General features: G+C 62.7%; 91 protein-coding genes (1 of these 91 running past the window's edge). 37 read left to right on the top strand and 54 right to left on the bottom strand.

Features of this window, described 5'->3' with window-relative positions:
- Positions 1-598, bottom strand: the 5' portion of a protein-coding gene (map, locus tag BM70_RS0106715; protein ID WP_025855287.1) for a type I methionyl aminopeptidase. Its footprint begins 158 nt before the window's first position; only the first 598 of its 756 coding nucleotides appear in the window; its start codon is at positions 596-598; the stop codon falls past the left edge of the window.
- Positions 598-798 carry a ParD-like family protein gene (locus BM70_RS0106710; RefSeq protein ID WP_025855286.1) on the bottom strand — a complete coding sequence of 67 codons (201 nt, stop codon included), beginning with the start codon at positions 796-798 and terminating at the stop codon, positions 598-600. Before BM70_RS0106710 ends, map begins: the two co-directional genes overlap by 1 nt.
- A 273-nt stretch (positions 799-1,071) precedes the next feature.
- Here BM70_RS0106710 and ilvA point away from each other — a divergent pair, with 273 nt between their 5' ends.
- Together ilvA and BM70_RS0106700 are read left to right on the top strand one after the other, a co-directional pair.
- Positions 1,072-2,094: a threonine ammonia-lyase, biosynthetic gene (ilvA, locus tag BM70_RS0106705; RefSeq protein ID WP_025855285.1), complete on the top strand. Its 1,023-nt coding sequence runs from the start codon at positions 1,072-1,074 to the stop codon at positions 2,092-2,094.
- A gap of 234 nt (positions 2,095-2,328) precedes the next feature.
- The gene (locus BM70_RS0106700) at positions 2,329-2,595 is read left to right on the top strand and encodes a DUF1652 domain-containing protein (protein WP_025855284.1); all 267 of its coding nucleotides are present in this window, start codon (positions 2,329-2,331) and stop codon (positions 2,593-2,595) included.
- A gap of 9 nt (positions 2,596-2,604) precedes the next feature.
- On the opposite strand, the gene BM70_RS0106695 is transcribed toward BM70_RS0106700, so the two are convergent.
- From BM70_RS0106695 to BM70_RS0106650, 10 genes are all read right to left on the bottom strand, one after another.
- Positions 2,605-2,874: a DUF2790 domain-containing protein gene (locus BM70_RS0106695; protein ID WP_025855283.1), complete on the bottom strand. Its 270-nt coding sequence runs from the start codon at positions 2,872-2,874 to the stop codon at positions 2,605-2,607.
- 87 nt (positions 2,875-2,961) lie between these two features.
- Complete coding sequence (locus BM70_RS0106690; protein ID WP_025855282.1) at positions 2,962-3,900, bottom strand: carbohydrate kinase; 939 nt, start codon at positions 3,898-3,900, stop codon at positions 2,962-2,964.
- 12 nt (positions 3,901-3,912) lie between these two features.
- On the bottom strand, positions 3,913-5,394 hold the full coding sequence (xylB, locus tag BM70_RS0106685; protein ID WP_025855281.1) for a xylulokinase: 1,482 nt from the start codon (positions 5,392-5,394) through the stop codon (positions 3,913-3,915).
- 134 nt (positions 5,395-5,528) lie between these two features.
- On the bottom strand, positions 5,529-7,010 hold the full coding sequence (locus BM70_RS0106680; RefSeq protein ID WP_025855280.1) for a mannitol dehydrogenase family protein: 1,482 nt from the start codon (positions 7,008-7,010) through the stop codon (positions 5,529-5,531).
- Between the two features lie 16 nt (positions 7,011-7,026).
- Entirely contained in the window at positions 7,027-8,130 is a 1,104-nt protein-coding gene (locus BM70_RS0106675; protein WP_025855279.1) for an ABC transporter ATP-binding protein, read from the bottom strand.
- A gap of 39 nt (positions 8,131-8,169) precedes the next feature.
- Positions 8,170-9,000 (bottom strand): carbohydrate ABC transporter permease, encoded by an 831-nt coding sequence (locus tag BM70_RS0106670; RefSeq protein WP_003173672.1) that lies wholly within the window; start codon positions 8,998-9,000, stop codon positions 8,170-8,172.
- 10 nt (positions 9,001-9,010) lie between these two features.
- Positions 9,011-9,901: a carbohydrate ABC transporter permease gene (locus BM70_RS0106665; protein ID WP_025855278.1), complete on the bottom strand. Its 891-nt coding sequence runs from the start codon at positions 9,899-9,901 to the stop codon at positions 9,011-9,013.
- 176 nt (positions 9,902-10,077) lie between these two features.
- A complete protein-coding gene (locus tag BM70_RS0106660) occupies positions 10,078-11,361 on the bottom strand; it encodes a sugar ABC transporter substrate-binding protein (protein WP_371262114.1) in 1,284 nt (427 codons plus the stop codon).
- Between the two features lie 266 nt (positions 11,362-11,627).
- On the bottom strand, positions 11,628-12,533 hold the full coding sequence (locus BM70_RS0106655) for an AraC family transcriptional regulator (RefSeq protein ID WP_025855276.1): 906 nt from the start codon (positions 12,531-12,533) through the stop codon (positions 11,628-11,630).
- A gap of 72 nt (positions 12,534-12,605) precedes the next feature.
- Positions 12,606-13,895, bottom strand: a complete 1,290-nt coding sequence (locus BM70_RS0106650) for a glycosyltransferase (RefSeq protein WP_025855275.1) — start codon at positions 13,893-13,895, stop codon at positions 12,606-12,608.
- A 158-nt stretch (positions 13,896-14,053) separates the two neighbouring features.
- Between BM70_RS0106650 and tpx the strand changes: the two genes are divergently transcribed.
- The 7 genes from tpx (at position 14,054) to BM70_RS0106615 (ending at position 27,043) form a co-directional block, all read left to right on the top strand.
- Positions 14,054-14,554 (top strand): thiol peroxidase, encoded by a 501-nt coding sequence (tpx, locus tag BM70_RS0106645; RefSeq protein ID WP_025855274.1) that lies wholly within the window; start codon positions 14,054-14,056, stop codon positions 14,552-14,554.
- Positions 14,555-14,785: 231 nt separating this feature from the next.
- Positions 14,786-16,090 carry an MdtA/MuxA family multidrug efflux RND transporter periplasmic adaptor subunit gene (locus BM70_RS0106640; RefSeq protein WP_025855273.1) on the top strand — a complete coding sequence of 435 codons (1,305 nt, stop codon included), beginning with the start codon at positions 14,786-14,788 and terminating at the stop codon, positions 16,088-16,090.
- Positions 16,087-19,188: an MdtB/MuxB family multidrug efflux RND transporter permease subunit gene (locus tag BM70_RS0106635; RefSeq protein WP_025855272.1), complete on the top strand. Its 3,102-nt coding sequence runs from the start codon at positions 16,087-16,089 to the stop codon at positions 19,186-19,188. The genes BM70_RS0106640 and BM70_RS0106635 overlap by 4 nt, the downstream gene beginning before the upstream one ends.
- Complete coding sequence (locus BM70_RS0106630; protein ID WP_025855271.1) at positions 19,185-22,292, top strand: efflux RND transporter permease subunit; 3,108 nt, start codon at positions 19,185-19,187, stop codon at positions 22,290-22,292. Before BM70_RS0106635 ends, BM70_RS0106630 begins: the two co-directional genes overlap by 4 nt.
- A 38-nt stretch (positions 22,293-22,330) precedes the next feature.
- On the top strand, positions 22,331-23,869 hold the full coding sequence (locus BM70_RS0106625) for an efflux transporter outer membrane subunit (RefSeq protein ID WP_025855270.1): 1,539 nt from the start codon (positions 22,331-22,333) through the stop codon (positions 23,867-23,869).
- A gap of 276 nt (positions 23,870-24,145) precedes the next feature.
- Positions 24,146-26,242: a bifunctional diguanylate cyclase/phosphodiesterase gene (locus BM70_RS0106620; protein WP_025855269.1), complete on the top strand. Its 2,097-nt coding sequence runs from the start codon at positions 24,146-24,148 to the stop codon at positions 26,240-26,242.
- A 54-nt stretch (positions 26,243-26,296) separates the two neighbouring features.
- Positions 26,297-27,043, top strand: coding sequence for an SDR family oxidoreductase (locus tag BM70_RS0106615; RefSeq protein ID WP_025855268.1), 747 nt, complete (start codon positions 26,297-26,299; stop codon positions 27,041-27,043).
- 12 nt (positions 27,044-27,055) lie between these two features.
- Here the strand turns inward: BM70_RS0106615 and BM70_RS0106610 are convergent, their stop codons facing one another.
- The 4 genes from BM70_RS0106610 to BM70_RS0106595 form a co-directional block, all read right to left on the bottom strand.
- Positions 27,056-27,376, bottom strand: coding sequence for a hypothetical protein (locus BM70_RS0106610; protein WP_025855267.1), 321 nt, complete (start codon positions 27,374-27,376; stop codon positions 27,056-27,058).
- A gap of 255 nt (positions 27,377-27,631) precedes the next feature.
- Complete coding sequence (mapR, locus tag BM70_RS0106605; RefSeq protein WP_025855266.1) at positions 27,632-29,041, bottom strand: GntR family transcriptional regulator MpaR; 1,410 nt, start codon at positions 29,039-29,041, stop codon at positions 27,632-27,634.
- Positions 29,042-29,116: 75 nt separating this feature from the next.
- Positions 29,117-30,526 (bottom strand): cytochrome c oxidase accessory protein CcoG, encoded by a 1,410-nt coding sequence (ccoG, locus tag BM70_RS0106600; RefSeq protein ID WP_025855265.1) that lies wholly within the window; start codon positions 30,524-30,526, stop codon positions 29,117-29,119.
- A gap of 184 nt (positions 30,527-30,710) precedes the next feature.
- Entirely contained in the window at positions 30,711-30,950 is a 240-nt protein-coding gene (locus tag BM70_RS0106595; protein WP_025855264.1) for a DUF3203 family protein, read from the bottom strand.
- A gap of 120 nt (positions 30,951-31,070) precedes the next feature.
- On the opposite strand from BM70_RS0106595, the gene BM70_RS0106590 reads away from it, so the two are divergent.
- Positions 31,071-31,559: an MgtC/SapB family protein gene (locus tag BM70_RS0106590; RefSeq protein WP_025855263.1), complete on the top strand. Its 489-nt coding sequence runs from the start codon at positions 31,071-31,073 to the stop codon at positions 31,557-31,559.
- Positions 31,560-31,618: 59 nt separating this feature from the next.
- On the opposite strand, the gene BM70_RS0106585 is transcribed toward BM70_RS0106590, so the two are convergent.
- Positions 31,619-33,070: a M10 family metallopeptidase C-terminal domain-containing protein gene (locus BM70_RS0106585; RefSeq protein ID WP_025855262.1), complete on the bottom strand. Its 1,452-nt coding sequence runs from the start codon at positions 33,068-33,070 to the stop codon at positions 31,619-31,621.
- 207 nt (positions 33,071-33,277) lie between these two features.
- On the bottom strand, positions 33,278-33,454 hold the full coding sequence (locus BM70_RS33295; RefSeq protein WP_167418318.1) for a hypothetical protein: 177 nt from the start codon (positions 33,452-33,454) through the stop codon (positions 33,278-33,280).
- A 204-nt stretch (positions 33,455-33,658) separates the two neighbouring features.
- Between BM70_RS33295 and BM70_RS0106575 the strand changes: the two genes are divergently transcribed.
- The 4 genes from BM70_RS0106575 (at position 33,659) to BM70_RS0106560 (ending at position 42,598) form a co-directional block, all read left to right on the top strand.
- Entirely contained in the window at positions 33,659-35,647 is a 1,989-nt protein-coding gene (locus tag BM70_RS0106575) for an alpha-1,4-glucan--maltose-1-phosphate maltosyltransferase (protein ID WP_025855261.1), read from the top strand.
- A gap of 151 nt (positions 35,648-35,798) precedes the next feature.
- On the top strand, positions 35,799-39,146 hold the full coding sequence (treS, locus tag BM70_RS0106570; RefSeq protein ID WP_025855260.1) for a maltose alpha-D-glucosyltransferase: 3,348 nt from the start codon (positions 35,799-35,801) through the stop codon (positions 39,144-39,146).
- Positions 39,143-41,380, top strand: coding sequence for a 1,4-alpha-glucan branching protein GlgB (glgB, locus tag BM70_RS0106565; RefSeq protein ID WP_025855259.1), 2,238 nt, complete (start codon positions 39,143-39,145; stop codon positions 41,378-41,380). The genes treS and glgB overlap by 4 nt, the downstream gene beginning before the upstream one ends.
- Positions 41,381-41,431: 51 nt before the next feature.
- Positions 41,432-42,598, top strand: coding sequence for a diguanylate cyclase (locus BM70_RS0106560; RefSeq protein ID WP_025855258.1), 1,167 nt, complete (start codon positions 41,432-41,434; stop codon positions 42,596-42,598).
- Positions 42,599-42,601: 3 nt separating this feature from the next.
- Here the strand turns inward: BM70_RS0106560 and BM70_RS31125 are convergent, their stop codons facing one another.
- The 3 genes from BM70_RS31125 to BM70_RS0106545 all read right to left on the bottom strand — a co-directional run bounded on the left by BM70_RS31125 (position 42,602) and on the right by BM70_RS0106545 (position 47,083).
- Positions 42,602-44,782: a GAF domain-containing protein gene (locus tag BM70_RS31125; protein WP_043274176.1), complete on the bottom strand. Its 2,181-nt coding sequence runs from the start codon at positions 44,780-44,782 to the stop codon at positions 42,602-42,604.
- A gap of 153 nt (positions 44,783-44,935) precedes the next feature.
- The gene (locus BM70_RS0106550; RefSeq protein ID WP_025855257.1) at positions 44,936-45,787 is read right to left on the bottom strand and encodes a CAP domain-containing protein; all 852 of its coding nucleotides are present in this window, start codon (positions 45,785-45,787) and stop codon (positions 44,936-44,938) included.
- 81 nt (positions 45,788-45,868) lie between these two features.
- Positions 45,869-47,083: an MFS transporter gene (locus tag BM70_RS0106545; RefSeq protein ID WP_025855256.1), complete on the bottom strand. Its 1,215-nt coding sequence runs from the start codon at positions 47,081-47,083 to the stop codon at positions 45,869-45,871.
- Between the two features lie 113 nt (positions 47,084-47,196).
- Between BM70_RS0106545 and BM70_RS0106540 the strand changes: the two genes are divergently transcribed.
- Complete coding sequence (locus BM70_RS0106540) at positions 47,197-48,102, top strand: LysR family transcriptional regulator (protein WP_025855255.1); 906 nt, start codon at positions 47,197-47,199, stop codon at positions 48,100-48,102.
- Positions 48,103-48,123: 21 nt separating this feature from the next.
- Complete coding sequence (locus BM70_RS0106535) at positions 48,124-48,789, top strand: GNAT family N-acetyltransferase (RefSeq protein ID WP_025855254.1); 666 nt, start codon at positions 48,124-48,126, stop codon at positions 48,787-48,789.
- Between the two features lie 80 nt (positions 48,790-48,869).
- On the opposite strand, the gene BM70_RS0106530 is transcribed toward BM70_RS0106535, so the two are convergent.
- The gene (locus tag BM70_RS0106530; protein ID WP_025855253.1) at positions 48,870-49,247 is read right to left on the bottom strand and encodes a hypothetical protein; all 378 of its coding nucleotides are present in this window, start codon (positions 49,245-49,247) and stop codon (positions 48,870-48,872) included.
- Between the two features lie 112 nt (positions 49,248-49,359).
- Positions 49,360-49,953, bottom strand: a complete 594-nt coding sequence (locus BM70_RS0106525) for a TetR/AcrR family transcriptional regulator (RefSeq protein ID WP_025855252.1) — start codon at positions 49,951-49,953, stop codon at positions 49,360-49,362.
- Positions 49,954-50,022: 69 nt separating this feature from the next.
- On the opposite strand from BM70_RS0106525, the gene BM70_RS0106520 reads away from it, so the two are divergent.
- Complete coding sequence (locus BM70_RS0106520; protein ID WP_025855251.1) at positions 50,023-50,622, top strand: NAD(P)H-dependent oxidoreductase; 600 nt, start codon at positions 50,023-50,025, stop codon at positions 50,620-50,622.
- 1 nt (position 50,623) lies between these two features.
- Here the strand turns inward: BM70_RS0106520 and BM70_RS0106515 are convergent, their stop codons facing one another.
- From BM70_RS0106515 to BM70_RS0106500, 4 genes are all read right to left on the bottom strand, one after another.
- Positions 50,624-51,013, bottom strand: a complete 390-nt coding sequence (locus tag BM70_RS0106515) for a hypothetical protein (RefSeq protein ID WP_025855250.1) — start codon at positions 51,011-51,013, stop codon at positions 50,624-50,626.
- Positions 51,014-51,045: 32 nt separating this feature from the next.
- Entirely contained in the window at positions 51,046-52,302 is a 1,257-nt protein-coding gene (gene aroA, locus BM70_RS0106510) for a 3-phosphoshikimate 1-carboxyvinyltransferase (RefSeq protein WP_025855249.1), read from the bottom strand.
- Positions 52,303-52,697: 395 nt separating this feature from the next.
- Positions 52,698-53,252, bottom strand: coding sequence for a UPF0149 family protein (locus BM70_RS0106505; protein ID WP_025855248.1), 555 nt, complete (start codon positions 53,250-53,252; stop codon positions 52,698-52,700).
- Between the two features lie 74 nt (positions 53,253-53,326).
- Complete coding sequence (locus BM70_RS0106500; protein WP_025855247.1) at positions 53,327-54,583, bottom strand: chloride channel protein; 1,257 nt, start codon at positions 54,581-54,583, stop codon at positions 53,327-53,329.
- A gap of 192 nt (positions 54,584-54,775) precedes the next feature.
- Here BM70_RS0106500 and BM70_RS0106495 point away from each other — a divergent pair, with 192 nt between their 5' ends.
- Positions 54,776-55,588 (top strand): crotonase/enoyl-CoA hydratase family protein, encoded by an 813-nt coding sequence (locus BM70_RS0106495; RefSeq protein WP_025855246.1) that lies wholly within the window; start codon positions 54,776-54,778, stop codon positions 55,586-55,588.
- Between the two features lie 5 nt (positions 55,589-55,593).
- Positions 55,594-56,427 (top strand): NAD(+) diphosphatase, encoded by an 834-nt coding sequence (gene nudC, locus BM70_RS0106490; RefSeq protein ID WP_025855245.1) that lies wholly within the window; start codon positions 55,594-55,596, stop codon positions 56,425-56,427.
- Here the strand turns inward: nudC and BM70_RS0106485 are convergent.
- The 3 genes from BM70_RS0106485 to BM70_RS0106475 form a co-directional block, all read right to left on the bottom strand.
- Positions 56,395-57,174: a TSUP family transporter gene (locus BM70_RS0106485; RefSeq protein WP_025855244.1), complete on the bottom strand. Its 780-nt coding sequence runs from the start codon at positions 57,172-57,174 to the stop codon at positions 56,395-56,397. The two genes, nudC and BM70_RS0106485, sit on opposite strands and share 33 nt — an antisense overlap.
- A 197-nt stretch (positions 57,175-57,371) precedes the next feature.
- The gene (pcsA, locus tag BM70_RS0106480; protein ID WP_025855243.1) at positions 57,372-58,091 is read right to left on the bottom strand and encodes a phosphatidylcholine synthase; all 720 of its coding nucleotides are present in this window, start codon (positions 58,089-58,091) and stop codon (positions 57,372-57,374) included.
- A gap of 149 nt (positions 58,092-58,240) precedes the next feature.
- Positions 58,241-59,155, bottom strand: a complete 915-nt coding sequence (locus BM70_RS0106475) for a class I SAM-dependent methyltransferase (protein ID WP_025855242.1) — start codon at positions 59,153-59,155, stop codon at positions 58,241-58,243.
- A gap of 191 nt (positions 59,156-59,346) precedes the next feature.
- On the opposite strand from BM70_RS0106475, the gene mdeB reads away from it, so the two are divergent.
- The gene (gene mdeB, locus BM70_RS0106470; RefSeq protein WP_025855241.1) at positions 59,347-62,016 is read left to right on the top strand and encodes an alpha-ketoglutarate dehydrogenase; all 2,670 of its coding nucleotides are present in this window, start codon (positions 59,347-59,349) and stop codon (positions 62,014-62,016) included.
- 36 nt (positions 62,017-62,052) lie between these two features.
- On the opposite strand, the gene BM70_RS0106465 is transcribed toward mdeB, so the two are convergent.
- Both BM70_RS0106465 and BM70_RS0106460 read right to left on the bottom strand, forming a co-directional pair.
- On the bottom strand, positions 62,053-62,541 hold the full coding sequence (locus tag BM70_RS0106465) for a DUF1289 domain-containing protein (RefSeq protein WP_025855240.1): 489 nt from the start codon (positions 62,539-62,541) through the stop codon (positions 62,053-62,055).
- A gap of 186 nt (positions 62,542-62,727) precedes the next feature.
- Complete coding sequence (locus tag BM70_RS0106460; protein WP_025855239.1) at positions 62,728-63,978, bottom strand: ribonucleotide-diphosphate reductase subunit beta; 1,251 nt, start codon at positions 63,976-63,978, stop codon at positions 62,728-62,730.
- A 299-nt stretch (positions 63,979-64,277) separates the two neighbouring features.
- On the opposite strand from BM70_RS0106460, the gene fae reads away from it, so the two are divergent.
- From fae to BM70_RS0106440, 4 genes are all read left to right on the top strand, one after another.
- Entirely contained in the window at positions 64,278-64,790 is a 513-nt protein-coding gene (fae, locus tag BM70_RS0106455) for a formaldehyde-activating enzyme (RefSeq protein WP_025855238.1), read from the top strand.
- A 10-nt stretch (positions 64,791-64,800) separates the two neighbouring features.
- On the top strand, positions 64,801-65,835 hold the full coding sequence (locus BM70_RS0106450) for an aldo/keto reductase (RefSeq protein WP_025855237.1): 1,035 nt from the start codon (positions 64,801-64,803) through the stop codon (positions 65,833-65,835).
- Positions 65,832-67,265, top strand: a complete 1,434-nt coding sequence (locus BM70_RS0106445; RefSeq protein ID WP_025855236.1) for an NAD-dependent succinate-semialdehyde dehydrogenase — start codon at positions 65,832-65,834, stop codon at positions 67,263-67,265. Before BM70_RS0106450 ends, BM70_RS0106445 begins: the two co-directional genes overlap by 4 nt.
- Positions 67,266-67,453: 188 nt before the next feature.
- Entirely contained in the window at positions 67,454-68,830 is a 1,377-nt protein-coding gene (locus BM70_RS0106440) for an MFS transporter (RefSeq protein ID WP_025855235.1), read from the top strand.
- On the opposite strand, the gene BM70_RS0106435 is transcribed toward BM70_RS0106440, so the two are convergent.
- From BM70_RS0106435 to BM70_RS0106410, 6 genes are all read right to left on the bottom strand, one after another.
- A complete protein-coding gene (locus BM70_RS0106435) occupies positions 68,777-69,652 on the bottom strand; it encodes a LysR substrate-binding domain-containing protein (RefSeq protein ID WP_025855234.1) in 876 nt (291 codons plus the stop codon). The two genes, BM70_RS0106440 and BM70_RS0106435, sit on opposite strands and share 54 nt — an antisense overlap.
- A 168-nt stretch (positions 69,653-69,820) precedes the next feature.
- Entirely contained in the window at positions 69,821-70,990 is a 1,170-nt protein-coding gene (locus BM70_RS0106430) for a hypothetical protein (protein WP_025855233.1), read from the bottom strand.
- Between the two features lie 84 nt (positions 70,991-71,074).
- Positions 71,075-72,715, bottom strand: coding sequence for an ABC transporter ATP-binding protein (locus BM70_RS0106425; protein WP_025855232.1), 1,641 nt, complete (start codon positions 72,713-72,715; stop codon positions 71,075-71,077).
- A gap of 2 nt (positions 72,716-72,717) precedes the next feature.
- Positions 72,718-73,554: an ABC transporter permease gene (locus BM70_RS0106420; protein ID WP_025855231.1), complete on the bottom strand. Its 837-nt coding sequence runs from the start codon at positions 73,552-73,554 to the stop codon at positions 72,718-72,720.
- Positions 73,551-74,504 carry an ABC transporter permease gene (locus tag BM70_RS0106415; RefSeq protein WP_025855230.1) on the bottom strand — a complete coding sequence of 318 codons (954 nt, stop codon included), beginning with the start codon at positions 74,502-74,504 and terminating at the stop codon, positions 73,551-73,553. Before BM70_RS0106415 ends, BM70_RS0106420 begins: the two co-directional genes overlap by 4 nt.
- A 62-nt stretch (positions 74,505-74,566) precedes the next feature.
- Positions 74,567-76,210, bottom strand: a complete 1,644-nt coding sequence (locus BM70_RS0106410) for an ABC transporter substrate-binding protein (RefSeq protein WP_025855229.1) — start codon at positions 76,208-76,210, stop codon at positions 74,567-74,569.
- 235 nt (positions 76,211-76,445) lie between these two features.
- Here BM70_RS0106410 and BM70_RS0106405 point away from each other — a divergent pair, with 235 nt between their 5' ends.
- The 5 genes from BM70_RS0106405 (at position 76,446) to BM70_RS0106385 (ending at position 83,558) form a co-directional block, all read left to right on the top strand.
- A complete protein-coding gene (locus BM70_RS0106405; protein ID WP_025855228.1) occupies positions 76,446-77,375 on the top strand; it encodes a LysR substrate-binding domain-containing protein in 930 nt (309 codons plus the stop codon).
- A 511-nt stretch (positions 77,376-77,886) separates the two neighbouring features.
- The gene (gene aldA / locus BM70_RS0106400) at positions 77,887-79,311 is read left to right on the top strand and encodes an aldehyde dehydrogenase (protein ID WP_025855227.1); all 1,425 of its coding nucleotides are present in this window, start codon (positions 77,887-77,889) and stop codon (positions 79,309-79,311) included.
- Positions 79,312-79,387: 76 nt separating this feature from the next.
- Positions 79,388-80,698, top strand: coding sequence for a nitrate/nitrite transporter (locus BM70_RS0106395; protein ID WP_025855226.1), 1,311 nt, complete (start codon positions 79,388-79,390; stop codon positions 80,696-80,698).
- Position 80,699: 1 nt separating this feature from the next.
- Complete coding sequence (locus BM70_RS0106390) at positions 80,700-81,917, top strand: mandelate racemase/muconate lactonizing enzyme family protein (RefSeq protein ID WP_025855225.1); 1,218 nt, start codon at positions 80,700-80,702, stop codon at positions 81,915-81,917.
- A 27-nt stretch (positions 81,918-81,944) separates the two neighbouring features.
- On the top strand, positions 81,945-83,558 hold the full coding sequence (locus BM70_RS0106385; protein ID WP_025855224.1) for a GMC family oxidoreductase: 1,614 nt from the start codon (positions 81,945-81,947) through the stop codon (positions 83,556-83,558).
- A gap of 115 nt (positions 83,559-83,673) precedes the next feature.
- Here BM70_RS0106385 and BM70_RS33025 read toward each other — a convergent pair whose 3' ends face one another.
- A complete protein-coding gene (locus tag BM70_RS33025) occupies positions 83,674-83,835 on the bottom strand; it encodes a hypothetical protein (RefSeq protein ID WP_155952132.1) in 162 nt (53 codons plus the stop codon).
- Here BM70_RS33025 and BM70_RS0106375 point away from each other — a divergent pair.
- Positions 83,834-84,460 carry a transcriptional regulator gene (locus BM70_RS0106375; protein WP_025855223.1) on the top strand — a complete coding sequence of 209 codons (627 nt, stop codon included), beginning with the start codon at positions 83,834-83,836 and terminating at the stop codon, positions 84,458-84,460. The two genes, BM70_RS33025 and BM70_RS0106375, sit on opposite strands and share 2 nt — an antisense overlap.
- Before the next feature lie 88 nt (positions 84,461-84,548).
- Here the strand turns inward: BM70_RS0106375 and BM70_RS0106365 are convergent, their stop codons facing one another.
- The 12 genes from BM70_RS0106365 to BM70_RS0106310 all read right to left on the bottom strand — a co-directional run bounded on the left by BM70_RS0106365 (position 84,549) and on the right by BM70_RS0106310 (position 102,218).
- Positions 84,549-85,514, bottom strand: a complete 966-nt coding sequence (locus tag BM70_RS0106365) for a threo-3-hydroxy-L-aspartate ammonia-lyase (protein WP_025855222.1) — start codon at positions 85,512-85,514, stop codon at positions 84,549-84,551.
- Positions 85,515-85,584: 70 nt separating this feature from the next.
- On the bottom strand, positions 85,585-86,373 hold the full coding sequence (locus tag BM70_RS0106360) for an ABC transporter ATP-binding protein (protein ID WP_025855221.1): 789 nt from the start codon (positions 86,371-86,373) through the stop codon (positions 85,585-85,587).
- Positions 86,374-86,384: 11 nt separating this feature from the next.
- The gene (locus BM70_RS0106355; protein WP_025855220.1) at positions 86,385-87,146 is read right to left on the bottom strand and encodes an ABC transporter permease; all 762 of its coding nucleotides are present in this window, start codon (positions 87,144-87,146) and stop codon (positions 86,385-86,387) included.
- 8 nt (positions 87,147-87,154) lie between these two features.
- The gene (locus BM70_RS0106350) at positions 87,155-87,907 is read right to left on the bottom strand and encodes an ABC transporter permease (protein ID WP_025855219.1); all 753 of its coding nucleotides are present in this window, start codon (positions 87,905-87,907) and stop codon (positions 87,155-87,157) included.
- A gap of 203 nt (positions 87,908-88,110) precedes the next feature.
- Entirely contained in the window at positions 88,111-90,576 is a 2,466-nt protein-coding gene (locus BM70_RS0106345; protein ID WP_025855218.1) for a TonB-dependent siderophore receptor, read from the bottom strand.
- 213 nt (positions 90,577-90,789) lie between these two features.
- The gene (locus BM70_RS0106340; protein WP_025855217.1) at positions 90,790-93,030 is read right to left on the bottom strand and encodes a TonB-dependent receptor; all 2,241 of its coding nucleotides are present in this window, start codon (positions 93,028-93,030) and stop codon (positions 90,790-90,792) included.
- A gap of 322 nt (positions 93,031-93,352) precedes the next feature.
- Entirely contained in the window at positions 93,353-94,411 is a 1,059-nt protein-coding gene (locus BM70_RS0106335; RefSeq protein ID WP_025855216.1) for an ABC transporter substrate-binding protein, read from the bottom strand.
- Positions 94,412-94,534: 123 nt separating this feature from the next.
- Positions 94,535-95,584, bottom strand: a complete 1,050-nt coding sequence (locus tag BM70_RS0106330) for an ABC transporter substrate-binding protein (protein WP_025855215.1) — start codon at positions 95,582-95,584, stop codon at positions 94,535-94,537.
- 19 nt (positions 95,585-95,603) lie between these two features.
- Positions 95,604-96,755, bottom strand: coding sequence for an LLM class flavin-dependent oxidoreductase (locus BM70_RS0106325; protein WP_025855214.1), 1,152 nt, complete (start codon positions 96,753-96,755; stop codon positions 95,604-95,606).
- A 550-nt stretch (positions 96,756-97,305) separates the two neighbouring features.
- Positions 97,306-99,150, bottom strand: a complete 1,845-nt coding sequence (locus BM70_RS0106320; RefSeq protein WP_025855213.1) for an ABC transporter ATP-binding protein — start codon at positions 99,148-99,150, stop codon at positions 97,306-97,308.
- Positions 99,143-100,909 (bottom strand): ABC transporter ATP-binding protein, encoded by a 1,767-nt coding sequence (locus BM70_RS0106315; protein WP_025855212.1) that lies wholly within the window; start codon positions 100,907-100,909, stop codon positions 99,143-99,145. Before BM70_RS0106315 ends, BM70_RS0106320 begins: the two co-directional genes overlap by 8 nt.
- A 76-nt stretch (positions 100,910-100,985) precedes the next feature.
- Positions 100,986-102,218, bottom strand: a complete 1,233-nt coding sequence (locus tag BM70_RS0106310) for an acyl-CoA dehydrogenase family protein (protein ID WP_025855211.1) — start codon at positions 102,216-102,218, stop codon at positions 100,986-100,988.
- A gap of 380 nt (positions 102,219-102,598) precedes the next feature.
- Between BM70_RS0106310 and BM70_RS0106305 the strand changes: the two genes are divergently transcribed.
- The 7 genes from BM70_RS0106305 to BM70_RS0106275 all read left to right on the top strand — a co-directional run bounded on the left by BM70_RS0106305 (position 102,599) and on the right by BM70_RS0106275 (position 110,881).
- Positions 102,599-103,642, top strand: coding sequence for an ABC transporter substrate-binding protein (locus BM70_RS0106305; RefSeq protein WP_025855210.1), 1,044 nt, complete (start codon positions 102,599-102,601; stop codon positions 103,640-103,642).
- A gap of 15 nt (positions 103,643-103,657) precedes the next feature.
- Positions 103,658-104,389, top strand: coding sequence for a class II aldolase/adducin family protein (locus BM70_RS0106300; protein ID WP_025855209.1), 732 nt, complete (start codon positions 103,658-103,660; stop codon positions 104,387-104,389).
- Between the two features lie 135 nt (positions 104,390-104,524).
- Positions 104,525-105,712, top strand: coding sequence for an LLM class flavin-dependent oxidoreductase (locus BM70_RS0106295; RefSeq protein WP_025855208.1), 1,188 nt, complete (start codon positions 104,525-104,527; stop codon positions 105,710-105,712).
- A gap of 4 nt (positions 105,713-105,716) precedes the next feature.
- Positions 105,717-107,270 (top strand): ABC transporter substrate-binding protein, encoded by a 1,554-nt coding sequence (locus BM70_RS0106290; protein ID WP_025855207.1) that lies wholly within the window; start codon positions 105,717-105,719, stop codon positions 107,268-107,270.
- The gene (locus BM70_RS0106285) at positions 107,263-108,321 is read left to right on the top strand and encodes an ABC transporter permease (RefSeq protein WP_025855206.1); all 1,059 of its coding nucleotides are present in this window, start codon (positions 107,263-107,265) and stop codon (positions 108,319-108,321) included. The genes BM70_RS0106290 and BM70_RS0106285 overlap by 8 nt, the downstream gene beginning before the upstream one ends.
- On the top strand, positions 108,318-109,127 hold the full coding sequence (locus tag BM70_RS0106280; RefSeq protein ID WP_025855205.1) for an ABC transporter permease: 810 nt from the start codon (positions 108,318-108,320) through the stop codon (positions 109,125-109,127). The genes BM70_RS0106285 and BM70_RS0106280 overlap by 4 nt, the downstream gene beginning before the upstream one ends.
- Positions 109,124-110,881, top strand: a complete 1,758-nt coding sequence (locus tag BM70_RS0106275; RefSeq protein WP_025855204.1) for an ABC transporter ATP-binding protein — start codon at positions 109,124-109,126, stop codon at positions 110,879-110,881. Before BM70_RS0106280 ends, BM70_RS0106275 begins: the two co-directional genes overlap by 4 nt.
- 35 nt (positions 110,882-110,916) lie before the next feature.
- Here BM70_RS0106275 and BM70_RS0106270 read toward each other — a convergent pair whose 3' ends face one another.
- The 3 genes from BM70_RS0106270 to BM70_RS0106260 all read right to left on the bottom strand — a co-directional run bounded on the left by BM70_RS0106270 (position 110,917) and on the right by BM70_RS0106260 (position 115,243).
- Positions 110,917-111,375, bottom strand: coding sequence for a transposase (locus BM70_RS0106270; RefSeq protein WP_025855203.1), 459 nt, complete (start codon positions 111,373-111,375; stop codon positions 110,917-110,919).
- A 201-nt stretch (positions 111,376-111,576) separates the two neighbouring features.
- The gene (locus BM70_RS0106265; RefSeq protein ID WP_025855202.1) at positions 111,577-112,662 is read right to left on the bottom strand and encodes an LLM class flavin-dependent oxidoreductase; all 1,086 of its coding nucleotides are present in this window, start codon (positions 112,660-112,662) and stop codon (positions 111,577-111,579) included.
- 19 nt (positions 112,663-112,681) lie between these two features.
- Positions 112,682-115,243, bottom strand: coding sequence for a TonB-dependent receptor plug domain-containing protein (locus BM70_RS0106260; protein ID WP_025855201.1), 2,562 nt, complete (start codon positions 115,241-115,243; stop codon positions 112,682-112,684).
- Positions 115,244-115,343: the final 100 nt, after the last annotated feature.

The raw sequence follows: 115,343 nt of genomic DNA, 5'->3' as shown, positions 1-115,343 counted from the left end.
CGGTAAACACCATGCCTTCACGCAGTTCCAGCCCGGTGCCGGGGCGTCCGAAGTGCAGGACCTGCGGTTCTTCATGCATCTGCCGGCCGATGCCGTGGCCGCAATACTCGCGCACCACGCTGTAGCCGTTGGCCTGTGCATGGCTCTGGATCGCATGGCCAATATCGCCCAGGCGCGCGCCGGGCTTGACCTGGCGGATGCCAGCCCACATCGCTTCGAAGGTCATCTGTACCAAACGCCGGGCCTTGGGCGCGACGGTACCGATCATGTACATCTTGCTGGAGTCGGCGATAAAGCCGCCTTTTTCCAGCGTAATGTCGATGTTGATGATGTCGCCGTCCTTGAGGATTTCCTTGGCGCTGGGCATGCCATGGCACACCACCTCGTTGATCGAGGTATTGATGGAGAAGGGGTAGTCGTACTGGCCCAGGCTGGCGGGGCGGGCCTTGAGGTCATTGCGGATGAAGGCTTCCACGGCAGCGTCCAGCTCCAGGGTGGAGCGGCCGGCGGCGACAAAACCGTCGAGCATGGTGAAGACCTGGGCGAGCAGGCGCCCGGATTCACGCATCACGGCCAGTTGAGCGGCAGTCTTGATCATCAACTGCGTCCCCGGATCAGGTCGGGCTTGTCCAGCAGCAGTTTGTTGATCAGCTCGTTGTAGGGCAGGTTGGGATTGAGTTCGGCGAGCAGGCCGATCTTGATCCAGAACTCGGCCTGGGCGTTGATGGAGCGGTCCATCGCGGCGCTGGCCAGGCGCAATTGTTCGTGCAGTTGGTCGGTGATCTTGACGATGCCCATGGTGTTCACTGTGCAGTAGGAATATACAAAGCGTATACGTTACGTATATCTCGCGTAAACCCCCAGCCGCCAAATGGCGCCTGGCCATTGACTTGCCCGCAGGCCGCCGGTTAGTTTCGTCACATGACATTTCAAGCCTTTCGCAGCCAGCCAAGCATTATTACCGCCATTCCTCATTTGGCGGGATAGCGCACGGCTGTACCCAAACCCGCCCTAGAGGCGGGTTTTGTCTTTCCGTCTCCAGGGTCTCTGACAAAAAGCCAGGAGACACCCATGAGTACCTGCACCGCGCCTCATACTGCCGACCCGGGACTGCTCGAACATTACGTGAAGAAGATTCTCGCCGCCCCGGTCTACGACCTGGCGGTGCGCACGCCCTTGCAGGCGGCCCCGGCCTTGTCGGCATTGCTGGGCAACCAGGTGTTGCTCAAGCGCGAAGACCTGCAGCCGACGTTCTCCTTCAAGATCCGCGGCGCCTACAACAAGCTGGTGCAGCTCACGCCTGAGCAGAAAGCCCGTGGCGTGGTCACCGCGTCGGCGGGTAACCATGCCCAGGGTGTGGCCCTGGCGGCGCGGGAGCTGGGGATCAAGGCGCGCATCGTGATGCCCGACAGCACGCCGGAACTCAAGGTGCTGGGCGTACGTTCACGCGGCGCAGAAGCCGTACTGCACGGCGCGAGCTTTCCCTTCGCCCTGGCCTACGCGCTGCAGTTGGCCGAGTCATCCGGGTGCACCTTCGTGTCGCCCTTCGACGACCCGGAGGTGATCGCCGGCCAAGGCACCGTGGCCATGGAGATCCTGCGTCAACAACAGGGTGCGTTGGACGCGATTTTCGTGCCCGTGGGCGGTGGTGGCCTGATCGCCGGCATCGCCGCCTACGTCAAATACCTGCGGCCCGAGGTGCGCATCATCGGCGTCGAACCCGAAGGCTCCAGTTGCCTGCTGGCGGCGCTGCGTGCCGGTGAACGCGTGGTGCTGCCCAGCGTTGACGGATTTGCCGATGGCACAGCGGTGGCGCAGGTGGGCGCCTACGGGTTCGAGATCTGCCGGGACTGGGTGGATGAAGTCATCACCGTCAGCAATGACGCGTTGTGCAGCGCGATCAAGCTGATCTACGACGACACACGCTCCATCACCGAGCCTTCCGGGGCGTTGGCGGTGGCGGGCATTCGGCAATACGTTGCCACTCGCAACCTGCGCGGGCAGACGCTGGTGGCGATCAATTCCGGGGCGAACATCAACTTCGATAGTTTGCGATATGTTGCCGAAAGGGTTGCTGCGCAAGGCGTCGTATGACCTGAAGTCCAGGGTTAAACGTTTAATCGCAGCGGTTCGACGACGATCCCATGGACGCTGTTTAACCTATATATCCAAGCGCAGTGCTTATGAGGAAAGGTTACAACGAGCACTGATTTTGCCGAGTAGGCTTGGGTGTTACAAACGTCTTCCAGGGTCGGCAAGACGTGGCGGGCAAGCGTCCGCCAGAGTCATCACAATCTGTTGGCAGTCTCAGAAAAGGAGAGGTTGACCATGCTTTCGGAATTAGAACTTCGCAGCATTATTGAAGGAAGTTTCCTGCCCAAACGGTGCGAATGCACCAAAGCCGAAGATGCTTCGCTGACGATCAAGGTCTACGACGACCGTGACCGCGACCGGGTGGATTTGGAAGTCAAAGGTATCAACGCGGACAAACTCGACAGCAGTCGAGCCATTTGCAACCTGATCACCGGGTTGCGCGAAGACCTCAAGCACACCCATGCACCCGCCCTGCAACGAGCGGGAGGGCGCGTATATTAGTGGGCGCGTTCAATTCTGGAAGTCGCAGGCTTCGGACATTTTCCGATAGCTCACGTCTTCCACTTTGCCCGCCTTGTCCAGAAACTTGATGTCCGCCTTGATGACTTTGCATTCGTCGGTCTGGGTTTCGTTCATGGCCAGGACCTTGTCGATGTTCATCGGCAGGCCATAGTGGTAAGGCACGGGTTTGACAGCGGCTGTTTGATCGTCGGCCTGTGCCAGGCCAGACGCAGCCGCCAGTGCAAGGGTGGCACCGAGCATCAATGTGCGCAGTTTCATGGTGGTTCTCCGCAAAAAGTGAGTACAACTTCACTCTCGGCTTGCGGGATTAACCATCGATTAATTTTTTCCTGGCTGACAAAACCTTCATCCAAGCTGCTGGCGATACGGCAAGTCCGGTCCGGTCTTGCCGCAGGTCAATGCGGCGGCGCGAATGGCGAAGCCCAGCATGGCGTCGATCTGCGCACGCGTGAGCTGTTGCAGGCCTTCGACTGAATCCAGTCGCTGCTCGGTCAGCCAGGCAATCAACGCGGCCTGGAAGGTATCGCCGGCCCCCACCGTATCGGCCATCACCACCTTGACCGCCGGCGCAGACCAGTGGCCATGCTGGCGGCTGAACACACTGGCACCGTCGCCGCCACGGGTCAGGAAGACCAGTTGGCAACGGTGTCGCAGCCAGCCCTGCAGTACGCTTTCCGGGGACTGATCGGGGTAGAGCAGGTGCAGGTCCTCGTCGCTGACCTTGATCAGGTCGGCATGCTTGACCAGCTCCGCCACGCGGTCGCGCCACAGCTGGATATCCGGCTGTGGGTTGAGGCGCACGTTGGGGTCGAGGCTGATCAGGCGTTTGCCGCTTTCGCGCTTGACCAGGCTCAGCAGGGTGTCGCCGATCGGCTGCACCACCAGGGAAAACGAGCCGATATGCAGGCCGCGAATGTCAGCCCCCAGCGCGGGCAGGTGGGCGACTTCCAGCAGGCGGTCGGCGCAGCCTTCGCCGCGAAAGTTGTACTGCGGTGAGCCATCGGCACCCACGGCGACCATCGCCAGGGTGGTCGGCGCAGCGAATTCCACCAGGAACTGCTCGCTCACCCCTTCATCCTTGAGCACCTGCAACAAGCGGCGACCGAGGAAGTCGGTGGACAGCCCACCGAACAACCCGGCCTCGATGCCCAGGCGACGCAACCCCACCGCGACGTTGAACGGCGAACCGCCGGCAATCGCCTTGTAGTTGACCTTGGAAGCCTGCCCGCTGGCATCTTCCTCGCTGAAAAAATCAAACAGCGCTTCACCACACACCAGATACATAGTCGTTCGCTCTTAAAGGGTTGCCACGTGCTGTTGATAGCGCTCGTAAGCCTGTTGATAGGCGCTGACGCTGGCCGCCACCGGCAGCGTACGGCTGGCCAGGTCGACGCTCACGCATTTGTCGCACAGGCTGGCCAGGGGTTCGCTGGACTGGCTCCAGGCCGCCTGGATCGCCGCGCCCAGGGCCGCGGCTTCGCTTTGTTCGGTGCAGATCACTTCGGTGTTCATGATATCGGCAACCATCTGCCGCCAGACCGGGCTTTTCGAACCGCCGCCGATCAGGCGGATGCTCTGGCTCTGCAGGCCGGTCTGGCGTAGCAGGTCGAGGCCGTAGCGCAGGCCGAAGGTGGTGCCCTCGACCACCGCGCGACACAGGTTGGCGCGGGTCAGGTTGGTCATGGTCAGGCCGTGCAGGCTGCCGGTGGCGTGGGGCAGGGCGGGCACGCGCTCGCCGTTGAGGAACGGCAGCATGCTCACGCCGTCGGCCCCGATAGAGGCCTGTTCGACCAGGGCGTTGAATGCGGCCAGGTCGAGGTCGAACAGCTCACGGATCACGCCGGTGGCGTTGGTCAGGTTCATGGTGCAGATCAATGGCAGCCAGCCGCCGCTGGACGAGCAGAAGGTTGCGACCGAGGCCTGCGGGCTGACGTTAGGCTGGTCGGCAAACGCATACACGGTGCCCGACGAGCCCAGGCTCATGGTGATCACGCCGGGTGCAATGTTGCCGGTGCCGATAGCGCCCATCATGTTGTCGCCGCCGCCGCTGGAGACGATGGCATTGGGGTTGATACCCAGGCGTTCGGCGATGGCGGGCAGGATCGTGCCGACTGCCTGATCGGCCTCGATCAATGGCGGCAAGGCCCGTTCCAGGCAACCGCTGGGGTCGATGTGCTCGAGCAGTGCCACATCCCACTCACGGCTGCGCACGTTGAAGTAGCCAGTGCCGGACGCATCGCCATACTCGGCGACGGCGCGACCGGTGAGCCAGTAGTTCAGGTAGTCGTGGGGCAGCAGGATATGCGCGATGCGCGCGAAGATGTCCGGGTGCTGCTCGCGGGTCCAGAGTAATTTGGACACGGTGTAGCCGGGCGCAATGGCGACGCCCAGGCGCTCCAGCGAGCCATTCTCGCCGCCCAGGTACGCCAGCAGGCGGTCGTTCTCCGGCGCGGTTTCGGTGTCGCACCACAGCTTGGCCGGGCGCAGCACCTGGCCCTGGTCATCGAGCAACACCAGGCCGTGCTGTTGGCCGGACACACCGATGCCAAGGATGTCCTGGCCATCCACGCCGGCTTGTTGCAGGGCGCGGTGGGTGGCTTCGGTAAAGGCATCCAGCCATTCCTGGGTATGCTGTTCGCGGCGGCCGTTGGCGCCGCTGATCAGGGTGTGCGCGGCAGAGCCAAGGCCGAGAACCTTGCCGCTGGACGCGTCAAGGACGATGGCCTTGGTGCCTTGGGTGCCGCAGTCGATGCCGAGAAACAGGTTTTGCTGGGTCATGAGGGTTTGCTCAGCATTATTGTTGGATTGAAATGCGGTCATTGTGGGAGCTGGCTTGCCTGCGATGGCAGTCTGTCAGTCACCTCATGGCTGCCTGATCGACCGCTATCGCAGGCAAGCCAGCTCCCACATGGTCAAGCTGGTTTCTTCAGGATATCTTGCAGGGTTTTTGTGACGCCCTTGTCGCGCAGACTCACATAGCACCGCTCGAACGCTGCCACAAACTCAGGCGAGTTGGGAATAGCCGTCCCAAAAATCTCTTCCACTCCCAGCAGGCGTTGGCTGATCAATGCCTCATCACTCACCAGCCCCTGGCAAAACTCCGCACGCGGGTCGGGGATCTTGTAGCTCACGCCATTTTCGTCCACACCCTTGAGGTACAGCGCCCAGGCCGCCACGACCAGCGCCGCGCGCTCAGTCTCGCGCCCATCGGCAGTCAGGCGATTGATGGTGGGCACGGTGAACTTGGGAAACTTCGACGAGCCATCCGAGCACACCCGCTCCAGCTGGTCGGCAATCGCCTGGTTGGAGAAGCGGTCCACCAGCGTCTGCTTGTACTCGGTCAGGTCGATGCCCGGCACGGGGGCCAGGTTCGGCGTGACGTCCAGGTCCATGTAGGCGCGCATGTAGGCCACGAACACCGGGTCATTCATGGTCTCGTGCACAAACCGATAACCCTTGAGAAACCCCAGGTAGGTCAGCGCCAGGTGGCTGCCATTGAGCAGGCCGATCTTCATTTCTTCATAAGGCGTGACGTCATCGGTGAACTGCACGCCGACCTTTTCCCAGGCCGGGCGACCGTTGACGAATTTGTCTTCCAGCACCCACTGCACAAACGGTTCGCAGACCACCGGCCAGGCGTCGTCGATGCCGTGATCGTCGTGCAGTTGCAGGCGGTGGGCGGTGCTGGTCATGGGTGTGATGCGGTCGACCATGGCATTCGGGAAGCTCACGCTGGCCTTGATCCAGTCATGCAGCTCGGCATTGTGCAGGGCGGCGAAGGCGAGCAGGGCCTTGCGCGTCACGGCGCCGTTGTGCGGCAGGTTATCGCAGGACATCACGGTAAATGCGGGCGTGCCAGCAGCGCGGCGCTTGGTCAGCGCGGCGCAGATAAAGCCGAACACGGTTTTCGGTGCGCTTGGGTGTGCCAGGTCGTGCTGGATCTGCGGCAGGTGGGCCATGAACTCGCCGTTGCTGTCGTCGATGCAGTAGCCGCCTTCGGTGATGGTCAGCGAGACGATACGAATCGCCGGGCTGGCCAATTTGTCGATCAGCGCCTGGGCGCCGTCTTCGGCCAGCAACATGTCACTGATCGAGCCGATCACGCGCACTTCGGTGTCGTCGGTGTCGCCCAGCTCATACAGGGTGAACAGGTAGTCTTGGCCGGCCAGGTCGTCGCGGGCCTTGCGGTCCTCCGCCCGCAGGCCGACGCCGCAGATGCTCCAGTCCAGGCCTTCGCCGGTATTCATCAAGGCATCGGTGTAATACGCCTGGTGCGCGCGATGGAAACCGCCGACGCCGATATGGGCGATGCCCTGCGTGGTGCTGGCAATGGCGTAGGCCGGCAGTTTCACTTCCGGTGCCAACTGGGTGAGGTTCTGTTTATTCAGTTTCATCACAACTCTCGCGAAATCAGGCGGCGGCGCGCAGTGGGCGGGCCACGGCTACACCGTCGGTGTCGAACAGATGGCAGTGCGCCGGGTCCAGGTGCAGGTGCAGCGTCTCGCCGTACTGGCTGGCCATGTCGCCGCGGATCCGCATGGTCAACGGCTCGCCGTTGGCGGTCACGACGTGGCAGAAGGTGTCGCTGCCCAAGCGCTCGCCGACGTCGGCGGTGACGGTCAGGGTGGTCTGGCCGGGGGCGGCGATTTCCAGGTGTTCCGGGCGAATGCCAAGCGTGACCGCGCTGCCGACGCTCAGGGTGGCGCCGCTCAAGGGCAGGCTGATGGTGGTGCCGGCGTCCAGTTGCACTTCGCAGCCCTGGCTCTCGACACGGGTGACCTTGCCCTTGAGGAAGCCCATCTTCGGCGTACCCAGGAAGCCCGCCACAAACAGGTTGGCCGGCTGGTGATACAGCTCCAGCGGCGAGCCGACCTGTTCGATACGGCCGCTGTTGAGCACCACGACTTTGTCGGCCAGGGTCATGGCTTCGACCTGGTCGTGGGTCACGTAGATCATGGTGGCTTGCAGCTCTTTATGCAGGCGCGCCAGTTCCAGGCGCATCTGCACGCGCAGGGCGGCGTCGAGGTTGGACAGCGGTTCGTCGAACAGGAAGATCTTCGGGTTGCGCACAATCGCACGGCCGATGGCCACACGCTGGCGCTGGCCACCGGACAGCTGCTTGGGCTTGCGCTCCAGCAACGGGCCCAGCTCGAGGATGCGCGCCGCTTCGCTGACCTTGCTTTCTACCAGCTTCTTGTCGACACCGGCGAGGTCCAGGGCAAACGACATGTTCTTGCGCACGCTCATGTGCGGGTACAGCGCGTAGGTCTGGAACACCATCGCCAGGTCACGCTTGGCCGGAGTCACTTCGGTGATGTCGCGGCCGTCGAGTTCGATGGTGCCCTCGGTGACCTCTTCCAGGCCGGCGATCAGGCGCAGCAGGGTGGATTTACCGCAGCCCGACGGGCCGACGAACACCACGAATTCCTTGTCATTCACTTCCAGGTCGATGCCTTTGATGATCGAGAAGCCTTCGAAGCCTTTTTGCAGATTCTTGATTTTCAGGTTGGCCATGGGATGGGCCTCCGCGTTGAATTTTTTATTAAAAGGCCGTTATTTCACGGCGCCGAAGGACAAACCGCGCACCAGCTGTTTCTGGCTGATCCAGCCAAAGATCAGGATCGGCGCGCAGGCCAGGGTCGACACGGCAGACAATTTGGCCCAGAACAACCCTTCGGGGCTGGAATAGGAGGCGATCAACGCGGTCAACGGCGCAGCGGCGGACGAGGTCAGGTTCAGCGACCAGAACGCCTCGTTCCAGCACAGGATCAGCGACAGCAACACCGTGGAGGCCAGGCCGCCCTTGGCAATCGGCAGCAGCACCCGGACCATCTCCTGCCACAGAGTGGCGCCATCCAGGCGGGCGGCTTCGAGGATGTCCTTGGGGATGTCCTTGAAGTAGGTGTAAACCATCCAGACCACAATCGGCAGGTTGATCAGGGTGTAGATGATGATCAGCGCGATGCGCGTATCCAGCAGGCCAAAGCTCTTGGCCAGCAGGTAGATCGGCATCAGCACGCCCACCGGTGGCAGCATCTTGGTGGACAGCATCCACAGCAGTGTGCCCTTGGTGCGCTGGGTTTCGTAGAACGCCATGGAGTAGGCGGCTGGCACCGAGATCAGCAGGCACAGGGCGGTGGCGCTGAACGAAATCAGCACCGAGTTCCACGCATAACTGAAGTAGTTGCTGCGTTCGTTGATGTGCAGGTAGTTCTCCAGCGTCGGCGTGAAGATGAACTGCGGCGGCGTGGCGAACGCGTCGATTTCGGTCTTGAAGCTGGTCAGCACCATCCAGAAGATCGGGAAGAAAATCAGGATCGCGATGGCCCAGGCCAATGTGCCGAGCAACAGGCTTTGCAGGCGGCGGGATTGTTGAAGCGTCATGGCGCGGCCCTCAAGGCTTGTCAGTCAGGTTTTTGCCGATCATCCGCACCAGGATGATCGCCGCGATATTGGCGATGACCACGGCAATCAAGCCGCCGGCCGAGGCCATCCCCACGTCGAACTGCACCAGCGCCTGGTTGTAGATCAGGTAGGCGAGGTTGGTCGAGGCGTAGCCCGGGCCACCGTTGGTGGTGGTGAAGATTTCGGCGAACACCGAGAGCAGGAAGATCGTCTCGATCATCACCACCACGGCAATCGGACGGGCCAGGTGGGGCAGGGTCAAGTGCCAGAAGATCGCGATGGCACCGGCACCGTCCAGGCGTGCGGCTTCCTTTTGTTCCTGGTCGAGGGACTGCATGGCGGTCATCAACAGCAGGATCGCAAACGGCAGCCATTGCCAGGACACAATGATGATGATCGACAGCAACGGGTAGTGCGCCAGCCAGTCCACCGGCTCGGCGCCGAACAGCTTCCACACGGCGGCGAGGATCCCCGAGACCGGATGGAAAATCAGGTTCTTCCAGATCAGTGCCCCGACGGTGGGCATGATGAAGAACGGCGAGATCAACAACACCCGCACCACGCCGCGACCGAAGAACTCACTGGCTTCGAGCAGGGCGCTGATCAACACACCGAAGACCACGCTGATCAGCAGCACGCTGCCCACCAGCAACAGAGTATTGGTGGCGCCGGGCAGGAAGCCCGAGTCGGTGACGAAATACGTGAAGTTCTCCAGCCCCACGAATTGGTTTTCACCCGGGTAGAGCAGGTTGTAGCGGATCAGCGAGAAGTACAGGGTCATGCCCAGCGGCACGATCATCCACAGCAGCAGCAAGGCCACCGAGGGGCTGACGAGGAACCAGCCGGGGTTGGCCAGGCGGTTTTTGGCGGGTGTATTCATGGTGATCAGAACCAGTCAGATGCATACAGAATCTGCGTCGGAGCGCGACCTCTGTAGGAGCCGGCTTGCCGGCGATGGCATCACTTCGGTGCAACTGCTGGACCGAGTTGTCTGCATCGCTGGCAAGCCAGCTCCTACAAAAGCCGGGTTCCCACATTTATCGCGGTAAGGCTGGGTTACTTGGGATAACCCGCCCGCTTCATTTCACGCTCGGTGGTGGTCTGTGCGGCGGTCAATGCAGCATCCACCGTCTGCTGGCCGGTCAGCGCGCCCGAGAAGAACTTGCCGACCTGGGTACCAATGGCCTGGAATTCAGGAATGGTCACCAACTGGATGCCGATATACGGCACCGGCTTGAGCGTCGGTTTGGTCGGGTCCGCGACTTTCAGCGATTCGAGGGTCACTTTGGCGAACGGTGCCGCCTTCATGTAGTCGTCGCTGTAAGTGGATTTGCGCGTGCCTGGCGGTACGTTGGCAATGCCGTCGGTCTTGGCCACCAGCTCGCCATATTCCTTGGAGGTTGCCCAACTGGTGAACACCTTGGCGGCATCCTTGGCCTTGGAGCTGGTTGGAATGGCCAGGCTCCAGGAGTACAGCCACGACGTCCCTTTGTCGGTCTTCTCGTGGGGGGCAAAGGTAAAGCCGACATGGTCAGCCACTTTGCTCTGGGTCTTGTCGGTGACGAACGAGCCGGCGACGCTGGCATCTACCCAGATAGCGCACTTGCCGCTGTTGAACAGCGCCAGGTTTTCGTTGAAACCGTTGCTGGAGGCGCCCGGTGGGCCGGACTTCTTCATGTTGTCGACGTAGAAGTTCAGCGCGTCCTTCCATTCGGGGCCGTTGAATTCAGGTTGCCACTTCTCGTCGAACCAACGCGCACCGTAGCCGTTGGCCAGGGTGGTGATCAGCGCCATGTTCTCGCCCCAACCGGCTTTGCCGCGCAGGCACAGGCCGTACTGCTCTTTGGTCTTGTCGGTGAGTTTGGCCGCGAATTCGCCGATCTGGCTCCAGGTCGGATGCTCGGGCATGGTCAGCCCGGCGTCCTTGAACAGGTCGGTGCGGTAATAGGTGATCGAGCTTTCGGCGTAGAACGGCAGGGCGTACAGCGAACCCTTGACGGACAAACCGTCACGCACGGAAGGGAATACATCGTCGAGGTCGTAGGACGCCGGCAGGTCCTTCATCGGCTCCAGCCAGCCCTTGGCACCCCACAGTGCAGCTTCGTACATGCCGATGGTCAACACATCGAACTGCCCGCCCTGGGTGGCGATGTCGGTGGTGAGGCGCTGGCGCAGCACGTTTTCTTCGAGTACCACCCAGTTCAGCTTGATTTCCGGATGCTCGGTCTCGAAGGTTTTCGAGAGCTTTTGCATGCGGATCATGTCGCTGTTGTTGACGGTGGCAATGGTCAGGGTCTGCGCGCCAAAGCTGACGGCGCTGAGGGTCATGCAGGTGGTCATGCAGGTAGAGACAAGCAGTGCTTTTGCTGTGAACTTCATCGCGCACTCCATTTCCGCGCCCGGGGGGCTACAGAAGGACAGTTATTGTTGTTGTGTCTTCCCACAGGTGGTCAGGAAGAGTGTGCGTTGATTACAGCCTTCAAATAGGGTTATGACAAATCCTTGGGCGCACTTGGACTGATACTTTTTTGCACTCGTGTTGCAGATGGCTGAAACGATTCGCCCGATGTGCCCCCTGTAGGCGCCGGCAAGCCGGCTCCTACCGTTCAAGCCAGGTTCTGCTCGGTAAGCCGCTGCACCGCCAGGCGCCGGTAGTGGGAAGGCGTCATGCCTTTAAGCTGCTGGAAGCGCCGATTGAAGTTGGAAATATTGTTGAACCCCGACTCAAAGCACACATCCGTCACGGCCTTGTCGCCATCGGCCAGCAGTTCGCAGGATTTGCTGATGCGCAGGCGATTGACGAATTCGATAAACGTCCGCCCGGTGGCCTGCTTGAACACGCGGGAGAAGTACGTCGGCTTCATGCCCAGGTACTCCGCCACTTCTTCCAGCGACAGCTCCCGCGCGTAATGCGCAAAAATGTAGTCCACCGCGCGGTTGGTGCGGTCGATGCTGTGTTCATCGGCAAGTTGCGGCGTCGTCACGCCGGACAGCAGTTGGTAATCCTCACACGCGCTCAACACTTCCAGCAGGATAAAAAAGTGCCCCAGCCGCGCCATGCCCTGGGCGTCCTCGATGCGCTGCATCAACGTCATGGCCTGCGCGATGGTCTTTTTGCAGCGGAACTCGATGCCGTATTGCGCACGCTCCAGCAACGGCGCCAGGGTCTTGAGTTCGGCAAAGATGTGGCTGCCTTGCTCGAACAACTCATCGGTGAAGTTCACCAGCATGTCGCGCTTGGGCACCACCTCGTCTTCCTCCACCTGGCTGATCCAGTTGTGAGGCAGGTTGGGGCCGGTGAGGAACAGGCTTTCCGGGTAGAAGTTGCCGATATAGTCGCCGATGAACACCTTGCCGGAGCTGGCGACGATCAGGTGCAGCTCGTATTCCTTGTGGAAGTGCCAGCGCACCAGCGGGCAGGGGAAGCCGTGTTGGCGATAGATGATGGACAGACCGTTGTGATCGTCCATCAGCTCGTAGGAAGGGTCTGTGATTCGCGTTGCTCGGGTCATGCTGCCGTCGCTTTATTGTGGTTGCTGCGTAGGATAATGCCCCCTCACGCGCAACCTCGCCAGCGCCGCTGTCTAGGCGGTGCGGTTTTTCGCCTCGATCCACTGGGACATGTACTGCGTACTTTTATGCGCGTGGTGGCGCAGCATGCTGCCGGTGAAGTTGTCCCGGCGATGGGCCGCGAGGTGGCTGCGGCACTGCTCCAGGCACGCCACCAGCGCCGGGCCATGAATGTGCTGGGCATAGCGGCGGGCAAGCAGTTGGCGCCCGTCTTCCTGGGCCTGGGTCCAGCGCTCGCAGTCCTGGTAGAGCGCCACGGCAGCCGATGCCAGGGCCGGCGCGCTGTGTTCGATCATGCCAGGCCACGGCTGTTCATCACCCATGGCCTCGGCGCCGATGGGCGTGGTGATGTTCGGTGTGCCGCAAAGCATCGCATCTGCCAGCTTGCCCTTGATGCCGGCGCCGAAACGCAGGGGCGCCAGGCAGATACGTGCGGCGGTCATCACCTGCAAGGCATCTTCGGCCCAGTTCATCACATGAAAACCCTGCGCCGGGTTATGCAAGGCGGTGGCTTTGGGCGGGGTGTAGGCGCCATAGATGTGCAACTGCGCCCCCGGCAACTGTTGGCGGATCAGCGGCCACAGGCTGTTCTTCATCCAGAGCACCGCGTCCCAGTTGGGTGCGTGGCGGAAGTTGCCGATGCTGAGAAAGTGCGCACGGTCTTCAAACGGCGCGAAGGGCTCGGTCGGTGGTTCCAGCATCAGCGGGCACCAGTGGAGCAGGGCGGGCGGCACCTTGAAGTGCTCGGTGAGCAGGCGAATTTCCACGTCGGAGATCATCAGGCTGATGTCGCAGCGGTAAATCGCCGCGATTTCGCGCTTGGCCAGGTCGGTCTCGGCCATCAGGCGGAATTCCTCCTGCAACGCAGGCGAAAACAGGGCGCTGAAGTCATCGCCGTCGGGGTGCGCCTTCAGGTGGTCCTTGAAGCGCTGGTGACGTGCGTCACGCAGGCTTTGCAGGTCGGAGGTCTCCAGTACGCGCAGGGCGCCGGGGCAGCATTTCTCTACGCGCCAGCCGAACTGTTCCTCCATCATGAATCGGTCGAACAGCACGATATCCGGGGCCAGCGCGCGGATAAAATCATCGAAACTGCTGTTATTGAGCTCGATGGCGCATTCGGCGATGCCCAGCGCAGGCAAATCGGCCTTGTGTTCGCCGATGGTCGCGGGGCTGCTGAAGGTAATGTCCCAACCTTGTGTAAGAAAACTCTCAAGGATTTGCATCATGTGCCCGCCTGCGGCCGAGGAGCGGGGCTCCGGCCAGACATAACCAATGACCAGGACTTTGGTGGCAGGCTGATTCATCAACAACAGGTTCCTTGAAGGGCAGGGCGAAAGGCGCGCAATTAAACCATAACCGGCGACATGACAATTTATGCCTGGCGGTAGGTAGCCATCGCACTTTGTGGTTAACTTCCGCCTCTCGAATTCGTTTTATCAAACCCAGCATAAGGATTCCGTTCATGGCTCAAGTCACCCACCGTGGCAACCCCATCCAGGTTGAAGGCGAGCTGCCGCAAGTCGGCACCCAAGCCCCTGAGTTCACCCTGACCGCCGGCGACCTGTCGGACGCAACCCTGGCGACCTTCGCCGGCAAGCGCAAAGTGCTGAATATCTTCCCAAGCGTCGACACCCCGACTTGCGCCACCTCGGTACGCAAGTTCAACGCCCAGGCCAACGACCTGAACAACGCCGTCGTACTGTGCATCTCCACCGACCTGCCGTTCGCCCAGGCCCGTTTCTGCGGCGCCGAAGGCCTGGAAAACGTGAAGAACCTGTCTGACTTCCGCAGCGCGGCCTTTGCCGTCGACTACGGTGTGGCAATCGCTGAAGGCCCGCTGAAAGGCCTGACCGCCCGCGCCGTTGTCGTCCTGGACGAGAACGACAACGTGCTGCACAGCGAACTGGTTCCGGAAATCGGCCAGGAACCGAACTACGAAGCAGCCCTGGCTGTTTTGAAGTAACTGTTTCGGCGCATTACTGTCGTTTGGCAGTAACACGCGTGATGCATGATTGCGGCCTGGCCTAGTCCAGGCCGTTTTTATTTGTGCCTCAACTGCTTAGCGAAATAGCGGGCAGACTAAGATCAGAAGTTAAAAGTTGTAAGCCCAAGGTAAATAGCCGGTAAAGGCGCTTTTCTTAATGCGCCCCAGTGCTTATCTTTCAGCCTCCCAAAGAAGAAGCTCTCGCGCCCAATGGTTGATCAATCCATGCAATCCTCTCCCCGTAAGTCCCGCCGCTGGCTGTTCGGCCTGCTTGTGCTGCTGGTTATCGCCGGCCTGTGCTGGAAATTCTGGCCCGGCAGCCACAAGGAAGGCACCGAGCAGAAGCCCGCCGGGCATGCCGGCAAGTCGGGGATGATGCGTCCAGGCTTCGGTGGTTCCACCGGCCCGGTACCGGTGCGCGTGGCCCCGGCGGTACTGGGGGAATTCCCGGTGTACTACAAGGCGCTGGGGACGGTCACCGCGCTCAACACCATCAATGTGCGCAGCCGGGTGGGCGGCGAGCTGGTGAAGATCGCCTTTGAAGAAGGCCAGATGGTCAAGGCCGGCGACCTGCTCGCCGAGATCGACCCGCGCAGCTACCAGAACGCCTTGCTCCAGGCCCAGGGCACGCTGATGCAGAACCAGGCCCAGCTGAAAAACGCCCAGGTCGACGTCCAGCGTTATCGCGACCTGTACGCCCAGGACAGTATCGCCAAGCAGACCCTGGACACCGCCGAAGCGCTGGTTTTGCAGTACCAGGGCACGGTCAAGACCAATCAGGGCGCGGTGGATGATGCCAAGCTCAACCTCGAATTCACCAAGATCCGTGCGCCGATCAGTGGTCGTGTCGGCCTGCGCCAGGTGGACGTGGGCAACCTGGTGGCAGCCAACGACACCACGTTCCTCGCCGTGATCACCCAGACCCAGCCGATCAGCGTGGCCTTCACGCTGCCGGAGAACACCCTGGAAACCGTGCTCGCCCGCTACCACGCCGGCAACAAGCTGCCTGTGGAAGCCTGGGACCGTGGCGACGTGAAGCAACAGGCCACTGGCGTATTGCAGAGCCTGGACAACCAGATCGACGTCACTACTGGCACCCTGAAATTCAAGGCGCGTTTCGATAACAAGGACCAGGCGCTGTTCCCCAACCAGTTCGTCAATGTGCACCTGCTGGCCGACACCCTGCACAACGTAGTGCTGGCGCCGTCGGCGGCGATCCAGTTCGGCAACGCCGGCACCTTCGTCTACGTGCTTGATGGCGACAAGAAGGTCAAGGTGCAGCATCTGGTGGTCGGTGATACCGATGGCGACAACACCGTGATCAAAGAGGGCCTGAAGGCCGGTGATCGCGTGGTGCTCGAAGGCACCGACCGCCTCAAGGACGGCAGCGAGATCGAAGTAGTCAACGACAGCAGCGAAGTGCCGACCACCCCGACCGAACACCTGCAAGGCAAGCCTGCGGCTAAAGGGGAGACCGGCACCACCGCCGGCAAGGCGCAAAAGGTCGGTTCATGAACCTGTCGCGGCTGTTTATCCTTCGCCCGGTCGCCACCACGCTGAGCATGCTGGCCATAGTCCTGGCCGGCATCATCGCCTACCGCTTGTTGCCGGTGTCGGCTTTGCCCCAGGTGGACTACCCGACCATTCGGGTGATGACGCTGTACCCTGGCGCCAGCCCGGACGTGATGACCAGTGCGGTCACTGCGCCGCTGGAGCGCCAGTTCGGGCAAATGCCCGGCCTCACGCAGATGGCGTCCACCAGCTCCGGCGGTGCGTCGGTGCTGACCCTGCGATTCAACCTCGACATCAATATGGATGTCGCCGAGCAACAGGTGCAGGCCGCGATCAACGCCGCCACCAACCTGTTGCCCAAGGACCTGCCGGCGCCGCCGGTGTACAACAAGGTCAACCCGGCGGACACCCCGGTGCTGACCCTGGCAATCACCTCCAAGACCATGCTGCTGCCCAAGCTCAATGACCTGGTCGACACGCGCATGGCGCAGAAAATCGCGCAGATCAGTGGCGTTGGCATGGTCAGCATCGCGGGCGGCCAGCGTCAGGCCGTGCGCATCAAGGTCAACCCCGAGGCCCTGGCGGCCAACGGCCTGAACCTGTCGGACGTACGCACCCTGATCGCCGCGTCCAACGTCAACCAGCCCAAGGGCAACTTCGACGGCCCCACGCGGGTGTCGATGCTCGATGCCAACGACCAGTTGGTCTCGCCCCAGCAATACGCCGAGCTGATCCTGGCCTACAATAATGGCGCGCCGCTGCGCCTCAAGGACGTGGCACAGATCGTCGACGGTGCAGAAAACGAACGCCTTGCCGCCTGGGCCAATGAAAACCAGGCTGTGCTGCTGAACATCCAGCGTCAGCCGGGCGCCAACGTGATCGAAGTGGTAGACCGCATCAAGGCGCTGCTGCCGAGCATTACCGACAACCTGCCGGCCGGCCTCGACGTGACGGTGCTGACCGACCGCACCCAGACCATCCGCGCCTCGGTAAAAGACGTGCAGCACGAGTTGCTGATCGCCATTGCCCTGGTGGTGATGGTGACCTTCCTGTTCCTGCGCCGGGTCAGCGCCACGATTATTCCGTCCATCGCCGTGCCGCTGTCGCTGGTGGGTACCTTTGGCGTGATGTACCTGGCCGGTTTCTCCATCAACAACCTGACGCTCATGGCGCTGACCATTGCCACCGGGTTTGTGGTGGACGATGCCATCGTGATGCTGGAGAACATCTCCCGTTATATCGAGGAAGGCGAAACGCCGCTGGCCGCCGCGCTCAAGGGCGCCAAGCAGATCGGCTTCACCCTGATTTCCCTGACCCTGTCGCTGATCGCCGTACTGATCCCGCTGTTGTTCATGGCCGACGTGGTCGGGCGCCTGTTCCGCGAATTCGCCATCACCCTGGCGGTGGCGATCCTGATTTCCCTGGTGGTGTCCCTGACCCTCACGCCGATGATGTGCGCGCGCTTGCTCAAGCGTGAGCCCAAGGAGGAAGAGCAGGGCCGCTTCTACAAGGCCAGCGGCGCCTGGATCGATTGGTTGATCGCGCGTTACGGGAGCATGTTGCAGTGGGTGCTCAGGCACCAGCCGCTGACGTTGCTGGTGGCCATCGCCACCTTGGGGTTGACCGTATTTCTGTACCTGGTGGTGCCCAAGGGCTTCTTCCCGGTGCAGGACACTGGCGTGATCCAGGGCATTTCGGAAGCGCCGCAGTCGATTTCCTTTGCCGCCATGAGCCAGCGCCAGCAGGACCTGGCCAAGATCATCCTGGCCGACCCCGCCGTGGAAAGCCTGTCGTCCTATATTGGTGTGGACGGCGATAATGCCACCCTCAACAGCGGGCGCCTGCTGATCAACCTCAAGGCTCACGGCCAGCGCGACTTGAGCGCTGCCCAGGTGATCACCCGCCTGCAGCCGGAAATCGACAAGCTGGTGGGCATTCGCCTGTTCATGCAGCCGGTGCAGGACCTGACCATCGAAGACCGCGTCAGCCGCACCCAGTACCAGTTCAGCATGTCGTCGCCGGATGCAGAGCTGCTGGCGCTGTGGAGCGACAAGCTGGTCCACGCGCTGGGCCAGTTGCCCGAACTCACCGACGTCGCCAGCGACCTGCAGGACAAGGGCCTGCAGGTGTACCTGGTGATCGACCGCGATGCCGCCTCGCGCCTGGGCGTGAGCGTATCGACCATTACCGACGCGCTGTACGACGCCTTCGGCCAGCGGCAGATTTCCACCATCTACACCCAGGCCAGCCAGTACCGCGTGGTGTTGCAGGCCCAGTCCGGCGAAACCCTGGGGCCGGAAGCGCTGAACCAGATCCATGTGAAGACCACCGATGGCGGCCAGGTGCGCTTGTCCAGCCTGGCCCATGTGGAACAGCGCCAGGCCCAGTTGGCGATTGCGCACATCGGCCAGTTCCCGGCGGTGATGATGTCGTTCAACCTGGCCCCCGGCGTTGCGCTGGGCAAAGGCGTGGAACTGATCAACCAGGCGCAGAAAGACATCGGCATGCCGGTGGGCGTGCAGACCCAGTTCCAGGGCGCGGCCCAGGCGTTCGAAGCGTCGCTCTCGAGCACCTTGCTGCTGATCCTGGCGGCGGTGGTCACCATGTATATCGTGCTCGGCGTGCTCTACGAGAGCTATATCCACCCGATCACCATTCTCTCGACCTTGCCGTCGGCCGCGGTGGGGGCCTTGCTGGCCTTGCTGCTCAGTGGCAATGACCTGGGCATGATCGCGATCATCGGCATCATTCTGCTGATCGGTATCGTCAAGAAGAATGCGATCATGATGATCGACTTCGCCCTCGACGCCGAGCGCAACCAGGGCCTGGACCCGCAGACCGCCATCTACCAGGCGGCGCTGTTGCGGTTCCGGCCGATCCTGATGACCACCCTGGCGGCGCTGTTCGGCGCGGTGCCGTTGATGCTGGCCACCGGTTCCGGCGCGGAGTTGCGCCAACCGCTGGGCCTGGTGATGGTCGGCGGTCTGCTGGTGAGCCAGGTGTTGACGCTGTTCACCACGCCGGTGATCTACCTGTACTTCGATCGCCTTGGCCGCCGCTGGCGCAAAGAGCCGCAAAGCCTGGAGCCGGTTGAGTCATGAACCTGTCCGGACCTTTCATTCGCCGGCCGGTCGCGACCATGCTGCTGAGCCTGGCGATCCTGTTGCTGGGCGGTGTCAGCTTCAACCTGCTGCCGGTGTCGCCGCTGCCGCAGATCGATTTCCCGGTGATCGTGGTGTCGGCCAGCTTGCCCGGCGCCAGCCCCGAGGTGATGGCGTCTACCGTCGCCACGCCGCTGGAGCGCTCGTTCGGCGCGATTGCCGGCATTACCACCATGAGCAGTTCGTCGAGCCAGGGTTCCACCCGGGTGATCCTCGCATTCGATTCCGACCGCGATATCAACGGCGCGGCGCGGGAAGTGCAGGCCGCGATCAACGCCTCGCGCAACCTGCTGCCCAGCGGCATGCGCAGCATGCCCACCTACAAGAAGATCAACCCGTCCCAGGCGCCGATCATGGTGCTGTCGCTGACCTCGGACGTGCTGCAAAAGGGCCAGTTGTACGACCTGGCCTCGACCATCCTTTCGCAAAGCCTCTCGCAAGTGCCCGGTGTGGGCGAAGTGCAGATTGGCGGCAGCTCCCTGCCAGCGGTGCGCATCGAGCTGGAGCCCAAGGCCCTCGACCAGTACGGCGTGGCCCTCGACGATGTGCGCAACACCATCGCCAACGCCAACCAGCGCCGGCCCAAGGGCTCCCTGGAAGACAGCCAGCGCAACTGGCAGATCCAGGCCAACGACCAGTTGGAGAAAGCCAAGGACTACGAGCCGCTGCTGATTCGCTACCAGAATGGCGCAGCCTTGCGACTGGGTGATGTCGCCCGGATCAGCGACGGTGTGGAAGACCGCTACAACAGTGGCTTCTTCAACAATGATTCAGCGGTCTTGCTGGTGATCAACCGCCAGTCCGGCGCCAACATCATCGAGACCGTCCGGCAGATCAAGGCGCAATTGCCGGCGTTGCAGGCGGTGCTGCCGTCCAGCGTCAAGCTGAGCCTGGCCATGGACCGCTCGCCGGTGATCACCGCCACCTTGCACGAAGCCGAAATGACCCTGCTGATCGCCGTGGGGCTGGTGATCCTGGTGGTGTACCTGTTCCTGGGCAACTTCCGCGCCTCGCTGATCCCGACCCTGGCGGTGCCGGTGTCGCTGGTGGGCACTTTCGCGGTGATGTACCTGTACGGTTTCTCGTTGAACAATTTTTCGCTGATGGCGCTGATCCTCGCCACCGGCCTGGTGGTGGACGATGCCATCGTGGTGCTGGAGAACATTTCCCGGCACATCGACGACGGTGTGCCGCCGATGAAGGCCGCGTACCTGGGCGCCCAGGAGGTCGGCTTTACCTTGCTGTCGATGAACGTCTCGCTGGTGGCGGTGTTCCTGTCCATCCTGTTCATGGGCGGGATTGTCACCAACCTGTTCCGCGAGTTTTCCATCACCTTGTCGGCCGCGATCATTGTGTCGCTGATTGTCTCGCTCACCCTGACGCCGATGCTCTGCGCGCGCTGGCTCAAGCCCCATGTCAAAACCCGGATGACCGGTTTGCAGCGCTGGAGCCAGAAGATCAACGACCGCATGGTCGCCGGCTACGCCACCAGCCTGGACTGGGTGTTGCGCCATCGCCGCCTGACCCTGCTCAGCCTGTTGCTGACCATCGGCATGAACGTGGCGCTGTATGTGGTGGTGCCGAAAACCTTCATGCCGCAGCAGGACACCGGCCAGTTGATCGGTTTTGTGCGCGGCGACGACGGCCTGTCGTTCAGCGTGATGCAGCCGAAGATGGAGACCTTCCGCAAGGCGGTGCTCAAGGACCCGGCGGTGCTCAGCGTGGCCGGCTTCATCGGCGGCAACAACGGCACCAACAACGCGGTGATGCTGGTGCGCCTCAAACCGATTGCCGAGCGCAAGATTTCCGCCCAGGCAGTGATCGAGCGCCTGCGCAAGGACGTACCGCTGGTGCCCGGCGGGCGACTGTTCCTGATGGCCGACCAGGATCTGCAATTCGGCGGCAGCCGCGACCAGACCAGTGCGCAGTATTCCTACATCCTGCAAAGCGGCGACCTGGCGGCATTGCGCCTGTGGTATCCGAAGGTGGTGGCTGCGTTGCGTGAGCTGCCGGAACTCACCGCCATCGACGCCCGTGAAGGCCGGGGCGCGGCGCAGGTGACGCTGGTGGTCGACCGAGACCAGGCCAAGCGCCTGGGCATCGACATGGACATGGTCACGGCGGTGCTCAACAACGCCTACAGCCAGCGACAGATTTCTACCATCTACGACAGCCTCAACCAGTACCAGGTGGTGATGGAGGTCAACCCCAAATACGCCCAGGATCCGATCACCCTCAACCAGATGCAGGTAATCACCGCCGATGGCGCACGGGTGCCGTTGTCGACCATCGCTCATTACGAGAACAGCCTGGCCGATGATCGCGTCAGCCACGAAGGTCAGTTCGCTTCGGAAAACATCGCCTTCGACATGTCGCCCGGTGTCACGGTGGAGCAGGGCACGGCCGCTATCGAGCGGGCGATTGCCAAGGTTGGTTTGCCGGAGGACGTGATCGCCAAGATGGCCGGCACGGCCGACGCCTTCGCAGCCACGCAGAAGGGCCAGCCGTTCATGATCCTCGGCGCGCTGGTGGCGGTGTACCTGGTGCTCGGCATCTTGTACGAAAGCTACATTCACCCGCTGACGATCCTCTCGACCCTGCCGTCGGCGGGGGTCGGCGCCATGCTCGCGATCTACCTGACGGGGGGCGAATTCAGCCTGATCTCCTTGCTGGGCCTGTTCCTGTTGATCGGGGTGGTGAAGAAGAACGCGATCCTGATGATCGACCTGGCCTTGCAGCTGGAACGCAACGACCGCATGAGCCCGTTGGAGTCGATTCGCAGTGCCTGCCTGCTGCGTTTGCGGCCGATCCTGATGACCACCCTGGCGGCCATCCTCGGCGCGTTGCCCTTGCTGCTTGGCGCGGGCGATGGGGCGGAAATGCGTCGCCCCCTGGGCCTGACCATTATCGGCGGCCTGGTGTTCAGCCAGATCCTGACCCTTTACACCACCCCGGTGGTTTACCTTTATCTCGACCGCGCGCGCCATCGCTTCAACGCCTGGCGCGGCGTGCGGACCGATGCTGCCCTGGACACTGCGCTATGACCGATTCAATCAACGCCAACGAACCGCATCCGGTCGCCATGGCGGACCTCAACAACGCGCTTTGCTCTGTAGCACCCGGCTTGCCGGCGAAAAACGCCCAGGCACCGCGTACCGCCCGGCTGGGCGCGTTATCGTTGACGACCTTCGCGAGCAAGCTCGCGCCTACAGTGGGGTTGGCGTTGTTGCTCAGCGCCTGCGCCGTTGGCCCCGACTACCACCGGCCAGAGGTCATCGAACCGGCGCAATTCAAGGAGGCCCAGGGCTGGCGTCAGGCCACGCCAAGCGACTCTCTTGCCCGTGGCGCCTGGTGGGAATTGTACGGCGACCGTCAACTCAACGACCTGGTGACGCGCCTCAACAGCTCCAACCAGACCGTGGCCCAGGCCGAAGCGCGTTTTCGCCAGGCCCAGGCCCTCGTACGCAGTTCCCGCGGGGCGTTTTACCCCACCGTTGACCTCAGCGCCGGGAAAACCCGCGCCAGCCAGGGCACCGGCAGCAGCAACGCCAGCCTCAGCAGTTCCAGCAGCGGCATCCGCGACACCCTCAATGCGCAGTTGGGCGTGAGCTGGGAGGCGGATATCTGGGGCAAATTGCGCCGTGGCCTGGAAGCCAACGAGGCCAGCGCCGAAGCCAGCTCGGCGGACCTGGCGGCAATGCGCCTGAGCCAGCAGTCGGAGTTGGTGCAAAGCTACCTGCAATTGCGCGTCATGGATGAACAGACACGCTTGCTGCAAGCCACGCTGGAAACCTACCAGCGCTCCCTGCAAATGACCGAAAACCAATACCGTGCCGGTGTCTCCGGCAAGGACGCGGTGGCCCAGGCGCAAACCCAGCTGAAGACCACCCAGGCCAGCCTGATCGACCTGATCTGGCAGCGCGCCCAACTGGAAAACGCGATTGCGGTGTTGATCGGCGAGGCGCCGGCCAACTTCAACCTGGCGGTGAGCAAGGACATCCCGGCGTTGCCGCAGATTCCGGTGAGCCTGCCTTCGCAACTGCTGGAGCGCCGCCCGGACATCGCCTCCGCCGAACGCTCGGTGATCGCCGCCAACGCCAACATCGGCGTGGCCAAGGCCGCCTACTACCCGGACCTGAGCCTGAGCCTGGCCGGGGGGTATTCCAGCAGCACCTATGCCGACTGGATCAGCCTGCCGAACCGCTTCTGGTCGGTGGGGCCGAAGCTGGCCATGACCCTGTTCGATGGTGGCCAGCGCTCGTCGGAAGTCGACCGTACCGTGGCCTCCTACGACGAGACCGTCGCCAAGTACCGCCAGACCGTGCTGGATGGATTCCGCGAAGTGGAAAACTACATGGTGCAGCTCAAGGTGCTGGAGGACGAGGCGGTGGTCAGCAACGAAGCGCTGGAGGCGGCGCGTGAGTCGCTGCGCCTGACCCAGAACCAGTACAAGGCCGGCCTGATTGCCTACCTTGACGTGGTCACCGTGCAAGCCACTGCCCTGAGCAACGAGCGCACGGTGTTGACGTTGCTGCAGACACGCCTGGTGGCGAGCGTACAGCTGATCGCCGCACTGGGTGGTGGCTGGGACGGGCAGACCCCGATCGCCGAAAAGGACTGATGCCCAAGGCCGGCCACCTGGAGCCGGCTTGCCGGCGATGGCGTCAATTCGGTCGTTCGCAGGTACCGAAGCGCCTGTATCGCCGACAAGCCAGCGCCGACAGAAACGCCGTAACAGCCGCGCCCTCCACGACGTTTTTGAGCCAGTAGATTGGCGTCAAAATGCCAGTGATGGCCCTCTGATAATTAATCAACTGCTCAAGAATTATTCTCGCTACAATCGCCCGCTTTGCCACTTGGCACGGGCCTCTCGGGCCCGCTGCGCACGAGAAGTCCCATGCTTATCGGTAGTTATTCCCCCTCACTGGTCGTGATCTCGCTGTTCGTCGCGATCCTTGCGTCCTACACCGCCCTGGACCTGTCCGGACGCATCGCCACCGCCAAGGGGCGCGCTGTCTATTTATGGATAGCCGGCGGCGCCATGGCGATGGGGGTGGGAGTGTGGTCGATGCACTTCATCGGCATGCTGGCGCTGCGTTTGCCGTTTGCCCTGGGCTTCGACCTGGGGATCACGGCGCTGTCGCTGTTGATCGCAGTGCTGTCCAGTGGCTTTGCGTTGTGGCTGGTGAGTCAGCCGCGCCTGCCCGCGTGGCAGTTGGTGTTTGGTGCGCTGATCATGGGCGCGGGCATCGCCAGCATGCATTACACCGGCATGGCGGCGATGCGCATGACGCCGGGCATCGATTATGACCCGACCCTGTTTGGCGCCTCGTTGTTGATCGCGGTGGTGGCGTCCGGCGCGGCGCTGTGGATCGCGTTCAACCTGCGACGCAACACGCCTTACGTGCGCCTGGCGCGAGGTGGCGCGGCGGTGGTGATGGGGATTGCCATCGTCGGCATGCATTACACCGGCATGGCGGCGGCCCGTTTTGCCGATGACAGTTTTTGCGGTGCGGCACTCACCGGCTTGAGCGGCAAGGGCCTGGATAACCTGGTGCTGGTGACCACCCTGGCGGTGCTGGCCATTGCCTTGCTGACCTCGCTGCTCGATGCGCGCCTGGAAGCCCGCACGGCGGTGTTGGCCGACTCCCTGACCCAAGCCAACCAGGAGCTGACCCACCTCGCGCTGCACGACATGCTCACCGGGCTGCCCAATCGCACGTTGCTCGCCGACCGTATCCAGCAAGCCATGCAGGCAGTGAAAGAGCAGGGTGGCTGCTTCGCGTTGATGTTTATCGACCTGGACGGCTTCAAGCCTGTCAACGATGCATTTGGTCACCACATGGGTGACCAGTTATTGCGCGAAGTCGGCCTGCGCCTGCGCGAAGATTTGCGCAGCCACGACACCCTGGCGCGCATCGGCGGCGATGAGTTTGTATTGCTGGTGCAACTGACCCAGCCGGATGACGCCCTTGGCCTCGCCGAGCGCCAGGTCGTGCTGATCAACCGTGCCTTCCAGGTGGCCGAACATGAGTTGAAGATCTCCGCCAGCGTCGGTATCGCCATGTTCCCGGGTAATGGCCACAACCCCCAGGAACTGCTGATGAATGCCGACGCCGCGATGTACCACGCCAAAGGCATGGGCAAGAACGGCTACAGCTTCTTCGATGTGTCGATGAACACCAATGCGCGCAAGCAGTTGCAATTGTTGCAGGACCTGCGCAATGCCCTCGAACACGAGCAGTTCCGGTTGTATTACCAGCCCAAGTTCGACGCGGTCAGTGGTATTCCGGTCGGCGCCGAGGCGCTGTTGCGCTGGGAGCATCCACAGCAGGGGCTGTTGTTGCCGGTCAACTTTATCGAACTGGCGGAAAAGACCGGGCTGATCATTCCCATCGGCGAATGGGTGCTCAATGAAGCCTGCCGTCAAATGAGCCTGTGGTACGCCCAGGGCTACGAAGACTGGCGTATTGCCGTGAACCTGTCGGCGTTGCAGTTCTGCCACGCCGGCCTGGTCAAGAGCGTGGCCGTCGCCCTGGCACGCCACCAGTTGCCGGCCAACAGCCTGACCCTGGAAATCACCGAAACCACTGCCATGAGTGATGCCGACGCAAGCATGACGGTGTTGCAGCAGCTGTCGGACATGGGCGTGGATTTGTCCATCGACGATTTTGGCACTGGCTATTCCAGCCTGATGTACCTCAAGCGCCTGCCCGCCAACGAACTGAAGATCGACCGCGGCTTTGTGCGCGACCTGGAGCATGACAGCGACGACGCGGCGATCGTCTCGGCCATTGTCGCCCTCGGCCAGGCGCTGGGGCTGCGTATTGTCGCCGAAGGCGTGGAGACCGACGTGCAGCAGAACTTCCTGACGCGATTGGGGTGCAATTCCCTGCAGGGTTACCTGCTCGGCCACCCGTTGCCAGCGGAGGGGTTCATGGCAGACATCCAGCGCGCCGAAGACGCGGTAGCGCCTGACAAAAGCCGTGCGTGACGGGTATTCTTGGATCCAACCCTAAACATCAGGTTGAATCAGGAGACCGCACGCATGGACAAAGTCCTCATCATCACCGGGGGCAGTCGTGGGATTGGCGCCGAGACGGCATTGCTGGCCGCTCGCCAGGGCTATCGCATCTGCATCAACTACCAGTCCGACGAAGAGGCGGCCCATCGTGTGCTCGAACAGGTGCGCGCGCTGGGCGCCCAGGCCATTGCCGTGCGTGCGGACGTGAGCATCGAAGATGAAGTGATCACCCTGTTCAACCGTGTGGACGCCGAGCTGGGCCGTGTCACCGCACTGGTCAACAATGCCGGCACGGTGGGGCACAAATCCCGCGTTGACGAGATGTCCGAGTTCCGCATCCTGAAAGTCATCAAGACCAATGTGCTGGGGCCGATCCTGTGCGCCAAGCACGCGGTGCTGCGCATGTCGCCCAAGCATGGCGGGCAGGGCGGCAGCATCGTCAACGTGTCGTCGGTAGCAGCACGCCTGGGGTCGCCGGGTGAGTATGTCGACTACGCCGCTTCCAAAGGCGCGCTGGATACCTTCACCATTGGTTTGTCGAAAGAAGTCGCCGGCGAAGGCATTCGTGTCAACGCAGTGCGCCCTGGCTATATCTACACCGACTTCCATGCCTTGAGCGGCGACCCGGACCGCGTCAGCAAGCTCGAATCCGGTATCCCCATGGCCCGTGGCGGGCGCCCGGATGAAGTGGCGGAAGCGATTGTCTGGTTGCTGTCGGATAAAGCCTCGTATGCCACCGGGACGTTTCTCGATTTGGGCGGCGGTCGTTAAACGCCGTTACCGTCAGGCTTCCGAATTGTCCACGGGGCTGTAGCCATTGCGGGTGATGCCGTCGATCTGTCCGTTGCGGCTATGGCTACCGCTTAGAGGGCGGTCGTCGAGGTTATCGAGAAACCGTAATACCTTGCCCAGGTCATAGGTCGCATTGGCCCTGGCTTCCGGGGCCGGGTTGGCTTCGGTCCAGTCACCGACTTGCCTTTTAAGGTCGTTGAGCAAGTGGTAATTATCCCGGTTGTCCAGAAAGTGCTTGAGGACAGGGCTTTGCTCAATGATCCTGTCTGCCGAACGGTGGTCACCGGCAGGGCGTCCCATGGGGCTCGTCATCTCGCGTACCTGTTTTTGTTCGGCTGCACGCATGTAATGGGGGTGGGATTGGCAGTTGCACGGTATTTGAAGGGATGAGCATATTCATGGGAAGGCTCCAGATCGAAACAGGGGAAACACAAGACGCCTTGTGAGGCGTTTACGCTTCCCTGTGTGGTTCACTGTTTAATCTGGTTCCCGCTCAAGCTTGGAAGGGCATCCGCTTAAGGTCCAGTGTCCTCCAGGCAGACGTAGCTACTTTCACTCGAGCGCCCTTCAAAACGACCGCACAATCCGCCCCAGCGTCTCCATCGCCTTTTCCGACGCCTCGGTCCACGGGCTGCCGTAGTTCAGGCGAATGCAGTTGCGAAAGCGCTGGGTCGCCGAGAAGATCGGCCCCGGCGCAATGCTGATGCCTTGTGCCAACGCCATCTGGAACAGCTTCAGCGAATCCGTTTGCTCGGGCAGTTCCAGCCACAGGAAGTACCCGCCGGCCGGTTGGCTGACGCGTGTCTGCGCCGGGAAATAGCGGGCAATGGCGGCCAGCATGGCGCTTTGCTGTTCTTCCAGGGCATAGCGTAACTTGCGCAGGTGCCGGTCGTAGCCGCCGTGCTGCAGGTAATCGGCAATCGCGGCCTGGGCTGGCATGGACGGGCACAGCGAGGTCATCAGTTTCAAGCGTTCGACCTTCTGCGCAAAGCGGCCGGCCGCCACCCAGCCCACGCGGTAGCCAGGGGCGAGGCTCTTGGCGAAGGAGCCGCAATGCATCACCAGGCCTTCGGTGTCGAAGGCCTTGGCCGGTTTGGGGGCCTGTTGCCCGTAGTACAGCTCGGCGTACACATCGTCTTCGATCAGTGGCACCTGATGGCCACGCAGCAGTTCCACCAGCGCCTGTTTCTTGGCTTCCGGCAGGGTCGCGCCCATCGGGTTCTGGAAGCTGGTCATGGTCCAGCAGGCCTTGATCGGGTAGCGCTCCAGGGTTTGCGCCAGGGCGTTGAGGTCGATGCCGTCGCGCGGGTGCACGGGGATTTCAACCGCCTTGAGTTTCAAGCGTTCCAGTACTTGCAGGCAGGCATAGAACGCCGGCGCTTCGATGGCCACCAGATCGCCCGGTTCGGTGACGGCTTGCAGGCACAGGTTCAGTGCCTCCAGGGCGCCATTGGTGATCAGCAGTTCCTCCATCGGCAACATCAGCCCGCCGACCATATAACGCAGGGCAATTTGCCGACGCAGTTGCGGGTTGCCCGGTGACATGTCGGTGACCACCAGGCGCGGGTCCATCTCGCGGCTGGCGCTGGCCAGGGAGCGCGCCAGGCGCGGTAGCGGGAACAACATGGGGCTGGGGAACGCCGAGCCGAAGGGTACGGTATTCGGGTCCTTGATCGAGTCGAGTACCGAGAACACCAGTTCGCTCACATCCACTTCGGTGGACTCATGCACCTGTTCGCTCACCACGGGCTCGGAAAACGGGCTGGGCGCATGGGTGTTGACGAAGTAGCCGGAGCGCGGCCGCGCACGGATCAGGCCACGGCGTTCCAGCAGGTAATAGGCCTGGAACACCGTGGACGGGCTGACGCCGTAGGTCTGGCTGGCATAGCGCACCGACGGCACCCGCTGGCCGGGGCCAAGCACGCCGGAGCGGATCAGTTCTGCAATGTCGTCGGCGAATTTTTCGTAGCGTTTCATGGCGGCCTAATTAGCGTTTGAAAGTGTACGCAAGTCCATTGCAGGAGCCGCAAAGCCGGCTCCTGCGGGTGTCTGTCAGCGATTCAGCGGTGCCACAAAGCGGCTGTCGGCGGCGCTGTAGATCCCGGGTTCATCCACGTCCGTGACCTTGAAGCGCAGGGTCTGCGAGCTGCTCGCCGGTTTATCCGCCAGCAGCGCCACCGACACCGGCACGTCGCTGATTTCACCCGGTGCCAGGCTGATCTCGGTCTTGCCTTGCAACTGGAAGCCCTCGGCGTCCACCAGCTCCAGGCGGTAGTCCTGGCGTTGCTGGGTCTTGTTGATCACCTTGAGGCTGTAGATGTTTTCGATCTGGCCCTGGGCGTTCTCGCGGAACATGCCCCGGTCCTTGGTCACGTCCAGCGACACCATCGGCCGCTCCACCAGCGCCACCACCAGGGCCGCGATCATCACCAGCAGCACGGCACTGTAGCCGATCAGGCGCGGCCGTAGCAGGTGGGTCTTGCCGCCTTGCAGTTGATGTTCGCTGGTGTAGCTCACCAAACCACGCTGGTAGCCCATCTTGTCCATGATCGAATCGCAGGCGTCGATGCAGGCGGCACAGCCGATGCACTCCATCTGCAGGCCATCGCGGATGTCGATGCCGGTAGGGCACACCTGCACGCACAACTGACAGTCGATGCAGTCGCCCAGGCCGACGTCGGCGGGTTTGACCTCGCGTTTGCGCGGGCCACGGTGTTCGCCGCGCGCTACGTCGTAGGAAATGGTCAGGGTGTCTTTGTCGAACATCACGCTCTGGAACCGCGCATATGGGCACATGTGCATGCATACCGCTTCACGCAACCAGCCGGCATTGAGGTAGGTGGCGCCGGTAAAAAACACTACCCAGAACAGGCTGACTCCCCCCATTTGCCAGGTCAGTAGTTCGGTGGCCAGGGGACGGATCGGCGTGAAGTAGCCGACAAACGTCAGCCCGGTCAGTACGCTGATACTCAGCCACAGCGTGTGTTTGGCTGAGCGTCGCACCAGTTTGTTCAGGCTCCAGGGCGCCGCTTGCAGTTTGATGCGCTGGTTGCGTTCGCCTTCGGTGACTTTCTCGCACCACATGAACAGCCAGGTAAATGAGCTTTGCGGGCAGGTGTAGCCGCACCACACGCGGCCGGCGAATACGGTGATCGCAAACAGGCCGAAGGCGCAGATGATCAGCAGCGCCGACAGCAGGATGAAATCCTGCGGCCAGAATGTCGCGCCAAAGATATGGAATTTGCTCTCGGCCAAATCCCACAGCACTGCCTGCCGGCCGCCCCAGTTCAGCCACACCGTGCCGAAAAACGCCAGGAACAGAAAGCCTGCACCGACCACGCGCAAGGTACGGAACAGGCCGGTGAAACTGCGGGTATGAATCAGGTTGTCGCTGGATTTGGCCTTCACCTTCTTTGGGTGTATGGGCTCAAAGGTTTCCACGGTTGGGATTCTTTCGCTCATGGTCGTTCGCTCATCAGCCTCCATCAGGCGAATGAACTATGCCCGTGGCTCTGTTTGCATAACAGACTCAGGTATTGCGATAAAAAGCGGATCAGATGGGCTGTGTTCGGGTTGCTGCGACAATGGGCTGCACCCCGTGGTCAATGGGGTGCAGCGTTATCTCGCAGGTGTTGATACAGATCAATTAAATCACCGAACCAGGTTCTTCGGCCTTCACATGCTGGCGCCCATCGTGGGCGCCGGCGACGGTCAGGGCGTCGGCCTCGGCTTCAGTGATGTAGATGCGCTCGGCCGCCAGTTCCACATACGACATGGATTTGTCGGTGTCGGTCACGATATTGACCCGGGTTGCTGGCACGCTCTGTTCCTGGCCGTTGTCATCGAGCATGAAGTAGCACAGCTGGTTTTCGATACGAATGGGCATGCCGTTCTCCTTATTCATGGGCTATGAGGGTTAGGGGTCAGCGATGTGTCGGGGTTCAAGGCAACTGACTGGCGGTCGCCGCTGTCCATCCTTTATCAACCCTGACAAAGGACCGCTCCCATGGACGCCTGGTGGCTTGAAGTGTGGCAAACCCTGCAGGCCGAATTCGCCGATATCGGCGACGCCAGGCAGCTCACCCAGATTACGGTGCGCCTGCTGATCGCTGCGATCCTGGGTGGCATCCTCGGTTTTGAACGCGAGAGCAAGGGCAAGGCCGCAGGCGTTCGCACCCATATGCTGGTGGCCTTGGGCGCGGCACTGTTTGTGCTGGTGCCGCAGATGTCGGGTAATCAGGCAGATGCGATGAGCCGGGTGGTCCAGGGCGTGATTGCCGGGATCGGCTTCCTGGGTGCGGGCACCATCATCAAGGGCAAGGATGACGAAGAAGGCCATGTCAAAGGCCTGACCACCGCCGCCGGCCTGTGGATGACCGCTGCGATTGGCGTCTCGGCCGGGTTGGGCCGGGAATCGACAGCGGTACTGAGCACGTTGCTGGCCTTGGCGGTGTTCAGCGTGATGCCAAGAATCGTGCGGATGCTCGAAAAATAGACTTTCCCAAGGACATGGCGTCGAGCCATTTCCCCCAAGGTCCCTGTTGAAGGCCGGGGCTACAGCACCACGTCACTCTGCTCCAGCTTGCCGTTTACGCTGACTTTCAGAATCTGGCCGTCTGTTTGCGTGGCGAACAGCGTGCTTTGGTGAGTGTGGGGATTGTAGTCGATAAAAGCTTCGCCAGAACCGATAACGGGGGAATTTTTGAATGTAAACGGCTTGCCGCCGTTCTGAACCTGCATGCCCGACAAGTCGATCTTGTCGTTGCCACTCTCGAAATCCATGATCTCGTCGTGCGAACGCTGATCCCGGCGCCCAACGTCGAACGATTCTGACGCGCTGCCGTACACAAAGGTATCTGCACCTTTGCCGCCCCACAATCTGTCGCCACCTTTGCCGCCATAGATGACGTCGTTACCGTCACCGCCGTTGAGTTCGTTGTTGGCGTCGTTGCCCATCATCAAATCATTGCCCTTGCCGCCTATCGCGTTTTCAATGACGGCACCTTTGGCAATCGAGACATTCCCCTCGAGGCCGCCGACATCAGAAAAGGTTTCTTCCCTCAAGCTTATTTGCTGATCTTGCGTGTATCCGGAAAAATCCAATGTGTCGTTGCCCCCGCCGTCCCAAATGGCCGCCACGATTTTATCGTGAGGGGTTTTGACCGTCAGAAAGTCCCGATCCGTGTTCGAGTTGAAACCGTAGGTGGTGTCGTCCTTGCGGGTTTCATAACGGATGCCGTATTTCTCTTGGTAGGCAGCAATGTCGTCAAGTTGCGGGGCTGACGAACGAAATTTCTGGTGGTTAAAATGCCCGGTGCGCTCCCCCCGGTAACTCATGCCGGAATGGCTCAGAGAGTCTTCGTGATGAGATACATTTGATTGGTCGAGCTTGTCAGCGCCACTTCCATTGTAACTGCCAGGGTGGCTCAGCCCCATGGAATGACCGAGTTCATGAGTAATGGTGTGGCGACCCGCGTTACCTAGCGCTGCTCGAGGTACGGATTTCTCTTTCTCAGTGTCAAGAAACCATACGTTAACCTCAGCCTGATTCCGGGTGGGCAGGGACGCGTGGTGCGAGCCTTTAGAAGGGTTGCCTTCAGGGTCAATCGCTTGGCCATAATTGCCGATCTTGATATGGCCTTCACTGTCAGCTGTCTTGGGCCCCTGGGTAAACTTGACGTTTGCAACATCTTCAATGGATTGCAGGCTGAGTCGGGTCTGTTTTCGCTGATTGTCGAGGATAGGCGTAAACCCGGTCTTGCCGAATTTCCGAGTGTTCTTGTCGTCTGGCGCGGACCGAAACTCGTAAGTCACATTAACGCAGCCGTCACCATTCTTGTCTGACCAACCTGGGCTATTACGCCAGAGTCGTTTGACAGCGTCGTCGGTTGATTTGGACTGCAAGCCGTTGTGCTGGATATCCCCGCCACGATCATCTCGATGTTTGAATTGCTCAACCCTCTGGTAGATCGGGCTGCCCTGTAAACCAACGCTGCTAATGGACATGAATTCTCCTGCTGCGAATGTTGCTCGAAGATAGGCGTTGGCGCCGTCTTAGCTACGGTGCTCATGCGTGGGAGTTTGAGCAGGGGCAAAATCACAGGCGCTGCGAATTATCTCGGTGGGGAGTGGGAAGAATCGCCAAATGCAACGGGAAAGGAGTAGCCCATCCGTCAGATAGGCTTAACTCCAGTATCGGTCTTACCGCCATCGTCAAACGGTTGAAAAAGGTCTGGCAATGACCGGTGGCATTGTTGTTGGGGGTTCCTGGACCGGCGGTGGCTGATTTTCCGGCGGTTCCTTTTCCGGAATCGGTTCCGGTTCGGTGGGCGGCAGGGTGGGTTTGTCGATATTCGGGTCCGGGGTTTCAGCCGGGATCGGGATATTCATGGGTGTGGCCTCCTTTGTGCTTTGCTCTATCGGTGGACAGTCGCCCGGGCGAATTGATTCCCCGCTCAATGGCGGTACATCCACCTGAACTTTTAACCGCCGCGCAGGCTCGGACCTATGACTGCCCTGCTCAGGGAGAGCGCGGCCGCATCAGAATTCGGATCAAGCAAAGAGCGTCCACAGGGCGTAAGGGGAAGATGCTCGATGACTGCTGAAACACTGGTTCCAGACCAATCCTTGTTGCCGCTGTCCCAGGCACTGTTGCTGCCCCGGATCGCTATCGAAAGCACCACCCCCGTGATCGACGGCGGCGAATTCGCCGTCAAGGCCGTGGTCGGCCAACGGGTCAACGTCACCAGCAAAGTCTTCGCCGACGGCCATGACAAGCTTGCCGTGCTGATTCGCTGGCGCCCGCTGCAGGATGAAAGCTGGCACAGCGTGGTGATGACCGACGTGGGCAACAACGGTTGGGAGGGCGCGTTTACCGTCACCCAGCAAGGGCCGCACGAATACTGCATTGAAGCCTGGATCGATACCTTCGCCAGCTTCTGCTATGAGCTGCGCAAGAAGCATGAGGCCGGCGTGCCGGTGAGCCTGGAGTTGCAGGAAGGCCGCAGCCTGGTGCTGCAAGCCGCCGAGCGCAGTGACAATGAGCTGCGCGATCGCCTGATGCTGCTGCATCACGAACTCTCGGGCCTGCTGGAAACCGAGCAGGTCGCGCAGTTCCTGCACGAAGACAGTGCACACTTGATGACTCAGGCCGACCACCGCGCGTATTTGAGCATCAGTACCGTGTACCCCATTGATGTGGAGCGTGAAGCCGCGTTGTTCGCCAGTTGGTACGAGCTGTTTCCCCGCTCGATCACCGACGATCCTGCACGGCACGGCACGTTCAACGACGTGCACTCACGGCTGTCGATGATCCATGACATGGGCTTCGACGTGCTGTACTTCCCGCCGATCCATCCGATCGGACGCAGTCACCGTAAAGGCCGGAACAACTCGCTGACCGCTGGTCCCGACGATCCGGGCAGCCCTTACGCGATTGGCAGCGAGGAGGGCGGCCATGAGGCCATTCACCCGCAACTGGGCAGCCGCGATGACTTCCGTCGCCTGGTGCAGGCCGCCGCCGAGCATGGCCTGGAAATCGCCCTGGACTTCGCCATCCAGTGTTCCCAGGACCATCCATGGCTCAAGGCGCATCCGGGCTGGTTCAACTGGCGCCCGGACGGCACGATCAAATACGCGGAAAACCCGCCGAAAAAGTATCAGGACATCGTTAACGTCGACTTCTACGCCGCGGACGCCATCCCGGGCCTGTGGACCGAGCTGCGCGACATCGTGGTGGGCTGGGTGGAAGAGGGCGTGAAGACCTTTCGCGTCGACAACCCCCACACCAAGCCGCTGCCGTTCTGGCAATGGCTGATCAGCGATGTACGCTCCAAGTACCCTGATGTGATCTTCCTCGCCGAGGCGTTCACCACGCCAGCGATGATGGCGCGGCTGGGCAAGGTCGGCTATTCCCAGAGCTACACCTATTTCACCTGGCGCAATACCAAGGCCGAGTTGAGCGAATACCTGACGCAATTGAACGAATCGCCGTGGCGCGAATGCTACCGGCCGAATTTCTTCGTCAACACACCGGACATCAACCCCGGCTTCCTGCATGAGTCCGGCCGCCCGGGCTTTTTGATCCGTGCCGCGCTGGCGACCATGGGCTCGGGCCTGTGGGGCATGTACTCCGGCTTCGAACTGTGCGAAGCCGCCCCGGTGCCGGGCAAAGAGGAATACCTGGACTCGGAAAAGTACGAGATCCGACCACGGGACTTCACCGCTCCCGGCAATATCATTGCCGAGATCGCCCAGCTCAACCGCATCCGCCGGCAGAACCCGGCGTTGCAGACGCACCTGGGGCTCAAGCTCTACAACGCCTGGAACGACAACATCCTGTATTTCGGCAAGCGCAGCGAGGATGGCAGCAACTTCATCCTCGTGGCCGTGAACCTTGACCCTTTCAACGCCCAGGAAGCCCATTTCGAGTTGCCGCTGTGGGAGTTGGGCCTGCCGGACGACGCCCAGACCCAGGGCGAAGACTTGATGAACGGCCATCGCTGGACCTGGTATGGCAAACACCAGTGGACGCGACTCGATCCGCAGATGCCGTTCGGGATCTGGCGCATCACGACATCCTGAAACCGGTCATCCCCCTGTAGGCGCCGGCTTGCCGGCGATGACGGTGCATCAGCCACACCACCTGTGCCTGACTCAACGCTATCGCCGGCAAGCCGGCTCCTACGGTGACCGAGTTCCTTCAATTGGTTTTTCAGAATTTCAGGAGTTTCCAATGGCGAAGAAACCCAAGGCTGCCACCTTCATCAAAGACCCGCTCTGGTACAAGGATGCGGTGATCTACCAGGTCCACGTCAAATCCTATTTCGACTCCAACAACGACGGCATTGGTGACTTCCCCGGGCTGATCGCCAAGCTCGACTACATCGCCGACCTGGGGGTGAACACCATCTGGCTGCTGCCGTTCTACCCCTCGCCACGTCGCGACGATGGCTACGACATTGCCGAATACCGTGGTGTGCACAGCGACTATGGGACCATGGCCGACGCCAAGCGCTTCATCGCCGAGGCCCACAAACGCGGGCTGCGGGTGATCACCGAACTGGTGATCAACCACACTTCCGACCAGCACCCGTGGTTCCAGCGTGCGCGCAAGGCCAAACCCGGCTCGGCGGCGCGGGACTTCTACGTATGGTCGGACGACGACCAGAAATACGACGGCACGCGCATCATCTTCCTCGACACCGAGAAGTCCAACTGGACCTGGGACCCGGTCGCCGGCCAGTACTTCTGGCACCGTTTCTACTCTCACCAGCCCGACCTCAACTTCGACAACCCGCAGGTAATGAAAGCCGTGCTGTCGGTGATGCGTTACTGGCTGGACATGGGCATCGACGGCCTGCGCCTGGACGCCATCCCGTACCTGATCGAGCGTGATGGCACCAACAACGAAAACCTGCCTGAGACCCACAACGTACTCAAGCAGATCCGCGCCGAGATCGACGCCCATTACCCCGACCGCATGCTGCTGGCCGAAGCCAACCAGTGGCCGGAAGACACCCAGTTATATTTCGGTGACAAAAAGGGCGACGATGGCGATGAATGCCATATGGCTTTCCACTTTCCGCTGATGCCGCGCATGTACATGGCGCTGGCCCAGGAAGATCGCTTCCCGATCACCGACATCCTGCGCCAGACCCCGGAGATTCCCGCCAATTGCCAATGGGCGATCTTCCTGCGCAACCACGATGAGCTGACCCTGGAAATGGTCACCGACAAAGAGCGCGACTACCTGTGGAACTACTACGCCGCCGACCGGCGCGCGCGCATCAACCTCGGCATCCGCCGGCGCCTGGCGCCGTTGATGGAGCGTGACCGCCGCCGTGTCGAGCTGCTCAACAGCCTGTTGCTGTCGATGCCTGGCACGCCGACCCTGTATTACGGCGATGAAATCGGCATGGGCGACAACATCTATCTGGGCGACCGCGATGGCGTGCGTACGCCGATGCAATGGTCCATCGACCGCAACGGCGGTTTCTCCCGCGCCGACCCGGCCAGCCTGGTGCTGCCGCCGATCATGGACCCGCAATACGGCTACCAGTCGGTGAACGTCGAGACCCAGGCCCAGGACCCGCATTCGCTGCTGAACTGGACGCGGCGCATGCTGGCGGTACGCAAGCAATCCAAGGCGTTTGGTCGCGGCAGCCTGAAAATGCTTTCGCCGAGCAACCGGCGCATCCTGGCATATACCCGGGAATTCACCGGTGAAGACGGGCGCAACGAGATCATCCTCTGCGTCGCCAATGTGTCGCGCAGCGCCCAGGCGGCCGAGCTGGACCTGTCGGCGTTTGCCGGCATGGTGCCGGTGGAGATGCTGGGCGGTAATGCCTTCCCGCCTATCGGCCAGCTGAATTTCCTGCTGACCCTGGCGCCTTACGGCTTCTACTGGTTCGTGCTGGCGCCGGAAAACCAGATGCCCAGCTGGCATGTGGAGCCGGCCCAGAGCATGCCGGACTTCACCACTCTGGTACTGAAAAAGCGCATGGAAGAACTGCTGGAGGAACCCTGCCGCGCCTCGCTGGAGCAGACGGCACTGCCGGCCTGGCTGCCCAAGCGCCGCTGGTTCGCCGGCAAGGACACGGCCATCGACAGCGTGCGCATCGCCTACGGTGTGCGCTTTGGCGACCCGCAGCACCCGGTACTGCTCAGCGAGCTTGAAGTGACGGCCGGTGGCCAGGTCAGTCGTTATCAGCTGCCGTTCGGTTTCCTCGGCGAAGACCAATTCACCAGTGCCTTGCCCCAGCAACTGGCCTTGGCCCGTGTGCGGCGAGTGCGCCAGGTAGGGCTGGTGACCGATGCGTTCAGCCTCGAACACTTTATCCGCGCCGTGATCCGCGGTCTGCAGGCCGGCACCGTGCTTGATTCCAGCGAAGGCGAGCTGCGCTTTGCGGCGACGCCACACCTGGCCAAACTGCAACTGACGGATGAGTCCCCGGTGCGCTACTTGTCGGCCGAGCAATCCAACAGCTCGGTGGTGGTGGGCGAGAGCCTGGTGCTCAAGCTGATCCGCAAAGTCGCCTCCGGCGTGCACCCGGAACTGGAAATGAGTGCCTACCTGACCGAAGCCGGCTACCCGAATATCTCGCCGCTGCTGGGCTCGATGATTCGCCGCGACGCCGAGGGCCAAGACAACCTGTTGATGATTGCCCAAGGCTATTTGAGCAACCAGGGCGACGCTTGGGGCTGGACCCAAAATAACCTGGAACGTGCGATCCGCGACGAACTGGCCGAAGCCATCTCCGAGCAGGAACAGCACTACAACGCCTTGGGTGAGCTGGCGGACTTTGCCGGGTTGCTCGGCCAACGCCTGGGTGAAATGCACCTGGTGCTCGGCGCGAAAACCACCCACAAGGACTTCAAGCCCGAAGCCACCACGGCCAAGGACACCCAGGCCTGGGCCAAGGATGTCGGCGCGCAGCTGGACCGCGCGCTGCACTTGCTCAAACTTCATCAAAGCCAGTTGAACCCGGCGGATCAAGCGCTGGTCAGTGATTTGCTGGCGCAGAAAAAGGCGATCGCCAGCCATGTACAGGCCCTGGCGAAAGCCACGGCAGGCGGGTTGCGCATTCGAGTCCACGGTGATTTGCACCTGGGCCAGGTGCTGGTGGTGAAGGGTGATGCCTACCTGATCGATTTTGAAGGTGAGCCAGCACGGCCGCTGCACGAACGACGCGGCAAGCACAGCCCGTATAAAGATGTAAGCGGCGTGTTGCGCTCCTTCGATTACGCGGCGGCCATGGCCTTGAATGTACAAGGGGTGGATCACTCGCCCGAGGCGGACCTGGCGCGTAAACGCGTGACTGACCGCTACCTGAAAGAAGCACGCCAAGCCTTTATCCAGGCTTATCAGGCGGCTACGTCTACACTGGCGCATGACTGGCAGGATGCCAAAGGCCAGGACGCAGCGCTGACGTTGTTCAGCCTGGAGAAGGCCGCGTATGAAGTGGCTTACGAAGCGGAAAACCGCCCGACCTGGTTGCCGGTGCCCCTGCAAGGGTTGCACGGACTGTTGAGCGGGCTTGCACCTATATCGAAAACTGCACGCGGTGGGGAGACGTCATGAGCTTTACAAATAAAGAACCGCTGCAACCGAAGTTGACTGCATTGCCGGCGTCCAAGGACGTCGAAGCGCTGGTACGCGCCGAGCATCACGACCCGTTCTCGATTCTCGGGCCACACGATGACGACCATGGCGGCCAGTTTATCCGTGCCTTCCTGCCCGAGGCCTTGAGCGTCCAGGTGCTGGCACGCGACAGTGGCGAGCAGATCGGCAGCCTCGACGCGAGCCAGGTTCCGGGCTTGTTTGTCGGGCACTTCAACACGCGCCAGCCATACCTGCTGAAAGTCCAGTGGGCCGGCGGTGAGCAGATCACCGAAGACCCTTACAGCTTCCAGCAACTGTTGCTGGGGGAAATGGACCTGTACTTGTTCGCCGAAGGTAATCACCGCGACCTCAGCAGTTGCCTGGGGGCCCAGCTAACCAGCGTCGATGGCGTGCAGGGTGTGCGCTTTGCCGTGTGGGCACCGAATGCGCGGCGGGTGTCGGTGGTGGGCGACTTCAATATCTGGGACGGTCGCCGTCACCCGATGCGCCTGCGCCATCCGTCCGGCGTATGGGAGATCTTTATCCCGCGTCTGCAGCCGGGCGCGGCCTACAAGTACGAGATTCTTGGCGCCAATGGGATCCTGCCGCTCAAGGCCGACCCGATGGCACTGGCCACTCAACTGCCACCGGACACGGCCTCCAAAGTCGCCGAACCGTTGCAGGTGGACTGGCAGGATCACGAATGGATGCAATCGCGCGTCGACAAGCAAAAGGCCACGGCGCCGCTGTCGATCTACGAGCTGCACGTGGGTTCCTGGCAATGCGAGCTGGACGAGGCGGGCGAAGTGGCCCGCCAATACAACTGGCGTGAATTGGCCGAGCGTCTGATTCCCTATGTGCAGCAACTGGGCTTCACCCACATCGAATTGATGCCGATCATGGAGCATCCGTTTGGCGGCTCCTGGGGTTACCAGGCGTTGTCACAATTCGCGCCCACGGCGCGGTTCGGGTCGCCGGAAGATTTTGCCTATTTCGTCAATGCTCTGCACCAGGCTGACATCGGCGTGATCCTCGACTGGGTACCGGCGCATTTCCCTACCGATACCCACGGCCTGGCGCAATTCGACGGCACTGCGCTGTACGAATATGCCAACCCGCTGGAAGGTTTCCACCAGGATTGGGACACGCTGATCTACAACCTGGGCCGCACCGAAGTGCATGGCTTCATGCTCGCCTCGGCGTTGCACTGGCTCAAGCACTTCCACATTGACGGCCTGCGTGTAGATGCGGTGGCGTCCATGCTCTACCGCGACTATTCGCGCAAGGCCGGCGAATGGGTGCCCAACCGCCATGGCGGCCGCGAGAACCTGGAGGCGATCGATTTCCTGCGCCACCTGAACGACGTGGTGGCCCTGGAAGCCCCCGGCGCGCTGGTGATCGCCGAGGAATCCACCGCCTGGCCAGGCGTGAGCCAGCCCACCCAACAGGGCGGCTTGGGTTTCAACTACAAATGGAACATGGGCTGGATGCACGATTCCCTGCATTACATCCAGCAGGACCCGGTGTACCGCGCCCATCACCATAACGAGCTGAGTTTCGGCCTGGTGTATGCCTGGTCCGAGCGCTTTATCTTGCCGATCTCCCACGACGAAGTGGTACACGGCAAGCACTCGCTGATCGACAAGATGCCTGGCGACCGCTGGCAGAAGTTTGCCAACCTGCGCGCTTACCTGGCGTTCATGTGGATGCACCCCGGCAAGAAACTGCTGTTTATGGGCTGTGAATTCGGCCAATGGCGCGAGTGGAACCACGACCAGCAACTGGACTGGTACCTGCTGCAGTACGCCGAGCACAAAGGCGTGCAAAAGCTGGTGGGCGACTTGAACCGGCTGTACCGCGAAGAACCGGCCCTGCACGAGCAGGACGACGCGCCCCAGGGCTTCCAGTGGCTGATCGGCGACGATGCGATCAATAGCGTCTACGCTTGGTTGCGCTGGAGCAAGGATGGCAAGCCGGTGCTGGTGGTGGCCAACTTCACGCCGGTGCCGCGTGAGGGTTACAAAGTCGGCGTACCCTTTGGGGGGCGTTGGAGTGAAGTGATCAACAGTGACGCTGATATGTATGCAGGGTCCAATTACGGTAATGGGGGCGAGGTATTTACCCAGGATGAGCCTAATCATGGGCAAGCGGTGTCACTGTCGTTGAATCTGCCGCCCCTGGGGGTGCTGATTCTGCGGCCGGAACCGCTTTAAAGGCTCTACCGTGCTGGATTCTGTTGTCCGCGTTGGTGGCAGGGTGCCACAATGGCGCCTTTGTGGTGGCAGTCGAATCGGGCGGATTTCATGAATGGCCTTGGGCGTGGGCAGGACCAGGATTGCGTTATAGAGGAGCAGGTGCGCACTGACCGTTTGCACCAGCTGTTCAGGCAATCATTTGCCGCGATTTTCGGCAGTTACATGGCTGCCCTGATGCTCTGCTGGCTATGCTGGGAGCGGTTTGACCACCAGGTCATTCTGGTCTGGCTGGTGGTGCTGGCGCTGTCGTCGTTGCTGCGTATCAAGATGTTCATGGAGTGGTTTCGCTGCCCCAACGCCGAGCGCACGCCCGAACGCTGGGAGCGCCGCTACTGGGTCACGCTGATGCTTTCGGCCGGGATCTGGGGCGCCGGCGCCCTCGCGGTGATGCCCACCGATGACCGGCTGTCCCAGGCACTGGTCATGTTGTTCACCGTGGGCATGTCGGTCAGCGCCGTGTCGTGTTACTCCGCTTACCGCTACATGACCCTGGCCTCCATGGCCCTGGTGTTGCTGCCGTGTACGGTGTGGCTGCTGTTCCAGCCGTCTTCCATGCAAGTCGGCGTGGCCATTGCGGTACTGGTGTTTTCCACCTTTGTGGTCAGCGCCACGCGCAAGCTGTCCGATGCCCTGGAAAAGGCGTTTCGCCTGACCCGGCAAATGGAGCGTGCCCACAGTATCTCCACCCGCGCCGCACAAACCGATGAACTCACCGGCCTGATGAACCGCCGTGCGTTCTTCGAACATGCCCAGGTGCTGTACGAACAATGCCGCCACAACCGGCAACCGCTGTGCGCGCTGATGATGGACATGGATCACTTCAAGGCAATCAACGACACCTACGGCCACCAGGCCGGCGACCAGGTGTTGCGCCAGATCGGCGGGGTGATCAGCGCGTCGTTCCGTCAGGCCGATGTGTATGGGCGGTTGGGCGGCGAGGAGTTTGCGGTGTTGCTGCCCAATACCTCGCTGGACACCGCACGGGCGATCGCCGAGCAGTTGATCAAGGCGATCTCGGGCCTGGCCTCCGAGCCGGTACATGGCTTGACTGCCAGCCTGGGCGTTGCCTCCACCCATGCCCGCGATCAAGACCTGCACGGCCTGATGAACACCGCCGACAAGGCGCTGTACCGCGCCAAGGCACAGGGGCGTAACCAAGTGGCGGTGGCGGAGTAGGGCTCAATGCATCGCCTTGGCCAACGCTCGCGCAACCTGATCGGCTGAGTAAGGCTTGGCCAGGAACTCGAACCCTTCGTAGCCACTGTCGGCCAGCTCTTCGCTGTAGCCGGAGGTGAGTACCACGGGCAAGTCCGGGCGTCGTTGGCGCAGCTCCCGGGCCATGGCCACGCCGGTCATGCCGGGCATCACCACGTCCGAGAAAATGCCATCGAACGCCAGGGCGTCCGCACCGGCCAGTGCGAGTGCCTGTTCGGCATCGGTCGCCCAGGTGGTCTGGTAGCCCAGGTCCTGGAGGATCTGGTTGGCGAAGCGGCCCACCTCGAGGTTGTCTTCCACGATGAGGATATGGCGTTGCGCCGTATCCACCCTCGGCGGCTGGCTTTGCGCAGCGTGTGGGTGCTGCGTCACCTGCGGCGGCGCTTCGGGCAGGTACAGGGTAAATACCGTGCCTTGTCCCGGATGGCTGACCACGTCAACGTTACCGCCGGACTGCTTGGCAAATCCGAAGACTTGGGACAACCCCAGCCCGGTGCCTTTGCCTACGGGCTTGGTGGTAAAGAATGGCTCGAAAATGCGTTCGACGGTGTCAGGGGAAATACCGCTACCGGTGTCGGACAGGGAAATGCTCACAAACGGCTGGTGGACTTCCTCGTCGCCACGGATGCGCGGCATCCTGTCCACAGAGGCCACGTGCAAGGTCAGGGTGCCTTTGCCGTTCATCGCATCCCGGGCGTTCAAGGCGATGTTGATCAAGGCGGTTTCGAACTGGCTGGCGTCCACGCTTACATGACAGGGGCGCTCGGGCAATTGCACCTGCACATGGATGCGTGCGCCGGTGACACTCTCTAACATCTCACCGATATTCTCGACCCGTTGGGCCGCGTCGAAGACCTCCGGGTTCAGCGGTTGGCGGCGAGCGAAGGCGAGCAGTTGGCTGGTGAGCTTGCTGGCGCGTTCCACGGTGTCGGACACCGCGCCCATATAGCGTTTGCGTCGTTCTTCGGAGAGTCCGGGCTGACGCAGGAAATCCACCGACGAACGAATGATGGTCAACAGGTTGTTGAAGTCATGGGCCACGCCGCCGGTCAATTGGCCGATGGCTTCCAGCTTCTGTGACTGGCGCAGCGCGGCTTCGGCCTCGGTCAGGGCGATGGTGCGCTCCTGTACCCGTTGTTCCAGGGTAGCGTTCAGCTGGGTAAAGGCTGCCAGGCCTTCGCGTACGGCGGCGTCGGCGCGTACCCGCTCGATATGCGCCCATGAGCGCTCCGTGACTTCGCCTACCAGCGCCAGGTCGTAGGGCGACCAGACCCGCGCCGTTTTGTGATGCACGGCCATCAGGGCCGTCAGGCGCCCCTCCTTGATCAGCGGGAAGCACGCGGTCGCCAGCGCCCCCAAGGCCTGATAATTGGCGGCGACCTCGGATGGGAACTCGGCGCGGTTGTCCTGGACCACCAGCGGTTTACCGCTGCGCAGACGCTGCACCGCCAATTCTCCGAAGGCGGCGAGGCTGTAGTGGCCGACGGTGCTTGGCGAGCCGGGCGCCGTCCAGTTGCCGCGGATGGTGAAGCCGTCCTGGTCGGCATCCATGTCGGCATAGGCGCAATTGGACACCTGCAAGTGCTCGGCCAGCAGGCGCGTGGTGGTGGACATGATGGTTTCGGCGTCGGTGGCATTCGCAACGGCGCTGCCTACCGCATCCAGCACCGCCAGGCGGCGGTTCAGGAACACGGTGGCGGTGGTTTCGGTGACGGTGTCCAGCATCCCCACGACCTTGCCCTGCGGGTCGCGGATGGGGCTGTAGCAAAAGGTGAAATACGCTTGTTCGAGGCCCGCGCCACGCTCGATCAGCAGCGGGAAGTTCTCGATGTAGGTGGCATGCCCTTCGAACGCTGCACGGGCGATCGGGCCGATGTCTGCCCAGACCTCGTGCCACACCTCGTTGAACGGGCGGCCCAATGCATAAGGCTTGTCACCCAGGATCGGGATGAATGCATCGTTATACAGCGTGATCAGGTGAGGCCCCCAAACGATGGCTTTGGGAAAGCTGGAGGCAAAGCACAGCGCTACGGTGGTCTTGAGCACATCCGGCCACTGCTCCAGCGGCCCCAGGGGCGTACTTGCCCAATCATGCTGGCGAACCCGCTCGGCCATGTCGCTGCTGCTTTGCAGCCAATTCATCATCGGGAGAACACCTTGTTTGCCACCGTCTGTCGAGCGCCTGAAAGGGTCAGGTTAACAATCAACAGACCGGTATGACCGCTGCCAAGTTCAGCGGCATTATCCAGGAGATGGCAATTTGATTCTTCATCTGTTTGGACAGATCTGCAAACATGTTTATTGTGCCCCGAAAACCCCTGTCCAGTAGATCCCTGCATCGCTTTTCGGGTCCATGGCGTACGCCGCGCCCAGCTCGCGAAACTGCGGGTTCATCAGGTTGGCACAATGGCCAGGGCTGGCCAGCCAGCCATCCAGCACTTTGCGTGGCGTATCCAGGCCGGCGGCGATGTTTTCGCCGATGTTCTTCGCGATATACCCGGCCAGTTCGGCACGGTCGCCAGGGGTGCGGCCATCGTGGTCGAGGTGGTCGAAGAAATTGCCGTTGGCCATGTTGCGCGTATGGCTGTTGGCGGCGCCTGCCAGGTCTTCGTTCCAGGACAACGGCGTGGTCGCGGTAAAGGCCTGGGTACCGCATTGGCGCGGTTGTGAGCGCGCGGTATTGATCAGGTTGAGCAGTTGCTTGCCTTCGGTCTGCCAGTCACCCAGGCCGCTGGTCAGCAGCGGGCGGGCGAGCACGATGCGCCAGTCCTGGCCGCTGTTGCTCACGCCGATGTCGACGAATTGCGGGTCCAACACCACGCGGCAGAAGCTTTCGCGCACGGCCTTCATGGCAGCCTGGGCGTCCTTGGGACCGGACAGGCTGATGGCCTGAACGTTGACCATCGGGTACGCGGCCCGCGCCAGCGCTTGCTGCAGGTCGCCCACATTGGTGGCGGGCAGCACCAGCCGCGTATCGCTGGCCAGCGGTGGCAGTTCCTGGGAACCCTGGTCGCCGCAGCGTTGCACCTGGCTGCGGTATTGGTTGATCTGTTGCACCAATTGACTTTCTTCATTCGCCATCGCGCTGGCGCAGAACACCGAACTGGCGGCCAGCGTCGTAAGACCCATCATCAATGACAGAACGCGCATGGACGTTACCCTTGAGCTTGAAAGTGCCCATGATGCGCGATGTAACCCGGTCTGGCGCAACGCCTTTTTTGTTTTTTTGCCTCAATGGGTGTTCTGGAGGCCGTTGACAGCACCGAAGCGGCGCCATGCCATCACGCTGGCCAGCAGGATCAAGCCCAGTGCCACGCTGAACGTTGCATGCAGGCCATAGGCCACGGATTGCGGGAAGGCTTGGGTGACATTCGGGCTGGCCCAGGCAAACACCGCCCCCAGCGCCGAAGCACCGAAGATCAGCCCGAGATTGCGTGACAGGTTCAGCAGGCCCGAGACCGTGCCGCGCCGTGATCCTTCCACATCGCTCATCACTGCGGTGTTGTTGGCGGCCTGGAACAGGCTGTAGCCCGCCGTCAGAATCACCAGCGAGGCCAGGTAGGCGATCAGCCCGGACACCAGCGACAACAGCACAGCGCCACACGCCAGCACACCCAGCCCGGCGAGGGTCATGCGCTGGCTGCCGAGGCGGTCGGTGAGACGTCCGGCCGGTACACCGGTGAAAGCCGCGACACAGGGGCCGACGGCCATGGCCAGGCCCATCCACTCCGGTTCCAGGCCCAGGCCCCGGGACAGGTAGAACGGCCCGACCACAAAGGTGGCCATGATCACGGCGGCGACCAAGGCACTCATGATCAGGCCGACGCGTAGCGCCGGGGCCTTCAATGCCGACCAGAAGCCTGAACCAGCGGACGATGGCGCATACGCACGATCCACTGGCAAACAGCGATAGGCGAGGGCGGCGGCCACCAGTCCCAGTGGCATTCCGACCAGGAAAATCGCGCGCCAGCCCCACACACTCAGCAACACACCGCCCACGCTCGGCCCCATGGCGGTACCGACGGCCGACATCGTGCCCAGCAAGCCCATTGCGCGGCCGGTGCGTGCCTTGCTCACCGTGTCACCGACCATGCCCAGCGCCATGGCCATCATCACCGCGGCGCCGAGGCCTTGCAGGATGCGTGCGGCAACCAGCCAGCCCAGCGTGGGCGCCATGCCGCACAGCCCGCACGCCACGGTGAACAGCAACAACCCGGCGAGCAATAAGCGTCGACGGCCCAGACGGTCACCCAGGCGCCCGGCGCTCACGATCACCGCCGTGATCGCCAGCAAGTAGGCCAGCACCACCCACTGAACCGCGTGAAACGACGCGTCAAACGCACGTGCCAGGCTGGGCAGGCCGACATTGGCGATGCTGGTGCCCAGGGAGGCCAGCAACATGGACAGGGACAGGCTAATGAGGCTGGCACGTGAGGCGGTAGGCATGGGAAGAATCCTTGAGTGAGGCAACTGTCACAAATCTACGGCGTCGCCTAACATGGCGGAAGGCGCATGGGTTGCAGTTAATACATGCGTGAAACGCCTGATAAGGAGCGCCGATGCCCGATCTCAACTTGCTGGTCACCCTCGACGTGTTGCTTGCCGAGGGCAGTGTCGCCGGCGCAGCCAAACGCCTGCGCCTGAGCCCTTCGGCCATGAGCCGTGCGCTGGCGCGTCTGCGCGAAACCACCGGCGACCCGCTGCTGGTGCGCGCCGGTCGCGGCCTGGTGCCCACGCCACGGGCAGTGGCGTTGCGCGAACAGGTCAGCCGCCTGGTGCAGCAAGCCAACGCGGTGCTGCGCCCGGTGCAGTCCCTGGATATGGCCCAGGTCGAGCGCACCTTTACCCTGCGCACCAGCGAAGAGTTCGTCGAGAATTTCGCTCCGTCGCTGCTGGCGCGTATCGCTCGGGAAGCGCCTGGGGTGCGCCTGCGGTTCATCAACAAGACCGACAAGGACAGCGCGTTGCTGCGCGAAGGCCGCGTCGACCTGGAAACCGGCGTGGTCGACCCCACCGCCAGCCCGGAAGTGCTGACCCAGGCGCTGTTTCGTGACCGCTTGGTGGGCGTGGTACGCAGTGGCCATCCCCTCAGTCAGGGCACGGTCAGCGCCCGGCGTTATGCTGAAGGCCAGCACGTCTATGTCTCGCGCCGGGGTCAGGACCGTGGCCAGATCGACGATGCGCTCGAAGCCCAGGGCCTCACACGACAAATCACCACCATCGTCGCCGGTTTCGCCACGGCGATCGCCCTGGCCCGCGACACCGACCTGGTCGCCAGCGTGCCCGAGCGCTACACCACCCACCAGCGCGAAGGCCTGCACAGCTTTGCACTGCCGCTGACACTGCCGACCTTTACCGTGGCGATGCTCTGGCACCCGAGGCTGGATGCCGACCTGGCCCATCGCTGGTTGCGTGGGTGTTTGCGCGAGGTGTGCGCCGAGCAGGTACAATCCACGCTGCCTTGACGCTGAACCCCAGGAATCTGCATGTACAGCCTTACCCGCTACACCACACCGTGCCCGGAACCTATCAACGGCCAGATCCTGCAGATGGTGGTGGACAACCTCACCGACATCAGCAGCGTGGCGCTGCCGCCCAGCAACCTGCTGTACAACATCTACCAGTACGCCATTGGTTTTGAGGTGCACCGGTACCTGGAAGCGCTGGACGGTTCCAAGGGCATTGCTGTCGAGTTGGTCGTGGCGATGGAAGAGGAGAAGCTGATCGGCTTTTGCCTGTACCTGCCCGTGAAGGATGACCCGCACGCCTGCGGCATTGCGTTCATGGCCGTGCAAGTCGGCTATCGCCGCCAGGGCGTGGCACACGCGATGATGCGCGACGTGTTGAGCCGCTATCCCCATGCGGAACTGGCGTGCTCGGTGGAAAAGGTGCCTGCGTTTGAAGGCATGGGTTTCCAGGTGCGTGGTGGGCGGGGCACGCAGGTGCTGATGAATACGCGGGACTACGGCACTGATGGCCTGATGGGCGTGCTGGATGTAGCGTCGATCTACAGTTCACTGGAAGTGCGGCAGATTCATACCTACCTGCTGCAAAAGCACGGCAAGCGCGCGATGATTGATGCGGAAAAACAACGCGATCGGCACCTCGATCAACTGACGCGCAAGGTGCAGCTTTTTGTAGCGGGGCGTTAGGCGGCGTTTTTTCTTTGGGGTGAGTGGGCTGTTGTGGTGAGCGGGCTCACCCCAACAACCCTCCCTGAAACGCCGCTGGCTTATGGCTTGGCCAGGTTCCAGTTGCCACCAACGCCGTCACCGGTGATGTCGCCCGGCTTGCTGTCCTTGACCCAGGTGTACAGCGCCTGGCCTTTGTAGGCCCATTGCTTGCTGCCGTCGTCACGGGTGATCACGGTGTAGCCATCGGCATCCTTCGCGGCGGCCGAGGCGGTGAACGCCGGCCAGTTGGCCAGGCACTGGCCGTTGCACACTGACTTGCCGGTGCTGTCTTTGGCGAAGGTGTAGAGGGTCATGCCTTTGCTGTCCACCAGCACTTTACCCTTGGCGCTGTCGGCCACTTTGGCCGGGGCGGCGAAGGCCATGGAGGAAGCGCAGGCGATGACGACGGCAGCGGCAAGGGAGAATTTTTTCAGCATGACGAACTCCTGGGGCTTGTTTGGTTTGAGTACTGGCGTTGTGCTGTATTCACACGCCGTACTCAGGTAAACACCCGCCGCGCCGGTTTATTCCTCACCTGTCGATAATTATTTAAACGCGGCCGCGCTTGACCATGGCCAGGATGGTTTCCAGCAATTCCTGCTGCGCCTCTTCACGGCTGATCTCGCCACTGGCCGCTGCCTGGGACAAGGCCTCCGCAGCCCCCAGCATCGCCCTTAAACCCGCCTGGGTGACACGACCGAAGGGCGACAGCGCGTCGCGGCACTTGTCGAGGAAGATTGCCTCGTACTGACGCTTGAGCGCTTCCAGTTCCGGCGAACTGCTGAGTGCCGCAATCACCCCAGGAATTTCCCGGCCCTGCAACAACACGCAATCCACATAGGACTCGGCGATCACCCAGGCACGGTCGTCCAGGGTGGCGCCACTGGCGGCGAGGGCGTTGGCGAAGACGTGATCCTGCCGGGCATCGAAGTCCTCGTACAACGCCGCCAGCAACCCGGCACGGGTGACGAAATGGTCATAGACCACCGGCTTGGTCACGCCCGCCAGTTCCGCCAGGCGGCCGAGGGTCAGGGCTTCGGTGCCTTCATCGCGCACCAGTTGCCAAGCCACGTCCAAGAGCTGGCGCAGACGATCTTCACGGGACAGGCGACGACGGGGGGCAGGGGATTCGCGACTTGACATGCTTATATACCAAAAGTAACTTACTAATCGTAACTTAAGCCTAGGCTAACCCCAAAAGGAGTCAATGTCATGCACGCACTCATCGTTGTTGCTCATCACGACCCGCAATCCCTCACCCACAGCGTGGCGGCGCAGGTGGCCGCCGGCCTCACTGCGGCCGGCCACCGCTACGAAATCGCCGACATTGCCGCCGAAGGTTTCGACCCGCGCTACACCGCCGCCGACCACTTGGTGCACCGCACCCGCGCCACGCCCCCGGCCGACGTGTTGGCCGAACAGGCCCGCATCGACCGCGCCGATGCGCTGGTGCTGGCGTTTCCCATTTACTGGTGGTCGCTCCCGGGCCTGCTCAAAGGCTGGATCGACCGCGTCTTCGTCAATGGCTGGGCCATCGACTACGGCCCCGATACCCCGGTGGTAAAAAAATTGCGGCACCTGCAGGTGCATCTGCTGGCCCTGGGCGCAGCGGACGACGATGCGTTTGACCGCCACGGCTACGCCAAGGCGATGCGCACGCAGATCGACTACGGGATCTTCGATTACTGCGGCGCGCAGGTGGTGACGTCGGCGCTGTTGCTGGAAACGGAAAGCGGCGGGGCGCAGGCGCATCTGGACAAGGCCTGGGCAGTGGGCAAGGGATTGTTCGAAACCGAGGCAGTGGCGGGCTGATTCAACCTTCGCGAAACAGGTCGTGGGCGTCCAGCAGGCGGTAGGCGATTTCCGGGCGCTTCTCCAGGCCTCGGCGAATCGCTGCGGGGATGGACTGGCGGGTCTTGCGGCACATGCCCGGCAGCTCGTCGATCACGATCTGGATCCCGCGCATGCTCTTGACTTCGGTGTGGCCCGGGGCGATGTGCACGCGGATGCCCAAGAGCTCGTACATCCGCTGCTGCATGTGCTCCAGGTCTTGCAGGCTCTTGAGGTCTTCAAGCCGGTCGAGCAGTTTTTTCTCTTCCTGGCGCGTGAGGTTGAGGATACGCAGGTCGGCGCCAGGTGCTTGCAGCAGTTGCTCGCGGTCGCAGACGCAGGCGCCGGGTGGGCAGGGTTGGCGAATTGTCATGTGCATTGCCTCCCCATTCCGACGCCGAGCCCTTAGTAGCTCAACTGAACCCCGAGACTGCCCAGGGCCTTCCAGTATTCAGGATAGGTCTTGGCCACGCAGTCCGGGTCCTGGATGCGGATGCCCGCGACTTTCAGCCCCGCCAGCGCAAAGCACATGGCAATGCGGTGGTCGGCATGGGTGTCGATCAGTGCCGTGCACGCGGTGCCGGCCAGGGCCGGATCGCTGGCCACCAGCAGGTCGTCACCTTCGATGGTCGCCAGGCCTGGGCGGATCTCGTTCAGGCCGTCATGCAGGGCCTGTACACGGTCACATTCCTTGACCCGCAGGTTGGCCAGTTCAGTGAAGCGCACCGGGGTGTTGTTGAACGCGGCGAGCACCGCCAGGGTCGGGATGGCGTCCTGCATCTGCGAGCCGACGACCGTGGCTTGCATGTTCGGGAACTGCGCGATCACGGCCTGAGCCTTGGCGTCGGGCTGGGTAAAGTCCTGCGCGGCCACGCCGATGTCGATGCGGCCACCGGTCAGCACTTGCGCAGCCCACAGGTAGGTGGCGGCGGAGGCGTCGGGCTCGATCAGGTAGTCATGGGCGGTGTAGCCGGTCGGGGCCACGCGCCAGGTGGTGTCGTCGACCGCTTCAACCTGGGCACCGAAGGCACGCATGCAATCCAGGGTCAGGTCCACGTAGCCGCGGGCACCGATGTCCTTGCCGGTCAGCGCCACTTCAATCGGCGCTTCACCGCAGGCCGCGAGCATCAACAGGGCTGACACGTATTGGCTGGACAAGCCGCCATCGATCTCGAAGCGCTTGGCCTTGATCTTGCCCACGCCGTGCACCGTTACCGGTGGGCAGCCGGTGGGGCTGTCGACCAGGATGCCGTTCTGGCCGAGGGTCGCCAGCAGCGGGCCGATCGGGCGTTTTTGCATGTAGTCATCGCCGTCGAGCACCACGGTGCCTTCAACGGTGGCGACAGCGGCGGTCAGAAAACGCATGGCGGTACCGGCGTTGCCGAGGAACAGTGGCTGCGACGGCAGCTGCAGTTTGCCCTGGCCGCTCACGACGAAGGTGGTGTCGTCCGGCTCGTCGATGGTCACGCCCATTTGGCGCAGGGCCACGGACATGTGGCGGGTGTCGTCGCTCTTCAGGGCGCCGCTCAGGCGGCTGGTGCCCTTGGCCAGGGCTGCCAGCAACAGGGCGCGGTTGGTAATGGATTTGGAGCCGGGGGGCGCGACCTTGCCATTGAGGGGGAAGTTGGGCGGTGTAACGGTCACGGTTTTCTGCGAACTCAAGGTACAGGGCTCCTGATTCATGGCACGGGCGGCGGGCGGAGTTGAATAATCGGGTATAGGTGTGGTGCTTGTCGAGCTTGGGATGGAATGTGGGGGGGTACATATCCGTTTCTTCGGTAACGGCTGCTTATGGTTCCGCCCTTACGGCGGCTCACTTTGGAAAAGCCGGAATGCCGGCCCAGCCCAAAGTAAGCAAAGGGCTCTTGCCCCAACACTCCGCACGTCGCTTAGGCTCGGTGTGCCCGAACGCAGGTTTGACGGGGCGCTCCAGATCAAAAGCAAAAGCGCGGCGGCCTTAGAGCCGACCGGTATTGTGCGGTCGAGCTCGGTCAAGTGTGGGAGCTGGCTTGCCTGCGATGCAGGCGCCTCGGTCTTTCAGATACGCCGGCAGGCTGTTACCGCTTCGCCAGCCAGTAATCATGCAACGCACGCGCTGCCGGTTCGATTTCGCTGACGCGTTGCTGGTGTGCTTGCACATCCAGGTCGGCCGGGAGTTCGAAGTTGTCTTGTTCGGCGCACCAGGAGATTTTTTCCAGCAGTGCAGCTTGTTCTGCCGGCAGTTGCGGCCAGTTGCCGATGGCGGCGCCGCGGATGTAGCCAAAGCACCATTCTTCGGCCAGGGTGACGTCCTGGCCCTGGTGTTCGGTTTGATCGAAACGGGCCTTGAAGGCCTGGGCGTCTGTGGCCAGTTGGCCTGCCAGAGTGTTGATGTGGCGCACGCACAGTTCGAGGAAGCTTTGTGCTTCGTCCATGGTGTCCCATTCCGGGTTCTGCCCGCCCCAGATCGCCGGGAACCACTCTGCCACGTCCACCTGGACCGGGCTGGACACCAGCGCGGTGAAGTAGCCGTCGAGTTCGGCCAGGTTCAGCACCGAATGGTCGTCGCCGTACTTGAGCAGGGTGTTTTCGATGAATTCGAATTCGGCGGGGGTGAGGGGGTGGGCGTGCATGGGCATATCCTTTAAACGTCGAGCGCCGCAGAGGGGGCGGCTTAAAGCGCGAAGGATGGCGTGTGTGCGGAGTTTTATCCAGCGTTTTCCCAGCGCTGGCACAGCTTGCTCACGCAGACAGCACCGACCACGGCGAGGATGATCGGCACCAGGAAATCATGGTCGATGCGGGTGAATTCCGCCACGAGCACAATCGCGGTCAGCGGCATGCTCATGCTGGCGGCCAGGAACGCCGCCGCGCCGATGATCGCAAACGCGCCGAGCGGCACTCCGGGCCAAATCAGGCTCCAGGCGCCGCCGAGGATGACCGCCAGCAACGCACCATTGGCCAGCCCGGGGGTGAGTAACCCGCCTTCGGCGCCAGCGCGCAGGCTGCTGGTGGTGATCAACACCTTGACCAGCAACAGCAGCGCAGCCAGGCCAATCGTCAGTTCGTTGTCGAAACCCAGTTGCGCCGGGCCTTTGCCATTGCCGAGGATCTGCGGCAGCAGCATTGCCAGGCCACCGATCAGGGTGAAGTTGATCAACGCGAGTACCGGCAGGCGCCACCCGCGCGCGGCGTTTGCCCTCGCGCTGCCCGTAAGACGGGTAAAACCATACGCGGCCAATCCAAACACCGGGCCGCACACCACCGCCCAGGTGATCAACGCCGGGCTCAGCACAAAATGCGGCACGACGTATTGCGACTCCGCCCCCAGCCCGACCCACGCCACCGACGCGCCAATCGCCGAGGTGGTCAGCGCAATCACCGCCGCCGGCCAACTGAACGCGCCCACCAGTACTTCCAGCACGAACACCGCGCCGCCCAACGGCACGTTGTACACCGCCGCCAGGCCCGCGCCGGCACCACAGGCAACGATCAAACGATGCTGCTCCGGGGTCACCCGGGCGCGCTGGGACAGCCAACTGCCCGCCAGCGCGCCGACTTCCCGTGGCGCCACTTCACGGCCCAGGGGCGAGCCAAGGGCCACGGTGATGATCTGCAGCAAGGCGTGGGCGAGGGTGGTTCCGGGCGGCATGAGCGGCATCTTTTCCGACACCGCCTGCTTGACGCTCACCAGTGGCCGACCATAGCGGTACACCGCCCACCAGCCCAGGCCCGCCACCAGCCCGCACACCACCAGCACCGCCAAACGCCGTTCGGGCGCAGCGGCCGTCACGCCCCACAGAAAGGTTTCATGGCTGACCAGGCTGTCGAGGCTGTAGCCATACGCCAGGTGCTGGATGCCATGCAGCAGCAGCGCCAGCAGCATGCCGCCGAGGCCGGCACCGATGCCGGTGAACACGACCACCAGGGCCAGCATCAAGGATGAACGGAACATGGACGGCATAAACGGCTCCAGGCTGTGGCCCAGAGTGTATAGCCGATATTCCGTGGCTTCTGGATGAAATGTATTGGCCTACCCTGAACCCCGCGGCTACAACATTTCATTACGTTTGCCCGTCCCGTTTTTGGCCGATGTGCCGTTGCGCACCCTTGTTATAGTCTGGCCTTTATCACTCGCCAGTCAGGGATCACTGCCATGTCCGAATACCAAGCTTTCGTCGTCGAACTCACCGGCAACGTTGCCCATGTGCAGATCAACCGCCCGGAAAAGATCAACGCGATGAACGCGGCGTTCTGGACCGAAATCATCGACATCTTCCAGTGGGTCGAAGACACCGACGCGGTACGTGCCGTGGTGCTCAGTGGTGCGGGCAAGCATTTCTCCTCCGGCATCGACCTGATGATGCTGGCCTCGGTGGCCAATGAGTTTGGCAAGGATGTGGGCCGCAATGCGCGTCTGTTGCGCCGTAAAATCCTCGAGCTGCAAGCCTCGTTCAATGCCGTCGACAACTGCCGCAAGCCGGTGCTGGCGGCGATCCAGGGTTACTGCATCGGCGGTGCCATCGACCTGATCAGCGCCTGCGACATGCGCTATGCCGCTGAAGGCGCGCAATTCTCGATCAAGGAAATCGACATCGGCATGGCCGCTGACGTCGGCACCCTGCAGCGCCTGCCGCGCATCATTGGCGATGGCATGCTGCGCGAGCTGGCCTATACCGGTCGCCAATTCGGCGCCGACGAGGCGCGCAGCATCGGCCTGGTCAATCGCGTCTATCCCGATCAGGACAGCCTGTTGGCCGGCGTGATGGAAATCGCCCATGAAATCGCCGCCAAGTCGCCGATTGCGGTCACCGGTACCAAGGCCATGATCAGCTACATGCGTGACCATACCGTCAATGACGGCTTGGAATACGTTGCCACCTGGAACTCGGCTATGTTGCAATCCAACGACCTGCGCGTGGCCATCGCGGCCCATATGAGTAAGCAGAAACCCGAATTCGTGGATTGACTGACATGACCCCAGGCTGGATTACCACAACGCTGCTGGACAACGACGCCCCTGGCGGCTGGGCCGTTGCCCGCAGCCGCGACGGCTTTTTGCATGACACCAACGGCCCCTTGTTCCCTCGGGAATGGCTCAAGCGCCAGGACCTGTCGGTGTTTGCCGAACACGGCATCGGTCACCTTGACGGCGAGCCGGTGTACCTGCTGGAACTCGACTCCGCCGGTGACGTGCCAGGCTGCAGTTGGCAAGGCCTGCGGGGCTTCATGCTGCAAGGCGATCACACCTTGTACAAAGTGCTGGGTTACGCCGCGCAGATCGGTACCTGGGCGCGGGAGCACCGGTTCTGTGGCAGTTGCGGCCAGGCCATGGTCCAGGTGCCCCGCGAACGCGCGATGCATTGCCAGGCCTGTGACCTGCGCAGCTACCCACGGATTTCGCCGAGCATGATCGTGCTGGTGACCCGTGGCGACGAGATCCTGCTGGCGCGTTCGCCACGCTTTGTGACGGGGGTGTACAGCACGCTGGCGGGGTTTGCCGAGCCGGGTGAGTCGGCCGAGGACTGCCTGATCCGCGAGGTCCGCGAGGAAGTGCAGGTGGAGGTCAAGAATATCCAGTACATGGGCAGCCAGTGCTGGCCGTTCCCCCATTCGATGATGCTCGGCTTCCATGCCGAGTACGCCGGTGGCGACATCGTGCCCCAGGCCGACGAGATCGAAGACGCGCAGTGGTTCAACATCCACGACTTGCCGCCGCTGCCGGCGTCACGCTCGATTGCGCGTTACCTGATCGACCTCTACCTGGCCCGTCGCCTAGGCCACGCTGAACCAGTGTTGCCAGGCTAGGCGCACCGTCAGGCCGAGGACCACGGTGATAAACACCGGGCGAATGAATTTGGCGCCGCCGCTGATCGCGCTGCGTGCGCCAAAGAACGCGCCACACATCACCGAAACGCCCATGGCCAGGCCGACGATCCAGTCCACCGAACCATTGATGATGAACACCGTCAGCGCCGCCGCGTTGCTGACGAAGTTCATGCTGCGCGCCACGCCGCTGGCTTTGACCAGGTCGATGGGGTGCAACAGCATCGTGCTGACCGTCCAGAACGCCCCGGTGCCAGGACCCGCCACGCCATCGTAGAAGCCCAGGCCGAAGCCCTGGGTGGACTGCCATTTCTTCTTGATCGGCGCGTCGGCATCCAGCGGCGCCTTGGGCGTACCGCCGAACAGCAGGTACACGCCGCAGCCGAACACGATCACCGGCAGCATCTTGTTCAGGGTTTCAGCCGGCAGGTAGTGGGCGACCACCGCGCCGGTGAGGGCGCCAATCAGCGTACCGACGATGGCGTGCACCCACTGGCGCGGATGGAACAGCTTGCGGCGATAGAAGGTAAAGCTGGCGGTGGCCGAACCGAACGTGGAACTGAGCTTGTTGGTGCCCAGGACCAGGTGCGGTGGCATGCCGGCGGTGAGCAGGGCAGGCGTGGTGAGCAAGCCGCCTCCGCCAGCGATGGCGTCGATGAAACCGGCGATAAAGGCGACAACCGCCAGGATGGCGAGGGTGGTGAGGTCTACGCTGAGTTCGAAAGGCATTGGCAGGGCTTATTTTTAGCGGGGCACAGCGAAGGGGCTGCACCAAAGGCCTGCATCTTACCTGCCGGATGTACACAGAACCAACTGTAGGCGCTGGCTTGCCAGCGATGGCGGTGTGTCAGTCCCACAGATGCTGGCTGATGTTCCGCTATCGCCGGCAAGCCGGCTTCTACAGGGAGTGTTGATCAAGGGGGGGATCAGTCGTGGCGCTTGTCGAGCCATTCCAGCGCCGTGCGCCAGATACAGATCCCCAGGAAGTACGCCGACATCAGCGACCACAACCCAAAGGTCCACGGGTTGGTGTTCGGGTAATCCACCACCATCAAGAAGCTGCACAGCAACCAGAGGGTGGTCACGGCGATATTGATCGGCATGAAGCGCTTCACCCGGAACGGGTGCAGGAACTTCATCGGCGTTACGGTCAGCAATGCCAGGCCAATCACCGTGAGCAGGGTCACCCAGGCTTCCGGCTGGATGATGTAGACGCACAGCGCAACCACGTTCCAGGCGGCGGGGAAGCCGACGAAGTAGTTGTCCTTGCTCTTCATGTTCACGTTGCAGAAGCAGAACAGCGACGACACCAGGATCACCGACACCGTGAACAGATGGGTAAAGTCCGGCAGGTCGATGTAGCGATAGATAAACAGCGCCGGAATGAATACGTAGGTGAGGTAATCGATCACCAGGTCCAGTACCGAGCCGTCAAAGCTCGGCAATACCGTGCTGACATTCACCCGTCGTGCCAGTGAGCCGTCGACACCGTCCACCACCAGCGCCAGGCCCAGCCACAGCAGGCAGGCCTTGGGTGAGTTTTCCAGCAGCGCCAGGGTGGCCAGGAAGGCCAATACCACACCGGTGGCGGTAAAGCCGTGGGCGCCCCAGGCTTTGAGTCTGGCTACATGCAGGGTCGATATCACGGGCGGTTCTCCAAAAGGTGGAACAGGGCAGCCGACAACGTGACGCCGTCGAGTCTGGCCGGGGAATGCAGGTATCGACCGGGAAGGGGGTAAGAAGGTTCACCACCCCGGTATATCACTTAGCGTAGCAAGCGTAGGACGTTTCGGCATCAGCCCTGGCGGAACACCAGTGCCTTTAACCCACTTTGTGCGTCGATATCCGGAAATTCCGGCGGGTTTTCCAGCCGCTCCACAAAGCGCAGGCCTGGTGCTTCGCGGGTGACGCCGTCGATCAGGAAGTCTTCGCCGAAGGCGGGGTCGTTCATGCAGGCCAGTACGGTGCCCTGTGGCGTGAGCAGGTCCGGCAGGCGACGCAGCACGCGCTGGTAGTCCTTGGTCAGCAGGAAGCTGCCTTTCTGGAATGACGGTGGGTCGATGATCACCAAGTCGTACGGCCCGTTATGAGTGACCTTGGCCCAGGACTTGAACAGGTCGTGGCCCAGGAAGCTGACCTTGCCCAGGTCATGGCCATTGAGGCGATGGTTGTCGCGGCCACGGCTCAGGGCGCCACGGGCCATGTCCAGGTTCACCACATGCGCGGCGCCGCCTTCGATGGCCGCCACGGAGAAACCGCAGGTATAGGCAAACAGGTTGAGCACCCGCTGGCCCTTGGCCTGTTCGCGCACCCAGTTGCGCCCGTAGCGCATGTCGAGGAACAGCCCGCTATTCTGTTTTTTACCCAGGTCGATCAGGTAGCGCAGGCCGCCTTCGGTGATGGTCAGTTCGTCGACGGGTTCCCCCACCAGCCATTCGGTGGTGCTTTGCGGCAGGTAGCGGTGTTGCAGGGCGACGGTGTACGTACCGAACCGGGTCTGCAGCAATTGTTTCAAGGCCTCCAGCGCTGCTGCCTCCGGCTCTTTGAACAACGACACCAGCAGCACGCCTTGCAACCAGTCCACCGTGATTTGCTCCAGGCCCGGCCAGCAACGGCCGCGGCCGTGGAACAGGCGCCGGGTTTCAGCCGGTGGGGTGGCCAGGGCGGTCAGCAAGTGGGCATGCAAGGTGGCGAGTGCGTCTGGGGTCATCGTTAAACGTCAGTCGTTGAGCGGGCGGCATTTTAAACACAATTGCGAGAGTAGCGGGCGCTTGAGCACAACGTGCTGGGAAAATACCGATTGGCAGTGATTCATGCTCAAAATCCCGTATCGGGCGCCTTATAACAGGCAAAAAATCCTCAGGCACCGACATAAACTGGAAAAAAAGCCCGGAGGTGCCCATGAACGGTTTCACACGTGCAGTGACTGATCAGCAAGAATTGGATGAATGGCGCGACGCTCTCGCTTCGCTGGTTGCCAATGCCGGCCCCGCACGGGCGCGGCAGATCCTCGACCTGCTGGCCGAGGACGCCAGCGCTGCGCACATCGACTGGAAACCGCGCCACGGCACGCCGTACATCAATAGCATCAGCGTGGAGCAGCAACCGGCGTTTCCCGGCGACCTCGCCACTGAAGAGCGCCTGGCCTCATTGGTGCGCTGGAATGCCCTGGCCATGGTGGTGCGTGCCAATCAGGCCTACGGCGAGCTCGGTGGCCATATCGCCAGTTACGCCAGTGCGGCGGACTTGTTCGAAGTGGGCTTCAACCACTTCTTCCGCGCCCGCAACGAAGGGTTTGGCGGCGACCTGGTGTTCTACCAGCCGCATTCCGCCCCCGGCATCTATGCCCGTGCGTTCCTCGAAGGGCGCTTGAGCGAAAACGACCTGGCCCATTACCGCCAGGAGATCGGTGGGCCGGCGGAAGGCGCACGCGGCCTGTCCAGCTACCCGCACCCGTGGCTGATGCCGGACTTCTGGCAGTTCCCCACCGGCTCCATGGGCATCGGCCCGATCAGCTCGATTTTCCAGGCGCGCTTCATGCGCTACCTGCAGCATCGCGGCTTGCAGGACACTACCGACCGCCACGTCTGGGGCGTATTCGGCGACGGCGAGATGGACGAACCGGAAAGCATGTCGGCCCTGACCCTGGCCGCCCGCGAAGGCCTGGACAACCTCACCTGGGTGGTCAACTGCAACCTGCAACGCCTCGACGGCCCGGTGCGCGGCAACGGGCGCATTATCGATGAGCTGGAAGCCTTGTTTGCCGGCGCCGGCTGGAACGTGATCAAGCTGGTGTGGGGCTCGGACTGGGACGCCTTGCTGGCCAACGACACGGATGGCGCGCTGGTCAACACCTTGTCCAACACGGTCGACGGTCAATTCCAGACCTTCGCTGCCAAGGACGGCGCCTACAACCGCGAGCACTTCTTCGGCCAGAGTGAATCGCTGGCCCGGTTGGTCGAGGGCATGAGCGATGAGCAGATCGACCGCCTCAAGCGTGGCGGCCACGACATGGTCAAGATCCACGCGGCCTACCACGCCGCGCGTCGGGTCAAGGGCAAACCCACGGTGATCCTCGCCCAGACCAAAAAAGGCTTCGGCATGGGCGAAGCCGGGCAGGGCAAAATGACCACCCACCAGCAGAAGAAACTTGATCGCGATGCGTTGATCGCCTTCCGCAATCGCTTCCAGTTGCCGCTGAGCGATGAACAGACCGAATCCCTGAGTTTCTTCAAACCCGCGCAAGACAGCCTGGAATTACGCTACCTGCACCAGCGACGCCAGGTGTTGGGCGGTTATGTGCCCAGTCGCAGCCAGGTCGCGGCACCTGTCAGCGTGCCGGCTGTATCGGGCTACGCCGGTTTCGCCACGGCAGCCGACGGCAAGGAAATGTCCACCACCATGGCCTTTGTGCGCATGCTCACCAACCTGCTCAAGGACAAAGCCCTGGGCCCGCGCATCGTGCCGATCGTCGCCGATGAAGCGCGCACCTTCGGCATGGCCAACCTGTTCAAGCAGATCGGCATTTATTCCAGTGTCGGCCAGCGATATGAGCCGGAAGACATCGGCTCGATCCTCAGCTATCGCGAAGCCACCGACGGGCAGATCCTGGAAGAGGGCATCAGCGAAGCCAGCGCCATCAGTTCCTGGGTCGCGGCGGCTACCAGCTACTCGGTGCATGGCCTGCGCATGTTGCCGTTCTACATCTATTACTCGATGTTCGGCTTCCAGCGCGTGGGCGACCTGATCTGGGCCGCTGCCGACCAGCGCGCCCGTGGCTTCCTGCTGGGCGCCACGGCCGGGCGCACCACCCTGGGTGGCGAAGGCTTGCAGCACCAGGACGGGAGCAGCCATCTCACCGCTGCCACCGTGCCTAACTGCCGCGCCTACGACCCGGCGTTCGCCGGGGAATTCGCGGTGATCCTCGACCACGGCATGCGCCAGATGCTGGAACACGATGTGGACGAGTTCTACTACGTGACCCTGATGAACGAAAACTACCCGCAGCCCAGCCTGCCGGAAGGGGTTGAAGCGGCGATCATCAAAGGCATGTACCGCCTGCAAGGCGCGGGCGATGCTCAGGTGCGGCTGCTGGGCTCCGGCACGCTGGTGCGTGAAGCCCAGGCGGCGGCACAGTTGCTGGCGGAGGACTGGCAGGTGGCGAGCGAGGTGTTCAGCGTCACCAGTTTCAGCGAGCTGGCGCGGGACGCGCGGGAAGAAGTGGAGCGGTGGAACCGCTTGCATCCGCAGGCGGTTGCACGGGTCAGCCATGTGACTGAGTGCTTGCCCAAAGGCGTGCCGGTGGTGGCGGTGTCCGACTATGTGCGGGCAGTGCCGCAGATGATTGGTTCGTACCTGAATTCCCCCTATACCGTGCTCGGCACTGACGGTTTTGGTCGCAGTGATACACGGGCGGCGTTGCGGGATTTCTTTGAGGTGGATCGCCATCACCTGGTGCTGGCAGCGCTGACGGCGTTGGTGGAGCAGGGCAGCCTGTCGCCCCGGGTGTGCCAACAGGCGATTGAACGCTATGGCCTGCAAACAGAACGCGAAGCCTCCTGGACGCGCTGACTGGCGCACATCCAAATGTGGGAGCTTGTGGTGTTTTTAAACAGTGGCGATCAGAGCGGGCCCAAACGCTTCCTTCAGGAACCCGGGGGCGATGTACCGTTCGTAATGCGCCTCGGACAGCAGGAAAAACTCGCGGTCAATTGCATCGCGCAAATCCGCCAGGCTGCGCTCACGAAATTCCGGTAGCAATGCCAGCCCATACGCGTCCAGCTTGGAAATCACCCGCGCACCCCGTGCAATCAGCTGGTACGCCCAGCAATACGGCGACTGGTGCGGCATGAAACGGATCTTGCGATTTTCCAGTTGCTGGCGCAGCAGGTGCGCATCAAACACTTGCAGCTTGCTGGCCATCACCTGCACCAGCAATTGCTCCAGGCGCAGCCACACCGCCTGTTTTTCCTCGGCGTTGTAGCCGTTCCACTGGATCACTTCGTGGTGGTAACGCTTGCAGCCCCGGCAGACCAGGTCCCCGTAAACGGTGGAGCACAGGCCGACGCAGGGCGTCTTGATGGTTTGATTGGGCATAGAAGGCAATTTGCAAAGTCTGTAGAACACCACGGAGCCAGTGTCGGAGCGAGCTTTCTGTGGTGAGTGGGGCTTGTCCCCCGATGGGTTCACCGCCGACTCAAGGGGCTGCTTCGCAGCCCGGCGCAGGGCAAGCCTGCTCACCACAGCAAGCCCGCTCCCACATTTTTAGCTCCGTGTCGTGGATTAGTCCCAGCTCAGCGCGCCGCCAGTCTGGTACTCGATCACGCGGGTCTCGAAGAAATTCTTCTCTTTCTTCAAGTCCATGATCTCGCTCATCCACGGGAACGGGTTAGTCGTCCCTGGATACTCTTCTTTCAGACCAATCTGCGACAGACGACGGTTAGCGATGAACTTCAAATAGTCTTCCATCATCGCGGCGTTCATACCGAGTACGCCGCGTGGCATGGTGTCACGCGCGTATTCGATCTCCAGCTGAGTCCCTTGCAGGATCATCTGGGTCGCTTCTTCCTTCATCTCGGCATCCCACAGGTGCGGGTTTTCGATCTTGATCTGGTTGATCACGTCGATACCGAAGTTCAGGTGCATCGACTCGTCACGCAGGATGTACTGGAACTGCTCGGCCACGCCGGTCATTTTGTTGCGACGGCCCATGGACAGGATCTGGGTGAAGCCGCAATAGAAGAAGATGCCTTCCAGCACGCAGTAGTAGGCGACCAGGTTGCGCAGCAGCTCTTTGTCGGTTTCGACGGTGCCGGTTTCGAACTTCGGATCGGAGATCGAACGGGTGTACTTCAAGCCCCAGGCGGCCTTTTTGGCGACCGATGGAATCTCGTGGTACATGTTGAAGATCTCGCCTTCATCCATGGCCAACGATTCGATGCAGTACTGGTAGGCGTGGGTGTGGATCGCTTCTTCGAAGGCCTGGCGCAGGATGTACTGGCGGCACTCCGGGTTGGTGATCAGGCGGTACACGGCCAGCACCAGGTTGTTCGCAACCAACGAATCCGCAGTGGAGAAGAAGCCGAGGTTGCGCATGACGATGCGACGCTCGTCGTCGGTCAGGCCTTCGGGGTTTTTCCACAGCGCGATGTCGGCGGTCATGTTGACCTCTTGCGGCATCCAGTGGTTGGCGCAGCCGTCGAGGTACTTCTGCCAGGCCCAGTCGTACTTGAATGGCACGAGTTGGTTGAGGTCGGCGCGGCAGTTGATCATGCGCTTTTCATCAACGGCGACGCGGGCGGAGGCGCCTTCGAGTTCGGCGAGGCCTTCGGCGACGTCGAGGCTGTCCAGGGCGGCCTTGGCGCGAATGATCGCGGCGGAGTCGTTGGCGGTCACGTTACGGGCTTCCAGCGCAGCGGCGGCGCCGGCACCGTCGAGGCGGTCCATGTTGGCTTCGCTGGCGTGGCCGGCATTGGCGCCCTTGATCACCGCTGCACCGGTGTCTTCGTTGTCGACTTCATCCCAACTCAGCATTGAAATTCTCCTTCCTGGTACTCGAAAAATTAGTGTTTTGCAGGCTTCAAGGCATTGAAATACTGCTCATAGTGTGGTCGGTAAATACCGATACTGCACACTATGTAGTGGTCCGTTCTGTTTGTGGGCACACTATATGGTGTGTAACACCGATGGTCAACGCACAAGACCGCCTCCGATGTCGCAGGGGTATGAGCAAAACTCACAGCCCCATGACTTTTAATGGTTACGGCCGCTTTCATCCCCAGTGCTAAAAAATCGCCAACCAGCTCCCCATAACAACAACGAGCGTTTGCGAAATGAAAACACTGGATCTCTACATCGGCGAAGGTTTCGAAGGCCCGGGCGTCAACGCGGCCCATATCAACATCCTGATCGGCCCACGCAACGGCCCGGCCGGCCAGGCGTTCGCCAACAGCCTCGCGTCCCCAAGCCAGGGCCACTGCCCATTCATGGTGATTGCCCAGCCGAATATCCCGGTCAAACCCATGACCCTTTACGTCAACAAGGCCGAAATCAGCAGCGACCTGCACGGCAACGCCACCTGGGGCGCGTCCCAGGCCGGTATCGCCAAGGCGGTGCTCGAAGCCTTGCTCGACGGCACCTTGCCGCCCGAGGCCGAAGACGAGTGGGCCATCGTCACCGCCAACTGGGTCAACCCGGCCTGCGATGACCTGGACGCCGTGTACCTGAACAACTACAACGCCTGCCGCACCGCGATCCGCGCCGCCCTGACCGGTACGCCGTTCACCGCGCAGTTGGCCGACGTGGTCAACCACATCAGCAACCCTTTCTACACGCCAAAGGCCTGAGGAGGCTCCCATGCACTACATCCGTTTGGGCAATTCCGGCCTGCAAGTCTCGCGCCTGTGCCTGGGCACCATGAACATGGGCACCCCGGACTGGAAACCGTGGATCTTCGACGAAAAGCAAAGCGAGCCCATCGTCGCCCACGCCCTCGACAATGGCGTCAACTTCATCGACCTGGCCGACTTCTATTCCGCCGGCGTCGGCGAGGAAGTGGTGGGGCGCATCCTCAAGCGCGTGGCGCGGCGTGACGACATCGTGGTCACCACGAAAGTGGGCTACGGCACCCGCAGCGGCATCAACGCCAGCGGTCACTCGCGCAAGCACATCATGGACAGCATCGACGCATCGCTGAGCCGCCTGGGCATGGATTACGTCGATGTGTTCATGCTGCATTACTTCGACGTGAACACCCCGGTGGAAGAAACCATGAACGCGCTGAACGACATCGTGCGTTCCGGCAAGGCGCGCTACATCGGCGTATCCACCATGCTCACCGGCCAACTGGCGAAGATCCTCATGGCCTGCGAGCGCAATGGCTGGGTCAAGCCGATCAACATGCAACTGCAACTGAACTGCGCCTACCGCGAAGAAGAACGCGAGATGATCCCGTTCTGCCGCGACCAGGGCCTGGGTGTCTCGGTGTTCAGCCCGCTGGCCCGTGGCTTGCTCACCGGTGAGGTGCAGTCGACCCGTAACCAGACCGACTTCTTCACCCAGCAGATGTACAGCGACCAGGCCTCGTTCGACATCGCCCATTCCGTGCAGCGCGTGGCCCGCGCCCGTGGCGTCTCCAACGCACAGATCGCCCAGGCCTGGGTGGCCAACCATCCAGGCGTCGACGTGATGCTGGTCGGCGCCGACACCACGGAGCAGTTCGACAGCGCCCTGGCGGCCCTCGACACCCAACTGGATGCCGAGGAACTGCACGAGCTGGAACGCAACTACACCCCCTGCGATGTGATCAACGACTACACCGCCGGCAAGCGCATCCTGCGCGAGGCCCGTCCGGGCCTGGACCGTTTCAACCTGATCGAGGCCGTGGCATGAACCCGCTGATCCGTACCGGTAACTACATCGATGGCCAATGGTCCAGCGGTGGCCAGACCTATCCGGTGGTCAACCCGGCCAATGGCGCGCTGATCGCCGACGTACAGCGTGCCGCCACTGAGGAAACCCACCTCGCCATCGACGCCGCCAGCCGCGCGTTGCCGGCCTGGCGCAAGCTCACCGCCAAGGAACGCAGCCAGCGCCTCAAGCGCTGGAGCGAGCTGATGCTCAGCAACCAGAAGGACCTGGCCCACCTGCTGAGCCTGGAGCAGGGCAAACCCCTGGCCGAAGCGATGGGCGAAGTGGTCTATGCCGCGAGCTTCCTGGAGTGGTTCGGCGAAGAAGCCAAGCGCGCCTATGGTGATGTGATCCCGAGCCACAAGGCTGATGCGCGCATCATCGTGGTCAAGGAGGCCATCGGTGTGGTTGCGGCGATCACGCCATGGAACTTCCCCCTGGCCATGGTCACCCGCAAGGTCGGCCCGGCCCTGGCGGCGGGGTGCACCATGATCCTCAAACCGTCCGAAGAAACCCCATTGTCGGCGTTTGCCCTGGCGGTGCTGGCCGAACAGGCGGGGATCCCGGCCGGTGTGTTCAACATCGTCTCCGGCGATGCCGTGGCGATTGGCGGTGCACTGCAAGCCTCCAGCGTGGTGCGCAAGCTGTCGTTCACCGGCTCCACCCGCACCGGCAAGCTGCTGATGCGCCAGGCGGCGGATACCTTGAAAAAGGTCTCGCTGGAACTGGGCGGCAACGCGCCGTTCATTGTGTTCGACGACGCCGACCTGGAGGCTGCCGTCAAAGGCGCCATGGCTTCCAAGTTCCGCAACACCGGGCAGACCTGTGTGTGCGTCAACCGCTTCTTTATTCAGGACGGTGTATACGAGGCGTTCACCCGCAAACTGGCGGAAGCGGTCAGCGCCATGCGTGTCGGCAGCGCCCTTGAGGGCGAAACCGAACAAGGCCCGTTGATCAACGCCGCTGCCTTGGCCAAGGTTGAAGCCCATGTCGGCGACGCCTTGGAGAAGGGCGCCACCTTGCTGTGCGGCGGCCGTCGCCATGCGCTCGGCGGTACGTTCTTCGAACCGACCATTCTCACTGAAGCCAGCGGCGACATGCTGATCGCCCAGGAAGAGACCTTTGGCCCGGTGGCGGCGTGTTTCCGCTTCAAGGATGAAGCCGAGGTGCTGCAACGCGCCAACGACACGCCATTTGGTTTGTCCGCCTACTTCTACAGCCGCGATATAGGCCGTGTCTGGCGCATGGCCGAAGGCCTGGAAGCCGGCATGGTCGGCATCAACGAAGGGATCATCTCCACTGAAGTCGCGCCGTTTGGCGGGATCAAGGAGTCGGGCCTGGGCCGTGAAGGTTCCAAGTACGGTTTGGATGATTACCTGGAGATCAAATACCTGCTGATGGGGGGGCTGTAACCCCCTGTGATCTTGCTGTGGTGAGCGGGCTTGCCCGGCGCTGGGGCGCGAAGCAGCCAGGCTTCATTGGCAGGTTTTGGGGCTGCTGCGCAGCCCAGCGCGGGGCAAGCCCGCTCACCACAACAGCCCGCTCACCACAACAGTTCGCTTTTCGTTACTCCGTCAAGAACAACAATAGGGAGAACACCATGACTGCTCAATCCGTCAACATCGACGACCTGCCGATCGGCCGTTTTCACCTGAAAATCGCCGGCCTGACCTTCGGCGCGCATTTCACCGACGGCTATATTCTCGGCCTGATCGGTATCGCCTTCACCCTGCTCAGCCCACAGATGCAGCTGGACGCGTTCTGGCAAGGCTTGATCGGCGCCTCGGCCCTGATCGGCCTGTTCCTGGGTAGCCTGTTTTTTGGCTGGATCTCCGACACCCTCGGCCGGCAAAAGATTTTCCTGGTCAGCTTTGTGCTGATCACCGTGGCCTCGGTCATGCAGTTCTACGCCGAGACGGCCATGGGCCTGCTGCTGTGCCGCATCCTGATCGGCATTGGCCTGGGCGGCGACTTCAGCGTCGGTCACGCCATGCTCGCCGAGTTTTCACCGAAGAAACATCGCGGCGTATTGCTCGGCTCGTTCAGCGTGATCTGGACCTTCGGCTACGTGGCCGCGACCTTTGTCGGCACCGCGATGCTCAGCCTGGGCGATGATGCCTGGCGCTGGATGCTAGCGTCTTCGGCGATACCCGCCGGCCTGATCCTGATCGCGCGTATCGGCACGCCGGAATCGCCGCGCTGGCTGGTCAACCGCGGGCGCATTGCCGAGGCCCGTGCCATCGTCCAGAAACACCTTGGCGCGCACGTGGTGCTGGACGAAGAACCGTCGACCCAAACCCATTCCGGCTATGGCGTACTGTTCAGCCGTGAATACCGCAAGCGCACCGCGTTCAATTGCCTGTTCTTTGTGTGCATCGTCATGCCGTATTTCGCAATCTATACCTTCCTGCCGTCGATCCTGCAGAAGATGGGCCTGTCCCAGGGCTTTGGCACCGAGCTGCTGCTTAACCTGCTGTTGATTGTCGGCGCCCTGATTGGAATCTGGTGCACGGTGAAGTTTTCGCGCCGGGGCTTCTTGATCAACTCGTTCATCATCCTCGCGGCGGCGTTGTTTCTGTTGGCGGTGCTGCCGGGAAACCTGGCGTGGTTGATGGTGCTGACGTTCGGCGTGTTCACCCTGGTGCTGTCGGCGGTGAGCAACCTGGTGGGCGTATTCCCGGCAGAAAGCTTCCCCACTGAAGTGCGCGCCAGTGGCATCGGCCTGGCGACGGCGGTGAGCCGGCTGGGCTCGGCGATCAGCACGTTCCTGTTGCCGGTGAGCGTGGCCGGGATTGGCTTGAGCCCGACCATGGGCATCCTGGCCGCCATCTTGGTGTTTGGCGCGATCATTTCTTGGGCCTGGGCGCCGGAGACTAAGTCCCTGACCCTGAACCAAGCGTGCAAGGCCGAGGCGCCGCCGTTGTCAGGGATTGCTGACCTGGCCCAGCCACTGCGTAAACAGGCGAACCTTGGATAAACCCTGTTTTTCCGTCGCCACGTCCAGCCAATAGCCATACGGGCCGATCACTTCCACGGGGGTGATCGGCAACAGGCTGCCGTTCGCCAACTCGCGTTCGATCATCTGCCGGTCGATCACCGCTAACCCACCGCCTGCCAGGGCGGTGTGGATCACTTGGTCCAGGGTGCTGAATTCCAGGCCCTGTTCTGCGTCGATATCCTCTCGGCCCATCGCTGCCAGCCAATTCTCCCACACCTTCAAACGCTTGCCGTCGTGCAGGATATGCAGCAGCGGAAAACGCCGCAGGTCGGGTGGCTGGCCGTGGCTGAACAGCTCCGGGCTGGCCACCGCGATGTGCCGCTCCATCACCAACAGTTCGCTGCTGCAATGGCCCGCCGGCTCCAGGCCGAAGCGTATCTGGCAGTCGATTTCCGCGAGGCTGTCGTGGCTCGCCTGGTGGGTGACACTGAGGTTGATGTCCGGGTAACGCTCGCAGAAGCGCCGCAAGTGCGCGGACAGCCAACGGGTCGCCCAGGTCGGCGGCGCGACGATGCGCAGGCGCTGGCGCAGATTGGGCACGCGCACGGCTTGCAGGGCACGCTCGATATGGTCGAAGGCGTCGCTCAGGTGCGGGGAGAGGGCAAAGCCGGCTTCGGTGAGGGACAGCCCTTGGGGGGTGCGGATGAAGAGGGCGACGCCGAGGTAGTCTTCCAACTGCTTGATCTGGCGGCTGACCGCACCCTGGGTCACGTTGAGGCCCACGGCGGCCTGGCTGAAGCTGCGGTGGCGGGCGACTTCTTCGAAGACGCGGAGCATGGTGAGGGCGGGGAGATGGCGCATGGTTTGGGGTCCTACGGTGTTTTGTGGTGAGCGGGCTTGCCCCGCGCCGGGCTGCGTAGCGGCCCCAAAACCTGTCACTGAGTACTGTCTGATCCAACTCGATGACGCTATTGGGGCTGCTTCGCCGCCCGGCGCGGGGCAAGCCCGCTCACTACAAGGAGCAGAGGCCTAGAAATAATACCCAATGTTCATGTACAGCTGATTCTCCCACTGATTGCTACCCCCAGCCCCCAGGCTCTGGGTATAGCTGCTGCCACCGATGTACGGGTCGTTCTTGCCGATCAGCCACTCGGTGGCGATCCACAACTTGCTGAACGAAAACGATGTACCGAGGATCACCCGCTGCGAGGTCTTGAACTCATCGGCGGATTTGTCGAAGGCGCTGTAGTTGGCATACAGCTTCACACCGCTGACCTGGTCCCACAGGTACTTGCCGCCCACGTCGTAGCTCAAGTCGGCCACATACAGGTTGCCGCGACTGGCCACGTTGAAGGTGCCGTCGTAGCCGCCCAGGGTCACCACTTCGTCGGTGCCGGCGTTGCGTGGCGACATCTGTTGACGCGCCGCCTGCAGTTGCAGGCCCCACGGGCCGTTCTTGCCCAGGTAGTGGATGGCCACGGCGTTGCGACGGCCGTCGTTGCCGGTGTCTTTGTTTTCCAGGGTCGAGGTCAGCCCGGACAGGCCCACTTCGGACTTCCAGTCGCCCAGGTCCAGGGCCTTGGCCACGCGCAGCACCACCGTGTTGCGTTCCTGGTTGTCGCTGCCGTCGGCCACGTAGCTGTCGGCGCCGGAGATTACGCTGGAATAGGTCACGCCCTTGCTGGTGCCCTTGCCTTGCCACGCCGGGCGCAGGTAGTAGCCGGCCTGGATGTTCCAGTCGCCGCTTTGCTGCACGTACTTGGCGCCGACCTGCTGCACGTCCTCCAGGCCGATCACGTTGCCCAGGGTTTCGTAGAAGGTGCTGCCGAAGTAGGGCTGCAAGCCGAACGGCACGGTGTTCAAGCCCACCTGCACTTGCTGTTCGGGGTTGAACTTGTAGCCGACCCAGGCGAACTTGGCGAACTGGATATCGCCGTAGTTCTTGGTGTACTGGTAAGGGTACGAACGGCCGTAGAAGCGGTATTGCGCCTCGCCGATCCAACTGTCGGAGTTGTACTTGGCGCTGAGGAACACGGTGTCCAGGCCGAACTTCTGGATGTCGCGGTCCGGGTCGTAGTCCCAGCGTGCACGGATGGCGCCGCCGAGGTCGAGGTTGTCGGTGACCTGCACGGCCATGGCCGGGGCCGCGAGGGCGCCGAGCACGGGGATGAGGGTGAAGTAGCGCATCGTTGGTCGCATGGTTTTACTCTCGTTTTTAGTTTTTTTGGGCAACAGCAGCCCGTTGCCGCAGCGAACGCTGCGACGCGGGGAAAAGGGTTCGACTCAGTGAGCGGTGGGGCGGATCAGCCGCAGCGGTGGCCCGGCAGCCGGTAGCTCGGAGGCGCCCGGAGCGGCGGCCAGCAACGCCTGGGTGTAGGCATTCTGCGGGCTCAGCAGCACCTGCTCGGCAGTGCCGTACTCCACCACTTCACCCTGGCGCATCACCGCGATGTGGTCGCTGATCTGCGCGGCCACGCGCAGGTCATGGGTGATGAACAGAATGCTCAGGTTCAGTTGCTTCTGCAGGTCGGCGAGCAACTCCAGCACTTGCTTTTGCACCGACACATCCAGCGCCGACACGCTCTCATCGGCGATCAGCACCTCCGGGCGCATCGCCAGGGCACGGGCAATTCCGATGCGCTGGCGCTGGCCACCGGAAAACTGCCGGGGCTTGCGCTGCAGGGCATCGCGCTTGAGACCGACCTGCTCCAGCAAGTCGCCGGCCTCGGCCCAGGCGTCCTTGGCCGACAACCCACGCAACTGCGCGGCGCGGGCAATGATGTCGCCGACGCGATGGCGTGGGTTCAACGAACCGTACGGGTCCTGGAAAATCATCTGGATACGCCGCCGATTGGCCGCCAGCGCGGAACCGCTGAGGGCCAGGAAGTCGGTGTCGCCGACCCACACATGGCCACTGTCGCTGTCCACCAGGCGGATCGCAGCCTTGACCAGCGTGCTCTTGCCCGAGCCGGACTCGCCGACAATCGCCAGGGTCTTGCCCCGTGGCAGGTTCAGCGACACATTGCGCAGCGCCGCCACCGAGCTGCCGCCGACGGTGTAGGTCTTGGTCAAGTGCTCGATGCGCAAGGCCATTTCGCCATCCTCGCTCGGCACATGCAGTTCGGGATGCAAGGCCGGTACCGCCGCGATGAGTTTGCGGGTGTAGGCATGGGCCGGCGCGTTCAACACCTGGTCACGCGCGCCGATTTCCACCAGGCGTCCGCCTTCCATCACCGCGATACGGTCGGCGATCTGCGCCACCACGCCAAAGTCATGGGTGATAAACAGGATGCCGTGCTGGCCGCGTCCGCGCAGGTCACGCACCAGTTTCAGCACCTGGGCCTGGGTGGTGACGTCGAGGGCCGTGGTGGGCTCGTCGGCGATCAGCAAGTCCGGGTTCATCGCCAGCGCCATGGCGATCACCACCCGCTGGCACTGGCCGCCGGAGAGTTGGTGGGGAAAACTGTTGGCAATGCGCGGCGGGTCCGGCAGTTGGGTGGACTCCAGCAGCGCGAGCATGCGTTCACGGCGCTCGGCGGCGGGCATCTGCGGGGCATGGATATCGAAGATTTCTTCGACCTGCTTGCCGATGCGAATCGCCGGGTTCAGCGCCGCCATGGGCTCCTGGAAGATCATCGCGATGCGGTTGCCACGCCGGGCGCGCAGGCGGGCGTCGTCCAGGGTGCAGATATCCTCGCCGAGGAAGTCGATCACCCCACCGGCATGCCGCAGGCCTTTGGCGTAGTCGCCCATGATCGCCGCCGACAGCACCGATTTACCCGAGCCCGACTCGCCGATCACACAGAGGATTTCACCTTTGCGCACCTCCAGGCTGATGCCGTGCACGGCGTGGGGGCGATCGGCGCCCTTGGGCAGTTCGACACAGAGGTTGTCGACCCGCAATACAGTTTGATGGCTGCTCATGCTCAACTCCTTGCGCCTTGCTGCGCGTGTTCATCCAGCCCGTCGGCGAGCAGGCTCAGGCCGAGCATCAGGGTGGAGATGGCGATGCACGGGAAGATCACCAGGTGCGGGAAGGAAATGGCCATGGCGCGGCCGTCGTTGATCATGCCGCCCCAGTCCGGGGTGGGCGGCGGCAGGCCGAGGCCGAGGAAGCCCAGGGCGCCGATCATGATCGCGGTGTAGCCGATGCGCAGGCAGAAATCGACGATCAGCGGGCCGCCGCAATTGGGCAGGATCTCCACCAGCATGATGCGCAGCGAGCCTTCGCCCTGGGTGATGGCGCTGAGCACGTAGTCGCGCGAGCGTATGTCGATGGTCAGCGCGCGCATGATGCGGAAGATCGCCGGGGCGCTGGTGAAGGTCACCGCAATGAGGATATTCAGCGCCGACGCGCCGAGGGCGATGATGATCACGATGTACAGCACCAGCACCGGGAACGACAGCACCGTGTCGGCCACATAGGACAGTACAGCGTCGACCCAGCCATTGAAGTAACCGGCGCACAGACCCATGGCAATGCCCACGGTGAACGCGGTGAGGGTGGCGAGGATCGACCAGAACAGCACGGTGCGCGTGCCCCAGATCAGGCGCGAGAGGATATCGCGGCCGATCATGTCGGTGCCGAGCAAAAAGCTGGCGCCGTCATCGCCGGCGGTCATCGGCGTGAGCAGCGGGGTGAAGCTTTCCAGCGGATCATGGGGCGCCAGCCACGGCGCACAGAGTGCGATCAGCACCCAGCCGCCGACCAGCAACAGGCCGAGCAGGGCCAGGGGATGCTTGAAGGATTTGAGCAGGTTCATTGGCTGCCTCCGCCGAGACTGCGCAGGGTGATGCGCGGGTTGAGCCAGGTGTAGGCCAGGTCAGAAAAGATCTTGCTGACGCCCACCACCACGCCGCTGATCATCGCGCAGGCTTCGATCAGGTAGACGTCATGGTTCAGTGACGCGGTGTAGAGCAGCGAGCCGAAGCCCTTGTAGGCGAAAAACACCTCCACCACGATCACGTTCGACAGCAGCCACGGGATGTACAGCATGATCACCGTGACCGGCGCGATCAGCACGTTGCGCAGGGCGTGGCGCAACACGATGCGCGGGGTGGAGGCCCCCTTGAGCCGCGCGGTGCGGATGTACGGCGCCTGCATCACCTCGACCATCGAGGCGCGGGTGATGCGCGCCAGGTAGCCGATGCCGAACAGGCACAGCACCATCAACGGCAGCACCAGTTCCACGGCGCTGAAACCGTCGCTCATGCTGCTGACACCGGGCAGCCAGTTGAGCCAGAACACAAAGATCGCCGAAACGAACACCGCGCTGGCGAAGTCCGGAATCGAGGTGGTGACGATCGACAGGAACGACACCAGGCGGTCGACCGGCGAGCCCTGGCGAATCCCCGCGAGGACGCCCAGGGTCAGCGCCACCGGCACCATCACCAGCAAGGCCAGGCCGGCCAGGGTCAGGGTTTGCCACAGGTTGGGCAGCAACAGCTTGAGCACCGGTTCACGGAAGTACACCGAGGTGCCCCAGTCGCCGCTCACGAAGTCCTTGAGCCACACCAGGTAGCGCCACACGAACGGTTGGTTGTAACCGTGTTCAAGCAGCCACGCCGCACGCTGGTCGGCAGCGGAGTAGGGGCCGAGGACGTTGATTGCCACGTCCTCGATATTCAGTTCCAGGGCCAGGAACACAATCAGCGACACCGACAGCAGGGTCGCCACCAGCATCAGCAGTTTGCGCAATAGAAAATGAGCCATCAGGTGCATGCTCCGACGGATGATGGGAAGGGTGTCGCGCCTTAGCTCGTTGACTCAGACGCTCAAGCGCTCAGCCAGACATTGCCCATGGGGTAGAAGTCGGAAGGGTGCACCTGGAAGCCCTGCACCTTTTTGCTCACGGCGGTGAACTTGTCGCCCCAGAACGGCTGCACGATCACGCACGCGTCCTGCAGGATCTGCTCGACGTTCTGCATGGCCACGGCGCGCTGCTTGGGATCGATGATGCCCATGGCTTTGTCCAGCGCAGTATCGAAGGCCGGGTCGCTGTAGTGGCTTTCGTTCCAGGCGCCGCCGCCGCGGTAGGCCAGCTCCAGGGACATCACCCCGAGCGGGCGATGGGCCCAGTAGGTGAGGCTGAACGCGGCCTTGTCCCAGATCGGCCAGTACTGCGCGGCGGGGACGACCTTGAGGTTGATGCGGATGCCGGCTTCGAGGCAGTTCTGTTGCAGGATCTGCGCGCAGTCCTGTTCATAACGGCCCTGGGTATTGCCGACGATCAGGTCGATGTCCAGGCCATTGGCAAAACCGGCTTCGGCCAAGAGTTTTTTCGCCGCCGCCACATCGCGTTCACGCTTGGGCAACGGGAAGTATTCGGGATGGGAAGGGGCCACGTGGTGGTCCTCGCCCAGGGTGCCCATGCCGCGATAGGCGACCTTGAGCATCTGTGCGTTGTCGGCGCACAGCACCACGGCTTTACGCACGCGCACATCGGTAAACGGCTTCTGGTCGCAGGCCATGCGCATCACCACGGTCTGCGCCGATTTGCAACTGAGCAGTTGCGCGCCGGGCAGGCGCTTGGCCAGGTCCAGTTCGGCCACGGTCACGCGGTACAGCACGTCGACCTGCCCGGCTTGCAGGGCGGCGAGGTGGGTGGACACGTCGGTGCCCATGTCGATATAGCGCAATTCGTCCAGGTTGGCCGGCTTGCCCCAGTAGTCGGCGCGCTTGGCGAAGGTGGCCTGCTTGTTCACTGCAAACGACACCAGCTTGAACGGACCGGTGGCCAGCGGGTTCTTGGCCCAGTCATCGCCGGCCTTGAAGCTGCGGTGCACGATGGCGCAGGTGAAGGCGTTGAGCATCTCCGCAATGGCCAGGATCGGCCGCTTGAGTTGCAGGCGGAACTGGTAGTCGCTGACTTTTTCGAAAGCCTTGATGTCCTGGAACGCGGTGCGGTTGACCGACTTGGAGTCGGCGGCGATCCAGCGCTGGATATTGTGCTGCACGTCGTCGACGTTGAAGCTGTCGCCGTTGCTCCACTTCACGTCCTGGCGCAGGTTGAACGTCCAGGTGGTGAGGTCTTCGGAAGGGCTCCAGCTCTCGGCGAGGTACGGGTGGGTGATGTTGTCGGCGTCGACCCAGGTCAGGTATTCCAGGGAATTGCGCAACAGGTTCGAGGCTTCGATCCAGGTGATCAGCATCGGGTCCTGGATTTCCTGGATGGCGCAGGCAAAACGCAGGCTGCCACCTTGGCGGGCCGGTGTACCGTCGGCGGCCTGGGCGTCATTGCCGAACAGGGCCGAGCCGATGAAGCTGGAGGCGCTGGCCGCAGTGATGCCGAGCAGGGCGGCGGTGCGCAGGAATTGACGTCGGTTGATCTCGCCACTTCGCACTTGATCACACAGTGCGTCGACGGCGGGGTGCGGCGCGTTACCGTCCAGGGTCGCTAGAACGTTGGAGTCGGACATGGGGCAGCTCTCATGTTGTTTTTATTAGAGATGCCTGCAGTTTTGTCATCCGTGCAAAGATCGACAAACGATAAATTCAGCGGTTAAACGTTCGTTAAATGCATGTTAGTCGGCGTGATGAGGGCGAGACGTCGAGATAGACGCCTTGGTTGATACAAAAAATCATGTTGGCTAGGAAAAATCCTACAGCTCGTGGGATGCTTGGCACCTCGTCAGTCGTATTCGAGTGCTCGCCATGAAACGCAAAATGCCCGGTCTCAACGCCCTCAAGGCCTTCGAAGTGGCCGGCAGTACCGGCAGTTTTACCCGGGCTGCGGAGTTGTTGAACGTGACCCAGAGTGCGGTCAGTCGCCAGGTCCGGCAGTTGGAAGAACAATTGGGCGAGCACCTGCTGGAGCGGCGCCACCACCATCTGGAACTGACCAGCGCCGGACGCGTATTGCTGCGTGCGCTGCACCAATCGTTCGACAAGATCGAGCTGACGGTGCGCAGTATCCAGCAGAAAACCCACTCCAATCGCTTGCACATCAACGCTCCGCCGACCTTCACCAGCCGCTGGTTGATGCCGCGCCTGGGGCGCCTGCGCGAAGCCCATCCCGAGCTTGAACTGAGCATCACCACGTGCTTGCAGGACAGCCTGGCGCAGACCAGCACGCTGGACTGTGCCATTCGGTTTGGCAATGGCGAGTGGGATGGGCTGGACAGTTCGCTGTTGATCCAGGAACGCCACATTGCGGTGTGTGCGCCGTCTTTGTATGCCCGGGAGTGCAGTGATGGCGTGGATCTGAATCGCATGACGTTGTTGCATGTGCTGGCCAGTGAGGATCAGCGTTACCTGACGTGGAAGCATTGGCTGGATGCGGCGCGGATCCACGGGGTGGATACCCAGGGTGGGTATGAGTTCGACTTGCTGGACCTGGCGATTCGGGCGGCTACCGACGGGCTGGGCATCACGATTGCCGACTGGCATATGGTGGCGGCGGAGTTGGCCTCGGGGCAGTTGACCCAGGTGCTGAATGTGCATGTGGAGGGGCATCAGTCGTATTGGCTGGTGACTCGGCCGGAGCAGACGGATATGCCGCAGTTGCAGGTGTTCGGGCGGTGGTTGCAGGAGGAGATCTGGTTGGCTCAGCGGCAGTTGGAGCCTTCGACTGCGGCTGTTTGATTGGGTACATATCCGTTGCTGCGGTAACGGCGGCTTAGGGTTCTGCCCTTACGGCGGTTCACTTGAATCGTTCCCTTGTAGGCGCCGGCTTGCCGTCGAAAAACGTGAGAACGCCGCGTTTATCCAGATGCCCGCATCATCGTTAACGACCATCGCAGGCAAGCCAGCGCCTACAAGGGACCGCGTTTCTGTCAGGCCGCTGTGCTCTTTCTTTTGACCTTGATCTTGGGCAGCCCCCAAATCACTGTCGGATCACAGGCACACCGAGTGTTGGGGCAGGAGCCCTTTTGGTCACTTTTGGCTGGGCCAGCATTCCGGGCTCCTTTCCAAAAGTGACACGCGGTAAGGGTGGAGCCCATATCAGCCATCACCCAAATAACGAATATGCACTCAACACCACCCCTAACCTGCATTTAACTCAAGTTACCCCACCCAATAAGTCGTTTGCACACCCCCCAAGCAAATACAAAACTGCATGTCACTCGCAAAACAACAACGTTGGGCAAACCACATGCAACTCGAGCGCAATTTCTACAACGGGCAGTTCGTCGAACCCGCCAGCGATGCCCTGATCGCCGTCTACAACCCTGCCACCGAAACCCTCGTCGGCCACGTCAGCGCCGCCACGCCGCATGAGGCGGTTGCTGCCGTCGACGCCGCTGCCATCGCCCAGAAGACCTGGGGCAAACTCACCAGCATCGAGCGCGCCGAACACCTGCGGGCCTTCGCCGATGCACTGGATGCCTGCGCCGACGCCATCGGCGCCGCCCTGGCCAGCGAATCCGGAAAAAGCGTCAGCGACGCCAGCAACGAAGCCCGCTACGCCGCGCAGATCACTCGCTATCATGCCGAATGGGCGCGGCGCATCGAAGGCGAGATCATCCCCAGCGATACCCCGGACGAAAACCTGTTCCTGCAACGCGAGCCGATCGGCGTCGTGGCCTGTCTGATCCCGTTCAACTACCCGGTCTACACCCTGCTGCGCAAAATCGCCCCGGCGCTGATCGCGGGTAACACCGTGGTGGTGCGGCCGAGCAACAACACCCCGCTGTCCGCGTTTGAAATCGCCAAGGCCGTGGTCAAGGCCGGGGTTCCGGCCGGTGTGATCAACATCCTCACCATGGACCATGCCACCGCTGCCAGCGTCTGTACCCACAAGGCCGTCGGCCTGATCACCCTCACCGGCAGCGTCAACGCCGGGCGCATCGTGCTGGATTACTGCAAGGCCAATATCGCCAAGCCGTCCCTGGAGCTGGGCGGCAAAACCCCGGCGATCATCGAGGCCGATGCGGACCTGGAAAAAGCCGCCAGCGCCATCGTCGCTTCCAAGACCACTCACTGCGGCCAACTGTGCACGGCGGTGGAGCGTGTGTACGTGCATGAGCGTGTCTACGACCCGTTCCTCGCGCTGCTGAAAAGCAAGATCAGCGCGGTGAAGTTCGGTGACCGGGCCACCGACGCAAGCCTGATGGGCCCGCTGGTCAACGCCAGCTCGCAAAAGAATATCCATGCCATGGTCGAGCGCGCCGTGGCCGCCGGTGCTGTACTGGAAACAGGTGGCGTGCTGCCTGAGGGCCCGGGCCATTTCTACCCGCCGACCTTGCTCAGCGGCTGCCGCCAGGACATGGAAATCATCCAGGAAGAAATCTTCGGCCCGGTGCTGCCGGTGCTCAAGTACCGCGATATCGACGAGGCGCTGAGCATGGCCAACGACCACCAGTTCGGCCTGTCGTCGGTGCTTTACACCGAGAACTACCGCACGGCGATGAAAGTGGCGAATGCCATCGAGGCCGGCGAGTTGTACGTCAATCGCACCCCGGCGGACCCTTACCAGGGCTTCCACGCCGGCTGGAAACGCTCGGGGCTGGGCGGCGATGACGGTAAGCACGGGATGCTCGAGTTCACCCAGACCCGCCTGGTGGTCATGAAGTACTGATTCACGAACACCCGCTGCACCTTTAATAAAAACAATTATCGGGGCACCCGTGCATCGGGTGCCTGAGGTCCGAATGATGTCCAAGCCTGCTCCCGTTGCCCAGGTTTCCGCTGCCGTGTCCGCGGCAAACAGCGACAAAGCCAGTCGCTATTTCCAATTGATGCTGCTGGTGCTCGCCGCAGGGGCGATCTACCCGATCCTCTACCTGCGCCAGGTCTACCAGACCACCATGCTCGACGTGTTCCACATCAACCACAGCGAGCTGGGCTACCTGTACTCCATGCTCGGCACGATCTTCCTGCTCAGTTACCTGCCCAGCGGTTGGCTGGCGGACCGCTTGCCCCCGCGTTTCCTGATCTTCTTCTCGCTGGTCGCCACCGGCGCGCTGGGCCTGTGGTATTCGACGGTGCCGTCGATGACCGGCCTGATGATCATCTTCGGTTGCTGGGGCCTGACCACCGGCCTGACGTTCTGGGCGTCGGTGCTCAAGCGCGTGAAGATGATCGCCCACCACACCGAGCAGGGCCGCTTCTTCGGCATCCTCGATGGGGGACGCGGACTGGTCGAGGCGTTATTGGCCACTGTCGCCCTGGGCCTGTTTGCCTACGCCACCGAAACGCGCAGTGAATCGGCCGCCGAAGGCTTCAAGCACGTGGTGTACCTGTATTCCTTCGTGTGCATCGCCATCGGTTGCGTGCTGGTGCTGCTCAAGGACCCCAAATCCATGGCCGAGACAGCCGCGGTGGAGAAGGGCAGGTTCAACCTGGTCGCCGACCTGGCCACCCTGGTAAAAATCCCCGAGCTGTGGCTGGTGACTGCAATCGTGTTCTGCGGGTACCACATGTTCTGGGCCACCTACAGTTTCTCCGACTACCTGCAAGGCAGCGGCATGACCGCCGTGATGGCCGGCACCATCACCACCATCAAGCTGTGGATGCGCCCCATCGGCGGCATCGGCGGCGGCTGGCTGGGGGACAAGTTCTCGAACATCTCGGTACTGATCGTCGCACTGGCGCTGGTGACCCTGGCCATGGTCGGGCTGATCGTGTTCCCTGCACTCAACAGCCTGGGCCTGCTGATCGGCACGGTGATCTTCATCGGCCTGATGACCTACGCGATCCGTGGGCTGTACTGGGCGATCCTCGACAGCTGCGACATCCCGCTGCGCATCACCGGCCTGGCGATCGGCATTGTCTCGGTGGTGGGTTACTTGCCCGACACCTTTATCCCGCTGATCAATGGCTACTTGACCGAGACCTACCCAGGCAAGGCCGGCTACAACCTGTATTTCGGCTACATCGCCTTCATCGGCGTGCTCGGCACCCTTGCGGCCTTGACCCTGCGCGCCCGAATCAATCGTAAAAAATTCAACCAGACAGGTGCCTGAGATGAAAATCGTCGCCCTTGAAACCCATATCGTTGCCGTCCCGCCGCCGCACATCGGTGGCATGTACTGGCTGTTCGTCAAGCTCAAGACCGACTGCGGCATCGAAGGCGTCGGTGAGATCTACGCAGCCACTTTCGGCCCCAAGGCCATGCTGCCGATCATCGAGGACGTGTTCGAACGCTACCTGCTCAACCTTGACCCGCACCATATCGAGCGTTTCTTCCGCCAGGCGTATTCGAGCGGTTTCACCCAACGCCCGGACCTGACCATGATGGGCGTGGTCAGCGGCCTGGAAATGGCCTGCTGGGACATCATTGGCAAGGCCGCCAACAAGCCGGTCTACGAACTGCTCGGCGGCAAGGTCAACGAGCGCCTGCGCTCCTACACCTACCTGTACCCGGTCAACAGCAAGGGCGAGTACGACTACGACGACCCGGACCTGGCCGCCGAGTGCGCCATCGAGAACATGAACAAAGGCTTCACCGCCGTGAAGTTCGACCCGGCGGGCCCTTACACCGCGTACTCCGGCCACCAGATCTCGCTGGAAGTGCTGGAACGCTGCGAGACCTTCTGCCGCAAGATCCGCGAAGCGGTGGGCGACAAGTGCGACCTGCTGTTCGGCACTCACGGGCAGATGGTGCCCTCGTCGGCGATCCGCCTGGCCAAGCGCCTGGAGAAATACGACCCGCTGTGGTTCGAAGAGCCCGTACCACCGGGCCAGGAAGACGCCATGGCCCAGGTCGCGGCCAAGACCAGCATCCCGATTGCCACCGGCGAGCGCCTGACCACCAAGTATGAGTTCTTCAAGCTGCTGCAGGCCGGCGGCGCTTCGATCCTGCAGATGAACGTGGCGCGCTGCGGCGGGCTGCTGGAAGCCAAGAAGATCGCCAGCATGGCCGAGGCCTACTACGCGCAGATCGCGCCGCACCTGTACAACGGGCCGATTGGCGCGGCGGCGAGTTTCCAGTTGGCCACCTGCACGCCGAACTTCCTGATCCAGGAATGCATCATGACCTGGGGCGGCTTCCATGCCGAAGTGCTGACCAAGCCATTGCAATGGGAGGACGGCTACATCATCCCGCCCACCGAGCCGGGCCTGGGGGTGGAGCTGAATATGGACGTGGTGCGCAAGCACACGCCGTACACCGGCGAGCGCTTGCACCTGCAAATGGCGCCGACTCCGGCTGACGTGAAAGACACTTCGCCCGCCAAGGGCTAAAAAAAACGACTGATGCGGTAACCGTGAATGACATATGACTACATCATCGCCGGCGCTGGCGCCGCAGGCTGCGTCCTCGCCAACCGGCTGTCCGCCTCGGGCGAACACTCCGTGTTGCTGCTGGAAGCCGGCGGCAAGGACAGTTCCTGGTGGTTCAAGATCCCGGTCGGTTTCGCCAAGATGTATTACAACCCGACCTTCAACTGGATGTACTACAGCCAGCCGCAAAAACAGTTGGCGGGCCGCGAGATCTACGCGCCACGCGGCAAAGTGCAGGGCGGCTCGGGCTCGATCAACGCGATGATCTACGTGCGCGGCCAGGCCCATGACTTCAATGACTGGGCCGCCAACGGCAACGACGGCTGGGGCTTCAAGGACGTGCTGCCGTACTTCCGCAAGCTGGAAAACCACCCGTTGGGCGACACCGAGTACCACGGCGGCAGCGGCCCGATCAGCATCACGCCGATGAAGGGCCAGACCCACCCGATCTGCGACGTGTTCCTCAAGGGCTGCGAACAGCTGGGCTATGCCCACAGCGACGACTTCAACGGCCCGAACTTCGAGGGTGCGGGCCTGTATGACGTCAACACGCGCAATGGCGAACGCTGCTCCAGCAGCTTTGCGCACCTGCACCCGGCGCTCGGTCGCCCGAACCTGACCGTGGAGCTGCATGCCCTGGTAGACCGCGTGCTGTTCGACGACCAGCAGCGCGCCACCGGCATTGCCGTCACCCAACACGGCGTGGCCCGCACCTTCACTGCGCGCAAGGAAGTGATCCTGTGTGCCGGCGCGGTGGACACGCCGAAGATCCTGCAACTGTCCGGCGTGGCCGACCAGAAACTGTTGGCCGAGCACAACATCCCATTGGTCAAACACCTGCCGGCCGTGGGTGAAAACCTGCAGGACCACCTGTGCGCCAGTTACTACTACAAGGCCAATATCCCGACGTTGAACGACGAACTCAGTTCGCTGTTCGGCCAGTTGAAACTCGGCCTCAAGTACCTGCTGACCCGCAAGGGCGCGCTGGCGATGAGCGTCAACCAGGCCGGTGGTTTCTTTCGCGGCAACGATGAGCAGAAAGACCCGAACCTGCAGTTGTACTTCAACCCGCTGTCGTACCAGATCCCGAAAAACAACAAGGCCAGCCTCAAGCCCGAGCCGTACTCAGGCTTCCTGCTGTGCTTCAACCCGTGCCGGCCGACCAGCCGCGGCACCATCCGCATCGCCTCGAAAAACCCACGGGACGCGGCGTTGATCGACCCCAACTACCTGAGCACCCAGAAGGACATCGACGAGGTGATCCAGGGCAGCCGGTTGATGCGCAAGATCATGCAGGCACCGGCGCTCAAGAGCATCACGGTCGATGAGGTGTTGCCCGGCCAAGCGGTACAAACCGATGAGCAGATGCTGCAATACTTCCGCGAAAACAGCGGCTCGATCTACCACCTGTGCGGCTCCTGCGCCATGGGCTCGGACCCGCAGGTCTCGGTGGTGGACAAGCGCCTGAAGGTGCATGGTCTCGAGGGGCTGCGCATCGTCGATGCGTCGATCTTCCCGAACGTGACCTCGGGCAATACCCACGCGGCTGTGTTGATGGTAGCGGAGAAGGGCGCTGACCTGATCCTGGAGGATGCCCGCTGATACCTTGTAGGCGCCGGCTTGCCGGCGAAAAACGTGAGGGCGCTGCGTTCATTCTGGGTTCCCGCGTCATCGTTGGCGACCATCGCCGGCAAGCCAGCTCCTACAGTGGGACGTATCAGAACTCTTCGGTTCCGCACCGTGAATATGCGGTCTTGTAGGCGCCGGCGAGGCTGTCGGTGATCAGCGTCAAGGCGCAGGTGTCTAAGGCTGCGGCGCCACTGTGGGGGACAGTGCTGAAATTGACGGCCTGTCCATGACTGGATATGTTGTCTTGCATGAAAAACACCTCTCCCAACGATACTCACCTGATCAGCCAGCTCGAACAGATCGCCGAAGGCTTGAGCAAGACCTTCAGCCCGTTCTGCGAAGTGGTGCTGCACGACTTGCGTGACCCGCAGCACTCGATCCTGGCGATCCATAACAACCTGTCCGGACGTGCACCGGGCGACCCGACCACCGAGTTGGGCCTTGCGCGCATTGCCGACCCCGAGTACCCGCAAGTCATCGCCAATTACCAGAACCAGTTCAGCGACGGCCGCCAGGTCAAGAGCACGTCGATCGGCATCAAGGGCGCCGGCGGCGAGTACGTCGCGGCCTTGTGCATGAATGTCGATCTCTCGTTGTTCCGGGGCTTGCAGGGCATGCTCGAGCAGTTTGGCTCGGTCAGCGGCGACAAGCTCATCGAATCCCTGGACCCTTCGGGCGCCGACGTCATTCGCGCCCGTATCGACCAGTTCGCCGCACGCCTGGCGACCACCCCGCGTGCGTTGAAAACCGCAGACCGGCGTGTGCTGATGAAAGAGCTGAAAGACTCAGGCTGCCTGGACATTCGCCGGGCCATGGAAACCGTGGCCTCACACCTGGGTGTCTCGCGCGCGGCGGTCTACACCTACGCCAAGTAGCGCGCTATCGCGTCAATCTCGACCCGATAGCCGATGGCCAGGGCGTAATGCCCGGCAGGCAGGGAGGTCGTCGAGGTCTGGATGCTGTTCATGGGGCCTCGCTGAGCAGGGCGGCATACGTGTCGATATCGACATTGCCGCCAGTGACGATAATGCCCACCCGCTGGCCCCTGAACCGGTCTCCTTCGTTGAGCAAGGCAGCCAGGCCCAGGCAGCCTGTGGGCTCGACCACCATTTTCATGCGCTGCATGAAGAACTTCATCGCCCGCACCAACTCGGCATCCGACACGGTGAGGATGTCGTTGACGTTGTCACGGATGATCGGGAAGGTGTAATTGCCCAGGTGTTGGGTCTGGGCGCCGTCGGCAATGGTCTTTGGCGTGTCGATATGCACGATGCTGCCGCTGCGCAACGAGCGCTGGCCGTCATTGCCGGCTTCCGGCTCCACGCCATACAGCAGGCAATCCGGCGACAAGGCTCGAGTCGACAACGCTGTACCCGAGAGCATGCCACCGCCGCCGAGGCCAACGAACAAGGCATCCAGCGGCCCGGTGGACGCCAGCAGTTCCTTGGCAGCCGTGCCTTGCCCGGCGAGGATGTGCGGATGGTCGTAGGGCGGGATCAGGGTCAGGCCCTGTTCAGTGGCCAGGTTGCGGCCGATCTGCTCGCGGTCTTCAGTGAAGCGGTCATACAACACCACGCTGGCGCCATATTCACGGGTGGCGGCGACCTTGGCGGCCGGTGCATCGGTGGGCATCACGATGGTCGCCGGGATGCCCAGTAACTGCGCCGCCAGCGCAATGCCCTGGGCGTGGTTGCCGGATGAAAACGCCACCACGCCGGCTTTGCGCTGCTGCGGGTCAAACTGCGACAGGGCATTGAACGCGCCGCGAAACTTGAACGAGCCGGCGCGTTGCAGGTGTTCACATTTGATGAACACCTGCGCACCGGTCAGCGCGTCGAGGGTGCGCGAGGTGAGCACCGGCGTCGGGTGCGCAACACCTTCCAGGCGTTGCGCAGCCTCGATGACGTCTTGATAAGTGGGCGATGGCATGGGCGGACCTCGTTATCTTGTTTTGGATAAAGTATCCAGAACAAGACATTCTGTAAAGGTCTGCCTGGGTTCAGTGGCCCACCAGTTCCTCGAGCAATTGCTCCTTGTAGCCCTGCAACACCGGCGAGGCGCGATCCCTTGGGTGAGGTAGATCCACCTGGATTTCATGCCTGATCCGGCCCGGATGGGCGTCCATCACAATCACACGGTCGCCCAGGTACAGCGCTTCCTCGATGTCGTGAGTGACCATGATCACCGTGCACCGCTGCTGCACCCAGATGCGTTGCAGCTCGCGTTGCAGGTGCACGCGGGTCAGGGCGTCGAGGGCGCCCAGGGGTTCGTCCAGCAACAGCACCTTGGGCTTGTTGATCAGCGCCCGGGCAATCGCCGCCCGCTGCGCCATGCCGCCGGAGAGCTGGTGCGGGTAAGCGTTTTCAAAGCCGCTGAGGTTGACCAGGGCGATATGCTCGGCCACCTGGCGATCCTTCTCGGCCTGGGTCAGCTTGTGGTTTTTCAGCGCCAGGGCGATGTTCTGGCTGACGGTCATCCACGGGAATAACCGGTGGTCCTGGAACACGATCCCGCGTTCCAGGCTGGTGGCGGCGATGCGTTTGCCGTCCAGCAGAATGTCGCCTTCGTATTCGGCTTCCAGCCCGACGATCAGGCGCAACAGGGTGGATTTGCCACAGCCGCTGGCGCCGACAATGCTGACGAACTCGCCGGGACGCACGTCGAGGTGGATGTTCTGCAACACTGGCAGCGAGCGGCCTTCGATCCGATAGGCTTTGTTCAGGCCACGAATCTGCAGCGCACCGGTCTGCACGTGCTGGTGGAGGGAGTGGTGGGCGATTGCATTCATATCGAGGCCTTTCAACGGAGGTTGCGCCAGCGCAGCAGGTGACGGCTTAAAAGGGTAAACAACAGGGTCATCAGGTAGCCGAGCAGCCCGATGCACAGCACGCTCAGCACGATGACTTCCATGCGTGAGCCGGCTTCGGCGTTCATCATCAGGTTGCCCAGGCCGGCACCGGAGGACAGGAACAGCTCACTGCCGATGGCCGTCACCCAGGCGAAGGCCAGGGCGTGCAAGACACCGGTGGCAATGCTCGGCAGCGCTGCCGGCAACAGCACGTGGGTGAACTGCTGCCACCGGGTCAGGACCAGCACCTGGCCGACTTCGCGGTAGCGTCGCTCCACATGGCTGAAGCCCTGGTAGGTGTTGAGCACCATCGGGTAGAACGCCGCGAGGGTGACGATCAGCACCTTGGAAAACTCGCCATTGCCGAACCACATGGCAATCAGCGGGATCCAGCCGAGCATCGGCACCTGGCGAATCGAGTGGAACAGCGGGCCGATCAGGCGGTTGGCCACGCTGGACAGCGCCATCAGCACCCCCAGTGTCACGCCGAACAGAATGCCCAGCACCAGGCCGCTGCTGGTGCGGGCCAGGCTGGCGAGCAGGTTGACCAGAAGTTCGCCGTTGCCGAGCATTTCCAGCAACGCCGAACCGATCGCCGCCAATGGCACGAAGGCATAGGCACCAGCGGCGTCCTGGCGTGAAGCGTATTCCCAGGCGAGCACCAGCAGCAGCGGCAGCAACAGCCCTCGGGCTTTTTTCAGTAGAGGCAGCATGGGGACTCCTAGCGGGTTTGCCAGCGGAACAGGCGTTGTTCGAGGCGGCGAAACGCGTAGTCGAGGGCAAAACCGATCAGTCCGGTGATCACCACGCCGACCATCACCACATCGATGCGCAGCATCTGCCGGGCCATTTCGATCATCTGCCCCAGGCCGCTGTCGGCCGCCAGCAACTCGGTAGCCACCAGCACCACCCAAGCGCGGGTCAGGCTGATGCGAAAGCCGGTGATGATCGGCGGCGCGGCGGCGGGCAGGGCCACCAGGCGCACAAACGTTGGCCAGCGCAGACGGTACACGTCGGCGACGTCGAAATAGCTGCGCGGGATGCCGCGCACGCCTTCACCGGCCGCCAGGGCGACCGGGAAAAACGCGGTCTTGGCGACGATGATGATCTTGAAGGTTTCGTCGATGCCGAACAGCAATACAAACATCGGGATCAACGCAATGCTGGGGATCTGCCGCAGGGTATGGAACAGCGGCCCGCAATACACCTCGACGTTCTTCGACAAGGCCATCAGCACGCCGAAGGCCAGGCCGCACAGTGAGCCGATGCCAAACCCCAGGCCCAGGCGCGACAGGCTGTTGCCCAGATGGTCGAGCAGTTCGCCGCTGGCGAGCAGTTGCTCGAAGGTTTGCAGTACCTGGGCGGGCGGTACCAGCAGGTTGCGCGGGAAAATGCCGAGGTGGGCCACCAGCGTCCAAACGGCCAGCAGGGCAAGGGGCGAGATAAGCCAGGTGAGTTGTCGAAGGAGGCGCATGGCAGGTCTTAATTCAGCTGAATACCCAGCAGCTATCGCAAGACATGTGCCACAACCTGAAGGCGCCGGCTTGCCGGCGATGGAGCCCTGTGGATGTACGTAATTGCTGGGGACGCCATCGCCGGCAAGCCGACTCCTACAGGGGGGTAACTGCAAGAATGGTGATCGGGTGCTGCTGGAGCAGCACCCATTCAGCAGTCCCCTCAGAAGTCGTAGCTCACACTGGTGTAGTAGAACGCCCCTTGTGCGCCTTCCGGACTGGTGATCGAGTACTTTGGCACGCCGTACAGCTGCGCACCGTCGGCCTTGTCCGGATGGGTGTCGAACAGGTTGATTGCGCCCACCGAGACTTTCACGCCCTTGTGGAAGGTGTAGGACAGGTCCAGGTCCGTGACCCATTGCGGGCTGAAGGTCTGGTCGAGTGCCGGGTTGGTGGCGTTGAGGCTTTTCCATTCGCCATAACGGCGCTGGGCCACGGTCACGGCCCAGTGCTCATACAACCAGTTGGCGCTCAGGGTCAGCTTGGTGTCCGGCGTGCCGTCCTCGATCAGGCCCTGGGTGTTGCGCCCGACAATCTGCGAGCCCTTGATATTGCCCACGTCGCGCAAGCCGGTGATGGTGGTGTTGTTCTTGGCAAAGCCGCTGCTCAGGTTCAGGCGGCCCCATTGCTGCAGATCCCACTGGTAATTGCCGGTCAACTCGACGCCGTCGGTACGGGTGTCCGCGACATTGGTGTAGAACGCCGCGCTCTGGATATTGGCGTAGGGCGTGCCGGCGAAGATCGGCGTGACCACGCTGGCGGGCAGTTGATCGGACAGGGTGATGCGGTTGTCGATGTTGATGCGGTACGCGTCCACTGTCACCGAAGCGTTTGCCAGCGGGCGCCATACCAGGCCGAGGGAATAGTTGGTCGATTCCTCAGGCTTGAGCGCCTTGCCGCCGAGCGCCTGGGCTTCCGGGCTGTTGGCGCGCAGTGTGCGCTGCTGCACCTCGACATAGTTGCCGCTGCCCGGCGGTTGCTCCACCACCTGCACACTGAACGACGACATGCCGCTCTGCACCAGCGATGGCGCACGGTAACCGGTACTGGCCGTGGCCCGCGCGGCGATCTGCGGGGTGAAGTCATAACGCAGCGACAGCTTGCCGTTGGTGGTGTCGCCAAAGTCCGAGTAATGCTCGGTACGCACTGCCACGCCGGCCTGGAATTTCTCGGTGATCTGGCCTTCCACGTCGATGTAGGCGCCGAGGACCTTGCGGTCCAGCGAGGCCGCGTCGACCTGGGTGATGCCCGAGTAGTAACCGGGAATGCGTCGTCCGGTGATCGGGTCGACAGTGTTGAACAGCGGCCCGTTCTGCCAGCCGGCGGCTTCACCCGCGCTCAACTGGTAGTTTTCCTTGCGCCAGGCCAGGCCCGCCGACAGGGTCAGCGGCTTGAACAGCAGGTCGGTAGGGAAGTCGCGCACCCAGTCCAAGGTCAGGTTGGTCTGGTCGTTTTCGCGTTCGCCGGTGTAGATTTTCGACGGGCTGTCCACGCCATAGCTGGGGTTGATCGCATTGCGGTCGGCGGACTTGAGCGTGTTGTTGCCGTGGTTCAACGCCAGGTCGAATTTGCCCAGTTGCTCGTTCTCGAAGCGCAGGCCGCCGGTGACGGCATAGTCTTCCAGGCCATAGCGGGTGATCGGCAAGCGACCGTCCGGGTAGCGCTGCAACGCCGTGCTGCCGTAGTTGTTGCGCAGGGTTGTGGGCGGGTCGAAGAAACCTTCGGCGTCGGTGTTCTTGTGTGAGTAGGTGGCAAAACCATAGGCGGTCAGCCCTTCGCCGATGCCGATCTCGCTGTTGGCGACGAAGTTGTACTGGTCCGACACGTTGCCCGAGCCCCAGCGCCAGGTGCGGTAGCGGTTATTCTGCTCGCGCGGCGTGTTGACGCTGGTATCGCCGGGGTAAAAGATCCGGTTATCGGGGTTGGTGTCGCTGGCGGGGTCCTGGCTGCCGGCGTCGAAACTCAGGGTGAGGAAGCCATCGTTGGGCAGCGCGAAGCCTTTCCAGCCGCTGAGTTTGCGCTGGATGCCGTCGCCCTTGTCATAGCCGCCGAAACGGTAGCCGAGGTTGCCGCCGTCGTCGTTTTCCTTGAGCACAATGTTGATCACCCCGGCGATGGCGTCGGAGCCGTACTGCGCGGCGGCGCCGTCGCGCAGGATCTCCACGCGCTGGATCGCACTCAAGGGAATCAGGCTCAGATCCACCGCCGCCGCGCCACGCCCGTTCACCAGGCTCTGACGCGTGATGTTGGCGCTGCTGTGGCGGCGCTTGCCGTTGACCAGCACCAGCACCTGGTCGGAGGCCAGGCCACGCAGTGAGGCGCCCTGGGCGATGGAGCCGGCAAATGCTCCTTGCGGCGACTGCGGGAAGTTGAACGACGGCGACAGGGCGGTGAGGGCGCCGGACAGGTCGGTGGCGCCGGTCTGCTGCAATTGCTCGCCGGACAGTACATCCACCGGCGCGGCGCTTTGCAGGGCGGTCAGGTCGCTGCGGCGGGTGCCGAGTACCACGACGGTGTCGAGGTGATCATTCTTTGCAGTGGGCTGGCTGTCGTCTGCGGCAAAGACAGGCACGGCAAGGCTGCCCATGACCAGCGCGATGGCGCCGGCCAACGGAGTACGTTGGAACATAAAAGTAGTCCTTTCAACAGTTGAACGTTGGCGTCTGCGCGCCGGGCTCTATTGCCGTGCCGATGAGATCAAAGGTGGGAGCTGGCTTGCCTGCGATAGCGCTGGGTCAGACGATGACCTTGTCGGCTATGCAATCGCCTTCGCAGGCAAGCCAGCTCCCACAGTTGATCGGTGTCGTTTGGGAGAGCCGGTTTTGGCAGTGAGTTAGGGGGGTTAGAAGCGGCTGGTCACGCTCAGGCCCACGGTGCGTGGGTCGCCGTAGGTGATCACGTATTGGCCCAGGCCACCGTTTGGCCGGCCATGGACCTGGTAGCGGCGGTCGGTGAGGTTGTTGACGAAACCGGTGACGCTGAGTTTTTCGTCAGGGCTGTACCAGGTCAGGCGGCTGTTGGCCAAGGTGTAGTGGGGTTGGCTCAGGTCCTTGTCGGCGCTGCTCTGGCGGTCGGCGAGGAAGTATTCCTTGTCACGGAAGCTCACGTCGGCACCGGCCACCAGCTTGCCGCCGATTTCCAATGGGATGGTGTAGTCGCCACCCAGGGATACCACATTGCGCGGCGAACGCACGAAGCTGTTGCCGCTGTAGTCACCGGTGACCGCGCCGGTGTTGGGGTTGGTGTTCTTGAAGTCGGTGTATTCGGTGTCGAGGAACGAGATCGCTGCGCGCAGGTGCAGGTAGTCGGTCGGCTGGCCTTCCAGCTCCAGCTCCGCGCCCTTGACCTTGCCCTTGGCGCCGTTGGTCAACGCGGTGGTCAGTACACCGTTGTTGACCGTCAGCAGGTTCACCTGAATATCCGAATAGTCGTAGTAGAAGATGTTCGCGTTGGCCGTCAGGCGATGGTTGAACCACTCTGATTTCACCCCGAATTCATAGGCGTCGAGTTGTTCCGGGTCCACCGTGGTCAGCTGCGACAGGCTGGTGGACAGCCCGGTGTTGAACCCGCCGGAGCGGAAGCCATGGGCGTAGCGGAAGAACACGCGTACGTTGTCGTTGATGCGGTATTCCGGAGTCAGGTCGTAGGTCCAGGCTTCCCAGGTCTTGTCTTCCTGGCGGTTGCCGTTGGTGCCCACACCGGCCAGGAGGATCAACGGGCCGTTGGCGGTGGCGCGGGTCAGCTGGGTGAGGCTGAGGTCGATGTCTTTCTTTTCCTGGGTCCAGCGCAGGCCACCGGTGACGCTGAAATTGTCGGTGAAGTCGTAGCTCAGGTTGCCGAACAGCGCGTAGCTGTCGGTCTTGTGGTCGTAGCTCAGGTCACGGAAATCCGTGGCACCGTTGATCTGGTTGGAGCCGGTGCCGTTCGGTGTCGGGCCGGGCTGGATAAAGCGCCCGGCAGTGCTGTCCAGGTCCTCGTGGAAATAGTGCGCGCCCGCCAGCCAGCGCAGGGTTTCCTGCTGGGGCGAGGCCAGGCGGATTTCCTGGGAATACTGGCTGTACTTGTTGTCGGCGGTGGAAGTGCCGTTGACCTCGTACGGCGTGTAGTCGGCGTCGCTGCTGGACTGGCCGCGAATATAGTCATAGGCGCTGATGGACGTCAGCGTGTAGTCGCCCAGGTGCCAGTTGAGGGTCAGCGAGGTGCCGTCATGGTTGAGCTTGGAATCGTCCTTGACGTTCTGCGCGATATTGCGTCCGAGCGGACGCTGGTAGCCCACGTTGTAATAGCGCCCCAGGGTCAGCGCACCGTTGGCACCATCCCCCTTGAACTCGCGGCTGTGGATCTTCCACAGCGCGTCCAGGTCATCGTTGAGCTGGGCGAAGAACTGCAGGCGCACGGCCTTTTTGTCGACGTCGCCGTAGGTGTGATCGTCCACCAGGTTTTTCTGGAAGCCATCGCGTTCCTCGGAATACAACGAGATCCGCGCCGCGAGTTTTTCATCCACTAGCGCGCCGCCCAACGCGCCGCTGAGGATGCGTTCGTTCTTGCTGCCAAAGCCGAGGGTGCCGAAACCGTCGGTGTCGAAGGTCGGTTTCTTCGAGATGATATTCACCGCGCCCGCCGTGGTGTTCTTGCCGTACAGCGTGCCCTGAGGACCGCGCAGGATCTCGATACGCTCCAGGTCCCACAGCGGCCCGCCGCCGGCAATCGGCGCATTCAGGTAGACGTCATCGGCATAGATGCCCACCGGGTATACGGTGGCCGCGCCGGTATCGCCGGTGCCCAGGCCACGGATGTACCAGCGCGGGCGGCCGTCGCCGTCCGGGTTCTTGGCCGAGGCGTTGGGAATGAAGGTGGTGATGTCGCCCATGTTGCGCACGCCGTCGGCGACGATATTGGTGCCCTGGACCGCCGACACCGCCACCGGAACCTCTTGCAGGGTTTGCTCGCGGTGTTGTGCGGTGACGGTCACGGTCTTGAGTGACGGCTCGGTCTTGCTGGTGTCTTCGTCAGCGGCTTGGGCGCCACCGGCAACCAGCAAAACGAGCCACAGGCCCTTGGTGATTGGATTGATGTTATGCATTGCAGTCTCCCCCGGAAAATGTGTCCTTGAAGGGGGTAGAGCAGAGATCGTGCCAAGAGGATTTAAGGGTGAATACAAGCCTTTAACGTATTGAAAATTAATGATTTTAAAATACGGCGTGACGAAAATAACCTGCCGAAAAAAGGCCTTTGAACAGGCCTGTGGAACAATCAGCAAAAAGTGCTTGGAGGGTGCTGCTGGAGCAGCAGGGGAGGTGTTGCCTGGCCAACATTGCAAGAGCCCGACTTGCCGGCGTTGGCGGTCTCGAAAACGCCATCGCCGGCAAGTCGGGCTCCTGCAAGGGTGATGTGTGATGCCAGGGTTAAACGGCGACGCGAGAGGTGGAGCCGATGACTTTTTCCAGCACGCTGAAGTCGATCCAGTCGCGCACATCGAAGCGCCGGGGGATGAAGTTCCAACGGAACAGGAAGTCGGTGAAGTCCTGCAGCGCTTCGATCGAGCGTGAGTCGAGGGTGGTACGCAAGCGGCGATGGGCGTCCTCGCCATACGCCGCCGTGACCCAGTACTCGCTGGTATTGAGTTCCTTGGCAAGAAAGCGCCGGGTTTCATCCGGGTTGGCCCAGGCCCATTGCTCGGTGCGCAGCACGGTGTCGACGATCTTCACGCTGGCGTCGAAATGTTCCGTCAGCAGGTGGGTATCCACTGTGAGGGTGCGTGGCGTGCCGTTGTTGGAACGGATCAGCGGGTCCGGGTGGGAGCCGGTGTCGACCACCACATGCAGGCCGAACTCGTTGGCCAGATGCACGGCATGCGCACCCTTGAGGAAGATGGCATCGATGTCGCCGCGCAGCAGGCCGATCAGTTCATTGTTGCGCCGGCTGAAACGGCTGACGCCCAGGCTGACTTCCGGGCCATACACGTAGGACGTCTGGTTGTCGCTGTAGGTACCGCCGTAGGGGTAGTCCACCAACTCCACATCCGAGACGTTCAGGCCTTCGAGCTTGAGGGCGTTTTCCAGGCCACGCAGCGCCTGGGCGCGGGTGAAGTCGATTTGCACGTTGGCCCACTTCGGCAGGCCGAAGCGCCGGTTCTTCAGGTCGCGCACGCTCTTCACGCCGCTTTCGGCAGTAGTCAGGATCAGCTGTACTTCGTCGCTCCACGACAGCCCCAGCACGCGGGTTTCGACACCGCTGGCGTAGGCCCAGATCGCCGGGATGTTGCCGCCGTGGCGCACCGAGTTCTGCAGGTGATGGTCATAGTGGGCTTCGCGTACTTCCCGTTCGGTGGATTCGCGCAGCGACTGGATATTGGTGCCGTAGGGCAAAAAGGCTTCGGCCAGTCGCCCGGATTGCACCGCGATGCCAAGCCCGGTGGGGACCGGGCTGTGGGTGTACCAGAGAGTATCGAGTGGTTTGCTCATAAAATTCTTCGTTCAAATCCATGAAGCCTTCTGTAGGAGCCGGCTTGCCGGCGATGGCGGCCTTGAGTATTGCAAAAAATTCAAGCGCGCTATCGCCGGCAAACCGGCGCCTACAGGGGCGGGTTAGCCGGCGAGTGCGGTTTTGCCGTCGAGCAGCGCATTCAACGGCCGTGCATCGATCCATTCGCGCACATCGAAGGTCTGCGGGATAAAGCGCCAGCGGTGCAGGAAGTCGGTGAAGTCCTGCAGCGCGGCAATCGCTTGTTCATCCAGTTCGGTTCGCAGGCGCAGGTGTGCATCGTCGCCATAGGCGGCGGTGACCCAGTATTCGCTGCTGTTGGTTTCGCGGGCCAGGTAGCGGCGCGTGTCTTCCGGATGGGTGTGGGCCCATTGCTCGGCACGCAGCACCGAATCGAGGATGCCGGTGGCCACGTCGAAATGCTTGTCCAGCAGGTTCAGGTCCACTGCCAGGGTGCGCGGCGTGCCGTTGTTGCTGCGGATCAGCGGGTCGGGATGGGCGCCGGTGTCGATCACCGTGTGCAGGCCGAAGTCATGGGCATGCTGCGCCGCACTGGCACCCTTGAGGAAGATCGCGTCGACTTCGCCGCGCAGCAGGCCGATCAGCTCCAGGTTGCGCTCAGTCACCTGTGCATTGACCGGCGTGCCGGCGATGTTGCGTACCGCGCTGTCGCTGAAGGTGCCGCCATAGCGGAAGTTCTTGAGCTTCACATCGCCGACTTTCAAGCCTTCCAGCGACAACGCATTTTCCAGGCCGCGCAGGGCCTGGGCACGGGTGAAATCGATCTGTGCGCCGGCCCAGTCCGGCAGGCCGAAGGTACGGCCCTTGAGGTCCTTGACGGTCTTGATGCCGCTGTCCTGGCGGGTCAGGATCAGTTGCACTTCATCCGCCCAGGACAGGCCGATCACGCGGGTTTCACGGCCCTGGGCGCGCGCCCAGATCGCCGGGATATTGCCGCCATGGCGCACGGAATTTTGCAGGGTATGGTCGAAGTGCGACTCGCGCACCGCCTTGTCATTCGATTCGCGCAGCGACTGCACCTCGGTGCCGAGGGCGCCGACGGTGTCTTGCAACCAGCCTTTCTGCACGGCAATGCCCAGGCCGGTGGGAACGGGACAGCGGGTGTACCAGAGCGTGTCGAGAGGTTGTGTCATCAAGGAATCTCCCCAGCAGTCAGGCGCTGGCTTTCAAGGGTTGGATGGCCGGGCGTTGGTGCACCAGCGGCAAGACTTCCTGGCCAATGCGCAGGGCTTCTTCCAGGTGCGGGTTACCGGCGAGGATAAAGGTCGAGAAGCCGGCGTCGCGGTATTCCACCAGGCGCTCGGCGATGTTTTCGTGGCTCCCCACCAGGCCGACGGTCGGGCCCGGCTTGGCCTTGGCAAACCCGGCCCACAGGTTGGGGCCGATGATCAAGTCATCAAAGCGGTCGACGTTCTGGTGGTAGGCGGTTTGCCGCGCAGCGCCCACCGAGTCTGAACCGCTGGTGAAGCCCTTGGCGACCGCACTGGTCTTGCCTTCGAGCTTGTCGAACTGGCGACGCAGGTCTTTCCAGGCCAGCTCTTCGGTCTCGCGGGCGAACAGGTCGACACGCAGCCCGAAACGCACGGTGCGGCCCTGTTTGTCGGCCAGTTCGCGCACTCGATCAATGTGTGGCTTGAGCTTGTCGATGGGCTCGGCCCAGTTGAGGTACACGTCGGCATGCCGGGCAGCCACGCCCAGGGCGGCATCGGAGAAGCCGGAGAAGTACACACCCGGCTTGCGCTCATTGTGCAGGCCGGCGGGCAGGGCGCCGTTTTCCAGTTGGTAGATATCGCCGTCGTAGGAGAATTTTTCGTTTTCCCAGAGGCCCTGGATAATGTCGAGGAACTCGCCGGTGCGCTTGTAGCGCAGGTCATGTTCGAGGAAATCGCCATTGGCGCGTTGGCTGGCGGGGTTGCCGCCGGTGATGATGTTCCACTCCAGGCGGCCACGGCTGAGGTTCTGCAGGATCGCGGCCTGTTGTGCGGCGTAGGCGGGCAGGGTCCAGGTGGCCTGGAACGCGATCAGGAACTTGATGCGCCGGGTTTCCCGGGCGAGCGCGGCGGCGGCGATCCACGGCTCGGGGCCGGTGGGCAACAGGGCACCTTCGAACCCGGCGAGTTCGGCGGCCTTGGCGACCTGGGCGATGTAGTCGATGTAGGTGAAATCGTCGGGCTCGCCGTTGGGCAGGCGGCCCGGGGCGATGTGACCGGGGCGGTAGTTCGGGTTACCACGGTTGTGCTTGTCGGTGGTCAGTTGCGGGCCGTCGGTGCCCAGGGGTAGGCGCCAGAAGAATTCAGTGCTCATGGGTGCTCCTGATTTGAGTCGTGCAGGGGGCTTGGACCTGATTGAGGGGATGCGTGCAACGGGCATGCCATTGGGGTTGGGGTCAATGGTTGCTGGGGGTTGGTGGTGGTTTTGGGGGGAGGGTGCTGCTGTAGCAGCACCTTTGCAGCAGTGGGTGTTTGGGGGGCAGCAGGGGGTGGGGTACATATCCGTTATTTGGGTAACGGCTGGTATGGGGTCCGCTTTTACAACGGGTCACTTTGGAAAAGAGCCGGAATGCCGGCCAGCGTGTTTAATGGGGCGCCTAAGATCAAAAGCGGCGGCCTTAGAGCCGACCGATGAAAGCCGATCTCGGCCAACGTGTAGGAGCCGGCTTGCCGGCGATGGCATCACCTCGGTGTGCCTGATGTACCGAGGCGCCTGCATCGCCGGCAAGCCAGCTCCTACACGTATCTGCCTTTGAACCAACCACTCAGGCCGGCTGTCAGGCCGCCGTGCTTTTGATCTTGATCTTAGGCGTCCCGTTAAACACGCTGGCCGGAGTGAGGGCGGAACCATAAGACGCCATCACCTAAAGAACCAGCACATCCCCCTCACTCACATGGGCACTGCGCAAATACGTCTGATACAACGCCGCATACGCCCCCCCCTGAGCGATAAGCCGCCCATGCGGCCCCAACTCCACCACCTGCCCATGTCTGACCACCGCGATCCGATCCGCATCGCGAATCGTCGCCAATCGATGCGCGATGATGATCGCCGTCCGCCCTTCGCACAGCCGCCGCAACGCCCGCTGAATCCGCCGCTCCGTATGAATATCCACCGCCGAAGTCGCCTCATCCAGCACCAGCACCGCCGGATCTGCCAGATACGCCCGCACCAGGCACACCAGTTGCCGCTGGCCATGGCTCAAGTGCGCCCCCAGCGGACCAACTTCGGTGTAGTACTGATGAGGCAAGCGCTCCAGCACTTCATCGGCGCCCAGCTCGCGGGCGGCGGCGATCAGGGTGGCGTCGTCGGCCAAAGGCGCAGCCAGGCGCAGGTTGTCGAGGATGCTGCCGCTGAACAGCACGTTGTCCTGCAGCACCACGCCGACGTGGCGGCGCAGGGTGTGTTGAGTCAGGTCGCGTACGTCGATGCCGTCGAGTCGCACGGCACCGGTCTGGGCCTCGTAGAAGCGCGTCAGCAGCTGTACCAGGGTGCTTTTGCCGTGGCCGGAGGGGCCGACAATCGCGAGTACTTCACCGGCCGGTATATGCAGGTCCAGACCGTTGATCACCGGCGCCTGTCCATAGCTGAAGCCTACGTGGTCGAAATGCACCTCGCCTCGCGCGCGCTGCAATGGGTGCGGCTGGGAGCGGTCGAGGATGTGCGGGGCAGTGTCGAGCAGCAGGAAAATCCGCTGGGCCGACGCCGAGCCCGTGGCGTAGCGCTCGAACAAGTCCGACAGTTCCTGCAAAGGGCCCAGGAACAGAAACACGTAGAACAGGCTTTCCGCGACCTGGCCGACACTCACATCGCCCGCCGCCAGGCCATACGCGCCCACCAGCAGCAACAACGCGATGCCCGCCGAGCTGAGCAGCGCCGTGAACGGTGCGAACCACGACGAGCGCAGGCTGCCGCGAATCAGCGCCTGGTTGAAGTCATCCAGCAGCACGCGATAACGCTGCAGGTTGGGTGTTTCCTGGGCGCACTGTTGCAGCAGGCGCGCACCGCTGACGCTTTCCACCAGGTGGGCGGTAAAGCGACTGCGGTTTTCCGCGACCTTGGCCCAGTTGCGCTGGGAGATACGCTTGAAGCTCCAGGTGGCGAGCACCAGCAGCGGCACTGTTGCTACCAGGCTCAAGAAGAACCGCGGGTCGATGCGCCACAGCATCACCGAGGCCAGGCCGCAGCGCAGCAGGGCACCGAGCAGTTCCGGCGGGCCTTGGATCACCAGGGGCTCCAGTGCGTCGACGTCGCGGTCGACCCGGGAAATGATGCGCCCGGCGCGGGTCTGGTCGAAGTAGCTGACGCTCAGGCTTTGCACATGGGCGAACACCTGCACGCGCAGGGCATTCAGCACGCGGATCGCCGCGCCGCCTGCCACGAATTGCGAGACCCCGGCCAGCAGGAAGCGCACCAGCCAACTCGCCGCCAGGCCGAGGCCCAGCCACAGCACCAGGCGCTCGTCCAGCAGCCAGTGATCGGCCTGTTGAACCAGCCCGCGGTCGAGCAGTTCGCGCACGAACCAGGGGCGCAGGAACACGGTAATCACCAGCAGGATTTCGATGCCGATGACCGCGATGATCTGGCGGCGAATCGGCCGCAGCAGTGGCAGCAAGCGTTTGAACATGCCGCGATCCAGGGCTTTTTTCGCGAGCATTTCTTCTATTTCGATATCGCTCAAGGCTTTGCCTGGCAGTGGGTTAGCCATGGTCGATCCCCAACAGGTCGCGGTAATGCGCATGCGTGGATTGCAGGTCGGTGTGACGACCCTGGGCGGTGATCCTGCCGTCGTCCAGCATCAGCACGCGGTCGGCCAGCAAGATGGTCGAGAGTTTGCTGGAGATCACCAGCACCGTCGTGCCGTGCAACTGCCGCAAGTTGTTCAGCACCTGGCGCTCGCTGATGGCGTCGAGGGCGCTGGTGGCGTCGTCCAGGCACAGGAAGTCCGGCGTGCCCAGCAGTGCGCGGGCCAGGCACAAGCGCTGGCGCTGGCCACCGGACAGGGTCACGCCCCGATCACCCAGCGGGGTTTCCAGGCCTTGGGGCAGGCGCTGCAGCACGTCTTCGGCGGCTGCCAGGTGCAAGGCTTTGCGCAGTTGTTCGTCGCTGGCGTCGGGCGCGGTCAGGCGCAGGTTGGCGGCGAGCGTGCCGGCGAACAGGAAACTTTCCTGGGGCACCACATGCACCCGGCGGCGCAGCGAGCCCAGTTGCAGCTCGCGAATGTCCTGCCAGCCGTTGGCATCCGAACCCAGCAACAGGCGCCCGGCCGTCACGTCGCTGAGGCGCGGCAACAGGCTCGCCAGCAGGCTCTTGCCGGTGCCGGTGGCGCCGACCAATGCGACGATTTCGCCGGGCTGCAAGCTCAGCGAGCAGTCATGCAGAATGTCGCGGCCGCCGCCCGGCGCCGTCACGCTGACATGCTCCAGCTTGAGCCCCAGCGGGCCGGCAGGCAGGGCGCCGTTGCCGCTGCGAATCGCGGCCGGTGCATCGAGTAATTGCCAGATGCGCTCGGCGCTCGCACGCGCGTCGGCAAAGGTCTGCATCACCCGGCCAATGCCTTCGATACGGAACACCAGCGTGGTGGCGATCAGCAGGGACGTGACCAGTTCGCCAATCCCCAGTTGCCCGGCGGCGACCAGATGCGCGCCGTACACCAGGATCCACACATGCCCCAACGCAACCACCGCCTGGGGCAGCGGAATGCGCGAACTGGAATACGCCAGTGCCTGGCGTGCCAACGATGCAAACACCGCGACCTGATCGGCAAAGCCCTGGATACGCTGCTGTTCCAAGGCGAATGACTTGATCACGCGTACGCCGCCAATGCCTTCGCTCAGGTCCTGATTGACACGGTCATAGGCACTGCCGACCGCCCGGTCCAGACTCACCAGGCGCTCGGTCTGGCGCACGAAAATCCACAGCCCGGTGACCGTCAGCAACAACGGCACCAGACCCAGCAGCGGGTTGTACCAGCCCAGCAGGCCGACCGTGGCCAGTACCACCAGTGGGGTTTCCACCAGTTGCCGCCAGAAGGTGATCAGGGCGTCGCGAACCTTGTCGGCGTCGCGGGTGGTGCGGGTGATCATCTCGCCCATGCCATGCTGCCAGTGATAGCCCAGGTGCAGGCTTTGCACCTGGGCCAGGATGCGTTCGCGCAGGCGCGTCAGCAGCGCCTGGCTGATTACCAGCGACAGCACGCTGGCGATGTATTGCAACACGCCGCGCCCCAGGGCCACGGCGAACATCAGCCCCAGCCAATACCAGCCGAGGCGGGCATCCAGGCTGCCGTCAGGCTGGGGGACCACGGCGCGGCCGGCACTCACGTCATTCACCGCATGCCCGATCAGCCATTGCTGCCAGACCAGCCCCAGGTTGATCGCCACATACAGCGTCGCCACCAGCGCGAACCGCCAGGGCATTTCCCGGTAGATCGCCAGGCTGCGTAAAAGAGGGTGTTGTTCAATCATGAAAAGCTCATAGACATAAACGGGGGGATGCCGGACCTGTAGGAGCCCGGCAAGCCGGGCTCCTACCGGTAGGGTTTTATGTGCGGGTGGCGCCTTGGGTTTCCTTGGCATTCAGGATCGCGGTGTACTCGCCTGGGTCCACCCCGTTGAGGTAGTAGTTGCCCACGTGGTGCAAACGCCAGCGGATCGGGTCATGGGTGGTGTGCACGCGGGCGTTGCGCCAGAAGCGGTCCAGGTTCCATTTGCTCAGCGACGAACTGGCCCCCAGCAACGAGAAGATATCGCTGGAAATCTTCAGCGAAGCGCTGTCGGAATGCGCACGCGCGGTGGCGACCGAGAGGATCAACTCGTCCTGCAGCGCTTTGTTCTCCGGGTCCAACTCATGGGCATCAAACACCCGCGCGGCATCGCGCAGCAGCGATTCGGCGGCGCGCAGGGCCACGGCGTATTCGCCGATCTGCTTGATGATGTGCGGTTCTTCGTTGGCGTGGTCGACGCCGCTTTCCACCCACGGGCGCGCGTTGTGCTTGAGATAGTCCACGGCGGCTGCCAGGGCGCCGGCGGCGATGCCGGTGTCGATGGCCGCATGAAGGATCTGCGGAAACGTCAGCCCGGTGCGTTTCATCGGGCCCTTGCGCCGTGACACGTAGTCTTCATCCAGCAAGATATTGTCGAAATTCACCGTGCCACTGACCGAGTTTTTCTGGCCGAAGGCGGCCCAGTCATCCACCAGCGTGAGGCCCGGTGCATTGCGGTTGAGCAGCACGCCGGCGCCGCCATCGTCCGAAGCGGCGGTGAGCGAGATCCATTCGGCCAGGTAAGAACCGGTGGAGTAGAACTTGCTGCCATTGAGTACCAGCGCGCCGTCCTCACGGCGCTCGACACGGGTCTTCAATGCGAACTTGTTCTTGCCGCCGACCTCGGCCAGGGCATTGCCGAAGCGCTTGCCGGCCAGCACGTCGCTGACCAGTCGATCACGCACCACATCCGGATAACCATTGAAAATCCCGCGCAGCATCACGTTGTGGATTTGCAGCAGTTGCCCGACACCGCCATCGGCCACCGAGATAATGCGCACGGTCTCGACGATGGTCTGCACCGAAGCGCCCAGCCCGCCAAAGGCCTTGGGCACGCCGATGGCGGTGATGCCGCTGTCGGACAGCAGTTGCGCCTGGCGCCATGGCAGTTGGCCGTTTTGTTGGTGGTCGGCGGCGATGGCGGCGATTTCCACCGCGATCTCCTTGGCAGCGGCGATGGCCTCGGCTTCGCTGTGCAGTTGGCGTACGGGGGCCTGTTCAAACGTAGTCATGCATTCATCCTTCTGGTTTGGTTCGCTCCCCGCCTTGTAGGAGCCCGGCTTGCCGGCGATGGCGTTTTCACGGACGTCATCGCCGCCGTGCGACGCTTCGACAAGCCGGGCTCCTACAGGGGGTTGCGGTGCTGGGAGGGGCTTGAGCAAGTTCCAAGCCAATGTGCAAAGCCCCGCTATGCGGGGGCTCTGCGGGTGGGGGTGCTGCTGGGGAAGCAGCCTGGGCAAACGACTGCTGGTGCAGCAGCAGTGCTGTTGGCAGGTCAGCAGTCGCCTGCGCAGGCAAGCGCCGAAGCCCTTGCAAACCGGGGCCAGCGCCGATTGGCACGGCCTCTGCAATACCCCCTCCACTGACTTGCCCAATTCAATGGAGCCGCCCCATGACCCTTTCCGCTGTCCTGCCCACGCCCGAGCTTGAACAGATCTGGTTTACCCGTTGTCCGGTGCCGACCGCCTCCGGCATCGCCTACAAGCTGGGGTGGTTGACCGAAGAATTCGCGCCGGACGGCTTGCCCGTGTCGACGTTGCAGGAGGCCCGCCAACTCGGCCGTCATCACTACGATCACGACCTGCCGGGGCTGTTTCGCGAAGGCGGCAATGTCCCGGCCCTGGCCGCCCGTGCTGCTGGTGCGCCGAGTCGGCTGATCGGCCTGACCTGGATCGAGGAATGGCAAACCATCCTCGTGCGCCCGGACTCCGGTATCACCCGTCCCGAAGACTTGAAAGGCAAGCGCCTGGCCCTGCCGGCCTGGGGCGACAGCCGTCCCGGCAGCATCGCGCGGGCCATGAGCCTGCACGGCTACAAGGGCGCGTTGAGCCTGGCCGGCCTCGGGTTCGATGATGTCGAACTGGTGGAAGTGGCCTTGCAGGACCAGTCCCAGGCGCCGGACCCGCAACAGGGTTTGCAGCGCCTGTGGTCGGGCCTGGATTACCTGGTGCATGGTGAGGTGGATGCGGTGTACGTCAAGGGCGCCTCGGCGGCCGACGCCGCACGGCGCCTGGGGCTGGTGGTGGGCATCGACCTGGACCGGATCGCCGAGCCGCGCTATCGCATCAACAACGGCACGCCACGGCCGATCACCGTGCACCAGAACCTGCTGGACAACCACTTTGACCTGGTGGTGCGCTTTCTCGCGCAAACCCTCAGTGCTGCCGATTGGGCGGCGAACAATCGCGACGGCCTGAACGCCATTCTCGAAGAAGAAACCCGCGCCGGCAGCGTCGGGGTGGCCGAGGCCTATCGCGGGGATTTCCACACCACCCTGGCGCCGGATCTGTCGGCCCAGCGCCTGGACTTCCTCGGCACCCAAAAAGAATTTCTTTACCTGCACGGCTTCCTGGAGCGCGATTTTTCCATCGCCGACTGGGTCGACCCGCGCCCTCTGCAAGCCGCCCATGAACTGTTGGCCAAGCGCCGCGCCTGAAACTGGAGAACCCACATGACTGCCATTGTCCACGCCCAACCGATCAGCCAGGAACTGCAGGCCTTTGTCGACAAGGTCCTGCTGGAGGCCGAAGAGGCCTTCACCGTGTTCCGTGAAACCAACACCATCACCGCTGCCGGCACCGTCGGCTTTATCGAGCGGGTCCCCGGCCAGGAGTTGCTGGTGTCGGTCAGCTACGGCGGCCCGTGGAACTACCGCAAGCCGCTGCAAGCCACGGTCACCGACTTTGCCGGCAACGTCATCCTCGGCAAGGGCAAGGGCGGCCTGGGGCGCTACACCAAGCTGTTCCAGCAGCATGCGGACGTGACCACCGTGTCCCATGTGCACTCGCCCTACCTGGGCGCCTGGGCCCAGACCCACCGCACCTTGCCGTTCCACTACGTGCCGGTGCAGCGCTACCAGCTGGCGCGGGAACTGCCGGTGTACATCGACCGTCGCCAGCAGGAAGTGGATTTCATCCTCGACAAGATCGCCGAAAACCCCTTCAACCTGGCGATCCTCGAAGCCAACGGCGGCTCCACCGTGTGGGGCAAGCAAGGGCTGCGCGCCACGGCGGAATTCATCCTGTTGCTGGAGGAGGGCGCACAACTGCAATTGCTCGCGGACGCGCTGGGTGGCTCACGTGCCTATGGACCGGGCGTGCTGACCCAGCAGTGGAAGATGAGCGGGTTGTTCGAGCAAGCCACCGCACTTGGGCTGGTGCCGGCCATCGACCGCCGCGACTGAAATCACCACACCCCCTCGTAGGAGCCGGCTTGCCGGCGATAGCGGTGTGTCAGGCGGCATCCCTGTTGGATGTGCCACCGTCATCGCCGGCAAGCCGGCTCCTACAAGAGGCGGTTCTATTCAAGGATGTTTGTCATGTCTGTAAAGATTCTCTGGTACCTCACCACCCCCGATGGCCCTTATCCGTGGGAACCCGAAGGTCGCTGGAAAACCGACTTTCAACACCTCAAACAACTCGCGGTCGCCAGTGATCGCCTCGGCTACTACGGCTCGCTGCTCGGCTCCAGCCCGAATGAAAGCCTGGCCGTGGCCGCTTCGCTGATCGACGCCACCCAGCGCCTGCGCTTCCTGGTGGCACAACACCCTGGCGAGCTGTCGCCCGCGGTATTGGCCAAGTGGGCACTCACGTTTGACCAGTTCTCCAACGGCCGCCTGCTGTTCAACGTGGTCAACGGCAACGACGCCGGCCTGGCAACCCTGGGGGTGCATTACCCGCATGACGAGCGTTATGCGTTCAGCCTCGAATACTGGCGCGCATTCCAGGGCTTCTATGCTGGCGACACCCGTGGCTATGACGGCCAGTACGTCAAGCTCGCGCCACGTTCGCCCGGCGCGGCCAGTCATCCCCTCGGCGGTTGGCATCCGCCTTACCAGAAACCCGGGATTCCCTTGTGGGGCGCCGGTACATCGGGGCCGGGTGTCGAACATTCGGTGCAGTTGCTGGACGTGTACCTGAGCTTTGCCAATACCCCGCCAAAACTCGGCGAAAAGTTCCGCAGGGTAGCCGCCGAAGCGGCGAAGGTCGGCCGCGAATTGACCTTCGGTACTCGCTTGCAGGTCATCGTGCGCGAGACCGAGGAAGAAGCCTGGGCCCACGCCGAGAAACTCCTGCAACGCACCTCGTTGCAGACTGCGCGCAACGCCATCGAACGCCAGTTGCCGCCGGGCGTGAGCTTCGAGGATTTCCACAGCGATGACCCGCAAACCCAGCGCAATGTCGAGACCCTCCGAGCCGGGCGCCTGCCCACCGCGCGCGAACTGGAGATCTACCCCAACGTGTGGCTGGGCCCGAGCCTGTTCGGCTTCAACATCCTCGGTCCGGCCGCCGGCACCTACCTGGTCGGCAGCGCCGAACAAGTCGCCGAACGCATCCGCGAATATGAAGCCCAGGGCACGTCGGCGTTCATCCTCTCCGGTTTTCCGCTGATCGACGAAGCCCACCGCGTGGCCGACCTGCTGTTCCCGTTGCTGGACCTGGACCACGGTTTCGAGGTACCGCGCCTGGGCGTCACCCACAAGGCTGTACAGCACGAAGAGGCTTGAGTGAATGAGTGACGGATTTTCCCGCCGGGTGTTTCTCGGCAACAGCCTGGTGGTCGGCGGCGGCTTGCTGCTGGGTGGCTGCGATAGCGGTGCGGCAACTCAAGGGGCGGCCTTGACGGGTAAACCTGTGAGTGGCGGGCGCTTGCGCGTGGGCATTATCGACGGCGACCAGTCTGGCAACCTCGACGCGCATAAACCGGTGGGCGGCGGGATCATCCGTGGCTGGGCGCTGTACAGCAAGTTCTGGGAGTGGAACACCGACGTCAGCACGCGGCTGGCCCTGGCCGAGTTCGCCGAGCCGAACGCCGACGCCAGCGCCTGGACCATTCGCATCAAGCCGGGCCTGGAGTTCCACCACGGCAAGACCATCGGCGCCGACGACATGCTGTTTTCGCTGCTGCGTCTTACCGATCCCAAGTTGGCTTCGCCCTTTGCCGGCCTGGTCGGCGCCATCGACCGCAATGCGTTGCGCAAGCTGGACGAGCGCACCATCGAGATCCGTTTCAAACAAGGCCAGAGCTTCTTCCCGCTGGATGAAACCCTGATCAGCTTCGGCGGCATCGTGCCCACCGACTACGACCCGATTACCAACCCGGTGGGCGCCGGCCCTTACAAGCTCAAGCGCTTCGTGCCCGGTCAGCGTTCGCTGTACACGCGTTTCGAGAACTACTACAAACCCGGACAGCCCTATGCCGATGAGCTGGAAATCATCGAATTCAAGGACCAGGTCTCCCGTGTCGCCGCATTGCGCGCCGGGCAGATCGACGTGGCCAGTGGTGTGCAGGCCGAGCACAGTGCGCTGCTCAAGGCCGATTCGCGCCTGTCGTTGTGCGTGTCGCCGAGCACCTCGTTTACCGGCTTCAACCTGAACCTGGCCAAGCCGCCGTTCGATGACGTGCGCGTGCGCCAGGCCTTTCGCCTGCTGGCCGATCGGCAGGAACTGGTGGACCGTGGCCTGAATGGCTTTGGCCGCGTCGCCAACGACCTGTATTCGCCCCATGACCCCACCTACAACCACGCCATCGCTCAGCGCCCGTACGACTTGGAACAGGCGCGCTCGCTGTTGCGCCAGGCCGGGCACACCGATCTGCGCGTGGAGCTGACCACCACCCCAGGGCCCGGTGTGAATGCCGCGCTGGTATTTGCCCAGCAGGCGAAAAAAGCCGGTGTGGACGTGCGTGTCACCCAGGTCGACGGTGCCGTGTTCAACGGCCCGCAACGCGAACAATGGCAACTGTCGCCAGGCTCGACACCCGCCCGTGGCTTCCTGGCTTCGGCGCTGCATAACGACGCGCCGCTGGCGATCTACAACCGCAGTAATTTCCACGACGAACGCTTCGACAGCCTGTATCGCCAGGCCCTGGCCCAACCCGACCTGGAAGTGCGCAAAGGCCTGGTGCATGAAGCCCAGCAGATCCAGCACGAACGCGGTGGCTTGCTGATCTGGGGGTTCAACGATGTGCTGGACGCGTCTTCCGTGAAGGTCGGCGGCTTGACGCCGGAGCAGACGACGTTCGCTTCCTGGCGTTTTGATGAGTTGTGGTTGAACCATGTCTGAGCCGCAGTGCAAAACCCCACGCACGCCGGCCTGGCTGTCGTGGTTTATCGGGCGCCTGGGTTACGGTCTGCTCACCGCCTGGGTCATCAGCCTGGTGGTGTTCATCGCCACCCAGGCGCTGCCTTCGGACCCGGCGCGGGTGATCCTCGGCCCGGATGCGCCGCTGGAAAGCATCCTCACCCTGCAACGCCAGTTGGGCCTGGACCAGCCGGTGCTGTGGCAATACCTGCGCTGGCTGGGCGCTGCCCTGAGTGGCGACCTCGGTGTGTCGCTGGATTCGAATGCGCCGGTCAGCCCTATCCTGTGGAGCCGCTTCGGCTACACCCTGGCACTGCTGGCCGGTGTGATCGCAGTGGTGGTGCCGGTGGCGTTGGCGCTGGGTGTCGCGCTGGCGTTGCGCCGGGATACTCGACTGGATCGCTGGAGCCTGTCACTGCTGATCTTTCTCAAGGCCACGCCGGGTTTTCTGTTGGCGATCGGCCTGGTGCTGTTGTTTTCCATGCCGCACATGGACTTCTTGCCGGCGGTGTCGATCCTCGACCCGGACCAGCCGCTGCTGCGCCAACTCAAGTTTCTGATCCTGCCGGTCTTGGCCCTGAGCCTCACCGCATTGCCCTATCTCACGCGCATGGTGCGGGCGGCGATGATCGAGGCGTTGGAGTCCGATTACGTGATTGCCGCGCGCCTGCGCGGCATTCCGCACCGGCGCATTGTGTGGCTGCACACCTTGCCCAACGCGCTGGTGCCGGCGATCCAGGGGGTGGCGCTGACCCTGCGCACGCTGATCGGTGGCGCGGTGCTCGCCGAGGTGATCTTCAGTTACCCCGGCATTGGCACGGCATTGAACGCGGCGATCCAGATGCGCGACCTGCCGATGATCCAGGCGATTGTGCTGGTGATCACCCTGGCGGTGGTGCTGATCAATTTGCTCGCCGACCTGCTCACCGTGCTGCTCACGCCCAAGCTGCGCACGGCGCGGCGGGTCACGATGATTCAACGCAACCGCCGGGGCATCACGCCGTGGTGGCGCCGTTCCCGAGGTGATGCATGAAAGAGCCGCAAATCCGCAATGGCGCCTGGATCACCGCGCTGGTGATCGCTGTTGCCGTGTTGGGTCGTTGGCTGGCGCCCCATGGCACCACCGACATGGTCGGCCCGGTGTATGGCGCGCCGGGCGGCGGTGCCTGGCTGGGGTATGACTTTCTCGGCCATGACGTGCTTTCGCGCCTGCTCGGCGGTGGCTTGTCGGTGCTATGGATGTCGGTGGCCGCCGCGAGCATTGCTCTGGCGGTGGGCAGCACGCTGGGCCTGTTGGCGGGGTTGTCGCGGCGGCGCCTGGACCAGTTGATTACCTGGTCGGCGGATGTGTCCCTGGCGTTTCCCGACCTGATTCTGGTGCTACTGATCGTGTCGATGCTGGGGCGGGCGCCGTGGCTGATTGTGTTGACCGTGTCCATCGCCTTTATCCCCGGCGTGATCCGCCTGGCGCGCGCCAGTGCGGTGGCGGTGGCAGGGCAGGAGTTCGTCGAGGCGGCGCAGATGATGGGCTACTCGCGCTGGCGCATTCTGTTCAAGGAGATCCTGCCGAATATCCTCACGCCGTTGCTGGTGCACTTCGGCAACATGCTGACCTGGGGCGTGGGCATGCTGTCGGGCTTGAGTTTTCTCGGTTACGGCGTGGCGCCGCCGACGGCGGACTGGGGCCTGATGATCAATGAAAACCAGGCCGGCCTGCTGGTGCAGCCCTGGGCGGTGCTGGCCCCGGCGGTGCTGATCGGGGTATTTGCCTACGGCACCAATATCCTCGCCGAAGGGATTGGACGGCGCAGTGCACGGATGGGAGAAAAACAGCCATGAACGCGATTACCGAAATCGACACCGGGGTGTTGCAGGTGCATGACCTGCGCGTGGAGTTGCCGGGGCAGGTGGATGTGCTGTCGGGCATTTCGTTCAGCCTGCAGGCCGGGGAGATCCTCGGTTTGGTGGGTGAATCGGGGTCGGGCAAGACCACCCTCGCCACCGCGTTGCTCGCCCATGCGCGGCGTGGTGCGCGGATTGTCGGCGGCCAGGTGCAGGTCGGCGGTCAGGCGTTGTTGAGCCTTGAGGGAGAAGCCTTGCGCCGCGCACGCGGCAGCCTGATCGGTTATGTCGCCCAGGACCCGGCCACCGCGCTGAATCCGGCGCTGCGCATCGGTCACCTGTTGCGCGAGACCCTGGCGGTGCACCCATCGGGCCTGGACCGCGCGGCTCAGCAGCAACGTATCACTGAGACGCTGCGAGACGTCGGGCTGCCGGACGATCCGGAGTTCCTGCGGCGCTTTCCCCATCAACTCTCCGGGGGCCAGCAACAGCGTGTGATGCTGGCGCTGGCGTTCGTGCTGGATGAGCCGACCACCGCACTGGATGTCAGCACCCAGGCGCATATCCTCGCCACCCTGCGACGCCTGTGCAAAAGCCAGGGTGTGGCGGCGGTGTATGTGTCCCATGACCTGGCGGTGATCAAGGACCTGGTGGACCGGGTGATGGTGATGTACGCCGGGCGTATCGTCGAAACCGCCAGCCGCGATGGCTTGTTCAGCCGGCCGTCCCACCCTTACACACGGGGGTTGCTTGCGGCGATCCCGGATGTGGCGGGGCGCCGCGAGTTGAAGGCGATTGCCGGGCACGCGCCGGCACCGGGGCAACGGCCACAAGGGTGCAGTTTCGGGCCACGCTGCGAGCGGTTTACCTCAGTGTGCGCGTTGCAGGAGCCGGCGTTGCAGGCCCGGGAGCCGGGCCATGCGGTAGCGTGTCTCGTCCCCCATGACCAGCCGTTGCAGGCAATCGCGTTGACACCGATTGCGGCTGTTACCGCGCAGGCCGAAGCACCGTTGCTGTCCATCCGCGGCTTGAACGTAGCCTACGACCGGCAGGTGCTGTTCGACATTGCATTGCAGGTGCAGCCGGGGGAGTGCCTGGCGTTGGTGGGCGAGTCCGGCTCCGGCAAAACCAGCCTGGCACGGGCCGTCGCCGGCCTGGGGGAAAATGCCCTGGGTGAATTGCACTACGCTGGCCGCCCACTGCCGTTGCAGGCACGCCAGCGCGATGCGGGGTTGCGTCACCAGATCCAATACATCTTCCAGAACCCGTATCGCGCGTTGAACCCGCGTCAAACCGTGTACCAGACGCTGAGCGCGCCCTTGGAACACTTCTTCGCGGTCAAAGGCGTTGCGGCGCGGCAGCGGGTCGAGGCGGTGCTCCGGCGCGTGTCGTTGCCGGCCTCGGTGGCCGATCTTTACCCCCACAGCCTGTCGGGCGGCGAGCGCCAGCGCGTGGCCATCGCCCGTGCGTTGTTGTGCGAACCCAAGCTGCTGATCTGCGATGAAATCACCTCGGCGCTGGATGTGTCGGTGCAGGCATCGATCCTCGACCTGCTGCGCCAGTTGCAGCGCGAAGGGCTGACCTTGTTGTTCGTCACCCACGACCTCGGCGTCGTCCGCGCGATTGCCGACCGGGTGCTGGTGTTGAAGGTGGGCAGGGTGGTGGAGCAGGGCGCGGTGGATGAGGTGCTGGACCAGCCGCAGGCGGCGTATACGCGCACGTTGCTGGAGCATTCGCCGTCGTTGGGGTGACGGGCACCGCTGCGCGGCGATGGCGCCCTCAACAATCACACCCATATCGCATCCCACAACGGATAATCATGCACGCGCCGCACAAGACCGGCCCGCAATGGGTTGGCGATGATATAGCGCGCAACGGCCTGCAAATCTTCCTCCCGCCTGATGGCGCGGTCATGAAAACCCTTTTGCCAAAAACGACCCGATCGCCCCAGGCGCGCATTGATGGCGCGGGCGCTACGGGATTTTGTCGCTAGCATCAGCGCTGGCAAGGTGCTCTGTTTGAGCTCGACCAACCAGTGAAAATGATCCGGCATCACCACCCAGGCCAGCGAGTCGGCAAGGCCTTCGATTTGTGCCTGACGAAATTGATGAACCACTAAACGACCGACTTGCCAGTCTGCAAAGACAGGCTCGCGGTGTTGGGTGACAGCGGTGAGCATGTAGATCTGACCACTTTCGGAGTAACGGCCAGTGCGCAGGTGTTTAGCGTGGGGGCGTGTGGACAATCCTTGTCCTCCTGATATGAATACAGGCAGGTAAGGCTAGTGCGGCGGCTGGGGGTTTGAGGTGAGACTTTGGCGCTGGATGTGTCTGGATGGACGCCATCGCCGGCAAGCCGGCTCCTACAGGTGTGTGTCGTACGCATAAACATCGGTACGCACGCTCCACTGTAGGCGCCGGCTTGCCGGCGATGGCGTCATGCGTCGTTACGCAACACGTGCCTGCCTGCGCCGCGCCTCTTCACGCACCGCCGGGATGATCCACCGCCCGTAATCCACGGTGTCGTACAACGGGTCATACCCCCGGTTCAAGAACGTGGTCACGCCCAGGTCCACATAATCCAGCAACGCCTGCGCGACGGTTTCCGGCGTGCCGACCAGGGCGGTGGTGTCGCCGTAGGCACCCACGGCGGTGGCGGTGGGCATCCAGAGTGCACGGTCATGGCGGTCACCCAGGGCCGCTGCCGCCAGCAAGCGTTCCGAGCCGGTGCCCTTGAGGCGTTTCTGCCACGGGCTGCCCGCGGCGAACTGCGGGTTGGCCTTGATCTGTTCCAGAATCTGCTCGGCCCGCTGCCAGGCCAGTTCCTCGGTTGCGCCCAGGATCAAACGCACCGACAAACTCACCCGTGGCGCTTCAACCCCCGCCGCTGCGGCGGCGGCCTTGAGCTTGGCAATCTGCTCCGCCACGCCACTCAACGGCTCGCCCCACAGCGCATACAAATCGGCGTGCTTGACCGCGATCTGGTAGGCGATGTCCGAAGACCCGCCAAACGAAATCGGGATATGCGGCTGCTGCAACGGCTTGACCGGTGAAAACGCGCCCTTGATGTTGAAGTACTTGCCCTCGAAATCGAACGGCTCTTCGGCGGTCCAGGTGCGCCGTACGATCTCCAGGTATTCGTCGGTGCGTTGGTAGCGCTCGGTCTTGTCCAGCAGGAAGTCGCCTTCCTGCGGCTCGGCGGTAATGCCGGTGATTGCGTGCAGGCGAATGCGCCCGCCACCGGTGGTGTGGTCCAGCGTGGCGAAGGAACGGGCGGCAACGGTGGGCGCGGTGAGGCCAGGGCGGTGGGCAATCATGAAACCCAGTCGTTCGGTATGCGCCGCCGCGTAGGCCGCGATCTGCAGGCTGTCGGCGCTGCCCGGGCCGCTGGCGATCAGTACGCGGTCGAACCCGGCATGCTCGTGGGCGCGGGTGTGGTGGCGGATAAAGTCGAGGTCGAAATCCGGGCTGCGCACGCCACGGGTTTCGGACCACTGGCGGGGGAAAATCATGCCGACGAATTCAATGGACATGGAACGCTCCTGGGGTGGATCAGAATTGATAGTCGACCTGGGCCAGCAAGGTGCGGCCAGGCATGGGTTGCAAAAAGGTGTTGGTGGAGCCGGCCAGGCCGCTGACGAAGTTCAGTTCGTTGGTCAGGTTGAGCACCCGCAACGTGGTGCTCCACTGCGGCTGGCGGTAGTACAGGGCGAGGTCGAGGTTGTACTCGTTGGGGACCTTTACCGTCTTGCTCAGGTTCAGGTACCAACTGCTGGTCCACCAGCCGGAGAGTTCGGCACCAAAGCCGGAATCGAAGCGGTAGTCGACATAGCCGCTGGCGGTGTATTCGGGAATCTGCACCGCGTCGTAGCGCCCGGAGGGGCGTTGGTTGAGGCTGTTGTTGTCGCCGAACACCGTGCCGTTGTCGGGGATGAACCCGGCGGACGCAAACCCGGCCTGGGAGGTGAATTCGTTGTAGGCGCTGAGCTTGGAGAGGTTAAGTCCGCTGCGCAGGTGGTCATCCGGCTGATAACGCAGGGTGGCTTCCACGCCCTTGATCAGCAGCCGCGCAATGTTGTTATTGCTGTCGGGCGCCTGGTCCCGGGCTTGTTTGAACGCGGCCAGGGTCATGAACAGCTGGTGGGGCACCGCTTCGACCTTCACCCCGACTTCATGCAGCACGCTCAGGCTCTGGAACGCCAGCGGGTTGAGCTGGTTGGCGCCATTGCCGCTGCCCCAGCCGAGGCCGTTGGAGAAGAATCCGGTGTTGACCGCCAGCGAGCGATCGAAGGTGTAGTACAGCGTGGTGTTGTCGGTGGGTTTTACGTAGGGGCTGACCTGGAAGGCAAACAACCGATAGTTGTCGCTGTCCTGGCGTCGATTGCCGCCCGCCAGCACGAACGGGTTTTCGATCTCGGCGGCGATCCAACTGCGACTGGCGCCAATGTTCAGGCCGAAGTAATCGCCGTACTTGAGGTTGTGCTGGCTGAACAGGGTCTTGGTGGTCCACGTGCTTTCAGCGGTGTAGGGCGCCACCGACTCGGCGTACAGGCCATGCCCGGCCGCGTACATCGGCGGCAGGTTGAGCCAGCCGTAGTAGTTGGAATATTGCGGTACACCGGGTTGGCCGATCCACGCGCCGTTGCCACCGGCCGGGTTGCTGCCGTCGAGGCCGAGCAGGTCGCCGGGGTTCTTGCCGGACGGATCCTGGGTCAGGTCGTAGGCGTTGATGGTCGAGCCAAAGCTGTTGTTGGCGGCAATCGACTGGTTGAATTCGCGGCGGTAGATCAGGCCGGTGTTGCTGTCGTCCCGCAGGGTCCAGCCGCCAAGCTGGGTTTCGTTGCGCGAGCGGAACTCGAAACGGTTGTCGAAGATAGTGTCTTTGGATTGCACATGGAACGCGCCGACGGCATCGGTGATGTCCTTGGAACGCTGGTAGAACGTGCTGTTGGCCACGGTGATGGTCGGCGACAGGTCGGCCTCGATGCGCAGTTGCGTGGTAAAGCGCCGCGAGCTGCTTTCGTCCTCCTTGCGCTGCCCGGTCTGGGACGACAGCGACTGCTCGCCATTGCCCGCCAGCGTCGGGTCATACACCCAGCCGCGCAGGCTGCCGGGGTTGGCCTGGGTGTTGGGCGAGGCGGTCTGGAAGCTGCCGTCGACCACACTGTATTGGCCCTGGGCATTACGTTGGCGTTGCACCCAGCCAAGCGTAGGTGCATCGGCGGCGCCGGAGGCCAGCACCGGCGACCACAGGGTGTTGCCGTTCTGGATGATCGGCGTGGCACGGCCGGCGTAGTACTTGCCGTGGTCCACCAGGTCCTGGGTGGCGCGGTTCCAGCCGTGGGTGATGTTGTAGTCGTAGTAGTTGTCGTAGCTGGCGTTCCAGTCCACGCGCACGTTGTCATTGCGCCAGGCCAGGGCGCCGTAGAACGCGTCGAAGTTGTTGTCGACGTTGTCGTAGAAGTCCTGCTGGCGCTGCTTGGTAATGCTCAGGCGGTAGGCCAGGTTGTCAGTCAGCGGGCCGGTGTTGTCGACACTGAACTTGTTGGAGTTGCGCGATGTGCCGTCCGGTACCCATGAGCCGAGTTCGCCGCTGAGCTTGGTCTTGAACTCATTGAAGTTGGGCTTTTTGCTCAGGTAGTTGACGTAGCCGCCGCTGCCGGACACCGAGCCGTAGGTCACCGACGATGGCCCGGCGACGATATCGGCGCCTTCGTAGGCGTTGAAATTGGCCGGGTGGCGCACGCCGTAGGCACGCTGGCCGTCCTGGAAAATCTCCGAGCCCTGGGCGCGGAACTGTGGGGCGATTCCGGCGTTCTGGCCGCCGCCACGGGTGATCCCCGGTGCGTACTTGACCAGGTCATCGGCACTATGGATCGAGCCGTTGGCCAGTTGCTCGGCATTGATCTGCACCACCGAGCGCGGGGTGTCGAGCACTTTGGTCTCGGTGCCGCCGTACACCGAGGTCGGTGGCCGGGTGGGCAGGGCGTCGTCATCCGACTCGCTGCTGCTGGCCTGCACTGTGACGGTCTGCAGTTGGGTGTCGGCGGCAAAAGCCTGCAGCGGCAGGGTTGCGGCCAGCAGCAGGGGTAAACGCAAGGCGATAGCGTGCATGGCAGAAGTGACTCCTGTCGAAATATTTGATCAATACGGTGGCCCTTGTAGGAGCCCGGCTTGCCGGCGATGAGGCCCTTGAACCCTGCGCCGATCGAAC

The organism is Pseudomonas sp. CHM02, from assembly GCF_000612585.1.
Taxonomy (GTDB): domain Bacteria; phylum Pseudomonadota; class Gammaproteobacteria; order Pseudomonadales; family Pseudomonadaceae; genus Aquipseudomonas.
This window is presented reverse-complemented; position numbering and strand designations above follow the sequence as displayed.

Excerpts from the sequence above, each read along its gene's own strand:
- BM70_RS0106530 (WP_025855253.1), bottom strand. The coding sequence starts at position 49,247 with ATGCTGAAAAAATTCTCCCTTGCCGCTGCCGTCGTCATCGCCTGCGCT.
- BM70_RS0106495 (WP_025855246.1), top strand. The coding sequence starts at position 54,776 with ATGTCCGAATACCAAGCTTTCGTCGTCGAACTCACCGGCAACGTTGCC.
- BM70_RS0106540 (WP_025855255.1), top strand. The coding sequence starts at position 47,197 with ATGCCCGATCTCAACTTGCTGGTCACCCTCGACGTGTTGCTTGCCGAG.
- BM70_RS0106485 (WP_025855244.1), bottom strand. The coding sequence starts at position 57,174 with ATGCCTTTCGAACTCAGCGTAGACCTCACCACCCTCGCCATCCTGGCG.
- BM70_RS0106460 (WP_025855239.1), bottom strand. The coding sequence starts at position 63,978 with ATGCTGAGTTGGGATGAAGTCGACAACGAAGACACCGGTGCAGCGGTG.
- fae (WP_025855238.1), top strand. The coding sequence starts at position 64,278 with ATGAAAACACTGGATCTCTACATCGGCGAAGGTTTCGAAGGCCCGGGC.
- BM70_RS0106445 (WP_025855236.1), top strand. The coding sequence starts at position 65,832 with ATGAACCCGCTGATCCGTACCGGTAACTACATCGATGGCCAATGGTCC.
- BM70_RS0106330 (WP_025855215.1), bottom strand. The coding sequence starts at position 95,584 with ATGACACAACCTCTCGACACGCTCTGGTACACCCGCTGTCCCGTTCCC.
- BM70_RS0106375 (WP_025855223.1), top strand. The coding sequence starts at position 83,834 with ATGAAAAACACCTCTCCCAACGATACTCACCTGATCAGCCAGCTCGAA.
- BM70_RS0106465 (WP_025855240.1), bottom strand. The coding sequence starts at position 62,541 with ATGCCCAATCAAACCATCAAGACGCCCTGCGTCGGCCTGTGCTCCACC.
- BM70_RS0106315 (WP_025855212.1), bottom strand. The coding sequence starts at position 100,909 with ATGATTGAACAACACCCTCTTTTACGCAGCCTGGCGATCTACCGGGAA.
- BM70_RS0106630 (WP_025855271.1), top strand. The coding sequence starts at position 19,185 with ATGAACCTGTCCGGACCTTTCATTCGCCGGCCGGTCGCGACCATGCTG.
- nudC (WP_025855245.1), top strand. The coding sequence starts at position 55,594 with ATGACCCCAGGCTGGATTACCACAACGCTGCTGGACAACGACGCCCCT.
- BM70_RS0106675 (WP_025855279.1), bottom strand. The coding sequence starts at position 8,130 with ATGGCCAACCTGAAAATCAAGAATCTGCAAAAAGGCTTCGAAGGCTTC.
- BM70_RS0106545 (WP_025855256.1), bottom strand. The coding sequence starts at position 47,083 with ATGCCTACCGCCTCACGTGCCAGCCTCATTAGCCTGTCCCTGTCCATG.
- BM70_RS0106415 (WP_025855230.1), bottom strand. The coding sequence starts at position 74,504 with ATGGCTCATTTTCTATTGCGCAAACTGCTGATGCTGGTGGCGACCCTG.
- BM70_RS0106260 (WP_025855201.1), bottom strand. The coding sequence starts at position 115,243 with ATGCACGCTATCGCCTTGCGTTTACCCCTGCTGCTGGCCGCAACCCTG.
- BM70_RS0106550 (WP_025855257.1), bottom strand. The coding sequence starts at position 45,787 with ATGCGCGTTCTGTCATTGATGATGGGTCTTACGACGCTGGCCGCCAGT.
- mdeB (WP_025855241.1), top strand. The coding sequence starts at position 59,347 with ATGAACGGTTTCACACGTGCAGTGACTGATCAGCAAGAATTGGATGAA.
- BM70_RS0106425 (WP_025855232.1), bottom strand. The coding sequence starts at position 72,715 with ATGAGCAGCCATCAAACTGTATTGCGGGTCGACAACCTCTGTGTCGAA.
- BM70_RS0106405 (WP_025855228.1), top strand. The coding sequence starts at position 76,446 with ATGAAACGCAAAATGCCCGGTCTCAACGCCCTCAAGGCCTTCGAAGTG.
- BM70_RS0106610 (WP_025855267.1), bottom strand. The coding sequence starts at position 27,376 with ATGACGAGCCCCATGGGACGCCCTGCCGGTGACCACCGTTCGGCAGAC.
- BM70_RS33295 (WP_167418318.1), bottom strand. The coding sequence starts at position 33,454 with ATGAATATCCCGATCCCGGCTGAAACCCCGGACCCGAATATCGACAAA.
- BM70_RS0106280 (WP_025855205.1), top strand. The coding sequence starts at position 108,318 with ATGAAAGAGCCGCAAATCCGCAATGGCGCCTGGATCACCGCGCTGGTG.
- BM70_RS0106410 (WP_025855229.1), bottom strand. The coding sequence starts at position 76,210 with ATGTCCGACTCCAACGTTCTAGCGACCCTGGACGGTAACGCGCCGCAC.
- BM70_RS0106520 (WP_025855251.1), top strand. The coding sequence starts at position 50,023 with ATGCACGCACTCATCGTTGTTGCTCATCACGACCCGCAATCCCTCACC.
- BM70_RS0106650 (WP_025855275.1), bottom strand. The coding sequence starts at position 13,895 with ATGAATCAGCCTGCCACCAAAGTCCTGGTCATTGGTTATGTCTGGCCG.
- BM70_RS0106560 (WP_025855258.1), top strand. The coding sequence starts at position 41,432 with ATGGCGCCTTTGTGGTGGCAGTCGAATCGGGCGGATTTCATGAATGGC.
- BM70_RS0106615 (WP_025855268.1), top strand. The coding sequence starts at position 26,297 with ATGGACAAAGTCCTCATCATCACCGGGGGCAGTCGTGGGATTGGCGCC.
- BM70_RS0106700 (WP_025855284.1), top strand. The coding sequence starts at position 2,329 with ATGCTTTCGGAATTAGAACTTCGCAGCATTATTGAAGGAAGTTTCCTG.
- BM70_RS0106420 (WP_025855231.1), bottom strand. The coding sequence starts at position 73,554 with ATGAACCTGCTCAAATCCTTCAAGCATCCCCTGGCCCTGCTCGGCCTG.
- BM70_RS0106640 (WP_025855273.1), top strand. The coding sequence starts at position 14,786 with ATGGTTGATCAATCCATGCAATCCTCTCCCCGTAAGTCCCGCCGCTGG.
- BM70_RS0106660 (WP_371262114.1), bottom strand. The coding sequence starts at position 11,361 with ATGACCACCTGCATGACCCTCAGCGCCGTCAGCTTTGGCGCGCAGACC.
- BM70_RS0106655 (WP_025855276.1), bottom strand. The coding sequence starts at position 12,533 with ATGACCCGAGCAACGCGAATCACAGACCCTTCCTACGAGCTGATGGAC.
- BM70_RS0106665 (WP_025855278.1), bottom strand. The coding sequence starts at position 9,901 with ATGAATACACCCGCCAAAAACCGCCTGGCCAACCCCGGCTGGTTCCTC.
- BM70_RS0106285 (WP_025855206.1), top strand. The coding sequence starts at position 107,263 with ATGTCTGAGCCGCAGTGCAAAACCCCACGCACGCCGGCCTGGCTGTCG.
- BM70_RS0106475 (WP_025855242.1), bottom strand. The coding sequence starts at position 59,155 with ATGACCCCAGACGCACTCGCCACCTTGCATGCCCACTTGCTGACCGCC.
- BM70_RS0106345 (WP_025855218.1), bottom strand. The coding sequence starts at position 90,576 with ATGTTCCAACGTACTCCGTTGGCCGGCGCCATCGCGCTGGTCATGGGC.
- BM70_RS0106535 (WP_025855254.1), top strand. The coding sequence starts at position 48,124 with ATGTACAGCCTTACCCGCTACACCACACCGTGCCCGGAACCTATCAAC.
- ilvA (WP_025855285.1), top strand. The coding sequence starts at position 1,072 with ATGAGTACCTGCACCGCGCCTCATACTGCCGACCCGGGACTGCTCGAA.
- glgB (WP_025855259.1), top strand. The coding sequence starts at position 39,143 with ATGAGCTTTACAAATAAAGAACCGCTGCAACCGAAGTTGACTGCATTG.
- BM70_RS0106620 (WP_025855269.1), top strand. The coding sequence starts at position 24,146 with ATGCTTATCGGTAGTTATTCCCCCTCACTGGTCGTGATCTCGCTGTTC.
- BM70_RS0106430 (WP_025855233.1), bottom strand. The coding sequence starts at position 70,990 with ATGCGACCAACGATGCGCTACTTCACCCTCATCCCCGTGCTCGGCGCC.
- BM70_RS0106695 (WP_025855283.1), bottom strand. The coding sequence starts at position 2,874 with ATGAAACTGCGCACATTGATGCTCGGTGCCACCCTTGCACTGGCGGCT.
- treS (WP_025855260.1), top strand. The coding sequence starts at position 35,799 with ATGGCGAAGAAACCCAAGGCTGCCACCTTCATCAAAGACCCGCTCTGG.
- BM70_RS0106335 (WP_025855216.1), bottom strand. The coding sequence starts at position 94,411 with ATGAGCAAACCACTCGATACTCTCTGGTACACCCACAGCCCGGTCCCC.
- BM70_RS0106500 (WP_025855247.1), bottom strand. The coding sequence starts at position 54,583 with ATGCCGTCCATGTTCCGTTCATCCTTGATGCTGGCCCTGGTGGTCGTG.
- BM70_RS0106710 (WP_025855286.1), bottom strand. The coding sequence starts at position 798 with ATGGGCATCGTCAAGATCACCGACCAACTGCACGAACAATTGCGCCTG.
- aldA (WP_025855227.1), top strand. The coding sequence starts at position 77,887 with ATGCAACTCGAGCGCAATTTCTACAACGGGCAGTTCGTCGAACCCGCC.
- BM70_RS0106305 (WP_025855210.1), top strand. The coding sequence starts at position 102,599 with ATGACCCTTTCCGCTGTCCTGCCCACGCCCGAGCTTGAACAGATCTGG.
- BM70_RS0106365 (WP_025855222.1), bottom strand. The coding sequence starts at position 85,514 with ATGCCATCGCCCACTTATCAAGACGTCATCGAGGCTGCGCAACGCCTG.
- BM70_RS0106525 (WP_025855252.1), bottom strand. The coding sequence starts at position 49,953 with ATGTCAAGTCGCGAATCCCCTGCCCCCCGTCGTCGCCTGTCCCGTGAA.
- BM70_RS0106450 (WP_025855237.1), top strand. The coding sequence starts at position 64,801 with ATGCACTACATCCGTTTGGGCAATTCCGGCCTGCAAGTCTCGCGCCTG.
- BM70_RS0106325 (WP_025855214.1), bottom strand. The coding sequence starts at position 96,755 with ATGAGCACTGAATTCTTCTGGCGCCTACCCCTGGGCACCGACGGCCCG.
- BM70_RS0106595 (WP_025855264.1), bottom strand. The coding sequence starts at position 30,950 with ATGCCCATTCGTATCGAAAACCAGCTGTGCTACTTCATGCTCGATGAC.
- BM70_RS0106585 (WP_025855262.1), bottom strand. The coding sequence starts at position 33,070 with ATGTCCATTAGCAGCGTTGGTTTACAGGGCAGCCCGATCTACCAGAGG.
- BM70_RS0106690 (WP_025855282.1), bottom strand. The coding sequence starts at position 3,900 with ATGTATCTGGTGTGTGGTGAAGCGCTGTTTGATTTTTTCAGCGAGGAA.
- BM70_RS0106385 (WP_025855224.1), top strand. The coding sequence starts at position 81,945 with ATGACATATGACTACATCATCGCCGGCGCTGGCGCCGCAGGCTGCGTC.
- BM70_RS0106625 (WP_025855270.1), top strand. The coding sequence starts at position 22,331 with ATGGCGGACCTCAACAACGCGCTTTGCTCTGTAGCACCCGGCTTGCCG.
- BM70_RS31125 (WP_043274176.1), bottom strand. The coding sequence starts at position 44,782 with ATGATGAATTGGCTGCAAAGCAGCAGCGACATGGCCGAGCGGGTTCGC.
- BM70_RS0106670 (WP_003173672.1), bottom strand. The coding sequence starts at position 9,000 with ATGACGCTTCAACAATCCCGCCGCCTGCAAAGCCTGTTGCTCGGCACA.
- xylB (WP_025855281.1), bottom strand. The coding sequence starts at position 5,394 with ATGACCCAGCAAAACCTGTTTCTCGGCATCGACTGCGGCACCCAAGGC.
- BM70_RS0106575 (WP_025855261.1), top strand. The coding sequence starts at position 33,659 with ATGACTGCTGAAACACTGGTTCCAGACCAATCCTTGTTGCCGCTGTCC.
- BM70_RS0106290 (WP_025855207.1), top strand. The coding sequence starts at position 105,717 with ATGAGTGACGGATTTTCCCGCCGGGTGTTTCTCGGCAACAGCCTGGTG.
- BM70_RS0106680 (WP_025855280.1), bottom strand. The coding sequence starts at position 7,010 with ATGAAACTGAATAAACAGAACCTCACCCAGTTGGCACCGGAAGTGAAA.
- BM70_RS0106590 (WP_025855263.1), top strand. The coding sequence starts at position 31,071 with ATGGACGCCTGGTGGCTTGAAGTGTGGCAAACCCTGCAGGCCGAATTC.
- tpx (WP_025855274.1), top strand. The coding sequence starts at position 14,054 with ATGGCTCAAGTCACCCACCGTGGCAACCCCATCCAGGTTGAAGGCGAG.
- BM70_RS0106440 (WP_025855235.1), top strand. The coding sequence starts at position 67,454 with ATGACTGCTCAATCCGTCAACATCGACGACCTGCCGATCGGCCGTTTT.
- BM70_RS0106515 (WP_025855250.1), bottom strand. The coding sequence starts at position 51,013 with ATGACAATTCGCCAACCCTGCCCACCCGGCGCCTGCGTCTGCGACCGC.
- BM70_RS0106635 (WP_025855272.1), top strand. The coding sequence starts at position 16,087 with ATGAACCTGTCGCGGCTGTTTATCCTTCGCCCGGTCGCCACCACGCTG.
- BM70_RS0106505 (WP_025855248.1), bottom strand. The coding sequence starts at position 53,252 with ATGCACGCCCACCCCCTCACCCCCGCCGAATTCGAATTCATCGAAAAC.
- BM70_RS0106275 (WP_025855204.1), top strand. The coding sequence starts at position 109,124 with ATGAACGCGATTACCGAAATCGACACCGGGGTGTTGCAGGTGCATGAC.
- BM70_RS0106350 (WP_025855219.1), bottom strand. The coding sequence starts at position 87,907 with ATGCGCCTCCTTCGACAACTCACCTGGCTTATCTCGCCCCTTGCCCTG.
- BM70_RS0106320 (WP_025855213.1), bottom strand. The coding sequence starts at position 99,150 with ATGGCTAACCCACTGCCAGGCAAAGCCTTGAGCGATATCGAAATAGAA.
- mapR (WP_025855266.1), bottom strand. The coding sequence starts at position 29,041 with ATGAAACGCTACGAAAAATTCGCCGACGACATTGCAGAACTGATCCGC.
- BM70_RS0106340 (WP_025855217.1), bottom strand. The coding sequence starts at position 93,030 with ATGCATAACATCAATCCAATCACCAAGGGCCTGTGGCTCGTTTTGCTG.
- BM70_RS0106300 (WP_025855209.1), top strand. The coding sequence starts at position 103,658 with ATGACTGCCATTGTCCACGCCCAACCGATCAGCCAGGAACTGCAGGCC.
- BM70_RS0106265 (WP_025855202.1), bottom strand. The coding sequence starts at position 112,662 with ATGTCCATTGAATTCGTCGGCATGATTTTCCCCCGCCAGTGGTCCGAA.
- BM70_RS0106435 (WP_025855234.1), bottom strand. The coding sequence starts at position 69,652 with ATGCGCCATCTCCCCGCCCTCACCATGCTCCGCGTCTTCGAAGAAGTC.
- BM70_RS0106310 (WP_025855211.1), bottom strand. The coding sequence starts at position 102,218 with ATGACTACGTTTGAACAGGCCCCCGTACGCCAACTGCACAGCGAAGCC.
- BM70_RS33025 (WP_155952132.1), bottom strand. The coding sequence starts at position 83,835 with ATGCAAGACAACATATCCAGTCATGGACAGGCCGTCAATTTCAGCACT.
- BM70_RS0106390 (WP_025855225.1), top strand. The coding sequence starts at position 80,700 with ATGAAAATCGTCGCCCTTGAAACCCATATCGTTGCCGTCCCGCCGCCG.
- BM70_RS0106395 (WP_025855226.1), top strand. The coding sequence starts at position 79,388 with ATGTCCAAGCCTGCTCCCGTTGCCCAGGTTTCCGCTGCCGTGTCCGCG.
- ccoG (WP_025855265.1), bottom strand. The coding sequence starts at position 30,526 with ATGAGCGAAAGAATCCCAACCGTGGAAACCTTTGAGCCCATACACCCA.
- BM70_RS0106355 (WP_025855220.1), bottom strand. The coding sequence starts at position 87,146 with ATGCTGCCTCTACTGAAAAAAGCCCGAGGGCTGTTGCTGCCGCTGCTG.
- BM70_RS0106360 (WP_025855221.1), bottom strand. The coding sequence starts at position 86,373 with ATGAATGCAATCGCCCACCACTCCCTCCACCAGCACGTGCAGACCGGT.
- BM70_RS0106295 (WP_025855208.1), top strand. The coding sequence starts at position 104,525 with ATGTCTGTAAAGATTCTCTGGTACCTCACCACCCCCGATGGCCCTTAT.